Origin of the sequence: Xanthomonas euvesicatoria pv. euvesicatoria (assembly GCF_020880415.1) — a bacterium.
Classification (GTDB): Bacteria; Pseudomonadota; Gammaproteobacteria; order Xanthomonadales; family Xanthomonadaceae; genus Xanthomonas; species Xanthomonas euvesicatoria.
The window spans coordinates 57,672-173,014 of record NZ_JAJIUJ010000119.1; the positions used below are offsets into that span (position 1 = coordinate 57,672).

The window sequence follows — 115,343 nt, forward strand, 5'->3', positions numbered from 1 at the left end:
CGACTAGACCACAGTTGATGCGGTGCCGCAATACACCGTTACAGCTGCAACGAGAACCGCTGCAACCCCTTGTGCCAGCAGGCTTGGCGCCGGTCTTGCGACAGGCGCCAAGGCCGTCTCAGCCGCAGCGCACCGAGGTGATCACGTTCTTGGCGTCCACTTCCAGATTGAGCCGTTCGCCATTGAATTCCATGGTGGTCATCTGGCCGGGTTTGAGCACACGCACCGACTTGGCGCCGGCATCGCTGCGTGCCTGTTCGCCCACCGCATCGGTCAACGGCTGGCCCACCAGCGATTGCACCTGGGTGGCATCGCAAGTGCCGATCGGCGGCGCTTCCGGCGCTGCATCCGGTGCGGGCGCAGCGGCTTGTTCGGCCGCGTGCTGGGCCTTGGCGGTGACGGCTTCCTGCTCATCGGGTTGCGGTTTGTTGCAGGCAGTCAATGCAGCCAGCATCACCAGGGTGCAGGTCAGGCGAGCAACAGGTAGAACAGCGCGCATCGATCACTCCAGCAAAGGGGGATGCCCAAGCATAAGCACAAAGTCACGCGACGGGCATGGCTTGCGCACAGGGCGTTGTCGTAGCGTTGACGCAGCCTAGTCTTGCTGCGGCCAACAATCGCGGCCAGTCCCTCGACCTGTGCGCAATGAAAGCCAAACGTGTTGTTCGCAATGCCGCAGTCGCCGTCAGTACGGCCGGCAAGCTCGCGGCGGTCGCCACCGGCGCCGCCGTCGCCACGGCCGCTGTGGCAAGCGCAGCCGCTGTGGCGCAGGCCAAGGCGACCGCGCGTGCGGCCGGGCTGACCTATGTCAACGACCAACAGCCCGGCATCAGTCGCCGCAAGGCCGGCAAGAGCTTCAGTTACCGCGATGCCGACGGGCAACGCATCGCCGATGCCGACACCTTGCAGCGCATCCGTTCGCTGGCGATTCCGCCGGCCTATACCGACGTGTGGATCTGCGCCAAGCCCAATGGCCACCTGCAGGCGACCGGGCGCGATGCGCGGCGGCGCAAGCAATACCGCTATCACGCCGACTGGGCGCAGGTCCGCGGCGAAGGCAAGTTCGAACGCGTGATCGCCTTCGGTACTGCGCTGCCCAAGTTGCGGCGGCGGTTGCGTCGCGATCTGGTGCTGCCGGGATTCCCACGCGAAAAGGTGCTGGCGATCGTGGTGGCGTTGCTGGCCGACACCCTGGTACGCGTCGGCAATGCCGAATACGCGCGCAGCAATCGCTCGTACGGGCTGACCACGCTGCGCAACCGGCACATGGAATTTCTGAAGGGCGGACGCGCGCGGCTGAAATTCCGTGGCAAGAGCGGCCAGGACCACGATATCGAAGTGGACGACAAGCAACTGGTCGAACTGATCCGGCAATGCCAGCAGCTACCGGGGCAATCGCTGTTCCAGTACCGCGACGACGATGGCCAATTGCAGCCGGTGGACTCGGGCGAGGTCAACGACTATCTGCGCGAGGCCATGGGCGAAGACTTCACCGCCAAGGATTTCCGCACCTGGGGCGGCACATTGGCCGCGCTGCAACGCCTGGCCCGGCTGCCGCTGCCGGAGCGCAGCAGCGAACGTGCGCTCAAGCAAGTGCAGAACGATGTCATCCGTGAGGTGGCCGATGCCTTGGGCAACACGCCCTCGGTGTGTCGCAAGGCCTACATCGACCCATGCGTCTTCGAAGGCTGGCGTGCGGGCCAGCTGCAGGCCATGGCAACCGGTGTGCGTGGCGAGCGCCAGTGGGAAGCGGCCACGCTGAAGTTTTTGAGCGCTTCGCGCAGCAGGCTCAAGACGCAGTCGACGTCTGCGGCAAGGCGCAAGTCGGCGTAAGCGCCCGAGGCTGACACCCACGGCATTCGCCACAGCCAGGGTGTCGGCGTGTGCGGGCATCGCGTACCGCGCGCGCGCCGGTTCCTGCGCGTCGCTCATGTCCGCCTGGCGACGATCAGCGACGCGGTGTCAACCATTCCAGGTGGCCGCCTCGGGACGCAGACAGCAGCGAGTGCCGTACCGAATCCCGAATTTCGATTCCCGAATCCCGAATCCTCAGCCGCAATAGATGGCCGTGATGCTGTTGTTCGGGCCGGTTTCGATGGTGAGCTGATCGCCGCCGCTTTCGCTGGCACCCTGAGCCGGGTCGGCCAGGCCGCTGGCGGTGGTGCCGCCGGTCGCGCGCTCGCCGCGGCGCACGATGACGCGCTGGCTGTCGCTATCCACGCGTGCACGTTCGATGGTCTGCGCGGCCGCCGCCAGACCCACCGCACCACGCACCTTGTCGCTATGGCACTGGCCGGAGATGGCGCCGTCGATGGGCTGCACCTGCGCCACCTGGTTGGAGGCACAGGCCGACAACAACGCAGCGGCAGCGAGTGGGGCGAGGACACGGATCATCGGGAAGCTCCAGGGCAAGAATGCCGCAAGCGTGAAGGTGGCGTTGTCGGGATGGCATGAAGATGCTGCGCGGCACCGTGTCAGAGACGGGCCTCACCCGTGTCTGCCGATGATCGTCAGCGCGCCGGACACGCTGCGCCAACGCTGGGCTACCTGGATTCGCTTGCCAATCTAGCGTTTCCGGACAGCGCCTCGCCCAGCAGCGCGAGAGGTGCAGACTCGTGCTTCCAACCCAGACGATCGGTAGCATGACCATCAAACCGCTGCTGCTTGCATTGGTTGCCTGCGCGGCGCTGCCGCCTTCGGTTGCACGTGCAGCGCCCGCGCCCAGCCAGGCCACCATGACGGTGGCAGGTCTCCAACGGCCGGCGCAGATCCGCGTGGACAGGTGGGGCCTGGCACATATCTACGCGCAGACCGACGACGACGCGTTCTTCGTGCAGGGTTTCAATGTGGCGCGAGACCGTTTGTTTCAGCTGGATCTACTTCGCCGCAAAGGGCTGGGCCATCTCTCCGATGCGTTCGGGCCAACCTATGTGGAACAGGACCGTGCCGCGCGGCTGTTTCTGTATCGCGGCGACATGGCACAGGAATGGAGCAGTTACGGGCCCACTGCCCGGCGCGACGTGGGCCGATTCGTCGCCGGCATCAATGCGTATATCGCATGGCTGGACAGTCACCCGCAGGCACTGCCCTACGAATTCGACAAGCTGGGGTATCGCCCCGAACGCTGGGCGCCGGAGGATGTGCTGCGCATCCGCACCACCGGCCTGAGCCGTAATGTCAAAAGCGAAGTCGCGCGTGCGAACGTCGCCTGCAAGGCCTCGCTGGCTGTCGATGCGATACGCCTGAGACTGCAGCCGGCCTGGACCACCACGCTGCCGGACGGGCTGGACCCGTGTCTGCCCAAAGACGTGCTGAAGGTCTACGAGCTGGCGACGCAAAGCCCCAAGCTGAGCGCAAGCACGCAACTTGCGGCAATCGCACCGACGTTATCGGCCATTGACGATGACGCCTCTGCCGAAGGCAGCAACAACTGGGTCATCGCGTCGCAGAAATCCGCCACCGGTCACGCGGTGCTGGCGGACGACCCGCATCGGGCCTACAACGTGCCCAGTCTTCGCTACTTCGTGCATCTCAACAGCCCTGGTCTGGACATCATCGGTGCCGGCGAGCCCACCGCGCCTGGCATCGCGATCGGGCATAACCGAACCAGCGCGTTCGGCCTGACCATCTTCAACATCGATCAGGAAGATCTGTACGTGTATCGGTTGCGTCCAGACGACAACGCGGCGTACTGGTACCAGGGCAAATGGGAGCCGCTGCGCAGCGAGCACGAACAGATCGCCGTGCGCGGCGCCGCGCCGGTGACAACAGAGCTGCAATTCACCCGTCACGGGCCGGTGATCTATGTCGATGTCGAAAAACATGTGGCGTATGCGCTGCGGTCGGTATGGAGCCAGCCCGGCGCGGCGCCCTATCTGGGCTCGCTACGCTACCTGCGCAGCAACGCGTTCGTGCAGTTCAAGGCCGCACTCGCCCATTGGGAGCGCCGTCGGTCAACCAGGTCTATGCAGATGTCGGCGGAACCATCGGCTGGGCCACCGCCGGCATGACCCCGCGCCGCGATCACGGCGATGGATTGCTGCCCGTGCCCGGCGATGGCCACTACGAATGGAACGGCTTCTGGGACGGCACGGTGTTGCCCTGGTCGAAGAATCCCAAAGCCGGCTTCATCACCACCTCCAACGAGATGAACCTGCCCGCCGGCTACCCGGTTGCGCAGCGCAAACTCGGCTTCGAGTGGGCCAATGAGGCTCGCCATGCCCGTATCACCCAGGTGCTCTCGCAGCTGCCCAAGGTGACGCTGGAGGACTCGCAAAAACTGCAGAACGATCAGGTCTCGTTGCCCGCGCAACGCCTGGCCGCATTGTTGCGACCGCTGCGTTCGCAGGACCCTGATATCAGCGCCGCACTGACGTTGCTGCGGCCATGGAATGGCGAGGTCAGCGCTACGTCCCCCGCCGCAGCGCTGGAAGAGGTCTGGTTCAGTCGCTATCTGGGCAATGCATACAAAGCGTTGCGATTACAGCCGTCGGAGGCCGACAGCTTCGGCGCGCCCGATGCCGCGGCCATGCTGGATGCGCTGGAACATCCTGGCGCCGCGTTCGGCGCAGCGCCGGCCGCACGCCGCGACCAGTTGCTGCTGCAGTCGTTGCGCAGTGCGTACCAGGCGCTTGTCTCGCTGCAAGGCCCCGATGCCTCGCAGTGGCAATGGGGCAAGCTGCATACCAACAAGATCTCGCATGCGATGAGCGCGGTGGCCGGGGCCGATCGCGCGCTGCTTGATGTCGGTCCGTTCGCCAAGGGCGGCAGCCCTTATACGCCGAATCAGTCCAGCTACGACCCTGCCGATTTTCGCCAGACGATCGGTCCTTCTGCACGATTGATCATCGACCTGGGCAATTGGGATAACTCTCGCGCCATGAATTACCCCGGCCAGTCCGGCGACCCGGCCAGCCCGCATTACCGCGACCTCGCACCGCTATGGCTCAAGGGACGCTATTTCCCGCTGCTGTACACGCGCGCTGCGGTAGATGCGGCAACCGAACAGATCTTCGACCTGGTGCCTGCGCAGGCGCACTAACGCAACCGCGAACCGACCTGATCCCGCGCACATCGCGTAGCAAGCGCGAGAATCCCCGCGTTTGCTACGCCGCCTGCGCTCACGCCGGCGCAGTCGCCTCGCGCACGAAGGCTTCATAGGTGCGCAGCGGACGTCCCAGCAGCGCCTGCAACTGCGCCACCGTGCCCTCTGCCGCGTGCATGCCCAGGCGCTGGATGCCGGCCATCATCAGGCGCATGTCATAGGCCAGCCACGACGGGCCGTACGTCGCCAGCTGTGCTTCGAAGGCGGCCACGTCATCGCCGGCGTAGGCGATCTCGCGCCCAAGCGCTGCGCTCCAGACCTTGGCCGCATCCACCCCGGTCAGTGCCTGCGGGCCGACCAAGTCGAGCGTGACGGGTGGCAACGGACCGTCTGCACGGTCGCGGCGCAGCAGCTCGACGACCGCGATATCGGCTATGTCGCGCGCATCGATCATCGCGATGCCCTGTGCGCCGATCGGCATCGGGTAGAGGCCGTATTTGGTGATCGTCTGCTGCACCATGCCTTCGTTCTGCATGAAGTACGCCGGCCGCAGGATCGTTGCCGGAATTTCCAGGCTTTCGATCATGCGCTCGACGGTGTGCTTGCCGGTGAAGTGCGGCACGTTGGTGTACGTGTCGGCATGGATCACCGACAGATACACGATGCGCTCGATGCCGGCTTCCTTGGCCAGATTCAATGCGATCAGCGCCTGGGTCACTTCGTCGGGGGTGACCGCATTCAACAGGAACAGCGTGCGCACCGATGCCAGTGCGGCGCGCATCGATGCGACGTCGGTGAGGTCTGCCACCACTTCGGTGACACCTGCCGGAAAGGAGCGTTTGCCTTGCTGGCGGACCAGCGCCTTGACCTGGGCGCCGGCGTCGGCAAGGCCTTGGGTGACCAGGGAACCGACGGTGCCGGTGGCACCGGTGACGAGAATGCTCATGGTGAATCTCCTGCGTTGGATGGACGGTTGGATCGGAGCGAAGCGGCCGGTGCGGTGGTGCTGCTGCCGGTGCGGCCGCCTGGTGGGTGGGGCAACGATATGCCGTTGCACTGCCAGTACGAAGACGCCATGATGTAGACATCCCGTTTCAGATGTGGAACAGCATGGACCTCAATGCCCTGATCGATTTCTCGCTGGTGGCCGCCAACCAGGGGCTGGGCAAGGCCAGCCGCGCGAGCGGCAGATCGAAGGCGACCTTGTCGCGGCGCATCACCGAGCTGGAGGAACAGCTGGGGGTGCGCCTGGTCGAGCGCAGTGCCCGTGGACTCAAGCTCACCGAGGCAGGACAGCAGTTGATGGAGCGCACCCAGGTGCCGCTGAGCGAGGTGGCCGAGGCGATGACAGCCGCGCGCGAGGGGTTGTCATCGCCGCGCGGCCGCTTGCGCGTGGCGTCCCCGGTGTTGTTCTCCCAACTGGCGATGGGGCACATCGGCGCCGACTTCTGTGCGGCCTATCCGGAGATCACGCTGGAGGTGGTGGCCGAGGACCGCACTGTCGATCTGATGGAAGAGCAGTTCGATGTCGCCATCCGCATCAACCCAAGCCCGGACAGCCGCCTGGTCGGGCGTTGCTTTGCCAAGGACCGGTTGGTGGTGGTGGCCGCACCGTCCATCGCCATGCCGTCTGGCGATGCGGTGCATCCGGTGCCGGGCGTGGTGATGTCCAGCTTCGAGCCCACGACCTGGACGCTGGATGGTGGGCGCCTGGTCCTGGAGCCGATTCCGCGGATGCGGTTTTCCTCGTTCCTGATGGTGCGCGATGCGGTGATTGCCGGTGGCGGCGTTGCGTTGATTCCGCAGTCGATCGCGTGGCAGCAACTCGCCCGCGGCCAATTGCTGCAGTGGGGAACGATCTCCGGCGTGGCGCCGGCGTTGTGGGTATTGCACACCTCCCGGCGCCTGGCAGCGCCGAAGGTGCGCGCCTTCGTGGATTTCATCTGCGCCCGCTATCCGGACGCGTCGTTGGTGTTGAAGGGGTAGGGCGGTGGCGCCGTTCTGTTGAACGTGCGCCAGGTCCGCCAGCGCGTGGCGAACCTCTGCGCGCAAGCGGTTGCCCGTGCCATCGGGCCTTGGCAAAGGCACACAGACACCACGGCCACCCACACGCCCCCCTGCCATCCGACCTATTGACTACAGCTGTCGTCAGCCCTACGGTAGCGACAACTGTAGTCATGGAGAGCGCCATGCGCGGCAAGACCATCGGGGACCAGGAGCTGGCCCTGCTGCAATACATCGAAGAACAGCGGCATGCCAGCGTGGGCGAGGTGGCGGGGGCGTTCGGCGAGCCGCGCGGGCTCGCCCGCTCCACCGTACTGACCATGATGGAGCGGCTGCGGGCCAAGGGCTTCCTGCGCCGCAAGCAGGTCGAGGGTGTGTACCGCTACAGCGCCACCGCCGGCCAGGACGATGTGGTGCGCGGGGCGGTGGGGCAGTTCGTCGAGAAGACCCTGCAGGGCTCGGTGTCGCCTTTCGTGGCGTGGATGTCGCAACGCGCCGAAGTCAGCGATACCGAACTGGCCGAACTCGAAGCATTGGTCGCCAAGCTGCAATCGCAGCGCAAGGAGGATTGAGTCATGTCGCCCCTGATCGAAGCGGTGTTGTGGAAGCTTGGCGCCACCAGCGTGCAGACCGCGGTGCTGGTGTTGGTGGTGTGGGCGCTGTGCCGCGGCGTGCGCCGCCTGCCGGCAGCCACGCAGACCTGGTTGTGGTGGCTGGTGGGCGTGCAGGCGGTGGTGGGCCTGGTGTGGAGCAACCCGGTGCAGTTGCCGGTGCTGCCGGCGCACAGCGTGACCACGGCGCTGGGCTCGGCCGACAGCCTGGCGCCACTGGCAAACGCCACCGCCGCGGCATCCACGGCCGCGCATGCAGGCGCCACCGCGCAGGACATGCAGGTTGGCGCCTGGTCGACCTGGCCGGTGGCATTGCTGGCACTGTGGGCGGCCGGCGTGCTGGTGCTGGCTGCCGGCACGGCGCGCGCCTATCTGCGCAGCCGTGCATTGGTGCGCGCCGCGCAGCCCTGCAACGACCGCGCCCTGGTGCAGGCGTTGCAGATGGCTGCTGAAGCGCATGGCTTGTCGCGTCCGCCGGCGCTGCGGCTGTCGGCGCAGATCGATTCGCCCCAGTTGATCGGCCCGTGGCAACCGGTGTTGCTGCTGCCCGCTGCACGCTTGCCGCACATGGCCGATGACGATCTGGACATGGCGCTGACCCATGAACTGATCCATCTGCGTCGTGGCGATCTGTGGTGGGGCTTGCTGCCGGCGCTGGCGCAGCACCTGTTCTTCTTCCACCCGCTGGTGCATCTGGCCGCGCGCGAATATGCAATCGCCCGCGAAGCTGCCTGCGATGCCGCCGTGGTCGCCGGGCACCGCCATTGCCGCCACGACTACGGCCGCTTGTTGCTGCAACTGGGTGTGGCGCCGCGCCCGCGCGGTGGCGTGGCAAGTGCCTCGCCTTCGTTCATCAGCTTGAAGCGCAGGCTGTCGATGTTGCAGGACACCCACGCGTTTCCGCGGCTGGCTGCCGCGATGATTCTGGCCGCGGTGGCGGTCTGCGGTGTGCTGCCGCTGCGCCTGGTGGCCATGCCGGTGCCGGCACCGGTGACGTCTGCCGGCATGCAGCCGGTCGTGGTGACGGCCCCGGCAGCGCCGCGTGCACAGGTCAGCAGCACGGCGGAGCCTGCCGACGCCGCAGCGCCGATGCGCGCGTTGCCGGCGCTGCCAGCTGCGCCTGCGCAAGTGGCCGCCCCTGCCACGCACGGTGTCATCGCCGATGTGCTGGGCGCCGAACCGCTGCATGACGAGGACGCAGACCCGATAGACAGCGGCTGGAATCTCGACCTGGACCGCATCCGCCGCGATGCCAGCCGTGACGCGCAAGCCGCCGTGCACGATGCGCTCGCTGCCGACAACCACGACCTTGAACTGCAGCAAGACCGCATGCAGGCCGCGCAGGACGCATTGCAGGACGCACGCGAACAACTGGCCTCGTTAGGCCCGGAACTGGCGCAGGCCAAACAGGAAGCGCAACAGCAAGCGCGGCAAGCCGAGCAGCAGATTCGCGAAATGACGCAACAGCATCGTCAGGCGCAATACGCGTATGCGGCCGCGGTGCGCCAGGCGGACGCGCTGTCGCGGCACCAGGTCGAAATGGCCAAGCAGGCCGCTCTTCAGGGCCGCGCCGAGGCCGAACGTGGGCAACGGGAAGCGGCGCAAGCGCAACGCGAGGCAGCGCAAGCGCAGGTCGAGGCCGAAAAAGCGCAAGCAGAGGCAGACCAAGCGCAAGCAGAGGCAGAGCGGGCGAAGAACAACTAGGCGCGATTGACCAGACGGCTGCGCTCACCGTCAGGTGCGCATGGTCGGTACCAGCAGTCGGCATGCACCACGTGCAGGTTCGGGAACGCATCGCTTCTTGGCGCGCACATTACGCCAGCCGATCGCCATCGCCGACAGCTGTTCGCACCGGTTTGCCGGCTGCCGCAGCGGTCCAGTAGGGAGAACCAGCGCGGGCCGCGGTAGACCGCACGTTACCGCGGCGATGAGTTCCGTTGGCCACGGAGCAGCAACGCATGGCATGCAGCCCGCTGCACATCCGGCCGTGCACGGCCGGCACACGCGCGGCCGCAGTAACAGCGGAGAACAGAGCGTCGCGAGCAGTCGTCGGGTGGGCGTGGCCAGCGCGATCGGAATCGCAGTGTAGGCGCGGTACATGCCGTTTCAGAGCACCGCCCGGCGCCCACCGGGCGGTGAGTGGAGTCACCTTTCGCTGCTTTTCGGCGCAGGTCCCGACGCCAAGCAGCGGCCGGCGCACTGCATTGGCATCGCCTGGGTAACGGCAGCACCTGCATCACCACGGGCCCGCCACAGCCCAGCACTCCTGCGTCACGACGCCTGCAGCGTCGGCAACGCCGTGGCCGCGTGATCGCTGTTTCCATCCGCCTGCGTGCCCTGCGCAGGCGGCACTCAACTCACTGTGCCTTTCGTGGAGATCTCACATGATCCAGACCACTTCCCCCGTGCTGTGCCTGCGCTCGGCGTTGCTGTTGGCCCTTGCCGCAGTTGCCGGCAGCGCGGCCATCGCACACGCCTCTGCCGTGCCTGCAGTTGCCGGTGTGCGCAGCTCACCTGCTGCACCGGTATTTGCTGGTTCTGCTGCGTCAGCAACAACGCAGCTTGCATCCATTGCCGATGTCTTGCCTGTGGGTGGCATCGCAACGGTTGCGCCAGTCACACCGGAGAGTACCGTTGCGCGAATAGCGCCGGTTGTCGCTGCACCGCGCGCGCCTGCGATCGCTGCGCTAGCGCCGGCCGCCTTGATGACGCCTGCGCTTGCCGTCGCCGGTGCCCGGACGGCACCAGCAGTGCCCGCGGCCAACGCAGCGCCTGCCGCCCCCGCTGCACCTGCCATTTCTCCAGCGCCACCGGTCGCTCCCGCTGCACCGACTGCAGCCGCTGTGCCGGCACGGCCGCGCGTGGGCATGCCGACATCCTGCGGCCATGCCATTGCAAACACGCAGAGCCAAGGCGATGCCTACGTGCTGGTACATGGCGATCGCGAAGTGATGCACGGCACGCCCGATGATCTGCAGACGGCGCGCCGCTACGCTGGCGATGGAAGACGGGTGTTGTGGTTTCGCGCCGATGGCAAGCAGTACCTGGTGCGTGACCCGACCTTGCTCCATCAGCTGGCCGTGGCGCATCTGCGCAGCCGGCAATTGGCCGACGCGCAAGCCGGGTTGGCCGCACGTCAGCAGGCCTTGAGCGAACGGCAGGCCACACTCGCCGCGCAGCTGTCTGCGCATGCCGCGCCGCGCCTGCTGCAGGCCTCGACACGCACCGCATCGGCCACGACCTCCACCTCGGCGCAGCCGCCTGCAACCCCCGATGCGCTGCAGGCGTTGTCCAGGCAGCAACAGGCACTGGCGCAACGGCAGGCCGAGTTGGCGAGCAAGCAGGTCGGTGCATCCCGCCTGGCCACGCAGCAGGCATTGAAGGTATTGCGCGAAGCACTGAGAAGCGGGCGCGCGACGCGTATCGACGGTTAGTGGCAGAGTGCCGGCCGCGCAACAGCACAAGCGCAGATGACGGTGCGCTCGCCGATACTGTGCACAGACACAGGCGGCGAGCAGGCCATGACGTATCGGGTAGCGGTGTTGGGCGGCTTCGGTCATTTCGGCGCACGCATCGTGCGTGCGCTGGCGGCAACGGCGCAGATCCATGTCATCGCGGCAGGGCGGCATCCGGGCGATGTCGCGACCAAATGGCCGGGTGCCGCACCCGGTCGCATCTCCACCTGTCGCCTGGATATCGATGCCAGCGACTTCCCTGCGCAGCTGGCGGCCACCGGTGCCGATGCGGTGGTGCATACCGCCGGGCCGTTCCAGGGACAGCAGTACGCGGTGGCCCGCTGTTGCCTGCAGGCCGGCATGCACTACATCGATCTGGCCGATGGCCGCGCCTTCGTCCGCGATTTCCCCGCGGCGATGGATGCCGCCGCGCGGCAGGCCCAGCGCGTGGCGATCAGCGGCGCCAGTACCTTGCCGGCGTTGTCCAGCGCGGTGATCGATGCGCTGTTGCCGCGCTTTTCGGCATTGCACGAGATCGGCATCGTCATCGCGCCCGCACAGGGCACGCCGTTGGGCCTGGCCACGGTGCGTGCGGTGCTGTCGTATTGCGGCACGCCCTTCCACTGGTGGCAGGCCGGCCGCTGGCAGCAGGTGGTGGGCTGGGCGCGCCCCACGCGCGTGCACTTCGCGCAGCTCGCCCCACGCCTGGCCTCGCCGTGCGATGTGCCCGATCACGACCTGTTGCCGCAGCGCTATCCCGGCGTGCAGACCGTGCAATTTCGTGCGGCGCTGGAAGTGCCGTTCCTGCAGCGCTGCCTGGCCGGCGTCGCCTGGCTACGTCGACGCGGCGTGCCGCTACCGATGCAGCGCCTGGCCGATGTGTTTGCCAACGCCGGGCGCTGGTTCGACCGCTTCGGCACCGATCTGGGCGGCATGCGCGTGGAGCTGCGCGGCACCTGCGATGGCACGGACGGGGCAAGCCGCCCGCTGGTGCTGCACTGGGACCTCACCGCCGCAATGCTGCACGGCCCGGAAATTCCGTGTTTCGCCGCGGTCTTGCTGATACGCAAACTTGCCGCCGGGCATCGGTTGCCGATCGGTGCGCATGCCTGCATGGGGCTGCTGACGCTGGCCGAGTTCGAGCAGGAGTGTGCCGCGTGGCAGATGACCACGGCGGTGACGCAAGCGCACCGGTAGCGGGCGATGCGCAAGACGAGCGCAGCGCCAGGCCTTTGCCGAGCACGCCAGGCAGAAAACCAAGCGCTCTGTGCGCGGCGGGGAGTTCTGAAACCACGTGGCCGGCGCACATCGCTGCGCCGCCGACTCCACGCAACCTCAGACCTCTTGCACCGTGCGAAACGCGTCCATGTCGTTGAACGTACAAAAATGAAAGCGTGGCACCGTGATCGGCCCCGCGGCTGCCAGCTGTGTGAGCCAGCCGCGCACCGCGGAGCGATACGCCGTCTGTTCTGCCGCATCCAGCGTGTCGCACAGGTAGGCCAGCGAAATATGAAACTGGAAGTTGGTGTAGTCGGGGCGCTGCAAGCGTGTCAGTTGCATCAGCGCCTGGCGCGCAGCTTCCAGGCGCTGCGCGGTTTGCGTGTCGGCCGGCTTCAACGGAATCAGCAGATTGTCGTTATTGCCGGTCCTGGCTGCGGTCGGGTTGACCAGGAAGCGGCAAGCGCCCAGCGGCGGTGCGGCGCGCTCCTTCAACCGCGCCAGATAGGCCGCGTTGATATCCGCCAAGGCATGGTCGCGCGGCAGATCGCTCGGCCAGGGCCCACGCGCACGATCGATCTCGTTGACCCCGCCCAACAAGGTCACGTGGTAGCTGCTCGGCGGCAGCACGGCGAACTTGTGGGCAAAGCGCTGCTCGGGGAATTGGCGGTAGATGTTCAGCACGCGGTCGAAGCTGTCGTAGCCATCGCCCTGTTGTTCCAGATGACCCACGAAGGTATTGCCGGCAAACGGCATCGGCCGTCGCGAGCGCAGAAACTTGCGGCCCACATCCGAGGGCGGTGGCGTCATGGTCGGTGTGGCGAGACTGGTGGCCAGCAGCGAGGTGCCGGCGGCAGCCATCAGGCGACGGCGGCTGATGCGTGTGTCCAGAAACGACGACATGGGAAAACCCTCAGAGTTTGACGTTGACGCCGAGCATCACGGTGGGTGCCATTTTCCAGGCCGATTGCACGTATTCCTGGTGGCGGCCGATGCGGTATTCGTAGCCCTGGCCGGTCAGGTTGAGCACATCCAGGCTCACTGCCACTGCCGGCGAGACATCCCAGGCCAGTTTCAGGTCGAGACGGTCCAGCGGCTGTTGGTAGCGGTTGCGATAAAACTCCTGCTGGTTGCTGTAGTTGGGGTAGCGGTCGTCCCACAGCTCGCCGGTACGGCTCCAGGCCAGGGTGCTGCGCAGCGGCCCACGGGCGTAGTTCAGGGTCAGATTCCACAGCTGCTTGGGCTGCTGCGGCAGCACCGACAAGGTGGTGCGGCTGCCATCGCCGAGCACCACCGGGTAGTCCACGTCCAGGAAGGTGACATTGGCACCGACCGACAGCCCGGCCAGCGCGGGCAGCCACGGGCCCAGTTCCTTGATCGCGCCGAGTTCGGCGCCGCGCATGCGGACCGGCCGGTCGGTATTGCGCGGTTGGGTGACCAGCACCTGCTCGCCGTCGATGCTCTGCAGCTGGCCGTAACGGAAAATCTCGTTGTCGATGGTCTTGTGGAACAGCGCGATCGACAGCAGGCTGCCACCGTCGTCGAACGTCCAGTCGTGGCCAAGGTCCAGATTCTGCGAGCGACGCGGCTGCAGGTCCGGGTTGCCCTGGTTGAGCGTGGGCGGGTTGCTGCCCAGCGTGAGCACGCCGCCGTTCAACGCCATCTGGTCCAGGCGCGGTCGCCCGATCGAGCGCGAGGCGCCGAAGCGTAGCGTGCCGTTGGCACTGGTCTGCAACTGGCCGGCCAGCGATGGCAACCAGTTGCGGTAGGTGCGTTGCGCACTGACAGGCGCCCAGACGGTGCCGCTCAATTGCTGGCCGCTGCTGCCGAAGCGGGTCTGCTCCAGGCGCACGCCGCCGGCCAACCGCCAGCGCTCGCCGCGCCACTGTGCTTGTGCGAAGCCGGCGCGCACCTGCTCATCCACGCTGTAGGTGCCGCTGTTCTGCGCGGTGATGTCCGCCACGCCGCGCGCCTGGCCGGACACCGCATCCCAGCGCGCGTCGGCCAGGTCCGGGTCGATGATCAACATGGGCGCATTGCAACCCAGGGCGCAGGTGGCGTTGCCCAGCACATCGGCCAGCGAATAAGGCAACCCGCTCCAGGTCGTGCGCTGGAACGCGGTCTGCATGTGCGTGCGCACCTGTCGCAGGCCAAAGGCCAGTCCCAGCCCCTGGCTGTCTTCGTCCATGTTGCGACGGAGTTCCAGTTGCAGGTCGCTCACCCGTTCGGCGTAGGTCGTGCGCTCCTGCTGGTGGTTGAGGTTGGCGTAACGGGTCGGGTCCTCGGCCAGGGCCGGGTCCAGGGCCGTGAATGCCGGCAGGGTGCCATTCCAATCGAAGCCGTAAGCCAGGCCATTCTGCTGGAACCGGTCCCAGGTCTGCGGGTTGTCCACCGTGGCGCGCGAGGTGCTAGCGCGCAGCGCGCCGCGCCACTGGTCAGGCAGCTCGGCCAGCAGTTCGCCGTTGATGCCGGACAGCCCGCGCTTCCAGCGCAGCTGCCCCAACTCGACGAGCTGGTTGAGATTGTCCAGCGTGCCGCTTTGCGGGCCGCTGCGGGTCAGGCGCGCGCTGTTCTGCACCTGGGCGACCTGGGCATTGCGGTCGGAAGATTCGTGCTGGTCGAACGTGTAGCCGGACACATGGCCGCTGAGCGGACCATCCGGCTGCCAATCCACGCGTGCGGTCACGCCGCGCCGTTCGCGGGTGTTGTCGTAGTTGTACCAGCGCCGTTCGCTGGGCACCGCCGCGCCGGTGCCGCCATAGGCCGACGACGCGCGCGTGCCGTCGGCGTTGTACCAATTGAGGGCGCCGCCATTTTCCTGCTGCGGCACCGAAATCTCACGGCGCCAGACGCTGGCCGCCCCCAAAAACGCGAACTGGCCGTCACGCCCGAAGCGCTTGCCCCATTTCAGCTCGCCTTCGCCCACCGGCGTGCGGCCGCCATAGCGGCTTCCCACGAGGTTGGCGCCGCCCTTGGCCGAGGCGGTCAGCAGGCCATCGGGCCGGGCAAAGCCGGTGGCGGTGACCAGATTGGTGACACCACCGATCGCGCCGCCATCGTTCTCCGGCAGCAGCGACTTCACCACATCGATGCGGTCCACGAAGTTGGCCGGTAGCACATCCATCAGCGCCTGGCGGCTACCGATGTCGTTGCTGGCGAAGGCAAAGCCGTCGATCAGCATGCTGTTGTAGTTGCCGTTGAGGCCGCGCACCGTCACATAGCGTGGTTCGCCCTGGTACTCGACCGTGCTCACGCCGGTGACCCGGCGCAGCGCATCGCCCACATTGAAGTCCGGCAGTTGCCCGATGCTGTCGGCGGCGACCGAATCGACGATGGTGGGCGCCGCCTGCTTGGTGGCGATGGCGCGCGTGTTCTGCGACTGGAACGGGTTGCGCACCTGCACCGCGTCCATGGTCAGCGCGTCGCCTCCGCCGGACATGTCGGCGGCGGTGGCGTGCGAGGGAAGCCAGCCGATCAAGGCCAGCCCCAGCGCAAGCGACAGCGCATGCGGAGGCGGTGGGCAAGACGGGGCAGCGCAATGGGGGCGGGACGGGGAATGCAACAGGCGCATGGCACGATATCAACGTCGGTGGCCCCAACGCAGGGCCGCGGACGGATTAAATTAAGCTGCTTAATTAAAGCAATTATGACAACGACGAACGTTTCGCCCTGCATGCCCTCTTTGTTCGCAAACGCAGCCATTCGTTCGCATTACCGTCGTCGCAGCGATGGGCAGGCCGCCGGTTCCAGCGAGCGCCTGCTGCTGGATCTGATCCGCAGGGCAGGGCAATTCGAGCGTGCGGATCTGCCGCGCGCCAGCGGGCTCAGCGTGCCCGGCATCAAGGGCATCGTCGACCCGCTGGTGGCGCACGGCCTGCTGCAGCTGCGGCCCTCGCTGCGGCGTGGCCGTGGCCAACCGAACGCGCAGGTGAGCCTGGTGCCGGGGTATGCATACAGCGTGGGGGTGTCGGTGATGGTCGATGGCTTTGCGGTGGTGCTGATCGACTTCGCCGGCCAGGTCCGCGGCATGCGCCAGCTCACGGCCTTCCCGCTGACGCTGGCGGTGGTGCGTGCACAACTGCCGGCCCTGGTGGAGGCACTGCTAACGGCGGCCGGCGTGGATCGGCAGCATGTGTTTGGCGTCGGTCTGAGCATGACTGGCCCGCGCATCGGCGACGGCACCCGGGTCAATCCGCCCTTGTCGCTGGCAGCGGAATGGATGCAGGTGGAGCTGGACCGGTTTGTCGCCGATTGCCTGCAGCTACCGGTCTGGATGGACAACGACGCCCATTGCGCCGCCCTGGCCGAGGCCGTGTACGGCATTGGCCGCCAATCGCCGGACCTGGTGTATCTGTCGATCTCCGACGGCTTTGCTGCCGGCGTGATTGCGGCCGGCAACGTGCGCCGCGGCGCGCACGGCAATGGGGGCGAACTGGGGCGCATCTCGGCCATCACCGGCATGGCGCGGCCAACCCTGGAAAGCCTGCGCCAGGCGCTGGCCGCCGATGGCCACGCGCTGCCGGACCTGCACACCATGCTGCAGCACTACGATGCGGCCTGGCCGCAGATCGATGCGTGGCTGGATGCAGTGGAGCCGACAGTGACGCTTGCGGTGGCGGCGATCATTGCGTTGATCGATCCGCGTGTGATTGTTTTTGGCGCGCGCCTGCCCACCGATCTTGCGCAACGGCTGATCGCCCGCATCGCCTTCGAACCTGCGCCGCGGCGTGGCGTTGCATTGCCGTATCCCACGCTGCAGGTCGGGCAGGTGACGGCGCATGCCACCGTGCTGGGCGCGGCCATGCTGCCGTTCAAGGAAACGCTGTTCTAGCGCACCGCATGCGCGGCGATATACGCGCCAAGTGCTGGGCAACGCGTCCAAACAACGCCTGCGCCGCACGCCTGCCAACGCGCGCAACGCAGGCATCGTTTCGCATCCGGGCGGTACTTTTCGCCTAATTTGCCAATTGTCATATGCCACGCGCTTTACTGGCCGCCCGCCGCGTTTTCGAGGTCATCATGCGTATCGGTCCTCTGCAACCTTCTATCGCGCACACTGCCGCGCCGGCACTACCGACGCACACCAGTGCGATCAGCCCGACGCAGGTGCCGCACATGCCGGGCAACACCCCGCCACTGCGAGAAAGGCCGCGTCGCCGCGCCGGCAATATGCCTCCGCTGGTGCCGTTGAACGACAGCGCGATGACCGGCAAGCCGGCCCTGGTGGCGCTCGACAGCGAATTCTCCGAGCAGCGTCTGGCCGAAGTGCAGGCGCGCCAGATCACCGTGCAGACCCTGCAAGGCAAGCTTGCCACGCATCTTGCGCAGGCCGGCACGGCGCTCAAACCCGACAGCATTGCGGCACGCTTTGCTGCCGGCACACTGGAGCCGGTGTATCTGGATACCGCCGCCTTCAATGCCATGTCGCGCGGGCTGCCCGCACGCGCACGTGCGGCCGCAGGCCCGGTGCTGATCGATGCACAACAAGGTCGCATCATCTTCAATCTGCAGCGCGCGTTTGCGCCTGGCGACACCTTCAGCGACGCGGCGCTTGCCGCGCTTGGCAAGCAGTTGAATCTTTCCGGCCACGGGCTGGCAACGCCGAACTGGCTGCAGCCTGCCGCAGGCACGCCGGGGCGGCGCAAGCTGCAGCAAGCCGCGCGCTATCACGGCCACGAGGTGCCGGCCCGCGACGGTGGCGCCGGGTTCTTCAAGGCCAACGACCATCGCCTGCTGGAAGGCAAGCAAGTGCTGTTGCGCAATCATCAAAAGTCGCTCGTGCACAACCACTACTTCGAAGCACCCAGCACGCGTGCGTTCGGAAAGGACGTCATGGTGCATCGCGGGCTGTTCGATAATCACGCCGGCATTCCGGAAAACTCGCTGGCGTCCATCGATCATGCCTACGAGCAGGGCTACCGCAATCTGGAGCTGGACGTCGAAGTCAGTTCCGATGGCGTGCCGGTGTTGATGCACGATTTCAGCATCGGCCGCATGGCAGGCGACCCGCAGAACCGGTTGGTGTCGCAGGTGCCGTTTGCCGAGCTGCGTGAAATGCCGTTGGTGATTCGCAACCCGTCTGACGGAAACTACGTCAAGACCGACCAGACCATCGCCGGTGTGGAGCAGATGCTGGAGCACGTGCTCAAAAAGCCCGAGCCGATGTCGGTGGCGCTGGACTGCAAGGAAAACACCGGCGAAGCAGTGGCGATGCTGCTGATGCGCCGGCCGGACCTGCGCAAGGCTGCGGCGATCAAGGTCTATGCCAAGTACTACACGGGCGGCTTTGACCAATTCCTGTCCAATTTGTACAAGCACTACCAGATCAACCCGTTGCACTCGCAGGATGCGCCGCGCCGCGCCGCGCTGGATCGCTTGCTGGCCAAGATCAACGTGGTGCCGGTCTTGAGCCAGGGCATGTTGAACGACGAGCGCTTGCGCGGCTTCTTTCGAAGCAATGAGCAGGGCGCCGCGGGGCTCGCAGACACCGCAATGCAGTGGCTGGACAGCTGGACCAAGATGCGCCCGGTGATCGTGGAGGCGGTGGCCACCGACGACAGCGATGCCGGCAAGGCCATGGAAATGGCTCGGACGCGGATGCGCCAGCCGGACTCGGCCTACGCGAAGGCCGCGTATTCGGTGAGCTACCGGTATGAGGACTTTTCCGTGCCGCGCGCCAATCACGACAAGGACTACTACGTTTACCGCAACTTCGGTGAACTGCAAAAGCTCACCAACGAGGCCTTCGGCGTCAAGCGCACCACGGCCGGCGCGTTTCGCGACGATGGCGAAAGCCTGTTGACCGATCAGCCCGAGGCCGAATTGCTCGCCATCCTGGAAAACCGCGCGCTGGCCCGGGGCCATACCGGCAATGAACTCGACGTGCCGCCGGAAACGCCCATCGATATCAACCGGGATGCCGAGATCGTGAAGCAGCGAACCCAGCAATTTCAGGCCAGCTCCATCCCCGCTGACCCGAACCACATCTCCGCGGTTCGCGAAGGCAAGCAACACGATCACACCGCAGACATGGTCAATGACCCTGCGGCAACGCGTGCGCTGGACAAGCGCGCCAAAGCGCTTGGTTTGCTGACCGACAAATACCGTGGCGCGCCTGTGACCCACTATCTCAATGAGCAGGCCAGGCAGACGGAGACGGATTGAACCTTCCAATCACGGCTTCGGTTGGCAGGTCGAGCGTGTGGGGCAGCATGCAGATGCTCCAAGCCACGCTCGGGCAGCGTCAGGGATTGGGAGAGATCACGCGCCTGTACCGGCAAGCCGGCGCCGGGAGCGGTGGGGCGGCCGATCAGCCGCGTTGCAGTGCCCTGCGTGCAGGTGCCGCGGCGTGCGCCGCCGCGTTACCTGCATACGCATCCGCCGTTGCCTCCCATCGATTCATCGGTGGAGGCGACTGCGTGGCCTGATCGAAATGACCCGCAGACGCCTGCGGTGCGCCATCACGGCGTTGCATGTCGTCCACCGCAAGCATCCACCCATGGCTGGCGCGCCACGCGGCTCAACACGCCGCAATGAATGACCGGACGGGTGGTCGTGGAGTGCAGTGTGCGTCAAGCGCCTTGTCGTGGGGCAAGTCCGGCCAACCTCCTGCCCCGCACCAACTCCCCACTTAGATCGCATGACCGGTCAAGGCGTGCGCGCCAACGTCAGCGCATTGCGCTCCTGCGCGTCCACTGCCACCAGCCGTTGCATCAGTAGCGACAGCGTCACCACATCCTGGTGGTTGTGTTCGGCCACGCGGCGCAGGTTGCGCGCGCTGCCGCCGCGCAGGTAACTCAACCAGGCGGCCGGGGCCTCGGAGCCGGGCAGGTCGTCTTCGCGCACCACGCGCAGCAGTTGCCGTTCGATGGTGGACAGCTTGCAGTTCTCCCAGGTGCCGCGATAGCGCCGGCGCGTGGGGAACAGCAGATCCACATGGTCCAGTGCAGAAATCGGGTCGCCGCGACGTGCCAGGCGGTAGCGCGTCTTCAGCAGCGGGGCGTCGTAGCAGCGGCCGTTGTAGCTGGACAGGACGGTGCGCGGCGTCAGCCAGGTGCGGAACAGATCCAGCATCGCGCTTTCGGCCGCCATCGTGGACATCATCAATTGACGCACGCGCAGGCCGTTGCCCTGCACGGCATCGACCACCCAATCGGCCACGCCGATCATGAAGGCGCGGGTGCCGGTACCGCCGGCCAGGCCGGTGGTTTCGGTATCGAAGAACAGCAGGTCCATCGGGTCGACGGCATCATCGCGTTTGGCGAAGGCCAGCGAGAGCGCCTCGGTGGGAATCGCCTGTGGCAGGAACGCCTGGATCAGATGCAGGCCGGGCGCGATCTCGTTGCCAGGCAGAGATCGGTCGGTGGATGGCGCGCGGATGGGTGCATGCGCCGAAACCGCGCGTTCGCGCAGGCCGATCATCTTGCGCAGGCCGGCGATATCGGTGCGGCGCTGTACCGGTGGTGGCGGCGACATCGATGCGGGCGATGTTGTCGCTGTGCTGCGCGCTGTGGGCCAAGGGCGCGCGCTATCCGCCTCCACGGCGATGATTGCATCGACATCGACATTCGAAGGCAGCGCCGGCTTGTGGCGCACATCGTGCTCCACCCACGCAAAGACCGATGCCTCGCGCGCAGGCGGTGCAGGCATGGGCGCCTGCAAGGCGCGGCGCGTGCGTGTTGATGCGTCGCGCGCCTCGTTGGGGCGAGCGGCCACGGCGCCATGACGTGCAGCGGCGTTCTCTCGCAGCGGCAAGCCCGCAGTGGGTAACGCGGCGCCGGAGACCGCTGCCCGCTGTGCACGTGTCGGCATGATCGCATCGTCCTTGCGAGCTGCCGGCGTCAGGCCGCCAACCTGACGGCGCAGCAGGCGCAGACGTTCGGCGCTAACGCCCGGGGCATGACCAGGCGCAGGCGTCGTGCCCTGCGTGTGGACGCCGGAAGCTGGCTGCGCGGCCTCATCGACAGGCGCGGCATCCGCAGCCTGCGCATCGACCGCCGGCGCATCGTGCAGCGCATCGCCATCGCCATCGTCAGCCTTCGCCGGCGCAGGCACATCAGCCTGCCCGGCCTGACGCCGCAACAAACGCAGCCGGTCCGCACTCACATTCATGCAAGCACGTCCAGCGCCAGGTCCTCGTCCACCTGTGTGGCATGCCGCAATGGCGCATCGGCATCGAACAACAACGCCAGCACCGTCAGCGCCAGCGACTTGGGCGATTCGCCTTTGGCGGCTTCATGTGCGGCCAGCACCGGGCCCACGCAGGCCGGGCAGCCGGCGCTGCAATCGCACCGCCGTACCAATTCGTCCGCGCGCTGCAGCAGCTCGGCCTGGCGCAGCCACAGCGGCTCGCTCAAGCCCACCCCGCCAGGGAAGTTGTCGTACAGATACACCGTGGGCACGAAGGCCTGCTGCAATTCCACCGTGGCCGCATCGCCTTCTTCCACGCCGCGCAGTTGCCCACGCCCGGTCTGGTCGGCCACTGCAAACCAGGCACCGTCGCCATTGCCCACCGCCTTTTGCAGATCGCGCGCATCGGCCATCACGGCGACCGTGGCCACCACGTGCAATGCATAGGCAGCGCCCAGAAATCCATCCAGCGCATCCTGCTTGGATGCAAAGGCTTTGCCCAGCGTGGCCTGCGGCAACTGCCACCACACCGCGGTGGTGTGCAATTCCTGGTCGGGCAGATTCACCGGCCCGTAGCCGATGTTTTCGTGCGTGTAGTAGCGGATCTTCTTATAGCCGGACACGCGCCGCACCACGTGCACTTCGCCGTGGTGGCAATCGCCACGGCCGGCCACGCCGCCGTCGAAGCGGTCCAGCACCTTCAACTTGGTGTAGTCGATGCTGTCGGTGTAGTAGTCCACATGCGTGCGCGTCACGTACGCCTTGCGGCCTTCCCAATCCAGCCGCTCCACCTGGTAGGGCGTGCTCTGCACCATGTGGATGGCGCCTTCGTACAAGGTGAGTGCAGCGGCCGAATAATCCACCTCGGCGATGATCTGCTGCTTGCCGTCGCTCTTGTCCACCACCACGAAGTTGCCATCGGCCACCGAGCGCAGGCTCACCGCATTGGCCGGGTAGCTGTCGGCGATCCATTCCCAGCGGTCGCCTTCCTGGTGGATCACCTCGCTTTCGGCCAGTGCTTCCAGGAACACCAGCGGGTCGATCGGGCCGAATGGCTCGTCGGCAATGAACGGCAGCTCGAAGGCCGCGCAACGGATGTGATCGAACAGGATCAGCGGTTGGTCCGGCGCGATACGCGCATGTTCGGGCGAGGCATCGGCAAAGAAATCCGGGTGTCGCACCACGTATTGGTCCAGCGGTTGCGAGCTGGCCACCAGCACGCCCAGCGCCGGTTGCTGGCGACGCCCGGCACGGCCGAAGCGCTGCCAGGTGGCCGCCACGCTGCCGGGGTAGCCGTTGAGGATCACCACGTCCAGTGCGCCGATATCCACGCCCAGTTCCAGCGCCGAGGTGGAAATGATGCCGTCGATCGTGCCGGCACGCATTGCACGCTCCACCTCGCGCCGCTCGGTGGGCAGATAGCCGCCGCGGTAGGCGCGAATGCGTGCCGGCTTGCGCAGGTCGTGGTCGAAGATGTCCTTCAGATACTTGGTCAGCACTTCCACCATCAGGCGCGTCTGCGCAAACACCAGCGTCTTCAGGCCGCTCTTGATGGCAATGCGCGCGATGCGGTTGCTCTGCGAACGCGCCGAGGCACGCAGGCCCAGATCCGCATTGACCACCGGCGGGTTCCACAACAGCACATGCTTGTCGCCGGTGGGCGCGCCCGATTCGGTGATGGCATGCACCTGCTCTTCGATCAAGGCCTGCGCGTGCGCGTGCGGGTTGCCGATGGTGGCCGAGCACAGGATGAATTGCGGGGTGGCGCCATAGAATGCGCAGATGCGCTTGAGCCGGCGCAGCACATTGGTGACGTGGCTGCCGAACACGCCGCGATAGGTGTGGATCTCGTCGATCACCACATAGCGCAGGTTCTCGAAGAACTGCGCCCACTTGGTGTGATGCGGCAGGATCGCCTGATGCAGCATGTCCGGGTTGCTCACCACGATGTCGCCATGCAGCCGGATCGCCTGGCGCGCATCGCCGGGCGTGTCGCCGTCGAAGGTGAAGGCCTTGACCCCCAGCTCGCCGGCGCGGTTCAACTCCAGCAGCTCGGCCACCTGGTCCTGCGCCAGCGCCTTGGTCGGGAACAGGTACAAGGCCTTGGCGCCGCTGGTCATCGCCGCGCTCACCACCGGCAGCGTGTAGCACAGCGATTTGCCCGAGGCGGTGGGCGTCACGATCGCCACATGCTCGCCGCGCTGTGTCGCTGCCCAGGCATCGGCCTGATGGCTGTAGAGCTGGCTGATGCCGCGCGCCTGCAGCGCATCGGCCAGTGCGCTGGGCACATCATCGGGGATCGGCGCATAGCAGCCCGCGCGCCCGGGAATGGTGAAGCTGCCGGTGATGCGGTCGTGGTAACGCCGTTCCAGGCGCTGCGTGAGCAACGCGCCGTCGCGGCTGGGCCGGCCGTCGGTGGTGGCCAGTGCGCGTTCGGCGGTTTCGGTGCGGGGAGCGAGGGCAAACGGAGGCATACGGCAAGGGCTCCCAAAGAGGGAGATCAAACGAAAAGGATGTCTCAGGGTATGAGACCGGCGCGCCCGCGCCCAGCCTGCCTCACTGAGCGGATTCAGCAAGCCGGGTATCCTGTCGCCCCCACAGCGTCACGGCTGCCTTGCACGCTGTGGGATCCCCCACACCGAAGAAACGCCGTGCCCGTGCCTGCCAACGTCACTGCTCCGCATTACAAGTCCGTTTCTGCCCGCCGCGCCGATATCGCGGTGCATGCCGCCGGCCTGTTGCTGGCCATCGTCGGCGGCGCCTGGATGGTGGTGCGCGCGCACGCCAACCAGACCATGCTGCTGGCCACCTGCATCTACGCGCTGGGGCTGCTGGTGATGTTCGCCTGTTCGGCGGCCTACAACTTCGCACCGCCGCAGCGCCAGCCGATGCTGCGCAAGTTCGACCACGCCGGCATCTTCGTCATGATTGCCGGCTCCTACACGCCGTTTTTCCTGGTGGCGCTGGACGGCACCTGGCGCTGGGTGATGATCCTCAGCGTCTGGTGCGTGGCCCTGTTCGGCGTGTTCGCCAAGTTGTGCCTGCCCGGCATCGCCAAGGGCTTCTGGGTGGCGATCTATCTGCTGCTGGGCTGGGCCGGCATCGTGGTGATCAACCAGATGATCGCCGGGCTGGACAGCGCGGTGCTGTGGCTCATCGTTGCCGGCGGCGCCTTCTACACCGTGGGCGTGGCGTTCTACGTGCGCAAATCCATGGTCTACAACCGCGCCATCTGGCACGCCCATGTGCTGGGCGGCGCGCTGTCGCACTGGTGCGCCATCTGGCTGTGCCTGCGGCCGTTGGGCGAGGGGTGACCACGCAGTGTGGCGTCCTCGGGCCGGCCGCTTGCCCCGCCCGAAGTGATACTTAATGTCACTGCATGCGCACCGAACTTGTCACCACGCTCAAGCGTCAGGCGACCGAACCCCTTGCAGCTGCAGAGCGCGACAAGGAGCCAATCCTGATCACACAGCACGGTTTACCCAGAGCCTATGTGGTGGATGTTGCCAGCGATGAGCGCATGCAGCAGCGCATTGCGCTCCTGGAAGGAATCGCCCGTGGAGAAATGGCAGTCGCGCAAGGCCGTACGCTGCGCCATGAACAGGCACAGCAACACATGGCGCGATGGCTGAAATAATCTGGTCGGTGCCGGCATTGGCTGATCTGGACGCAATTGCGGACTACATCGCAATCGATAACGCACCCGCTGCAGCGGCGGCGCTGGTCAAATGGGTGTTGCCGCAGGTTGAGCAATTAATTGAACACCCCGACAGCGGAAGCCGGCCACAGGAACTCAAGCGCTCGCGCTATCGCCAGATTGTCGAACCACCTTGCCGCGTGTTCTACCGCGTGGATGGGCAGCACATTGTGCTGGTGCACGTCATGCGGTGGGAGCGCGCGCTTCGCAGGAACCGTCTTTCACGCTAAGAAGAGCGGCCAACAAAACCACGGCACAGCCACCAGGCGGGCGCGGCCGGTGCTCGGTGCGGCATGCACCGCGCCGACACTTCGGTTGTGAGTGCGCCGTCCACATCCAGCTGACGACTGCTCGCCACCTTCTGTTAGCCGCTCTACGGCCGGCAGGCACTCCAAGCGCCTGCCGCATCCCATCATTCCACCACGCGCGGTGCCAACAGATCATCCAATCCCACACGGTGCAGCATCTCCGCGCGCAGGCGATCGAGGACCGCAAAGCCCACGTCCGCGCCATCGCCCGCCGGGTCGATATGCACCCGGAACGGCCGCTTGCCGAACGGTGCGTTCACCACCTGCACGATCGCCTGCGCCACCTCGGCCACGTCGGCGTCTTCGGGCACCAGGCGCGCAAATGCCTGCTGCACCTGTTCGCCAAAGCCCGCATACGGGCCGGCCTCGTACGCAGCGGCGCGCGCGGTATCGTCGGGCGTACCGGCATGGGCAAAGTGGTTGGTGCCCCTGGTGAAGGCGCCGGGCACGATGATCGAGGTCTCGACGCCCCAGCGTGCCAATTCGCGTGCGTACTGCACCGCCAAGGCGTCCATCGCCGCCTTGGCCGCGAAATAAGGGCCCAGATACGGCGGTGTGCCGCCTGCCGAGCTGCTGCTGGACACCCACACCAACAGGCCCTGCTGCTGTGCCCGCAAGTGCGGCAGTGCCGCGCGGTTGACCCGCTGGGTACCCAGCACGTTGATGTCGTAGACCTGCGCCAGCTGTTCGGCGGTGAACGCCTCGGCCGGGCCGAACACCATGTGCCCGGCGTTGTGCACCACCACGTCCAACCCACCGGCCTGCGCCACGATGGATGCCACCGCCGCGTCGGCCGAGGCCTGCGATTGCACGTCCAGCTCGACCGTGTGCAAGGCCAGCTGCTGCTTGTCCGCCAAGTCGGCCATCGCCTGCGCCACGCCGGCATTGCGGCCGGCGGTATCGCGCATGGAGGCGTAGACGGTGTGGCCGGCGGCGGCCAGCGCTTGTGCGGCCAATCGGCCAAAGCCGCTGGACGCGCCAGTCACCAGAATGCGTTTGCGCATGTCATTGCTCCTTGAGAGGGAAAGCCAGCAGCGTGCGCACTGCCGCGCGCCACAGCGGGTCAGACCATGCCGCCGTTGGCGCGCAGGACCTGGCCGTTGATCCAGCCGCCATCCGGGCCGACCAGGAACGCCACCGCTGCCGCGATGTCGTCCGGGCAGCCAAGACGTTCCAGCGGGTTGGCCTTGGACAAGCGTTCGATCAATTCCGGCGACTTGCCGTCCAGGAACAGCGCCGTGCCGGTCGGGCCAGGCGCCACCGCGTTGACGGTGATGGCACGCCCGCGCAATTCCTTGGACAGGATCGCCGTCAGTGTTTCCACCGCCGCCTTGGTGGCCGCATACACCCCGTAGGTTTCCAGCTTCAGGCCGACCACGCTGGTGGACAGGTTGACGATGCGGCCGCCGTCGCGCAGCCGTCGTGCGGCCTGGCGCAGCGTGTTGAAGGTACCTTTCAGATTGATCGCGATGTGTTTGTCGAACAAGGCATCGTCGCTGTCGGCCAGCGTGGCCAGCTGCATGATGCCGGCGTTGTTGACCAGCACATCCACGCCGCCGAACGCAGTCTCGGCCGCGGCAAACAGGCGCTCGACGGCGACCGGGTCGCTGACATCGGCCTGCACGCTGATCGCGCGGCCACCGGCCGCTTCGATGCTGCGCACCAGTTGATCGGCCTCATCCGCATGGCCGGCGTAGTTGAGCACGACGGCAAAGCCATCGCCGGCCAATCGCTGCGCGATGGCAGCGCCAATACCGCGAGAGGCCCCGGTAATCACTGCAACAGTGTGCTGCTGAGTCATGCATGTTCTTCCGTTATGCTGCGGGCTGCGGCGTTGCGGAACTATCCAATGCAATGACACGACGATCATCACACTAAACTGCACAGCACTGTATCCAGCGCCCGAACAGTGGGCAAGGAGTGTCATGGATCGGTTCGACGCCATGCGGTTGTTCGTGCGGATCGTGGAGCGGCGCAGCTTCACTGCAGCGGCCAACGACATGGAAATTCCGCGCTCCACCGCCACCAAGGTCATCGCCGAGATGGAAGCGCGCCTGGGCGTGCGCCTAGGCACGCAGGCACGCAGCTGGGCAGACATCAGGCACGTAGCACTGCGAACATCGCCAGATAGCAGACACAGGCAACGCACTGGTGGTCTCGCAGCATCTGCCGTATCGTGCTGCAACCAGACTTGTGCGGTCAACTTAATCGGCCTAGCGCCGCCTCGCCGCCATGTGGATGGCGAGGGAGGTCACGCGCATGGCTACCAACGAGAAAACCGGACCTAAAGCGAAAAAGGCTGCAAGCAAGCGTCGGACAAGAAAAAAAAGAAGTAATTAAGCGAGCGCTGCATAAATCGGTGGAGGTGTTCGACCAAGCATGAGCGCCTCTTACCCAAGTGATTTCAACGCGTGCAATCGCAGCGGATCACATCATTGGCACAAAATGTCGGGTACCCCACTGACAAAACCCCTAAATAACGGTAGGGTGCAAACTAGAACGGGGGTTTCATGCATGGAAAGCAGATGCGGAAGTACCGGGTTCGCGGCTGTGCGGTCATTATCATGGCCGCCTGGATACGCTGTGGGTGTTGACACTGCGGTCGCCCTCATTGACGGCGTGTCTTGGGTCCTGTCACAGCCGCCTCACATAAGGATTCAATCAAGGAACCCCCGCAGCATTCGCCCGCGTCTATCGGATGATGCTGGGCTTTTAGTGATAAGTCGCGCCAGCCTAAATGTGGGCAGATACCAGTTGCGTAATCTGATGAACCCCTTTACCGCACTAGCCGTCAAGGCTGGCACCAATTTGATCTATTGCCGGGCAGGTCCTCGTGCCGTACCTTGGTGCAGTCCAACAAATGGACGCCAGCAAGTTAGAGCCAGTGTATTAGCACTGATGCTTATTTCAACTGACAGATTATGAATTATGGGATCGCACCGGAGCCCATACTCCAAAATTTCCGCAATTCTGCGTATATAACTGGGGGGGGGGGGATGGCATACCGAGAAAGTCAAGCCGACAAAGGACTTAGAGCCTGGTTTATTAGTGATAATACAAAAGCGCTGCTGCGGGGCATAAAGTTAATAAAAGGGTCTATAAGAGGAATTAACTCTCTAGACATCGAGTTTCATTATCCAATAGCTGCATTTGCAGGCGTAAATGGAGCGGGTAAGTCAACAATCCTTGCTCTTGCTTCTTGCGCTTTTCATAATAACCCCGGCGGTTATAAGCTAAAAAAAAGGCAAACAACTTATTACACATTTAAAGACTTCTTCGTACAACACTCGGACGAAATTGCGCCGGACGGTATTGAGATAAGGTATGAAATAGCACACAACAATTGGAAAAAAACTGATGCTGTTCCCAGCGGTGTAGGTGTGGCTGCACAGTCCAGAGTAAAGAAGAAAGGGGGGAAATGGAATGATTACGATAAAAGAATAAAAAGAGATGTGGTTTTTCTAGGGATCGAACGAATTGTTCCTCATAGCGAGCGAAGTCAATCAAAGTCTTACTCACGATCTTTCAAGGATGCGCCACTTAAAGGCTGGGAAGCGAAAGTTAAAGAAGCAGTAGGGACTATTTTAAATAAAAAATATGATGATTTTAGATATCTAGAGCATTCAAAATACAACTTGCCTCTGGTTAAATGCGGCCCTCTTATCTACTCCGGGTTCAATATGGGAGCTGGGGAAAACGCATTATTCGAAATATTCTCGATAATTTATTCATGCAATAAGGGCGCGCTACTAGTCATGGATGAAGCCGAACTCGGACTTCATGCTAAAGCACAGCGTTTATTCATAAAGAAGCTAAAAGATGTGTGTGTAGAAATGAATTTGCAGGTAATATGCACAACGCACTCTCGAGAAATATTTGATTGTTTACCTGAAGATGCGAGATTCTTCGTCGAAGCAGTCGGCGGAAAAACCCGCATTACAAGTGGAGTCTCATCCGAGTTTGCCTTCTCAAAGCTTAGTGGGGCAAAAAACGGTGAATTAGATATTTTCGTAGAAGACCCCGTTGCCCATTGCCTAATACTTTCATCGCTACCAGCTACACTGAGATCAAGAGTGAGCGTACAGATAATAGGATCAGCAACTGCCATCTCAAGGCAACTTGCAGCTCATTATGTTAGAAAAGATGCTAGGCCAGTTTTAGCAATATTCGATGGAGATCAGCGAAGTAAGTATGCTGAAAATTTAAAGCATGCGCGAAATATGGCGGAAAATCCTAAAGCTGATTTCGACGAATGGTTTACCAGCCGATGTGCGTTTCTACCAGGTGAAACTTGGCCCGAAGCGTGGGTTATTCAGAAGTGCCTAGACACCAGTGTCCTAGAAAAAGTTTCTGAATCTCTATTGTTAGATGCTGATGAGGTAACAGATATCCTTGAGTACGGACTGCAAGCAGGTAAGCATGACGAATTTCACGAAGTTGCCAGCCACATAGGATTAAACAGCTCTCAGTGTATGTCTAAGTTATGTGATACGGTCACACATTCTTTTTCCTCTGATTTTGAAGAAATTAAAAAAGCCATCTTGATTTTGTTATCAAAATAGGAGAAGGGCCGTTGAAGCAAGGTGCGCAAACGAGTGAATAAAAGTGAAAACAAGGCTCTTGTTTGGCAGAATGAATGTCTCGATCTGTTCAGCCATCTTATGCGTACACCAATGAGATACTGAATTAAAATATATTGTAGGGAATCCTTGAGATCAAAAAAGTCGGTCTTGAATAGCATCTTTGCTTGTAAGAACAAATTTTCCACAAACTAACGTTTGGTCGTCTGTCGCACCCGAACGATCAATCCGTCTTTTTAGGGCACTTGAAAATCGCGTGGGTGAAGCTAGAGTAGATATCGAAAATTGCGGTCTTGATGTCCAGAAGCGGTGTGCACCGTCGGACATAAGAAATATCTCGACCCCTGTTAAATCGCCCAAAGCGTAATGTGGTATGAATATATCTTCAAAATTTGGTTCGATCCTACTGGATAAAGCGCTTGTTAATATGTTTTCTCCAGAATGATTTTTTAGTTCTCTTTTTGTGTAAATCCCTTGATCAAATAAGTTTTGATGCTGCGTATGGTCCTTAGTAATCTGAATCAATTTATTGTTCGATCTTAGATAGGCGCGGCTATCTCCAACATGGCCTATCAACAAACCCTTATCTGATAAGTGGCAGAAGGTTAAAGTAGTTGCAGCATCTTTCAATGCTGGCTTCGCTTCTGAAATTCGCGATATCTCTTCGCGACAATCGCGCATTATGTTCGAAACAATTAAACCGTCTGAAGGTTGAGTCTTAATCTCCGAGAGGTAACGTATTACAGCCCGTGATGCCAATTCGGCACCAGAATAAGAGCCAACGCCATCCGCAACTGCCATAATGTATCCGGAACCAAGTTTCCTTGGAAGTAGCCAAGAATCTTGATTGACTCCACCCTGATTCTTCGGATGACTAAATCCACCGCATTCAATTAATTTGGTCATTTAAATTTATACCGCGATGGCGACGAGATCTTCATAAATCGCTTGAGCACTATCGTATCTTAAGTTTGGCCTTCGATGAGTGCATTTATCGATAATCTTCCTCAGCGCTGGGGTTTCCGAAGGATTTAAATCTTCGAATACCACGCCCATAGAGAAAATATCTGACTTCACGGAAAAATCCCAAGCAGACTGCGTTTCCGGCGCCATGTATTTTTCGGTCCCCCAACCCAAGACAATCTTCGTTAACAAGTTACTTTCGCCTGCGGGGTCTGTGTTCTTCGCAAGACCAAAGTCAGATATCTTGTAAACTGGGCCCAATGGTGAGTCGAATTTCAGTATATTCCTCGGTTTGATGTCACGATGCAATAAATTTCGTGAATGCATATAATGAATTCCCTGGAGGGTCATCTTCATTATTCTGATTTTCTCGCTATCCGATAAGCTGTTGTTGCTTATTTCATACTGAAGGTCGCATGTAGCTAGATCCATAAGGAACCAAGGTTCCTGGATCTTATCGTTATACATATATATCTGCGCGATATTTTCGTGTGCACAGGATGCTTGGTAGCGAACCTCGCGTGAAAAACGAGAGAGAAGCTCCTCATCGTGATCTTGGTCGGGGGGCGAAAATGTTTTGATAGCGTACTCACCGCATTTGTGGTTCGCGTTATTAAATAGGTCGACGGCTTGGACGATACCAAATCCGCCTTTGCCAATAACCCTCGTAGGGACTATTCGATAATTTGAGTGGTCTATGCTCAACGTTCTTCCTCTGTCCAAAATAACGGGGTCAGGTTTACTTACCCACCCAAACACCGCTGCCACCCACCGGCAGGAGCCGCCACCTGCTCCCATCCATTGCGCAGCCGCTTCATCGCTTGCCCGCCCACGCATGCATAACCCAGCTGCTTGGCTTCTGCAGTGCCAAGACCCGGCAATGTGATGACGGAGTCCGATGGGGCAGGGCGCCCCTGACGTTGCGCTTCATTGCGCAGCATCATGTTCTCGACGCCTTGGCAGTAACGCACCATGCCCGGATGCGGGTGCGTGCGGTATTGCTCGCAGTTGAAGGGCGTGGTGTCGTGCGCCATCGAGTTATACGGCTGTTGCGTTGGCGCAATGTACTTGCTTGTTGCCGTGCCGGTGGCCGAGCGCATGCCTTGTGCATGCGCCGGCTGCACGTATGCCGCGCCACACAGCACTGACGTTGCCAGCACGAGGCATCGCGCGATGGTGGTGATCCTGTCCATGGTGTTCCCCCTGTATGCACCGATCCTAGCCCACGCGCTGCATGCGCGTGTGGATCAGGTCGCTTGACGGTGCGAGCTTGCGTGCTCGATCACATGGCGCCTTGCTTGCATCGAAGAAAGTGCGTTACCGGGCGGTGCCCAAATCCCCCAGCACATCATCCACCTGCTCAGCCAAGTGCTGCAGGCAATGCGCCCACTGCTGCAGGGGAATGGCCGGCATGCCCATGGCGCCTTCCTCGCGGGTGCGCGGTGTGGCCAAGGTGGCCAGCAGACGCAGTTGGTCGCGTACGCGTAGCAGGTGGTATTGCGTGCCTTCGGACATCCAGTAGCCGGGTTCGTCGTGCATGCCGCTCTCCTTGCCATGGGCTGGCTCCCGCTGCACAACGCAGCGGGATGCCGGGAGGCTAGAAACCGCAGACAGCCGGCGGGCTTATTCCCCTTGCGGGTGTTGTATTCGCCGCCCTCCCGGCGCAAGAACGCCGAGCCGTGCCAGGCCTTTCGGCCAGGCACAAAAAACCCACCAAATTCTCGGAGGTGGGTGCCGCTGTCTGCGTGGAGTTTCTAGGCTCCGAGCGGGAGTGTGCGGGCGGTGGTGGCTAGGGTCAAGTTACAGCGCTCGCCCTGCGCCGGTGCGCAACTAGCATATGCGTACTGCGGGTTTGGCGTGTATCAAGCGGTGTGAGGTGATGCAACGCAGACCGCCATCGGGCTCTGATGGCGTCGTGGTGCTCCGCAAGCGTGCGATCTAGCGGGACAGGCTGCCCTGGTTAGGCTCGTTCATTCCACGCGCCAGCTCTTGCTGCTGCGTCAGCGCCCTTTCCTGCGCAATGGCTTGGTTGGCCGCCAGGAGTTTCTGGTCCGACTGTTCCACCGGGGTGCGGATTGCCTGGTCGATCTCCACGTGCACCCGCCTGTGCGCTGGGTCATCCAGCCGCCCTTCTACCGCAAACACGTTGCCGGTCTTGCCCATCACAACATGGTCCACGCGGCTCAACGCATTGTCTGCCAGCGAGCGATCCCCTGCAGCCGGGTAGGCCTCGCGGTTGTCCTTGCACACCGCCAGCAGGCTACGGCTGACGCGCTCGCTCATGTCGTCGTACGGCTTGCCCACGCTTTCGTCGATCTTGCGGACGCCACTGCGAATCTGCTCCAGCATGCGGTGATCCGGGTGCGCAGGATCGTCCGGCCCGAGCGAGCCCGTTGCAGCAGGCGCACTGGGCACAACCGGAACATAGGTATGGTCGTGCGCGGGATTCACGCTTCCATCCTGGGTATGGTCGAAATGATGCAGCGTGGGCGGCCGGGTACTTGTGTCCTGATACGGAAACGGTGACTTGTTGACGCCTCGGTCCAGCCCTTCGTTCTCGATCAAATGTTCTTTGAGCCCCAGCGCTGCCATATCGATGGTCACTTGCGGCCGGGCACCTTGATACATCACGTTCGCGCGATCTTCGGCTTGCAGGATCTGCTCTATTCCCCAGGTGCCATAGTAGTTGGGGTAGTCTGCTGTCGGTTGAAGAGCACCCATCGCATTGCGATGCTCGCCAATGCCTACCGGACGTTGACCAGGCTGCGAGTAAAGCGGAGAGGGTCGATCAAAATAATGATGACCCATCGCCGCAATGTTTCCTGACGTCTGAGAAAGGCTCCCGTCCTGATTGAAAGTCAAACCTTGCTTTCCGGCGGCAACGCCCGTTAAAGGATTTGTCGTGACAAAGTCATTAACCCTATCAATCTGCGTTGCCTGCATTGCTTTGAGGCCTGCATGCGGATTGATACGCTGTTGCTGACTCAGCAATGCGTTCCAGCCTGCGATCTCTGCTTTTGCTTCGTCCTCACGTCCGGCCTGTATGTAAGCCCGGAGCTCGTCTGTGTAGTCATGTATGGGGCCTCGCACCTTTGACTGAGCTTCGACATCGGATAGAAATTTCTGTGTCGCCTGCGCCTTAGATGCATGATTAAAGCTATGCTGGATCTCGTGTCCCAACACAAATGTCATGTCTCTATCATTAAACCTGCCATGTAGGTTGGTGGCCGAGCTACTTTGAAGACCCAGCGGCGGCAAGTTCATGATCTTGTTGCCACCATCGTAGGTACCGCCAGCCGCCATGCCTGGCCCAAGGAAACCAAAAGCCTCGAGTTGTGCTCTCTTGGGGCGTTGTCCATCCGATTGGTCAATTGTGGTGGCTGCCTTTTTGACTTCATCAGCCAAAAACGGCGAGCCATTGATGGTGGACTGCAAATTGTCGACCATATCTTGCGTCACAGGATGGCTAGTTCTTGCAGCGTCCTGGTAAGCGCTGCGTGCAAACGCTATAGACATCTGCTGAACTTGAAGACTGGCTCTTAGATCACTGTTTGCTACAGTCCCTGTAGATTGAATTCCTATTGCGGGAAGGGTAACGACCCCGCTCTGTATGTTGTAGGTTCCGGTAAGATTAGGTGTCGAACTGTTAGCCGCCTGTAGTGCGAAGCCCCGAAGATGGCCTGCTATTGCTTCCTGATCGAACTGCTGCATTAGTTTAGGATCAGCAACCAGCGCTCCGCGCAACTGCGCTACCTGATCTTGACTGGCTCCGGATGCAGCAAAGCTGGCAAGAGCTGCTTCGAGTTGCGGGCTAGGCGTTGCCATCAGCTTCCATCCTTGGTTAGTTCAACGTTCCAATTGATTTAACACATAGCCTGCCGGGAGAACCAGGCGCTTCATTTTGGGGGACAAGCGAGATCACAATATCGTTTCCGCTTCCGTCGTTGGCCAACTTAGCAAATCGCCAGCTTTGTAACTGGCCAATTTCACCATGCACGGGCGAATCCAAAAATCCCATCTCAATAAGCGAATCTCTGTATTTCTCAAAGTCGACGCAATTACCTTGAAGACTTGAAGATCCTTCATCTTCGTTGACAAAAGACAGGCCAATGCCCTGCTTGAGAGCGCGAGACTCGGGAGTAAGCTCCAATAAGTAGCTCCAGCCGTTACTAAGCGCTTGGCCGTGGATATACGACTCAAGACCCTCAGAGGGGAAGGAAACCTTCTTCAGAGAAATGCCAGTAACTTCGCGGACCCGATCGATTGTCAGATCTTTCCTGGAGTCCAAACCTCCCAGCAGTTTCAGAAATCTTTCACCAATCTCAACAGCGCTAAGCGTAGGGTTGACCGTTGAAGTATTAGGCGTTGTCATTGCGCGCGGCTCTTTTGGAAGTGGCGAAATTGGGTTGCCGGGCGTATGTGCGCATGCACATAGCGAAGTTATGCAGAGAATGCCAACCGAAAACATTGCAACCTTGCTGAGTCTCATAAGCGATCCGTACACGTAGGCAGACCATCGTACTTTAGCGATGTCAGACTCAGGGTCATCTGGGCGTAGGTATTCGATTGTGCCACTATTATTAAAGAGCACGTGACGCAGTGCCAGGCTGGTGTCACACGTACCTTCTCGATTTTTTCTAAATAACGCCACGGCCTGGGATTGGGATTGGGATGATCTGTGCAGCGACCCTGCTTGTGTCACACTGCCTGCCGCTTTCTGCCGGTCTTCCATTACCTACATTCCGGGAGATGCTTCAACGCCAGCGACGTTAGTTTTACTAACTCCCATTGTCAACAACCAGAAGACCTAAAAAGTCGCCTCCAATCGCCACCCTTCGCCCCGACCGATACCCGAAAACGCGCCGACCGCCCGCTCACCGCATTGTCTCTCCCGCACGCCGTTCGTGTTCACGCCGCCGCGCCGCTTCCAGCGCGGCCACGAATCCTGCATCGGCATCAGTATATGGGCTTGCGGTGCAGGTGCCGATGTCTTCTGCAATGCGGAAAACATCGCCTAGGCTGCTGCATTGGTGCGGCTCGCATTGCCGCGTGCTGCACTGCGTAGCAGCTGGCGTGAGGCAGCGAAGCTGCGGCCGCGGGTGATGAGATGGTTACCTTCCGTCTCGCATCCGTCACGCCAGGCGCTGCCATCAGTGAGTAGCCCCCATAGTCCCGGTGCTGGCAAGGCGATCGCCAATATGCATACCCACCTTCAGACCCGGTTCGGTATGCACGCCAGCCTGCTGTTCTATACGCGCGATACAGCGTCAGCGCCGCGTGCCAAAACGCCAACGCCCCGACCAGGTCGGGGCGTTGGTGATCGAGCGCTGCTTGCGCTACATCACTGCGTGCGATGTACGCGACGCATAGTCCTGATGCGGTTTACAGCACGGCAGGCATCCGCCTACCGATCATGCACCCGATTTACTTATTCGATTTGACAGCGTCGCGCACGTCATCGGCAACTTCGCCGGCCTTGCGCTGCACCTTGCCAACATTCTTTTCGGCGGCGCCTTCCAGTTCGGTGCTCTTGTCGCCAGTGACGCGGCCGATGGCTTCCTTGACCGAGCCCTTGACCTGCTTGGCGGCACCGTCGATACGATTCTTATCCATGGATGTTGCTCGTCGTTTGGGGAACCCGGCCAGTCTGTGCGCGCCGGCGTGAGCATGATGTGCGCTTGCATCCGGATGCCCCAGTTGCGAATGCACTAATTGCGTTAGTGCATTTGCGCCAGCTGCAGCTAGCAGGGCCTGGCTAAGCCGAATCTTCAAGGCATGCAGTGGACATGGTCATCGGCTGATTGACGCTGGGATGCTGCGGTAAGCAACGGCCGTAGCGTTACTGCAACTCACTCCACGCTCGCTGCCACCAGCCGCTGCCACAGTGCGGCGTTGGCGTCGCTGTCCGGCTGCAGGGTGGCCAGGATGCCGAGCGCGTGGTCTTCGTGCTCGGCACCGTGGCGGGCGAGCATGGCCAGGGCGGCGGCGAGGCGGCCGTAGCGCAGGGCCAGGCCGAGCGGGGTGGCGAGCAGGCTGGTGTCGTGTTCGGGGCGCTGTTCGTCCAGCGCGGTGCCGAGCTGTGGCGGCAGGTCCCAGGCGGTGGCAATGGTCTTGGCCACTGCGGCGGTATGGCGTTCGACCAGGGCGGCGGCTACCTCCAGGTTGTAGGGCACGCCGCGGCGGTCGGCGTAGGTGTCGCGCAGGACGCGCAGGATCACGATCGCGCCCAGGCCCTGCAGCAAGCCGGCGAGTTGACCGGACAAGGTGTCGCCGCCGCGTTCGCGCAGGTAGGCGGCAGCGGCGGTGGCGGTGCGCAGGGCGTAATCCCACACGGCGGCAGGCAGGCGTGAGTACAGCCCGCCATCCAGGCTCAGCACCGGCTGCATGACGGCCGCGGCGACGATCTGGCGCACGCCTTCGGTGCCGATATGCACGACCGCGCGCTCCAGGCTTTCCAGCGGGCCGCCTTGCGGGCGGTACAGCGCACTGTTGGCGATGCGCAGCAGGTTGGCTGCCAACGCGGGGTCCTGCGCGATGATCGCGGCGATGCCGCGGCCGGAGGCATCGGGATCGTTCACCGCACGCATCAGCTGCGGCAACAGGTGCGGGCGACGCGGCAGCAATTGCGGCCGCAGGTCGACTTGTTCGAGCGCGGCGGCGACGGCGGCCAACACCTCGGCCTGGGCTGGGTCGCCGGGCAGCGTGCCCTCGGCCAGCGATGGCGTGGCCATCACCGCCGCATACATGCGCCGCAACAGCGGGCGCATCGGCGGTGGTTCGATCTGCAATGTCTGCGCAGCGGGCGGCGGCACGGGCTGCTGCAGCGGCGCGGCAGGCGATGGTGCCGGTGCAATCGGCGAGGGCGACGCATGTGCTGTGGACGCATTGCTTGCCGACGGCGTCGCGATGTCATCGGCCTTGGCGTCGCGGCGTCGCGCCAGCAACCACCACAGACCTCCGGCGAGCACAACGGCACCTAGCAGTCCGGCGGCGAGCAGCAACACAGTGACGAGCATCATGGAAAAATCGTCTGATCAGTGCGGCGACTATCCGCGAAGCCGGTCGCGGCGGCAATGCGAGCGTGTGTCGCTGGGCATTGCCGTCGGACGGTCGGGCAAGCTGGCGCGCACATGCAGCAGGCCACCGTCGCGTCGTTGCGGGCTGGGGCAACGCAGTGCGTGCAGCAGGCAGCAGCTCATACCCCGCCGAGCCGCCGCCGCCCGGGCGTGATACTGGCGCACGCGGGCCATGGCCTGCCGATGATGTGCAACGGCCGGTTCATGGCTAGCATGCAGAGACGTTCTCTGCCCAAGCGAGTGCCCATGTCCACAGTCACGCTCCACCGCGTCATACGTGCCAGCCCCGAGCGGAACTATCGCGCCTTCCTCCAAGCCGATGCGGTGGCCAAGTGGCTGCCGCCCAATGGCTTCACCTGCACCGTGGAGCATTTGCACGCGCATGTCGGCGGCACCTTCCGCATGGCGTTCACCAATTTCGCCAATGGCCAGCGCCACGCGTTCGGCGGCACCTACCGCGAGCTGCAACCCAACGTGCTGTTGCGCTACGACGATGCGTTCGACGACCCCTCGCTGCCTGGCACCATGGTCACCACGGTGCAGTTGCATACGCTGCCGTGCGGTACCGATCTGCACGTGGTGCAGGAAGGCATTCCCGAGCAGATTCCGCTACACGCCTGCTACCTGGGTTGGCAGGATTCGTTGATGCTGTTGGCGCATCTGGTGGAAGCGCATCCGGAGAATTGATCGGCTGCCACGCACCGCGTGCTTGGTGCAGTGCAGCGATGAGGGGCATGTCTTCAGACTGACCGCTGCGCTGCACGTCGCGCTAACGCGGTGCGCGCCACTATGCATCACCAGCTGTGCAGCCCTAGAGCATCTAGGCAGCTTAAAGGGTGCAGGCATCCGCAGTTGGACCACATTCGCTCACCGACAGACACCGCGCACCGCGCGGTGTCTTCGTTTGGGTAAGAAGCCAATGCCGCGCATCGCACGCGCCGCTGTAAGGCGGTGCCTTCCAGGTCACACCGCGGCCGTCGACCTGCGCTACAGCGTGCCCTGCTTCCACAGCTGCACGATTTCCGCAGGTGCATGTTCTTCGGGGATGCGCAGCGGCTCGCTGGCGCCATCCCAGACGATGCTGAAATAGCGGCGATCGCCACCGCCGGCCTGCGGCGCCGGCAACGCGTGCGCCATGCACTGATCCAGCACGCTGCGCAGTCGCACCCGCTGCGCATCGTCCAGCGCATCCATCGCCAACTGGCGCTCGCGGCGCATGGCCGGAAACGCCGCCACCCCGCCTTCGCGCGCCAGTCGCAAGGTCACGCCGGTTTCCACCGGTGGCCGTTGTGGGCTCATGCGAGCACGCCCACGTCGCGCCAGGCTTGCTGCACTGCTGCGGTTTCGCTGCTGTTGGCGCCGTACTCGGCGCTGGCCACCTCGACGGTCAGCGCGGCGAAGGTGGCGAAGTCCGCGCCGGCGGCCAGCTCGCCACCGGTGAGCGCGCGATACCAGATGCGCCCGGTCTTCTCCCACGCCGCCCCACCGATCGCGACGGCGGCCCGATAGAACGCGTGATTGGGAATGCCGGAGTTGTAGTGCACGCCGCCATCGTCCTCTTGCGTGTCGACATAGCCGGCCATGGTCGCCGGCTGCGGGTCCTTGCCCAGGGCCGGGTCATCGTACGCGCTGCCGGGCGCCTGCATCGAGCGCAGGCCCACGCCCTTGATGCCGGGCATCAGCAAGCCGGCGCCGATGATCCAGTCGGCCTGGTCGGCGCTCTGGCGCAGCGTGTACTGCTTGATCAGCACGCCGAACACGTCCGAAATCGATTCGTTCAAGGCACCGGACTGGCCTTGATAAATCAGGTTGGCGGTGCGCTCGGTGACGCCGTGGGTGAGCTCGTGCCCGACCACATCCAGGGCGATGGTGAAGCGGTTGAACACCTCGCCGTCGCCGAACACCATCTGCTCGCCGTTCCAGAACGCGTTGTCGTAGCCACGCTCGTAATGCACGCTGCCGATCAGCGGCATGCCCGCCGCGTCGATCGAATTGCGCCCGTACACGGTCTGGAAAAAATCGTGGGTCGCGCCCAGGTAGTCGTAGGCTTCGGTCACCGCCACGTCCTGGGTGGCGGCGGCACCTTCGTCACGCACCAGGGTGCCGGGCAGGGCGGTGCCTCGCTGGGCATCGTAGATGCGCCGCTGCACCGCCGGGGCGGTCTGTTGCGCCTTGGCATCTGCCGCCGGCGCATCGGCGCGTGCCAGCAGCCCCAGTGCGCGCTGCTGCCGTAGCTGGGCGGTGATTTGCCGCGACAGCAGCGCGCACTGGCGCGCGTGTGCGGGCGCAGCCTGCGCCACATGTTCGAGCAGGTACGGCGGCAGGATCCCGGCGCGGCGCGCGCTGACAAACGCGGACATAAGCGACCTCCACAATGGCTGCGCCAGCGACTATGCGGGCGCCGGCTTTAGGAATTCGTTAGCCGGCGCCGGTGGCCGCGTGCAGTGCGGATCGCATGGGGTGTTGCGTTCATTCCAGCTGCGACAGCGCCTGCGCAATGGGGGTCTGCCCGTCGATGAAGCCGATCGTTTTGCCGATGCTGCCCGGCGTTGCCAGTGCGGCGGCGATCACCTGCGCCACGTTGGCACGCGAGACGCCGCCTTCGGCATCGCTGCCCGGGTCGCGGGTGATGCGGCCCGAGGGTGGGTCCAGCGTGAGCCGGCCGGGGCCGAGCACGGTCCAGTCCAGCGTGGTACTGCGCAGGTGCGCATCGGCAGCGGCCTTGGCCTGCGCATAGGCGAAGAAGGCATCGTCCGGCCCGATGCCGTGTTCCAGCCCGGCGCCGAGATAGGACACCATCACATAGCGACGCACGCGCGCCTGCTCGGCCGCATGCATGGAGCGAATGGCCGCATCGCGATCCACCGCATAGGTGCGCGCCGCATCGCCGCCGCCCGCCCCGGCCGACCACACCACCGCATCGTGACCGGCCAGCTGCGCGGCGATGGCATCGGTCTGTGCGTGTTCGATATCGAACACCACCGGCGTGGCGCCATCGGCCATCACGTCGTCTTCGTGTGCAGGGTTGCGGAACAGCGCGGTGACCTGATGCCCGCCTTGCACCAACAGCGGCGTGAGCAGGCGCGCCACCTTGCCGTGACCACCGATGACGAGAATTCGAGACATGCACCTCTCCAACAGCTGCGCGCCGACATGGCGCGGAAAGGCGGCCATCCTCGCCAATGCGGTGCTAAGGCGGTGTAATCGCGCACCCGCACTGCCATACCGCGACAGGCGCATGCCTTCCGCAGTTGCGCGCTGCCGCCGTTGCTTCCTGGGTGGTGCTCCTCAGTGCCAGGCGTGGCGATCGAACATGCCGGCCAGCATTCCCCGCAGCCACCACATCTAGGACACTGACGGGCCAGAGTCTGCGAGAGTTGCTGATGCCGATGTCTTCCGAGTTACGCCCGCGCGTTGGCTGCGGTGCCTTCATCCAGCGCGCCGATGGCCGCCTGTTGCTGGTGCTGCGCGGGCGTGCGCCCGAGCAAGGCCATTGGGGGCTGCCCGGCGGCAAGGTGGACTGGATGGAAACCGTGGAAGCCACGGTGGTGCGCGAAGTGCTCGAAGAGACCGGCCTGCAGGTGCACCCGCAGCGCGTGCTCTGCGTGGTCAGCCACTTCGAGCCGGACATGGACCCGCCGCAGCATTGGGTGGCGCCGGTGTATCTGGCCAGCATCCAGGGCCCGGAACAGGCGGTGCTGCGCGAACCGCAGGTGCTGCTGGAACTCGGCTGGTTCGCACTCGATGCCCTGCCCACGCCACTGACCCGCTCGGCCATGCAGGCGGTGCAGCAGGTGCAGCAGGTGCAGGCCAAGCGCGCCGCAGCCCGGGCATGACTGCCTGACAGCCGCGCTGCGGCTCTCGTGCGGCGGGCATGTGCTGCGCCGCGCAGGTCACATGGATTTTGTCGCCGCGCTCGGCTATTTTCTGCGCTGCCGGGGCGAGGGGACAGCGCGCCCGGCGGATCGAATCGTACGGCCGGGATGCCGAACGACTGCGTGGCGCCCGGCCACTCATCAGGGGACACGAATGGAATCGCTCTATCCGCAAGGCCCGGCCGTGGTGCCGGAACAGCTCACTGCGCCCAGCAGCAACTATCGTCGCAACGCCTGGCTGGCCATGCTCGGCCTGGGCGGTTTCATCGCCGTGTACCTGGGCCTGCTGGTGTGGTTCGGCTGGACCGCCTACCGGCTGGTCGCCGGCTTGCTGCAGGGTTCCGGCGGCGAGCAGGCGTTCTGGCTTTGGGTGGTGGCCGCCGGCGCGGCGTTTCTGGCGGTGTTCATGGCCAAGGCGCTGGTGTTCAACAAGCGCGCCGAACGCGACACCCGCGCGCTGGAACTCACCCCCGCCGAGCAGCCGGCGCTGTTCGCCTTCCTGTACCGGCTGGCCGACGATGCCGGGGCACCGCGCCCGCACAAGGTGTACCTGTCGGCGCAGGTCAACGCCGGGGTGTTCTACGACCTGTCGCTGATCAATCTGCTGCTGCCCTCGCGCAAGAATCTGGATATCGGGCTGGGCCTGGTCAATGTGCTCAACCTGGGCGAATTGAAGGCGGTGCTGGGCCATGAATTCGGGCATTTCGCCCAGCGCACCATGGCGGTCGGCCGTTGGGTGTATATCGCCCAGCAGATTGCCGCGCACATCGTGGGCAAGCGCGATGCGCTGGACCGCATACTGGCCACGCTGTCGCGCATCGACCTGCGCGTGGCGTGGATCGGCTGGGGGCTGTCGTTGATCGTGTGGTCGATCCGCTCGCTGGTCGAAATCGCCTTCCGCGGCGTGGTACTGGCGCAGCGCGCACTTTCGCGCGAGATGGAATACCAGGCCGATCTGGTCGCCGCATCGCTCACCGGCAGCGATGCGCTGGTGCATGCACTGCACAAGCTGGAAGCGGCCGATGACGGCTTCCAGCGCGCGCTGCGCTTTGCCGCGCGCGAATTCGCCCAGGACCGCCCGGTCAAGGATCTGTTCGCCATCCAGTCGCGCATCATCGAACACATGCGCGTGGTGTTGAACGACCCCGGCCATGGGGCGGTGCCGGCGGTACCGACCGAGACAGCGCCGATGCACCGGCTGTTTCATGGCGAAATCGCACAGCCCTCGCAGATGTGGGCCACGCATCCGCCCAGCGCCGCACGCGAGGAGAATCTCAAGCGCCGCTACATCGCCTGCCCCATCGATGCGCGCCCGGCCATGGAGCTGCTGCATGACGCCCAGGCGCTGCGTGAACGCGTCTCGCTGGGCATGTTCAACGGCCAGGCGCCCACCTGCGTGGACACTGCCGTTTCGCTGGAGCAGTTGGAACGCGACTTCGCCGCGTTGTCGTTGTCGCGGCGCTACCAAGGGCTGTACCTGGGGCGCTCGTGCACGCGTACCGCGCGCACCCTGGACGAGCTGTATGCCACGCCGCTGCCGTCCGGCGACCTGCTGCAGGCGCTGGACGGCCTGTACCTGCCCGACGATGGCCAGGCGATCGAACAACTGCGCGAGCGCGAGCGCCAACGCGCCACCTTGCAAGGCCTGATGGATGGCGGGTTGCGCGCCGCCGGCGGGGTGGTGACCTGGAAGGGCACCACGTTGTCGCGCACGCAGCTGCCGGCGGTGATCGCCGAGCTGGACGACGAGCTACGGGTGCTGCGTGCGCGCGTCAGCGGCCATGATCAACGTTGCCGCAGCGTGCACCTGGCGGCAGCCAACCGTATCGGCGGCGGCTGGCCGGCGCTGCTGCGTGGCTATCTGGCCGTGCTGCATTACACCGACCACACCATCGCCGATCTGGAAGACGCCAATCTGCTGTACCTGCAGACCTTCCAGAGCGTGATCGCCGATGGCCGCGTCTCGTCCAAGGAATTGCGCAAGCTGGTGGCGGCCTGCAATCAGGTGCAACGCGCGCTGGGTCAGGTGTATGCGCAAGCCGGCCAGGTGCAGATGAACGCGCCGCTGGCGCAGGCCCTGGGCAAGCCGCAGTGGTCGCAGTGCCTGCCGGAATTTGGTCTGGTCGAGGCCGACGAGAACAACATCAATGCCTGGATGAAGGCCGCCGGCAGCTGGGTGCAAGTCACCCTGGACGCCCTGGGCACATTGCGCGATGCCAGCCTGGAAGAGTTGCTGCGTGCAGAAAACGCCGTGGCCGAGCGACTGCGCAGCGGCGACACCTCGCCAACCGACGCCACCCCTCCGGCGGCACCGACCGACTACCCGATCCGCCTGCCGGGCGAGATGCGCCAACGCGATCTGCGGCAGAACCTGTGGCAGCGCTTTCTGGCCGCCGACGGCGTGTTTCCGTCGGTGGCGCGGGTGGCGGTGGCCGCATCGATCGTGGCTGGCGTGTTGTGGGCCGGCGGCGCGGTGGGCATGGCCGAAGTGGTCGCCTACAACGGTTTGCAGCAGACCGTGACGGTGGCTATCGACGGGCAGTCGGCCACCATCCCGGCCAATGAGCGCCATGTGTTTCGCCTGTCAGAGCGTTCGACCCATCATGTGGAAACCCGCACCGCCAACGGCGCGGCGATCGAACGTTTCGATGCGCCCAGCGGCGGCCACGGCGGCCAGTTCGCCTACAACGTGGCCGGTGCCGCGCTGCTGCTGAACTGGCGTGCCAGCTACGGCTCGGCCAGCGAAGACACCACGCGCAGCCTGAGCACCACACGCTGGGAACGCACCCAGGCGCAGGACATCTTCAGCGAGCCGCCGCAGAAGGTCAGCGGCAAGGGCGGCCAGTACCGCGACGTGCTCACGGCCGTGTCCGGGCGTTCGCCCCACGAGCTGTTGGGCGAGCTGGGACCGGAGCGCGATCTGGCGCTGATCACCGCGCACGCGCGCTGGGACGCTGCGGACTCGGCGTATCTGGAGCAGTGGATGGAGCAATTGCGCAGCGCAGCGCCACAGGCCTTGCCCGCCATTTTGACCGAGCGCCTGCAGCGCAACCGGCAAGACGTGGTGGCGCTGCGGATGCAGCAGGACATCGCCACGCCCGAGCAACGGGCGCAGGTGTGCGGCCAACAGACCGCCGCTGCGCAGGCGCATCCGGATGCGCCTGCATTGCAGTACGCGGCGATCCGCTGCCGCAGCGATACCCCCGAGCGCGACCAGGCGTTTGTCACCGCACAGGCGCGCTGGCCGAATGACCCGTGGCTGCAGCGCGCTGCAGCGGCCGTGCAGGTCGGTCAGCTGCATCTGCCGCAAGCCCAGGCGCTGTACGAACAGGCAGCGCGCGCGCCGGCACTGGCCGATGACGTACTGCCGCTGCTGGCGCGTTTGCAACGCTACCGCGGCCTGGCGATGGATCTGCCAGGCATGGCGCAGCAGTCGCCATCACTGGCATCGATCGTGGCACTGGAGGGCGGTGAGCGCACCCAGGGCACGCCGTACCACAGCTATTACGCCCTGGCCCACGGGCAACTGGACATGGCAGTGACAGAGGCGGCCGCCGATGCCGACGTGCAGGCGCGCATCGTCCGGCTCGCGGCCGCGTCCCATGGCGCCAGCGCCGCATTGCTGCAGCAGGCACGCGTGCTACCCGAAAGCGCCGGGCTCGACCCGATCACTGCACCGAGCGCCTGGGCACTGGCCGCGCGCGAGGGCTGGCAGACGGATGCGTTGCGTGCGGCAACCCTGCAAGGCACCGGCGAAGATGGCGCCTACATCGCCCGGTTCTTCGACGCGGTACAGGCTGGCGGAAGCCAGCAGCAGGCCGAAGCGGCGTTGGGCGGCGTGAGCCTGGTCGGCCGCGGCCTGGCCTACACGATGGCGGCGGTCCTGCTGGGCCAGCGCTGCCCGGATGCATGGCGGCGTGGCGCCCAGCAGCTGTTGTTTGCCAGCGAGCGCCCCTATCTGGGCTGATGCAGTGCCCGGTGTACGACGATGCAATCGCTCAGGTGAGGGCGCCACGTCCCTCGCTCGGACACTGCCGGGCGTAGCGCACGCGATGACGCCGCGTTGCCGAGCAGACGCCCAGCAACGAACAACACCTGCGCGCGCCGCCGTGCGGGTGCGGCCGGCCGCGGCACAGCTTCCATTTTCTACGCCCCACGGAAGAAGCCAGCAGGCGCAACGCGCCATCGCGCGTTTTTTTCAGCAGGCAGCGCAGCTGCCGTTGCCGAAGTTCGACGCGCAGCCCTAACGCGCTGCTGACACCGGCTAGGCGCAATCCTTACATCTTCTCGCCTAGGTTGAGACCGACTGGCGCTGCAGTGGCAGCGTCAACATCGACCAGGAGAAATCGGATGAGTCTGCAAATTCCTCAGGGCGCTTTGGTAGTGGTGGCCGACGGCGGCGAAGCCCGCTGGTTCACCAACACCGGCAACGAATCCAAGGTGGTGTTGCGCCAGCACGCGCGCACCGACGTGCAGAACGTCGATGACGACGGCCCGGCCGGCAAGGCGCCGCAAGATCTCACCGAAACAGACCTGGACGAAATGACATTCGCCAAGCAGCTCTCGCACGCCTTGAACGATGGCGCCTTGAAGCACGAGTACACGCACCTGGTGCTGGTGGCCGACCCGACCACCTTGGGCCGCGTGCGCCCGCTGCTGCACAAGGAAACCCAGCAGCGCCTGGTGGGCGACCTGGCCAAGGATCTGACCAACCTGCCGCTGGAAGATATCCAGCGCGCCTTGTCGTAATCAAGCGGAGCATCCAGACGATGGGCTTCGTTCGCCAGTACGCCACCCAGGCCCCGGAACGCAGCGCGGTGGAGGCACAGACCGGTTTGCAGGTTCTGGAATTCGGTACCGACTGGTGCGGCCACTGCATTGCGGCGCAGCCGCTGCTGCAAAAGCTGTTGGGCGGATACGAAGCGATCGACTACCGCAAGATCGAAGACGGGAAAGGGCGGCCGCTGGGCCGCTCTTTTCGCGTCAAACTGTGGCCCACCATCATCCTGCTGCGCGACGGGCAGGAACTGGCGCGCGCAGTCAGACCGCAAACGCGTGAGGACCTACAAGACCTGTTGTCGCTGCTGGATGCAGCCTGATTGCACGCAACATCGCATCGCCTTGAGATGCGCTTGCACGGCGCTGAGCATCGCTGACGAACGTTGGCGTGCGGTCGCCTGACGCAGGCGCAGCAGGTTTTCATTCTCTGTAAAAAGCGGGCTTGCGATGCATCGTGCTGCTGCAGGTGCTGCGTCACGCAGGGCGTGCGCGACATCGTCGCAGCGGATGCGTACACAGCGGACGGGCGCGTACGCATGGCGCACCAGTGCAGATGAATCGGCCAGAAAACAAGGTGTTTTGCGCGCCTGGCGCCGTCGCGCCTGCATCGATCGGCCGGCTGTAGTAACATAGCGCACTGATCAAGCCCTTGGGCAATGCCCATCCCTTGGTCGTCTGTCCCGCAGCGTCGTTGAATCCACGCGGCCGTCCGGGAATGCCTCCGGTGTCATCTGAGTGCAATGCGTTGCCGTGCTTGCGTGATGTGCCGTGTCCTGTGCGTTGCCAGGGCGAGTGGGTAGCGACGGCCTGCGCCCGACGAGATATCCCGGGCGCAACTTACGGAGACCATAGATGCACGATGCCCGCGCGATGCGTTCGCACTTTGGCTGGTTCAAACGCCGCCGCCAGCTGCAACTGGATGACGTCACCGTGGTGGACCGCAGCATGCTGCGCAAGGCCGTCGGCGCTGCGGCGCTCGGCAATGCGATGGAGTGGTTCGACTTCGGCGTATACGGCTATCTGGCGGTGACGCTGGGCCAGGTGTTCTTCCCGGCAAGCAACCCCACCGCACAATTGATCGCGACCTTCGCCACCTTCACCGTGGCCTTTCTGGTGCGGCCGATCGGCGGCATGGTCTTCGGACCGCTCGGCGACCGTTACGGGCGCCAGAAAGTCCTGGCCGCCACGATGATCCTGATGGCGCTGGGCACCTTCAGTATCGGCCTGATTCCAGCTTACGAGCGCATTGGCTTATGGGCGCCTGCACTGCTGTTGCTGGCGCGCTTGCTGCAGGGATTTTCCACCGGCGGCGAATACGGTGGCGCGGCCACCTTCATTGCCGAATACGCCACCGATCGCAATCGCGGCCTGATGGGCAGCTGGCTGGAGTTCGGCACGCTGGGTGGCTACATCGCCGGCGCCGCCACCGTGACCGCCTTGCACATGAGCGTGACTCCGGCGCAGATGCTCGATTGGGGCTGGCGCGTGCCGTTCCTGATCGCCGGGCCGTTGGGGTTGCTGGGCCTGTACATGCGCATGAAGCTGGAAGAGACCCCGGCATTTCGCGCCTATACCGAACAATCCGAGCAGCGCGAACGGCAGACCGCCGCGCAGGGCCTGACCACGCTGCTGCGCCTGCATTGGCCGCAACTGCTCAAGTGCGTGGGCCTGGTGCTGGTGTTCAATGTCACCGACTACATGCTGCTGACCTACATGCCCAGCTATCTCAGCGTCACGATGGGTTACGCCGAGAGCAAGGGCTTGTTGCTGATCATCCTGGTGATGCTGGTGATGATGCCGCTCAACATCGTCGGCGGCATGTTCAGCGACAAACTGGGCCGGCGGCCGATGATCATCGGTGCCTGCATCACGCTGTTTGCGTTGGCGATCCCGTGCCTGTTGCTGGTCGGTAGCGGCAACGACGGGCTGATTTTCGCCGGGCTGATGCTGCTTGGCCTGGCCTTGGTGTGCTTCACCAGCTCGATGCCGTCCACCTTGCCGGCGCTGTTCTACACGCCGGTGCGCTACAGCGCGTTGTCGATTGCCTTCAACGTGTCGGTGTCGTTGTTCGGCGGCACCACGCCGCTGGTCACCGCCTGGCTGGTGGAGCGTACCGGCGACCCGCTGGTGCCGGCGTACTACCTGATGGGCGCAGCGGCGATCGGCTTGCTGACCATGCTGTTCGTGCGCGAAACCGCGGGATTGCCGCTACGCGGCTCGCCGCCGGCAGTGGCCAGCGATGCCGAAGCGCGCGCCCTGCTGCAGGCCGACAGCCCGGTGACGGTGGATGCGCAATTGCCGGTCACCACCACAGCGTCGATGGGCCAACCGCGCACGGCGTGAGTTGTCGGCGATTCGCACGGCATGCATTTGTGGCTTCAGGCGCATGCGGTGCTGTTGCAGCAACCGGTGAGATCACGCCAGAGGCGATGCGGGCGATGACGCTGCGCATCGCCGCCAATCTGAAGGCAGGCGACGGCCGGAACCTTCGAAGGTGACGGTCGGCGGGCTAATAAAACCGTCGCCAGCAACCGCTTGGCGGTTTGCGTAGCAGCGGTGTTGGCTGTGCTTGTTCGTCACGCACAGGATGGGTGGAAACGTCGCTTCGCCAAGTTTCAGGTCCACATGCTGTTGCCCGTGATCGACGCAGCGCGTTGCACGATGCTGCGGTTCGCCGCTGCTGCCTTTAGCGTGCGGTGTACGGGTTGTGCTCTGGCAACACGGGCATGCGCATATCGGCCGATGGCGCGCCTTCGCCGGTTTCCACATAGCGTTTGAGGCTGCTGCCGAGAAAGAAACGCCAGCCGCGCGCGCAGGCCTCCTTGCACGGCGAATCGCGATACCCGGACTGCACGAAATCCACCTGCGTGCCCTGGCTGATGGAGCGCAGTTCAAAGCGCATCACCGTGCCTTTCCAGGCGTCGGTGTCGAGCATGTTGGAGTCGTGGCAGCGCCAGCACACCAGTTGGTGATCGGCGCCTTCGTCGATGCTCAGTTCCACACGCCAGCCCTGCCGGCTCCAGTCCAGGCGCACCAGATCGTCGGCCAGGCTCACTTCACGGGTCCACCAACGCGCAAGCTGCCTGGGCTCGGACAACGCAGCGCAGACCACTTCCGGCGCGGCGGCAATGACGATGCTGTGGCGGATCTCGCAATTCATCTGGTGAGCATTCGCTGCTTGGACGCCGATGATTGCCGCATTTTAACAGCCAATTGCGCTGCAGGCCCAACAGGGTCCGGTTCGCTTGTGCGGCACTCACATCGCGCTGGGTACCATCGGCCAGGTCCCAACCATGATGAGCAGGCATGACGACGCTTCCGATACCGGTGATGGACGCTGCCGCGCAGCGCGATCTGGCCAGGGCCCACGCATTGCTGGAAAACCCCGGCGTGGCAGCGCAACTGGCCAATGCGCTGGGCGCGCCGATCGAGAGCCTGATCACCAAACGGCTTCCCAAGGTAGTGACCCGCAGCATCGATGGCGTGACCCGTCGCGCACTGCAGGTGGCGATGAAATCGGCGTTGCTGAGCCTGCGCGGCAAGGCCGATGCGCAGCAACCGGCATCCACGACGCGGCATACGCTGGCGGTGGCGGTTTCCGGCGGTGCAGGCGGGTTTTTCGGCCTGCCGGGCTTGATGGTGGAGCTGCCGGTGACCACCACGGTGATGCTGCGCTCCATCGCCGATATCGCCCGTGCCGAAGGTGAATCGCTGCACGACCCCGACACCGCGCTGGCGTGCCTGGAAGTGCTGGCGCATGGCGGGCGCAGCGCCAGCGACGACGGCGCCGAATCCGGCTACTTCGCAGTACGTGCGGCGATGGCGCAGCAATTGAGTGCGGCGGCCAGCTACGTGGCCGCGCACGGTTTTGCCAGCAAGGGCGCACCGGCGTTGGTCTCGCTGGTCTCGCGCATCGCGGCGAAGTTTTCGGTCAACGTGGGCGAAAAACTCGCCGTGCAGGCAGTGCCGCTGGTCGGCGCAGTCAGCGGCGCCACGCTCAATACCGTGTTCATGCGCCACTTCCAGGCGATGGCGCGCGGACATTTCATCGTGCGTCGGCTGGAGCGCCGCTTCGGCGAAGATGCGGTGCGGCGCGCGTACGAGGCATTGCCGCCACCGCGGTGATGCGTGCCGCTGCATGCGAAGGTCGCAGATGACTGCAAGGTCATCGTGCAGTAGGTGTCGCAGCCACGGGTGACGCTGGCCCGACGCAGCCCAACGCAACGCGCTGCGGGCGAAGGGCCGCGGTATCCGGTTCACCGAACGGTTGCCGCCAAGCGATGCCTGGGCGCGATAATCGCCGCAACCACGACAGATACCGATGATGCCCAAACCGTTTTCGCCAGCGTCCGCACGCAACCGCGACCCCATTCTCGAGGTACTGCGCACGCATTTCGCCGACCGGCAGCAGGTGCTGGAAATCGGTGCGGGCACCGGGCAACACGCAGTGCATTTCGCTGCGGCGATGCCATGGTTGCAGTGGCAGGCCAGCGATCACCTCGATCATCTTGCCGGCATGCGGCAATGGCTGGACGAGGCGGCGCTGCCGAACACGCCGCCACCGATTGCACTGCAGGCCGTGCCCACGCCCACGCCCGGGCTCGCACCGCCGCCCAGCCTGCCGGTGCTGCGTGGCGGCCAGCGCGGCTTCGATGCGATCTACAGCGCCAATACCTTGCACATCATGGGCTGGCCGCAGGTGCAGGCCTTGTTTGCCGGCTTGCCGGCGGTGATGGCGCCCGATGCGGTGCTGGCGATCTACGGGCCGTTCAACCGCGATGGGCAATTCACCAGCGACAGCAATCGCGCCTTCGACACCTCGCTGCGCGAGCGCGACCCTGCCTCGGGTATTCGCGATGCCGAAGCGGTGGATGCGTTGGCGGCATCGGTGGGGTTGCAGTTGATCGATGACGTGGCCTTGCCGGCGAACAATCATTGCCGGGTGTGGCGGCGGCTGACGGCGGCGAGTTAATCGCCGGCACTGCTGGGCGGACTTGATGGGCATGATGTTGGTTTGGCGCGAAGTCTCACCGTGTAGCGACAAGCCTGCGCATTTGCGTGTGGAATCCAACGCGTGCTGCGTCGCGAGGCGCAAATGACGCACCGGTGAGCCGTCTGCTGCGAATCGCACCGCGGGATTCAAGACCACACGCGACTCTGTGCAGCGGGCCATTCCGCCCTTGGCAACGTCGATCTGCAACGCCGCCTTTCCTAGGTCGTTCAAGCGCTTGTTACGGCACCCGTTGCGAAGGTCGCTTTCGCTCAAACCACCACAACGCGGCGGCCGCGCCGAGCCAGACCAGCAGCCACGGCCAGCGCGCGCCGGGTTGGGTAGCAGGGTGTGCAATGGGTGCGGAGGCAGCGCCGGCCGCCAGGGCGATGGTGGCGAGGCGGCTTTGCTGTGCGTACAGGGCCGGCGCTTCATTGGGCGCGCGGACATGGAGCCAGCGTTGGGTGTTGCCGCTCTCCAGGCGATGCCAGCCGGGGGTTGTTGGCCAGTAGCCGGCGCAACGCGGCCCATCGCCATTGCGCTCCGGCAGTAATGGGTGGCGAGCCCGGTCAGGGTCGGTCACCAAGGCGTCGGCGTGCAGGTCGCACAGCGGCATGCGGTGTTGCGACCAGCCTTCCTGCACCGGGGTGGGTAGCGCGCCGCCTGGGCGGGCGACGGCGCCGGACAACTGCGCCCAGAGCGCGGCGTGCAGATCGCTGCGGCCGGCCAGCACCAGCGCGAAGCTGTCTTCCACCAGGCCGATGCCGATGCGCCCGCGGCCCTGGGCGCGCCACCAGCCCAGGGCGCTGCCATCGTCGGCGCGGGCGGCGACCAGGGCGTCGGTGGCTTGCGGTTGCAGGTCGCGACGTTGCAGCGGCGCCAGCGTCGGGGCGTCGCCGGGGCCGCCGGCAGGATCGGCAGGTGCGGCCGGCGGTGAGAGTCGCTGCGGTGCCGGCACCGGGCTGCTGGTGCTGCCGCCGCTGACGCCGAGGCCGAGCGCGGCCAGCGCAGCGCGGGTGCCGGCGTCCAGCGGCCCGTCGGTGCGCACCAAGACACCCAGGCCGCGCTGGATCGCGGCGCGTAAGGTCTGGCGCTGCGCAGCACCCAGTGCGACCAGGCGGCGCGGGTCGACGATCAGCAGGTCCAGCCGGTCCAGGCTGGCCGCATCCAGCGCAGCGCCCTCGCCGAGTTGCACGCCAGCGCCGACCGCGATCTGGCTACGCACGTCCAGCCCGGCATCGCTGGCCCAGCGGCGCAGGTATTTCAGCTCCGGCTGCGGCGCGCCGGCCAGGAGCAGTACGCGCATCGGCGGCATCGCAGCGATCAGCACCGGTACCTCCACGCGGCTGCGTTCTGCATCGGCGGCATCGCGTGCACGCACGGCGAACAGCACCTGGCCCGGCGCGCGCGCCAGGCCGCGCAGGCGCACGCGGCCGGCGCGGTCGGCCACGGCGCTGTCCACCACCTGCCCGGCCGGATCGAGCAGTTCCACGCGCGCGTCGGGAAGGCCCTGCACCTGCGCAGACACCGCAATGGTGTCGCCCGGGGCGAGTGGCGGTGGGGGCGAGACCGCGACCACGCCGCGTGGGGCGGGGCTGAGCTTCAGCCGCAGCGGAATGTTCAGGCCCTCACGGTCGCGCGCGGGCAGGCCGCTGCCATGCACCACCAGCGCCGTGGTGCCGGGTGCGCGCCGCAGTGCGGTGGCCAGGTCCGGCACGCGCATCACGCCGGGTAATGCGGGCGCCTCGGGCAGGGCGACCCAGCGCGCGAGGTCGCCGGTGGAGATCTGCCCGGCGGCGGTGCCGGCGGTGGCGACATGCAGTTCCCCACCGGTACCGGCGCGCGGCGGGGGCAGCAGCACCGGATAGAGCAGTGCCGCGAGCAACGGTTGGGCGGCGAACAGCAGCCAGAGCCGGGTGCGCGCATACGGCTGCCGGTGGTGCGCCCGCAGCAGGCGCACGCAGCCGATGACGGCGATCAGCAGCAATGCCGCACCGACCAACCAGGGCAAGGAGGGCGTCATGGTTGGTGCTCCGGGCGCAATGCATCCTGAAAGCGCCCGCCGTACAGCCTTGGCGATGCGGTCCGCGCCCACGACGGCGGACCGCCTGCTGCCAGGTCTAAAGACCACCTCGGTCCGATCGAGCGGTGCACCGGGAGCAGGCGGATCAGGGCGGGACTCACGGCTGCATCTCCTGCCGCAGCGCATCCAGGTAGCGCTGGCCCCGAGCGTCGGGCGCGGCGCGGCGATGCGGTGCTGCCGACGGGGCGAGCAGGGTGCGCCAGACCTGGAGGCGCAGCTGGGTGCGGCAGCGGGCGCAATCGGGTTCGGCGCGCAGGGTTTCCACGGCGGCGGCCAGGCCCAGCGGGTCGTGCAGGCGGTCGTGCTGGGTCTGCAGCCACTGCGCGTAGCGGGCCAGGGTGGCGTCGGGCACCGGGGCTGCCTCGCCCAGCGCATCCCACAGCTGCAGCGCGGACGGGTCCGGGGCCGGGCGGGTGTCCAACCCGGCGGCACGGTCGCCCAGGCCGGCGCGATCGCCGCTCAGCCGCCGGCTGGGGTCGATCGGCGGCAACTGCGTACCCACGCGCGCCAGGTAGATGCGTTCGGCCTGCTGCACCTGTTTGATGAAGCCCAGCGCCTTGTTGGCGTACGGCAGCGCGCGCTCGGGGTGGCCCTGGCGCAGCTCGCCTTCGGATTGCCACATCTGGTCCAGCGCCGCGCGCAGCAGGGCGCGGGTTTGCGGGTCGAGCAGGGTGGCGGCTTCGGCGTGGTCGTGGGTATGGCCGAATTCGGCCAGCACGTTCTCTGCCTGGCCGAAGCTGCTGCGCTCGGGCCGGCCGTCGCTGCCGCCATGGTCGTGGTCGTGGTCGTCCAGTGCGGCGGCGCCGGGCTCGCTGGCGTGGGCGTCGTGGTCATGCGCGGCGTGCGTGTCCGAAGCAGCGGCCGGCGCGCTTGGCGCATCGGCGGTGGGCATGTCGGCGGTGGGTAAATCGTCGGCGGGGGCGTCGCTGGTGGGTGGCGCGTCGGCAGTCGGCGGACCTTGCGGCGCGCCTTCGCTCTCTTCGCCGAGGAATTGGCCATAGCGCAGCCGCAGCAGGCGCTGGTCCACCCCGATGGCATCGGAGCGCTTGAGGAAGCTGGCCGCGTCCAGGCGCGGTTTCTCCTTCAGCAGTGCCTGCGCGTCGATGATGATCTGGCGCTGGCTGCGGAAGTAGGCGGGCAAGGTCTGCTTGACGCTGGCTTCCAGGCCGGCGGCCATGGTCTGTTCGGGCGGCGGCCAGCGCAGGATCACACTGGCGCTGCGGCCTTCCTGCGGGCCGGGCTGGCGGGTGTCGTGGACGATGAGCTGGGCAATCAGGTCGTCGCCCGCGGCCATGCCCAGTGCCTGTGGCTGCACAGTGGTGGCGAAGCCGCGTTGCCGGGCCGGGCCGCTGCCGGTTAGCGTGCGGCGCTGGGTGCTGAAGGTGATGTTCTCGCCGCTGCCCTGGGCCAGGGTGAGGCGCAGCTCGGCGCTGGCGGCCACGGCGTAGTCGTCGCTGGCTTCGAAACGTAGCGTCCAGCTGCGGTTGGCCGGGGACCACAGCACCAGGCTCTGTTCGGGGGCGAGCACACGCACCTGCGGTGGGCGGTCGGGCAGCACGTCCAGCCGATGCAGCTGGCGGTCGGCCGGCGCGCCGTCGATGAGGATGCGGTACAGGGTGGCGCGCTCGGCGACCCAATGGCCTTGCCACGTCTCGCTGCTGCCTTCTCGCGCCAGCGCGACGGTGCGGCCGTCGGTAAGCCGCAGGGCCACGCTGCGCGGCGCCGGGCTGACCTGCAGTTGCCAGTCCAGCCGGGTGCCGGCCGGCACCTTCGCATCCAGGCCGGGCAGGCGCGCGGCCGGCAGACCGGTGTAGGCCGGCGGGCTGCTGCGTAGCTGCGCCTGCCGCAGCGTGGGGGCGCCACTGCTGGCACGCGCGGCGGCAACGCGGTCGGTTGGCGGGGTGCGTTGGGTGGCCGGTTGCGGCCACAGCAGCAGCGCACCGCAGGCGAGCACACCCAGCACGCTCCAGGGCCAGGCGCGGCGCCACGGCCAGGCCGGGCGCAGATCGCGCGGGGTGCTGCGCAGGCGCTGCTCCAGCCGTTGCCGTTGCAGGGTCTGCAGCGGACCGAGTTGAGCGATCGGCGCGAACAGCAAATCGCTGCTGTCCTCCAGATCTGCATCGCGGTCCAGCCGGCGGATCAGCCAGGCCTGGTCGAGACGCCGCGCGGCCAGCAGCGCCGCGCCGCCCAGTGCCAGCAGGCCCAGAAGCAGCAGCACCACGACGGCGACCTGCGCACCGGCGCGCCACGCCAGCGCCGCCGGCAGCGCTGCCCACGGCAGCCCGAACAACAGCACGCCTGCGGCCTGTCGCCGCCGTGCCGCCTGCCACGCCCGCTGCAGTGCCGGCGTGCTCATGCGGGAGTGGCCCGGCGCAGCGCGGTGGCCAGCCAGCGTTCGAGCGCAAACAGCAGCAGCACCAGGCCGATCAGCCACGGCGCCAGCGGTCGCGGGGTGGTCGTCAGGCGGGCGGCGGCACCGCGCTGCGGGTGCTGGGTCTGCGCCAGTGCGCGCTGCGGTGTGGGTGCTGGTTGCAGAGCGTCGTGCAAACGGGTGGGGAAGCCGGCATCCAGCAGTGCCGGCAGTTGCTGCGGTTGCAATGGTGCGGCCCAGCGCAGCATGCGTCCGCGGCCGAACGCTGCGGCATCGAGCCATGGCGCGCCAGAGGCGGTCTGTTGCACGGGCTGCAGCAGCGCGGCGAGGTTGGGCGGGACGGGTGTCTGCGCATCCACCAGCAGCTGCCCACCGGCTGCGACCCAGGCCATCACCGGCGCCGGCGGGGCACTGCGCGACAGCCACGCCACCACGGTGCCGGGACCCCAGCGCGAAGGCTGTGCGTTGGCCGGCGTGCTTATCGGCAAGCTGCCCGGCAGCGCCCAGGCGGCATGCACGCCGCGCAGATAGCGCAGGGCCGGCGCGGCGCTGTCGTCGGCAATCGCCTGCAGGCGCAGCGGCGCGGCAGCGGCGGGCGCCGCAAGCGGCGACTGGCCGGGCACGACCTGCCACCGCACCTGATGCGACAGCTGCAGCCGTTGCGCATCCAGCGGGCCCCACTGGGCCGGCACGATCACGCTGAGCGCCGCATCCGCCGGCAGGCTGGCATCGAGCTCGCGCAACAGGCTGGAGACCGGTTGCGTCGCGCCTGCAGGCCTAGCGAGTGTCTTGTGGGTATCGGCATCCGCATCTGCATCGACCGGCGGGAAACCCGGCGCCAGCCATACCCATTGCGCGTTCGCGGCGTGGCGCAGCTGGCGTGCGGCGGCCACATCGACTCCCGGGCTGAGCGCAATGCGTGGGCGTGCATCGTCGTGATCGCGCACGGCCGGTTCGGCCAGCAGCAGCGCCACCGCAACCAGCAGCAACAAGCGCGCCAGCAGCAGCGGCCATTCGTCCAGACGCACGCGGTGGCGTGGGCGCGGCAGCGCACGCAACCAGCGCAACGCGGCGAAGTCGGTCGGCCGGTGTTCGCTGCGCCGGGCCAGATGGATCAGCAGCGGCAGCAGCAACGCGGCCAACGCGGCCAGTCCCGTAGGGAAAAGCAACAGCAGGTTCATCGCGGCACCCGCCTGGCGGCGTGGTCGCGGCCGAACGGCCAACTCATCGCTGCGCACCTTCGGATCCAAACAACCGGCGCAATACCGCGTCGGGTGCTGCGTCCAGATACTGCACTGCGTGCGTGATGCCGGCGGCCTGCCAGCGCGCCTGCTGCGCGCGCTGTGCCGCGCCGAAGCGTTGCAGATAATCGGCGCGCATCGCCGCGCCATCGCCCAGCAATTGTTCGCCGGTTTCCGGGTCGCGAAACCGGTGCCCGCCGCTGAAACTGAAATCGCGTTCGTCGCAGGTCAGCACCTGCAGTTGCATGACCTGGCGGCGTGCGGCGGCGAGTTTTTCCAGTGCAGCGTTGAGGTCTTCGTCGAAGCCATCGCCGATCGACAGCACCAGCGCATGCGTGGCGATGCGTTCCCACAACGGGCGCACGGCGGCCATGCCCGGCCAACGCCCACCGGCGCGCAGTCCATGCAGGGCCAGCCATAGCCGGTCGCGCTGCCGCGGACCGCCACCGGCCGGCACTGCCACCAGCCCGCCGCCGTGTACCGCAAACAGGCCGACCTGATCGCCCTGCTGCAGCGCGATCTCTGCAGCGCAGGCCGCCAGCATCGCCATTGTTTGAAGCCGCGTGCTGCCGGGGCGCGCGTGATCGGCCTGGCCGGCAGACGCAGTGGCGTCGAGCAATAACCACAGCGTGAGCGGGCTTTCGCGCTCGGCTTCGCGCACGAAGAAGCGGTCCGAGCGCGCGTAGAGTTTCCAGTCGATCTGGCGCAGCGCATCGCCCGGTTCGTAGGCGCGGTATTGCGCAAATTCCAGTCCAGCGCCGCGGCTACGGCTGGCATGTTGGCCGATGCCGTGCGCACCCTGTGCATGACGCGCGCGCAGCTGCAGGCCACGCAGGCGGCTGCGTACGTCGCTGGGAATTAATGCCGGCACGTCCACACTCACGCCGCGCGACGCCTCAGGTAGGGAATGGCACGGCGCGCAGCAATGCGGCGACCACGTCGTCGGCTGTGCGTTGTTCGGCCTCGGCCGCGAACGAGAGCAACAGGCGGTGGCGCATCACCGGCGCCGCAAGCGCCACCACGTCTTCGCGGGTGGCTGCAAAGCGGCCATGCAGCAGTGCGCGCGCCTTGGACGCCAGCACCAACGACTGCCCGGCGCGCGGGCCGGCGCCCCACTTGATCCACTGGCGCACCTCGTCGCTGGCCTGCGGGCCAGGACGGCTGGCACGCACCAGACGGTTGATCCAGGTCAGCAACTCCGCGCCCACATGCACCTGCCGTACATGCTGTTGCAGCGCCTGCACGCTGGCCGCGTCCATCACCTTGGGCACCTGCGCGCTCGTGCTGCCGGTGGTCTGGGTAAGGATGTCGCGCTCTTCCTGCTCGCTGGGATAATCCACCCGCACATGCAGCAGGAAGCGATCCAGCTGCGCTTCGGGCAACGGGTAGGTGCCGGCCTGTTCGATCGGGTTTTGCGTGGCCAGCACGAAGAACGGCGCCGGCAGCGCATAGGTGGTGCCGGCATAACTGACCGTGCGTTCGCTCATCGCTTCCAGCAATGCGGCCTGGGTCTTGGGCGGGGTGCGATTGAGTTCGTCGGCCAGCAGCAGATTGGTAAAGATCGGCCCTTGCTGAAAGCGAAAATGCCGATGTCCGGTGCCGTGGTCTTCTTCCAGCAACTCGGTGCCCAGGATGTCGCTGGGCATCAGGTCGGGGGTGAATTGCACGCGGCGAAACTGCAGTTCCAGCGCCTGCCCGAGCGAGCGCACCAGCAGCGTCTTGCCCAGGCCCGGCGCGCCTTCCAGCAGGCAATGGCCGCCGGCGAGCAGGCCGATCAGCAATTGCTCCACCACCGCGTCCTGGCCCACCACGGCCCGGGCCAGGGCGGCGCGCAACGTGCCCAGCTGGGCGAGCTGCGCGGTGAGGATGTCGTCGTTGGGGGAGGTCATGCGCGAATTCTCGTTGGATGGTTGCTGATGCGCGGCGCGCTTGCGCGCGAGGCCTCAGCGGTGATTCTTGATTGCGCAAGCCTGGTTCGACATGGCGAGCACCCTGCGGCGATCAATTGGTCAATGCATACATCACGATGTTGACGCCGAACTTGGTGTTGTCTTCGGCCAGAAAACGCTTGTTGCGCCAGTCGTAATCCCATTCGCAACCGTAATCCTTGTTGCTGTAGAGCACCCCGAGCCGGCCATCGATGCTGATGCCTTTGAGATAGTCGTGCACCAGGTCGTCGCCCCAGCCATTGAGTTCGAAACCGGTGGCCGGCGGGCCGTCGGGGAAGGTGAAGAAGGCGCTGTAGAGTCGATGGTTCTTGGGCAGTTTCTGCAACGCCGTCTTGCCGAAGATCGAGGTCATCTGCGCTTCGAAGGAGGTGGCGAACAAACCGTCGATATCGTGGTTGCAATCGTCCACGAACACGAAGCCGCCGTTACGCACATAGCGCTCGAAGTTGCGCCGCTCGGCCGGGTTGAACTCCACCAGCTTGTGACCGGACAGATAGCAGAACGGCGCCTGCAACATGCGCGGGTCGGCCAGATCCAGCACATGTTCCTGCGGGTCCACCCGCAGCTGGGTGTAGTCGATCAGCGAGGTAATCAGATTGGACGGCATGCGCGCGTCCACATCCCAATCGCCGGAGTCGTAGCGCAACCGGGTGAACCAGAAATCGTAATTGCCGGCCGCCCGCACGCGCTGCGGCAGCGCCAACGCAGCGACGCTACCGAGCAACAGGCCGAGAAAGTGGCGGCGCGTCGCAGGCGCCGCCAAGTGACGTAGACCGGAAACGGAAGGTGCAGGAAAAGTATCAGGATGCAGAGAGCCTGCTGTGCTCTCCCATTCTCGAATCCCGACTCCCGATTCCCGGCTCCTACTCACACCGCATCCGACAACGAAGTAAACGTAAAGTCCCGCAGCCGCATCGGCGGAATCATCATCACGAAGTTGGATTCATCGCCAGCCACGCGCACCGGCTTGCCCAACTCATCGATGTTATTGAGCATGATCACCGGCGATTCGTTGAAGCGGAAATTCTTCACCGGGTATTTGATCTGGCCGTTCTCGATGTAGAACGTGCCGTCGCGGGTGAGCCCGGTCAGCAGCACGGTCTGCGGGTCGACCATGCGGATGTACCAGGTGCGCGTGACCAGGATGCCCTTCTCGGTACCACGCACCAGCTCGGCGATGTTCTTGTCGCCGCCGGCCATCAGCAGGTTGCCCGGCTCGCCGACCGCACGCTTGCCGTTTTTCTGCGCCCAGAAGCGGGAATACTGCAGGTTGGCGATCTTGCCGTTTTCCACGATGGACATCTTCTCGCGCGGCAGGCCTTCCTCGTCCCACGGCATCACTGCCGCACGCGGGTCCCACGGGTCGGCGGTGATGTTCACGCGCGGGTCGTAGACCTGTTCGCCGAGCTTGTTGCCGCCACCTTTCTTGGACAGGAAGCTGCGCCCCTCATCGGCCATGCGCGCATCGAAGAAATTCATCATGAACGAGATCAGGCCTGCGGCCGCCGCCGGCTCCAGGATCACCGTGTATTTGCCCGGCTCCAACGCCTTGGCTTCGGCCGAATCGCTGGCCTTGCGCATCGCGATGCGGATGTCCTGCTCGGCCTTGAAGTCGGCAGCATCCTTCAAATTGCGGCCCACCCAGCCCGAGCCGCGACCATCTTCGGTGCGCACGGTGCAGGTGTAGTCGAAGCGCGCACCGCGCTGATAGCCGAAGTTGCCCTTGCTGTTGGCGAATGCGGTAAAGCTCTGGCCGTCTTCGAGGAAGCCTGCGGCGATCAGCCCCTTGCCCTTGCATGGGGCGATCGAGTCGGCCGCCACCTGCGCGCGGAACGCCGGATCGACCGCTGCCGTGGATTCGCTGAAGGTTGGGCTGGGCCTGTAGGTCTGCTTGTCGACCGCCGGCATGAATTCCGGGTTTTCCGGCGCCAGCCGTGCGAGGTCTTCGGCACGGCGCACCACGCGCTCCAGCGAGGCGTCGTCGAACGCGTTGATGGTGGCAACGCCCACGCGCTTGCCGAACGCCACCTGCACCTGCAGGTCGGTGTTGTCGACAATGCCGCTGGTGGACACGTTGTTGAGCGCAAAACGGATATTGCCGTCGATCGAGCCGGTGAGCGTGGCGGTGCACTCGTCGGCCTTGGACAGCTTGATGACCTTGTCCAGGATGGCCTTGGCCTGCGCTTCGGTAAGGATGCTCATGTGGGTTTCTCCTGTCAGCCGAGCGAGCGGGCGGTGCTGATGACATTGATGCCATCGAAGCGGGCGGTGGACGAACCGTGCGAGACCGCCGAGACCTGGCTCGGCTGGCCCTTGCCGTCGAAGAACGAGCCGCCCAGGCGGTAGTCGCGCTGGTCGGCCACGGCGCTGCAGGCATTCCAGAACTCTGGGGTGCGGATCTGGTAGGCCACGTCTTCGAGCATGCGGGTGATGGCGCCGTTCTTGATTTCGTAGAACAGCTGGCCACCGAACTGCGCGTTGTAACGCTGCTGGTCGATGGAGAACGAGCCATCGCCGATGATGTAGATGCCGTTTTCCACGTTCTTGATCAGATCGCTCACGCTCAGCGGCGTCTTGCCGGCGGCCAGCGACACATTGGCCATGCGCTGGAACTGCACGCTCGACCACGAATCTGCATAGCAGCAGCCATCGGAGGCGGTCTTGCCCAGGATATGCGCCTGATCGCGGATGGCCTGGTAGTCCACCAGCTTGCCGTCGCGGATCAGGTCCCACTGCTTGGTCTTGACGCCTTCATCGTCGTAGCCCACCGCACCGAGGCTACCGGGTTGGGTCTTGTCGGCGAGGATATGCACCTTGTCGCTGCCGTACTGGAAACCGGCCTTGAGCTTGTCCAGCGTGGCGAAGCTGGTGCCGGCGTAGTTGGCTTCGTAGCCGAGCACGCGGTCCAGCTCCAGCGGGTGACCGATCGACTCGTGGATGGTGAGCCAGGTGTGCGAGGGATCCAGCACCAGGTCGTACTTGCCCGGCTTGACCGACGGCGCCTTGAGCTTTTCCTGCGCCTGCTTGGCCGCCGCAATCGCATCTTCCTTCATGTCGTAGGACAGGCCGTAATTGACCACGCCGTTGGGCGAGACGAACTTGCCGGAGGCGGCGCCATCGAGATATTCATAGCCCAGCCCCATCGGCGCGGACAACCCATCGCGGGTGCGGAACTTGCCGCTGGCCTTGTCGATGGCCGTCACGCTCATCGGCGCCCAGATGCGGTGCACGTCCTGGTCGATGTAGGAGCCGTCGGTGCTGGCGAAATACTTCTGCTCGTTGACCACGAACAGCATCGAGTTGACGAAATTGGCCCCGGCCGCAGTGGCGGCGGCATTGACGCCGAGCAGCAGGTCCACCTTGTCCTTGATCGGCACTTCCATGGCGTTTTTCTTGATCGGCGTCTTCCAGCTCACCTCGCCCACGCCCGGCGTCGGCGCCAGTTGCACCGGCGTGCCCTGCACCTTGGCATTGGCCTTGGCGATTGCCGCCGCCTGCGCGGCGGCCTTGGCCACGCCCTGCTCGGTGAGCTCGTTGGTGGCGGCAAAGCCCCACGCGCCGCCCACGATGACGCGGATGCCGGCGCCGATGGACTCGGTGTTGACCACGTTCTGCACCTTGTCTTCGCGGGTGATCACGAACTGGCGCAGGTAGCGGCCGATGCGCACATCGCAATAGCTCGCTCCGGCCTGGCGCGCCGCGTTCAAGCCGGCATCGGCCAGACGCTTCTTGCGGCCCACATCGAAGGGCGTGAGCAACTGCTCGGCGGCAATGGCCTTGCCGAAGTAGGCAGGCACGATCAGCCCGCCCATGGTCAGCCCGGTGAGGGCCAGGAAATCACGTCGCTGCACGGGCAACTCCCCAATAGTCCCGCGCGGCGCGCAGGTGGTGTGGTGACACGCACATGGCTCTGCGCGCGGTATCGGCCGATTCTTGCCGGGCGATGAATGCTGCGTCAAATGACTTTCGGCAGGGGTGCGTGTGCAAACGTTGTGCGCAGGCCGATGGCGTGGCACAACCGGCGTGCATCGAGTGGATGGCGAGCGCGGCTGGCGGTGTGCGATGACTATCGCTGTACGTTGGATGCGCAGATCCATTCCTTAAATCAGGTGCAGAGCGCATGCTCTGCGCGCTCACTGCAGGGTCCTTGCCCGCCCACCATCGCAGGACACGCTGCAAGTACGTCCCTGTAAGCTCCGTGGCGGCATCCATGCCGCCAAGGGTCCCGCGACGGTGAGCAGGCAAGGACCAGTCAAGTTGGTCGGTGTGCAAAGTTTTCAGCAAGCAAACAGCAATGGTCTCGCGCGGTGCTCTCTGTTTTTCAACAAGCAACCAGCGGACTTTCTGGTGCGGTGTCCTCGCCGATTGCGGGACCGTTGGCGGCATGGATGCCGCCATCGAGCCCCCATGGACGGGTTCACGGCGTGTCCCGCGAGCGGTGAGGGCACCGCGCGCTCGACTGACCAAGCTTGAAGATAGTTAAGCGACCGCAACAAACACAATCTCAGTGCCTAAATGTGCTGAGCCAACGCAGACAACTCAATCACCACGCAGTCGATCCACCAACCCTCAACCCAACGAACGCGCGGTATTGATCACGTTGATGCCATCGAAGCGCGCGGTGGACGCGCCATGCGACACCGCCGAGACCTGGCTCGGCTGGCCCTTGCCATCGAAGAACGAGCCACCCAGGCGGAAGTCGCGCTGGTCGCACACGGCGCTACAGGCATTCCAGAATTCCGGCGTGCGGATCTGGTAGGCGCCGTCTTCCACCAAGCGGGTGACCTGGCCGTTTTCGATCTCGTAGAACAGCTGCCCGCCGAACTGCGCGTTGTAGCGCTGCTGGTCGATCGAATACGAACCGCGCCCATGGATGTACAAGCCGTGCTCCACGTTCCTGATCATGTCGGCAACCGCCAACGGCGTCCTGCCTGGCGCCAACGACACATTGGGCATGCGCTGGAATTGCACGTTCGACCACGAATCGGCGTAGCTACAGCCATCGGACGCAGTCTTGCCGAGCAGGTGCGCCTGATCGCGCGTGCATTGGTAGTCGACCAGGATGCCGTCCTTCACCAGCTCCCATTGTTTGGTCTTGACGCCCTCATCGTCGTACCCCACCGCACCCAGGCTGCCCGGCTGGGTCTTGTCGGCGACGAAGGTCACCGCATCGCTGCCCCAGCGGTAACCTGCATCGCGCTTGTCCAGGGTGGCGAAACTGGTGCCGGCGTAGTTGGCCTCGTAACCCAGCACGCGATCGAGCTCCAGCGGGTGCCCGACCGACTCATGGATGGTGAGGAACAGATTGCTCGGGTCGATCACCAGATCGTACTTGCCTGCCTTCACCGACGGCGCGGTGAGTTTGGCGCGCGCCTGCCTGGCCGCGGCGATCGCATCTTCGCGCGCATCGTAGCTGTGCCCGTAACCGATCAGCCCGCCTGGCAGCTGGTGCTTCTGGCCGGCATCGCCATCCAGATATTCGTAGCCCATGCCCATGGGCGAGGACAGCCCATCGCGGGTGCGGAACTTGCCGCTGGCCTTGTCCACTGCAGTGACGGTGAAGGGCAGCCACAACCGGTGCACGTCCTGATCGATGTAGGAGCCATCGCTGCTGGCGAAATACTTTTGCTCATTGATCGCAAACATGCGCGAGGCCACGAAGGTGGCCCCGGCATTGAGCGCAGCTGCATTGACGTCCATCAGCAGCGCCACCTTGTCCTGCAGCGGCACTTCCATGGCGTTCTTCCTGATCGGCGTCTTCCAGCTGACCTGTCCGGCCGGCGTCACCGGCGCCAGCTGCACCGGCGTGCCGCCCAAGCGCGCATTCGCCTTGGCAATGGCCAACGCCTGCCGCGTGGCGGTGGCCACGCCATCGCTGGTCAATGTGTTGGTGGCCGCAAACCCCCAGGCGCCATCGGCCAGCACGCGCACGCCCACCCCGATGGATTCGGCATTGACCACGTTTTCCACCTGCGCCTCGCGGGTGATCACGAACTGGCGCAGATAACGCCCCACGCGCACGTCGCAATAGCTGGCACCGGCAGCCTTGGCGGTGGTGAGTGCGGCATCTGAAAGGCGCCGGTTGCGTGCTGCATCCACTGGGGCAAGCAGCTGCTCGGCGGCGATTAGCCGCGTGTTGGGGAGTAGCAGCCCGGCGGCGCCGATGCCGGACAGGGTGAGGAAGGTACGACGGTCCACGTGCGGTCTCTCCAATCGATGCGTGCAGCGCGAGAGGCGCACACCGGCATCCGAGCGTTACCGCGTACACCGATTTGGTCAAGTGCTAGCGGTGTTCGATCCAAACAGTTCCCTGCAATGCAAACCGAACGTGGCCCGCATAAGCGAACGCGAGCAAGCGTGAATCGTGCGCATGGCGGTGGGCCGCGACGACGCAACCTTGACTCGGCTGCGGATGTACCAGCGCTCCAGCGGGGCGTGCGCTGTCTATCGTACGCAGGGAAATTCGACGACACCCTCGAATCACTGCACTGCACTGCACTGCATCTGGGCGCAGGCGCACTACCGGACAGTGTCGGACGGGATGTTGAAGCCGGCACTTCAGCGCAGTCTCAGGGCGTCCCGCTACGGCGGAGCTTTCGGTCCAGTACATAGCCGAGTACGCCGCCCAATGTGATCGGCAGCAACGCGTAAATCGGAATGAAGATCAGCGCCAATGCCGACTGTGCATCGGCGCGTAAATCGAGGGTTGCATGCGCCCAGGCGAGCACACCAAAGCCAAGCAGGCACGGCACCAACAATGCAATCGGCCGCCGGTACAAAAAGCTGATGCACAGCAGCGCACCCCAGGCGATCGCATTGAATCCACCCAACAACAGCCAACCACCGAGGCCGACATCCGTGTACTGGCGCAACCACCCCAGTCCGAATGGCAGGCGTGCCGCATACGGCAGCACCACGCCGGCGATCACGAGCAGGAAGCGGGCACTCGCTAAAGTCATTGCAGTCTTCCCTACCTGTCGTTCAAGAGGAAACGCTAGCGCATGCGCGTGAACCGGAGAGGGTCCTACCTTATGAAATCGGTGGGTCGTTCCAGCTGGAATATCGATTCGCCCAAGTCGTCCAGCTTCTTGGCAACGATGGCCTGCGCATCGCAGATACCCCGATTGTAGAAATAGGCTCCCACCTCTTCGGTGAAGAAATCCAGCAGAAACTCCGCATCGAAGCGTCCTATCTGCTGCTTCAGTTCCTCGGTGAAATACAGCTGGATCTTACGCGTGATGCCGCCCACTCGCCTTCGCTGAATTTGATCTCGATCATGGATGCTCTGGCTGGCTCAACCGCGGTATCGGGGCGATTTGCGTCGCGACACCGGCAGCTTGGGGCGATTGCTGGCGGTTGAACCCAATCACTTGCTGGTCGGCATCGAGATGAAGGGTCAGATGGCAACCGGCCAGCGGGAAGGCCGCCCTGCCCGAATGTAGTCAAGGTATTCGGACTCGGCAATCCCGATCTTGGTCCAGCGAGTAGGGTCCGCCGCCAGGAATGTGCTGGCATACGTCACGGCAGCGGCAGCGTCCGCAAAGATGGCGGCAGGGGCACAAGGCCCGTCTGGCTCGAAATATGCGAAGTCATGCAGATCCGAAGAGTCTTCGCTGCCAACGTCCTCGACGTCATACATCCATACCTCGATGCAATCGCTTGCCGGCCGTAGCTCGACATGGCGAACGTATGCTGCATCGACTGGGCTTTTTCCGAGAAACTGCTCGACCGACGTGCTGCGCCGTAATGTAGCTGGAATATCGATCGGCAAAAGATGTCGCATACAGGCTCCCTGCCTTCAAATTGCCGTTGCTCCTCAAGTAAATCGAGCCGCGCCGCGATGCGGCGTCGGCTCGATTGTGCTTACTTGGACTGGCTTGCCGCGCGCTTGAAATAGGCCGTGCGCATCATCGGGTTGCCGTCCTTGAAATACGCTTCGATTTCGGTCATGACCTTGCCGTCGGCACTGACCGTATAGGTGCGGGTGGAGGCCGGGACGCCTTGATACATCAACTGCATCACCAACACTCCGGGCTCGGGCATTTTGACCGCGGCACGGTCCACCAGGTAGGTGCCCGACGCCTGGCCCGGTGTGCCGTCCAGCAGTAGCGTGGATTGCGCCTGCAACTTCGTGTCGTCGTGTTCAACGATGTCGGCAGTGGTTGCCCATTTGTTACCCGGAACCTGCTTGAACTGCAGGACGACACGTTTGGGGCGTACAGCTTCCGGCATCGGCAGGCTGCTGGTGTCCAGCAGCCAGGTTCCGACCAGTGGTGATGGCGTGGTTGATGCGGAGAAGGCGGGGGTGGCCTGCAACAGGACGGCAGCCACCAGTGCAACGCGTGCGGTCTTCATGAGAACTCCCTGATCCAGACGTGATCCTTGCGGTCAGTCGGCCGACTGGTGCAAGGCAGTGCGATTGGAATCGACTTCGCGTAGACCGTCCCACTCCGGCTCCGGCCCGAGGGCGATACTCACTGCTGCCACACGTGGAGTCAAATGACGACCCATGAAGACATGTCGCGCCGGCGGCCCTCGTTTGCCATCGTCTAATGAGCGCTGCAATCAGCGGGCGCCATGAACCAAGACACCCGCACTAGGCGGGTGTCTTGTGGAATCCAGTTTGCGTGCCTTGCAAGCTGCACCCGCTGCCTTACGCCTTATCGGCATCCAGGTGATATCGCGTCGCTTCGGCCACTTCGTTCTTCGAGCCCAGGAACACCGGTACGCGCTGGTGCAGCTGTGTCGGCTGGATGTCGAGAATGCGTTCGCGCCCGGTGGTTGCCGCGCCGCCGGCCTGTTCCACCAGCATGCTCATCGGGTTGGCTTCGTACATCAGGCGCAGCTTGCCCGGCTTGCTCGGGTCTTTTTTGTCCCACGGGTAGATGAAGATGCCGCCGCGGGTGAGGATGCGGTGCACGTCGGCGACCATGCTGGCGATCCAGCGCATGTTGAAGTCCTTGCCGCGCGCGCCGTCCTTGCCGGCCAGCAGGTCGCCCACGTAGGCCTGCATCGCCGGTTCCCAGTGGCGTTGGTTGGACATGTTGATGGCGTATTCGGCGGTGTCTTCGGGCACGCGCATGTTGGCCTGGGTCAGCAGGAAGCTGCCTTCTTCGCGCTCCAGGGTGAAGGCGTGGGTGCCGTGGCCCAGCGTGAGCACCAGCATGGTGCTGGGGCCGTAGATGCAGTAGCCGGCGGCGACCTGTTGGGTGCCCGGCTGCAGGAAGTGCTCGTCGCCCGGCTTTTCGGTGCCCTTGGGCGCGCGCAATACCGAGAAGATCGTGCCCACCGAGACATTGACGTCGATATTGGAGCTGCCGTCCAAGGGATCGAACAACAGCAGGAAATCGCCGCTGGGGTATTGGTCGGGCACCGGCTGGCTGTGGTCCATTTCTTCGGACGCGCACGCGGCCAGATGGCCGCCCCAGGCGTTGGCTTCGAGCAGGATGTCGTTGCTGAGCACATCGAGCTTTTTCTGTGCTTCGCCCTGCACGTTGCCGGTGCCGGCATCGCCGAGCACGCCGCCCAGGGTGCCCTTGCTCACGGCGATGGAGATGCGCTTGCAGGCGCGCGAGACGATGGTGATCAGCTGGCGCAATTCCGCATCGATACGGCCGGCGTGTTGCTCTTCGATCAGGAAGCGGGTCAGCGAGGGACGCGACATGGGAACGGGCAGCCTGTGTAGGAAGTGGGCCGCCATTGTCGCCATTGCGGCGTTAGATTTCGATCATCGGGTGCGCGTTCTGCTCTGCAGCGACTTCAGGAGTGCACCCCTTGAACCTTATGTGGCCGGCGTTCGCTGTACACCAGCGGTGACCGATAACCGCGCTCACGCTTGCTGGAGAGGGCTGCGATGAGGATACAAGCGCCCCACGATCCTCCGCTTGAGACTGCGAATGGACAGAGAGCCAACGCGCCCCAGGACGCGTCGCTTCAGCACCGGCTGACGATGCCACCGCTGTAGCATCGATGCGCTGGTTCATCATCAAGAAAATCACTTGCACTCACGGAGAATATTTCTGCGCGCCGACAAGAATGGCGATGACCAGGATCGTGACTGCCGCGACCATTTCAACGTGTCGGAGCCGGCCTTTCTCTTGCAGGCTTATCAAGCCAATGGAAGCGATTGAGAGTAAAATAGGGACAAAATAATAAGTATTGAGTTGTCTGAATTGCGTCGCCCACAGCGAGGCGAGGGAAAACAGCACCGCAATGATACACAGGCTATGATTGTTCCTCACGGTCGGTTCTCCTGGTCGTCGCAGTCCTCGGCCTGGGCGGAACGCAAGCTGCCATCCTCAAGCGTGGACATGAAAAGTTTTTCATACGTCAATGGCTTGGTCCAGCGCCGCCGCAGATCACCTGCAATGAGTGCGGAAGCGCGAATCGATGCTGCACTCAAGCTGGATTCCATCGCCTTGATGGATGTCAATGCAAGCTCTCTGACACGGTTTTCCGCAATCGAACGCGTTGGCGTCCGGGACGGGACATCGTCAAGATAGTAGAAGATTGCCAAAGCCTTGGTCGGATCCTTGTTGACGACTTGCGATAGCAGCGGCCCGGCTGGCGTGGGGCCGCTTTCATAAGCGTGTGCCAGGGCGAGCATTGCGTTGACATCGCCCTGGTCTGCCAGCTTCCATGCAAAACCCTCTGCCAATTGGGAATAGGCGTGAAAAGCCGTCCGATACTTTGCGGCGTCCGAAATTCCCAGGAAAGCAGACCCGCTGACGTAGCCTCTCATGGCGTTGAGGTTGCCCTTTTTCGCTGCGTCCTTCCATTTATCGATGGCGTCCCTGGCGTTTATCGAAATGCCGGCGCAATACTCCGCTCGCGGGCGCAGCGCCTCGAAATAGCCGGCGGCGCCCAGATTCTTTGTCTCAATCATCGCCAATACGTCGTCATACTGTCGTAGCAGTAGCAGGCACTGCTCATAGATGGCTGCCACATGGCATGCCGCTGCGGCATCCCCTCGTCTGGAGCGCATCTCCAGGTCGCTCAGCGACATCCTGGCGGGAACATTGCTGGCCGGAGCAGCGCCGGCAAATGCGCTATCCGATTTCAGCTCGGAATGTACGTCAATGACCTGATTAGAGGGCTGTCTCGATTGTTGTTCAGCAGGAAAAATTTCTAAGTCGCGAAAGAGGAAAATAATGAGAGCGACAATAGCGAGAAATAAAAACAGCAGGGACCACCAGATCCCTGCTGACTTTCTTGAAAGTTTCATGCAATTAATAAGCAACTATATGGCAGATGACGCCATCTTTTGTGCTTACGCATGTTATGCCTGTTCTCGTTCCAGATCCCGTAGGTTGGTTGAATTTAATGCCACTTCGATTAGCCCAGGCATAGAATTTATCTATATCTGCCTGGCTATTGCTGAAATCGTAAGTGCGTGTGCCGCCTTCGCCTCCCGAAAAGTCAGATTTAGTTATTGGCACTATATTGCCACTGGAGTCGCGTTGGCTGTCTTTCACGCGGACCCAGGACTTCGTTTGGCTATCAAAAGTATAAGTTGCAGTACTTTTATCGTCAAAAATAAACTTTATCGTCAAATTCACGCCGCCTGGATTAAAGCCAGGAAAGGGATTTACTATTTTCGCAGCTTCCGCTGCCCTTTGGAAAAAATCGGCCTTTGAATTTTCGATCGCACTGACTACTTGTTGCTCGCGCGACGGGTTATCTATGACGTCGTAGATGGAAGTCGGGCGATTGAAGTCAGCTAGACCTACGGCGTTACTAGTTAGCATCCTTTCGCCATATGCATCGGCTAAAGTATTAACAAAGCCAAAAATCTGGGACTCTACATTGCTCATGCTGACATGTTGAACAATGGTCTCGCCATCTGCCTCATAATTCCAGCTATAAATCCCCTTCATGACAGACCTTGATTGAGGATTTGCTACATACGCAGGTTGGCGCGCATTTCTATATGCCCCGCTTTCAAAAATTAGTATATGCGAGACCATGGAGCTCATTTCTGCTTCTGTACAACCATCGCAGGTCTTTGTAACTGCCATCGCAGTGGGTGCGATAAAGAGACAGGGGAGGAGTAATGAGAGGGAGGGCCGCATTTTCGTATCCTTACGTTGGGTGTCCAATCACGGTTTCATGGCTACATCAAAAATGCAAGAAAATTAATATCATAGCTAAAATAACGAAGAATTAAGAACACCTGATGGATTTCAACGCTCAGACCCGGCTGACAGTGGCCACGGCCTGGGCCACGTAGTCCAGGTTACGCTGGCTCAGTGCTGCCACGCAGATGCGGCCGGTGCCGACGGCGTAGATCGCGAACTCGTCGCGCAGGCGGTCCACCTGGGTCTTGGTCAGGCCCGAGTACGAGAACATGCCGGCCTGGCGCTGGATGAAGTCGAACTCCGGCGCACCCAGCGTGGCGAGTTTTTCCACCAGCCCGGCGCGCAGGGAATGGATGCGCTCGCGCATGTCGGTCAGTTCCTGCTCCCACAGATCGCGCAGCTCCGGGCTGGTCAGCACGCCGGCCACCAGGGCGGCGCCGTGCGTGGACGGGCTGGAGTAGATCGTGCGGATGATGCGCTTGACCTGCGACTGCACCGCCTTGGCTTCGGCGGCGGTGGCCGAGACCACCGACAGCGCGCCCACGCGCTCGCCATACAGCGAGAACGACTTGGAATAGGAACTGGCGACCACGTAGCTGTCGATGCCTTCGGCAGCCAGCAGGCGCACCGCATAGGCATCGGCCTCGATGCCCTTGTCGAAGCCCTGGTAGGCGATGTCGACGAACGGGAACAGGTTGCGTTCCTTCAACAGGCCGGCCACCTGCTTCCACTGTTCCTTGCTCAGGTCGGCGCCGGTGGGGTTGTGGCAGCAGGCGTGCAGCAGCACCACGGTGCCCGGTTCGAGCTTGGCCAGGTCGGCGAGCATGCCGTCGAAGTTCAGGCCATGGATGGCGGCATCGAAGTAGGTGTAATCGACAACCTCGAAGCCGGCCGCGCCGAATACCGCGCGATGGTTTTCCCAGCTGGGGTTGCTGATGGCGATGGTGGCGGTGGGCAGCAGCTTCTTGAGCAGGTCCGCGCCCACGCGCAATGCGCCGCTGCCGCCGACGGTTTGCGAGGTCGCCACGCGGCCGCAGGTCACCAGCGCAGAGTCGGCGCCAAACAGCAGCTCCTGGGTAGCCTTGTCGTACGCGGCCAGGCCGTCGATGGGCAGGTAACCCCGCGGTTTGGCGTCCTGCGCGAGCTGCTGCTCGATCTTGTGCACGGCGCGCAACAGCGGGATGCGCCCGTTTTCGTCGTAATAGATGCCCACGCCCAGGTTGACCTTGTTGGGGCGGCTGTCGGCGTTGTAGGCCTCGGTCAGGCCCAGGATGGGGTCGCCTGGAACCTGTTCCACGTTTGCAAAGAAGGACACGGCATGACTCGCTGAAGGACGAAAGAGTGGGGTACTTCCGGATCGTTGACCGCTGCTGGGCCAAACCACTTCATCGTAGCAGCCCATGGCCGGCGTAGCATGCTTCGTTCCGTACGCAACAATGCACTGCCAGTACGGATGAGGGACACTACCTGCATGTCCAGACTCACCTTGTTGGCCGCCGCCTGCGGCCTGTTCGCCACGGGCGCCACATCGCCCGTCCTGGCCGCCGATCCGGCGCCGCCCGCCTCCACGCCGATCCAGCGCCTGCCCGCCGTGCAGGTGGACGCAGCGCGCGTGCGCGGGGTGGACGACTTCGACCTGCCGGCCTCGTTCACCGTGGTGGCGGCCGATGACGACAACCGCCGTGGCGCGCAGGTGTCCGAGCTGCTGGACGGCATCCCCGGCCTGGTGGCGCGCGACCGCCAGAACTACGCGCAGGACACCCAGCTGTCGATCCGCGGCTTCGGCGCGCGCTCCACCTTCGGCGTGCGCGGCGTGCGGCTGTTGGTGGACGGCATCCCGGCCAGCATGCCCGACGGCCAGGGCCAGCTGTCGCACTTCAACGTGCTGGGCGCGCAACGGGTGGAAGTGCTGCGCGGGCCGTTTTCGGCGCTGTACGGCAACTCTTCCGGCGGCGTGCTGCAGCTGTGGAGCGCCGATGGCCAGCCGGACGACCCGTGGCGTCTGCGCGCCACCTATGGCAGCAACGCCACCGTCAACGTCGGTGCGCAATTGCTCGGCCAGCAGGGCGCGGTGCACTACAACGTGGCGGCCAATCGTTTCGACACCGATGGCTTCCGTGCGCATAGCCGCGCCAGGCGCGACTCGGTCAACGCCAAGCTCGGCTTCGATCTGGCCGAGGGCCGCCGGCTGGACCTGGTGCTCAACTATCTGGACGCACCCGATGCCCAGGACCCGCTCGGTCTGACCCGCGCCCAGTTCACTGCCGACCCGGCACAGGCCACGTCGGTGGCCACCCAGTTCGATACCCGCAAGTCGGTGCGCCAGTCGCAGGCAGGCGCCATTTTCACCCAGCAATTGGATAACCAGACGCTGCGCCTGATGGCCTATGGCGGCCAGCGCAGCGTGGAGCAGTTCCTGGCCATTCCGGTGGCGGTGCAGCGCAATCCGCTGCATTCGGGCGGGGTGATCGATCTGGATAGCAATTACGAAGGGGCCGATGCGCGCTGGGCCTGGCAGAGCGAAGCGCTGGGCCGGCCGCTGCAGCTGACCGTTGGCACCAATGTCGACCGCCAGCGCCAGCACCGCACCGGTTACGAGAATTTCGTCGGCGACACACTCGGCATCAAGGGCGCATTGCGCCGCAACCAGCGCGATGAGGTCCAGAACGTGGACCAGTTCGCGCAGCTGTGGTGGCAGTGGAGCGAGCGCTGGTCGGCGCTGCTGGGCGTGCGCCATAGCGACGTGCGCTTCGAATCGGACGACCACTACATCGTGGGCCGCAATCCCGACGACAGCGGCAAGCGCGCTTATTCGGCGACCACGCCGGTGGCCGGCATCGTGTTCCGCGCCGACGAGGATCTGCGGTTTTACGCGTCGGTCGGGCGCGGTTTCGAAACGCCCACCTTCAACGAACTGGGGTACCGCAGCGATGGCGGCGCCGGCCTGGCGCTGGACCTGGGCGCGGCCACCAGCCGCAACTACGAAGTGGGCAGCAAGTGGCGCGCGCAAAGCGGCGCGGCGCTGGAATTTGCGGTCTTCCACGCCGATACCGACGACGAGCTGGCGGTGGCCAGCAATACCAACGGGCGCAGCACCTATCGCAACATCGGCGCCACCCGGCGCCAGGGCGCGGAGCTCAGCTGGCAACAGCCGATCGGTGCCGCCCAGCAGCTGCAGCTGGCCTATACCTTCGTCGATGCCACCGTGCGCGACGGCTACCTCACCTGTGCCAGCAGCGGCTGCGCCACGCCCACCGCACTGGTGGCCAGTGGTTCGCGCCTGCCGGGCGTGCCGCGCCAGCAACTGTTTGCGCGCTGGCAATGGCAGCCGGCGCAATGGCAGTTGGCTGCCGAATCGGTGGCCTCCGGCGCCACCGTGGTCAACGACCTGGCCACCGAACGTGCACCCGGCTACGCCTTGGTGAACCTGGAAGCCTCCCGGCGCTGGACCACCACGCAGGGCGCATTGCGCGCCTTCGCACGCATCGACAATGTGCTGGACCGGCAGTACGTGGGCTCGGTCATCGTCAACGATGGCAACGGCCGCTACTACGAGCCCGGCCCGGACCGCACCTACACGGTGGGATTGCAGTGGGATTTTGGCGGCTGAGAAACATTCCACGCACCGCACACCACCACGCACCGTGGCCTCGTAGGAGCGCCCCCGGGCGCGACGAGCCTGTCCCGATCAGACCGTTCCCCACGCTATACCGCACCAGCATGATCGTCATCGACCACGCCCCCGCCGACTGGTTCCTTCTCTCCGAGGGCGATCGCTCTTGGCTGGATATCAACTGCACGATCTCGGCCGCCGGCTTTTCGATCCTGCTGCTGTTGGACGCCACCGAGCGTGCCGCCGTGCTGGCAGGCCAGCATGCCGCCTGCGCAACGTTGGCGGCCCACGTTCAAGCCCGGCCACACGACTACGCTGCACGCGACAGCAGCGCGACCGACGGCAAGCGCGTGCTTGCGGCAGTGCGTCAATGGCGTGCGAGAGGAAGTACCGCGGCCGGCTAGTGCGCTATTGCGCCGTGCCGATGGGACTAGCCGATGGCGAGACTGAAGGTTGCGCTGCTGCCTGTGCATGCTCGCAGCGCGTTGCGCTCTGGTAGACAGCCTCCTGCGCAAGTCCGAGCAAGTCGGCGCCGAGCCAGGCACCGTCAGATCGGCATGCTAGCCTCTGCCACGCATTCACGGCATGGAGCGCGACGATGATGGTCTGCAAGCGAACGGTCAACTTGGCGGCGATGGCGGCCGGCCTGCTGGTCTGCAACGCCGCGTGGGCAGACCACGTGGATATGCGCATCGTGCGCGACTATCCGGCCGGCACTCCGGCCATTGCACAAATCCACGCGTGGTTGCAGCAGCAATCCAGGCTGGGGACGCAGCCCAGGCAAACGCCGCCGCCGGCCGATGCCGCAGCGCTGGGCGCGGTGCGCATCAGCACCGCCATCTTCGATCGTCCGTTGAATACGCGCGCCGATGACATCAGCAACGCCGCGCCGCTGCCCGCACGCGGCCAGCCGCGCGACGAAATCACGATCGACGCCTGTACTGCCGGCCAACGCCATCGTTGGGTCTATTCCTGGGAGCAGTCCGGTCGGAGTGCCGCATGGCAGCTGCGCTCTTACCGGCTACAAACGGCAACCGACTGCCAAGTGCCACCGGAGCAATCCATGGCCATCGGCACGGCAGCAGAGCACGGTGTGACGGTAACTGGCAAACCTTAGCGCGGTTGGCAGCGTCAGCTCGGTGAATGCACAAGCCTGGCAGTCGTGTCACCGCCCGCGTTGCGTTGATTGACTCGACGTGCTTGCCGCGTGCGCTACACGCCTTGCTCTCCTCGCCGATGTTCAGTGTGTCAGTGCCTCACTGGCGAACCTGCGTTGCGACAGATGCCGCAAGCCGGCGGCCAAACGAAACGGCGCGGCATACGCCATTCTGCTGCAGTGCCATCGGCGTCAGGCCGATGACGCGCTGCAGCGTATTTTTTGCGGGAATGGCAGGGTCAATCCCGGTTCCACGATGACGCAGCGCAACAGCATCGCACATGACATTGCGCTAGCACTTGCGCGGGTATACACGTTCGCATCGGACCACTTGCCAGGAGATCACGATGAACGCGCAACCTGCCACCAAGCCGCTCAACACCGATCCGCAGTCGATCTTCAAACCGCGCTACGACAACTTCATCGGCGGCAAGTGGGTCGCGCCGAAGGATGGTCAGTATTTCGACAACACCACGCCGATCAACGGCAAGGTCTTTACCTCGATCGCGCGCTCCACCGCTCCGGATATCGAAGCGGCGCTGGATGCTGCGCACGCGGCCAAGGAGGCGTGGGGCAAGACCTCCACCACCGAGCGCTCTAACGTACTGCTCAAGATCGCCGACCGCATCGAACAGAATCTCGAACTGCTCGCGTACGCCGAGACCTGGGACAACGGCAAGCCGGTGCGCGAAACGCTCAATGCCGACGTGCCATTGTGCGTGGACCACTTCCGCTATTTCGCCGGTGCCATCCGCGCGCAGGAAGGCGGTATTTCCGAGATCGACAGCGACACCATCGCGTATCACTTCCACGAACCGTTGGGCGTGGTGGGGCAGATCATTCCGTGGAATTTCCCGCTGCTGATGGCGTGCTGGAAACTCGCGCCGGCGCTTGCCGCCGGCAACTGCGTGGTGATGAAGCCGGCAGAGCAGACGCCGGCTTCGATTTTGGTGTTGATGGAACTCATCGGCGACCTGCTGCCGCCTGGCGTGTTGAACGTGGTCAACGGCTTCGGCCTGGAGGCCGGCAAGCCGCTGGCCAGCAACCCGCGCATCGCCAAGATTGCGTTCACCGGCGAAACCACCACCGGCCGGCTGATCATGCAGTACGCCAGCCAGAACCTGATTCCGGTGACGCTGGAGCTGGGTGGCAAATCGCCCAACATCTTCTTCGCCGATGTGATGGCCGAAGACGACGATTTTCTCGACAAGGCGGTGGAAGGCTTCGTGCTGTTCGCCTTCAATCAAGGCGAAGTGTGTACCTGCCCGTCGCGCGCGCTGATCCAGGAATCCATCTACGACAGGTTCATGGAAAAGGCGCTTGCGCGCGTGGCGGCGATCAAGCAGGGCAATCCGCTCGATCCCAACACCATGGTCGGTGCGCAGGCGTCCAGTGAGCAGCTGGAAAAAATTCTCTCCTACATCGATATCGGCAAGCAGGAAGGTGCGCAAGTGCTGATCGGCGGCGAGCGCAACACGCTCGAGGGCGACCTGGCCGGGGGCTTTTACGTCAAGCCCACGGTGTTCAAGGGGCACAACAAGATGCGCGTGTTCCAGGAGGAGATCTTCGGCCCGGTGGTCTCGGTCACCACCTTCAAGGACGAAGCCGACGCGCTGGCGATCGCCAACGACACGCTATACGGCCTGGGTGCCGGCCTCTGGAGTCGCGACGCTTCGCGCCTGTATCGGATGGGCCGCGCGATCCAGGCTGGCCGCGTGTGGACCAACTGCTATCACGCCTACCCGGCGCATGCTGCATTTGGCGGGTACAAGCAGTCGGGCATCGGCCGCGAAAACCACAAGATGATGCTCGACCACTATCAACAGACCAAGAACCTGTTGGTGAGCTATTCGCCGAAGGCGCTGGGGCTTTTCTAACGGCAGCTGCGTGGCTGACCGCCTCGATGTTTGCGCACACGAAAGCCAGCCGGGCTTGTTCTGCTGCACCATCGATGCAAAGGCATGCACACGGTGTCCGCGTGCATGCACGCCCGCACATAGCGGCAGGGTATGGTGCTCGACAAGGCGGCCGGAGCGGCCGCAGGAGTTAGCCGATGCAAGACAGCACCACGCGCACTGAGCTGCCGGCCCAGGTAACGGCCACGCTGGCGGCACTGCAGCTGATCGACAAGCTGCGTGCCCAGCATGGCGATGTGTTGTTCCACCAATCCGGCGGCTGCTGCGATGGGTCTTCGCCAATGTGTTTTGCGGTCGGCGAATTCATCGTCGGCGACCGCGACGTCTTGCTTGGCGAGATTGGCGGCGCGCCGTTCTACATCAGCGCGCCGCAATTCGAATACTGGAAGCACACCCAGCTCATCATCGATGTGGTGCCGGGGCGCGGTGGCATGTTTTCGCTGGAAAATGGGGAAGGTGTGCGCTTCCTGGTGCGGTCGCGGCTGTTTGATGATGATGAATTCGCACGGTTGCAGCAGGCCGGCCGGGCGTGAGCCACGCGGTGAGATTTGCCCCGTGATCACGGATCGGCCTGGTGCAGGTTGGTTTGTCTTTCAACCCACGCTTTCAGCCAGAGACCCGCCAGGAACACCTCTTCAGTCATCGGTCCCCGTCGATGGCGCGCTTCCCGGCTTCTTGGCCGGCGTCTGGTCATCGGCAGGAATCAGGCGCCCGGGCGCATCGCCGGCGCCGCGGTCTTCATAGTGTTCGGCGTCGCGCTTGCCGTGTTGTTCGCCCGGCTGGGTGGGTTGGTCGCGTAACGGGTCGCGGGACATGGTGGACTCCTGACAGCAAGATGGGCGAGCAGTTCACCGCGCCTGCGGTGAAGGGCACGCAAATCGCGCAATGCAAGCGAATTTCTCACGCATGGCTCACGGCAGCGGCGTTACTGATGTCAGCCCCCATGCCGCACCGTGGAGCCGCCCATGCGCCCCCAGGATCGCCGTCCCGACCGTCGCCTGTTCAGTGCCCATGTCGAGCCCGCTCCGCCCAGGCGCGCGCCGCGCAAGTCACGCATGCCGGATACGGCTGGCGTGGCGCAGGATTTCCATTGCTACAGCCTGGCCGACTACCAGCGCCGCCGCCGGCGTGGCGGGCCCACCTGGCGCGATTTATTGCCGGCCTATGCGTTTGCGCGGATCACCCACGCTGCCGATTGGCCGCGCGGGGCCGATATCGATTGCGAGCAGGCCCTGGCTGCGCAGTGGGACAGCATGCGTGGAGCCTCGCGACTGGACTGGCCGCATGTGCGCGACATTGTCGAAGATGCCTGGCTGGCCCTGGACCACATTCCCGAAGCCGCAATTCATGGAGCAGCGCACTGATGGCACGACCGATCTGGACCGGCACCCTTTCCTTCGGCTTGCTCAACGTGCCGGTGTCGTTGATGTCGGGCGAGCGCAAGGTGGATCTGCATTTCCGAATGCTGGATTCGCGCGACAAAAAACCGATCCGCTTCGAACGCGTCAATGCCGACACCGGCGATGAGGTGCCGTGGAAGGAGATCGTCAAGGCATTCGAATACGACAAGGGCAGCTACGTCATCGTCGAAGAACAGGATATCCGCTCTGCGGCGCCGGAAAGCCATGAAACGGTCGAGGTGGAAACCTTTGTCGATGCAGCCGACATCGACCCGCGCTATTTCGAAAAGCCCTACATCCTGGTGCCGGGCAAGAAGGCCGAAAAGGGGTACGTGCTGTTGCGCGAAACTTTGCGCGACACCGGCAAGGTAGGCATTGCCAAGGTGGTGATCCGCACCCGCGAGTATCTGGCGGCGGTGATGCCGCAGGGCGATGCATTGATCCTGTTGTTGCTGCGTTATCAGCAGGAGGTGGTGGACCCGCAGGACTTCAAGCTGCCGGCCGGTGCGGTGGGCGAGTACCGCATCACGCCCAAGGAACAGGAGATGGCAAAGCAGCTGATCGAGTCGATGTCCGGCACCTGGCAGCCGGAGGATTACCACGACGAATTCCGCGGCAAGCTGGAAAAGATCTTGCGCAAGCGCATCCAGGAAAAGGGCGGCACGACCACCGTGGACGTGGAACCCCCTCAGCACGAAGACGCCACCACCAACGTGGTGGACTTCATGTCGTTGCTGCAGAAGAGCCTGCAGGCCAATACGCGCACGCCAGCCAAGAAATCCAGCACGGCCGAAACGGCAAGCGCACCTGCAAAGAAAGCGGCGACCAAGAAAGCGCCGAAGAAAGCCGTCAGGAAGACCGCAGGCAAGGCGGCCAAGAAGACTGCCGCCAAGACGGCCGCGCCCAGGCGCAAGGCGGGATAGGCGGGGGCGCAGCACGGACGGTACGGGCGGCATGCCCGCCTGTCGGCGCGCGCTTGGCCGCGAATGGTGAGGCACTTTCTGTCAGCTGCCTGGCGAACCGCTCACAGCGCTCGATCACGCGCGACGGTCTTGCGGCGTCAAGGCGAGATCGTCTCTGCCCGCTCGCGCGTCACCCGGCTCAACGCGTCGGCGCTGATCTCGGCGATGGAATGCGTGCCGGTCAGCGTCATCGCCACGCGCATTTCCTTTTCGATCAGGGTCAGCAGGTTTTCCACGCCGGCCTGCCCGGCGGCCGCCAGCGCGTAGACGAACGCGCGGCCCAGCAATACCGCATCGGCACCGAGCGCGAGCATGCGCACCACATCCAGCCCGCTGCGGATGCCCGAATCGGCCAGAATCTTCAGTTCGCCCTTTACCGCATCGGCAATGGCCGGCAGCGCGCGTGCGCTGGACAGCACGCCGTCGAGCTGACGGCCGCCGTGGTTGGAGACCACGATGCCGTCGGCGCCGAAGCGCACCGCATCGCGTGCGTCCTCCGGGTCCAGGATGCCCTTGATCACCATCGGCCCGGTCCAGAATTCGCGGATCCATTCCAGGTCTTTCCAGGCAATGGACGGGTCGAAGTTGGCGCCCAGCCAGCCGATGTAATCCTGCAGGCCGGTGGGGCTGCCGCGGTAGGCGGAGATGTTGCCCAGATCGTGCGGCCTGCCGAGCAAGCCCACGTCCCACGCCCAGCGGGGGTGCGTCACTGCCTGCAGCATGCGCCGCAGCGAGGCATTGGGCCCGCTCATGCCCGAGTGCGCATCGCGGTAGCGCGCGCCCGGCGTGGGCATGTCCACGGTGAACACCAGCGTGGTCACGCCCGCGGCCTTGGCCCGTTCCAGCGCATTGCGCATGAAGCCACGGTCCTTGAGCACATAGAGCTGGAACCACATCGGCCGTTCGATGGCCGGCGCCACTTCTTCGATCGGGCACACCGACACCGTGGACAGGGTGAAGGGAATGCCGCGCGCGGCCGCCGCACGCGCGGCCTGCACTTCGCCGCGGCGTGCATACATGCCGGTGAGGCCGACCGGCGCCAATGCCACCGGCATCGCCAGGGTTTCGCCGAACAGCTCGGTGCTCAGGCGCAGATCCGACATATTGCGCAGCACCCGCTGGCGCAGCGCTACATCTGCCAGGTCCGAGACATTGCGCCGCAAGGTGTGTTCGGCATACGCGCCGCCATCGATGTAATGGAACAGGAAGGGCGGCAGGCGTGCTTGCGCAGCGGCGCGGTAGTCGGAAGCGGCGGAAATGATCATCGAAGACGGGACGGCAGCGGCGGGGAGCGGCCGAGTGTAAGACGATCCATCCAAGACGGCACGGCACCGGGGCAGCGAGTCGGCACTCTAGGTCTGGATGTGGCTCGACGCAGTGCCATGCCCGTTGCTGTGCGCCCGCCTAGGCGGGCGCAAAATGCCCGTGAAACCCTAGCGGTAGCGCGTACGGAAGCCATGCCTGGGCCACCGGCCCGGCATCGATATGTCGTGCGTCCAGCACCATCAGCCCGGTGCGGCCGCGGCGGGTGTCCAGCACGGTGCCGACCAACCAGCCATCGTCTGGGCGGTCGCTGCCGGGCCTGGGGACGAACACATGTTCCTCGGCCAGCACGTCCGGCCCGTAGCGATGCACCTGGCGGCGGTCGCGTTCCAGGTCATAGCCGGCCACGGCATTGAGGAACGGCGAGTTGTCGGGCCCATCGATGCATGGCGCATACAGGCGTGCGCCGGTGGTGGTCGGGGTGCGGCGGTCGTACAACGGCAATTCCAGATTATCCACCGGATGCGGCTGCCAGTGCGCGCGGCCGTTGCTCAGGTCCAGATGCAGGCTGCGCAGTTGCACCTGTGATGGTGCGGCCGCCGGGTCGCCGTGCATGGCCGCACGCATTGGCGAGCGCGCCTGCTCCGGATCGTCGTACACGATGGCGCGCACCACGATGCGGTCGCGATGCGCATAGGCGTCGGCAAAGTGGTATGCCACCGCAAAGTCGGCTTCAAACCAGCGTGGTTGGTCCAACGCATCCTTGGGCACCACCGCAATCCGCGATGGCGCTTCGGGCGTAAAGCGCAGTCTTTCGAAGAACGCGCCCTCGCCGTCCAGCCGGCGGTACGGCGCCATGACCAGAATCAAATGCCGATCTGTCATGGCAAAGCTGTGCATATAGCCGGGGGCGTCGGTGTGCAGCAGCTGCACGTGACGCAACGTGGCATCTGCGCCCAGGTGCCAGAGCACCACGCCGCTGGCGCCTGCCGCATTGATTGAGCCGAAGTTCCATGCGCTGCCGTCGCGGTCGATCAATGGGTGTGCGGAAAACGGCATCGCAGCCAGATCGTCGCGCCAGGTCACCGGGCCGAGCGTGCGCAACGCATCCGGATCCAGCTCGATCGCCGATCCCGCTTCCCATAATGCGAACAACCGGCCATTGAGCATCGCCACCGAGGTATTGGCGGTGTTGACGTCGTCGTTATTGCGGACCGGCTGCATGTCGGGCACGGAGGTGCCAGCGGCGCGATACAGAAAACGTCCGGCCTGCTGTTCCTGGGTGAATTTATGCGTCGCCACCATGCGCCCGACGTGCTGCACCTGGGTGCCGCCCAGCTGCCAGCGATGCACCATGCCATCGCCATCGAACCAGTGTTCGTAGCGGAACCCGGCGCGCTCGGTCCAGGCAGGGCCATTGCGATACAGGCTGCCTGCCAATCCTTCGGGAAGCTTGCCCTGCACTGCCGTGGTGGTCGGCCCGAAGGTGGGGCTGGTCACGCTGCGCCAGCCCAGCAGCCACGGTGTGCGCTGCAACTGTGTATGAAACGCTGCCGCTTCTGCGGCGTGTGCAGGCAGACTGCGTAACATCCAGCTGCCGAGCGCAGCGCTGCCGCCAGCGGCCAACAGGGATTGCAGAAAGCGACGACGGTGCATGGCAGCGCTCCTATCGCGTGCCGGTGTCAGCGCATTTGCACGCTGATGCGCTTCCCGCTGGCCGGCAGGTCGAAGACGATCTCGTCGAAGCCAGGCTTGCGCATGCCGGTGGGGTTGTTGCTGAAGCCATATCCTTCCACCGGCATGCCGATCAGGTTGGTGTCCAGCTTGCCGTTGGCGTTTTCGTCGTGATTGATCATCACGGCATAACGGCCGGGCGGAAGATTCTTGAACTGGATGTGCGGTGTGCTGCTGGTGATCGGCAGCGTCTGCGCCTGCACCGGCGGCTGTGCACTGTCCAGTTGTGCGGCCGAGGCGATCACCGCGATGCGCAGCTTGCCTTGTTGCGAACGCAAGCCGCTGACGTCCACGTTCAGGTCGGCGGCGTGCACGCCGGCGCTGCCGAGCAGCCATGCGAGCGCAACAACGGGATAGGGACGGGCGAGCATGCAACTCTCCCGGCAACGATAGGGATGCGACGCGGTGAGACCGATCGTACGCAGCGTATCCACCTTGCTGCGCTGGCGGCCGTCGCAGATCGGACCGTGAGGGGTCGCCCATACTTGCAGCAGCACGCCAGGTTGCATGTCGTGTGGGCCGAACCTGGGTGCAAGCAGACGAAGCACTGCCTGGCATCCATGCGCGACGCCGCTGCTGTCTGCGCCGTCACCACACCAGCGGCAGCAGGCGCCGGCTCTGCTTCGCATACGCCGGGTAAGCCACCGGGAAGGCGCGCTGCAACGCGGCCTCTTCGATGCGAATGCGGTGCAGGAAGACCCAGGTCACCGGCACCACGATCGCCATCACCGACAACGCATTGCCCATGCCCAGCGCCAGCCCGTAAAACGCCAGCAGCGCGCCGGTGTACGACGGGTGCCGCAGCCAGCGATACGGGCCGCGACGCACCAACTGGTGATCGGGCTGGATGGTCACGTCCACCGTGAACCAGCGCGCCAGCACCTGGATGGCCCACACGCGCAATGCCAGCCCGCTGCCGATCAAGGCGCAGCCGGTCCACTGCAGCGACCCCGCCCAACCCTGCGGCCAGTGCGCCAGGCCGCTGTAGGCCAGCATCACTGCAACGGCCACCGCCGCAGACAACACGCGCCACAGGTATTTCAGGGTGCCTTGATCGTGCGCGCCACCATCGCCGGCGCGGCGACGGCGGCTGAGCAGCAGCTCATAGCCACCCCAGACCAGATTGAGCGCGATGAACAGACTGGAAGCGGACATGGTGTGACTCCTTGGCAACGCGGTGAGTGGATGAGGCCAGTCTGCGCGCGCACTGCACCCATACCAGGGGCCGCAGGTCATCGATCCCACCTGCCAGAAGTCACCTTCTGCCTGCGCACCATTGCCGAGCGCCTGCATGGCGGTCAGCATCGCCGCATGAACTATTCCTTCCGCCACCTGTTGCACCCCCTGCGCCTGGCCGCTGCGTTCACCATTGCCGCGGTCGCGCTGTCGTTCATGCCCGATGCGTCTGCCTACGGTGCCTGGCGCTGGGGCGCGCTGGCCGGCTTTACCGCATTGTTCGTGGTGCACACCGTGTTGCCGCAAACGCATGCATTGCGCACGGTGGCCACCCTGCTGCAAGCGGCGTTGGCCTTGCTGCTGGTCTGGATGGAGCCGCATGCCGGCACCGCGCCGGTCCTGCTGGTGATGCTGGTGGCGCAGGCGGGCATGACCTGGCCGCCGTTGCGCGTGCTGCTGCTGGCGCTGGTGTTGAACGCGGGCATGTACGCGGTGCTAGTGCACGCCGGCTTCGATCGGGCCTTGTTGATCGTGAGCATCTATGCCGGCTTCCAGGCCTTTGCCGCACTCACCGCGCATTACGCCCGCAGTGCCGAGCGGGCGCGCGACACCTTGGCCTACGTCAACGCCGATCTGCTGGCCACCCGCGCGCTGCTGGCCGACAGTGCGCGCGATGCCGAGCGTTTGCGGCTGGCGCGCGAGTTGCACGATGTGGCCGGGCACAAGCTCACCGCCATGCGCATCAACCTGCGCCTGCTCAGCGCCGACCCGGCCCTGGCGCAGCGCAACGAGGTGGCGGTGGTGGAGCAGTTATCGGCTGAACTGCTGTCGGACATCCGCAACGTGGTGCAATCGCTGCGCGACGACCAGGGCCTGGACCTGCAGACCGCCTTGCGCGCGCTGGCCGCCCCGTTCCCGCGCCCGACGCTGCGCCTGCAGATCGATGCCGACGTGCGTGTCACCGATGCGCGCGTGGCCGAGCTGCTGCTGCGGCTGGTGCAGGAAGCGCTGACCAATGCCGTGCGGCATGCCGACGCCGATGAAGTGGCCGTGCACCTGCATTGCGTAGGCGCACAGTTGCACGTGGACATCTGCGACGATGGCCGCCGCGCCGAGCGCATCCGCGAAGGCAACGGCATTACCGGCATGCGCGAACGCCTGGCCGCATTGCATGGCCAGCTGGACCTTGGCCGCACACCCACAGGCGGCATGCACCTGATTGCGAGACTACCGGTATGAGTTCACGTCGTATTGCCCTGGCCGACGACCAGATCCTGGTGCGCGCCGGTCTGCGCGCGTTGCTGCAGCAGCAGGGCGTGGAGGTGGTGTGCGAGGCCGACGACGGCCAGGGCCTGCTGGATGCGCTGACCATCCATACGGTGGACGTGGTGCTCAGCGACATCCGCATGCCCGGCCTGGACGGCATCCAGGCACTGGAGCAGCTGCGCGCCCGCGGCGACCGCACCCCCGTGCTGCTGCTCACCACCTTCGACGACAGCGACCTGCTACTACGCGCCAGCGAGGCCGGCGCGCAGGGCTTCCTGCTCAAGGACGCCGCCCCGGAAGACCTGCGCGAGGCGATCGAGCGCGTTGCCGCAGGCGACACCCTGCTGCAGCCGGTCAGCACCGACCCGGTGCGCGCCCGCTACCAGTTCCGCGACCAGCAGGCCCCGCGGGAGACCTTCAACGAACGCGAGGTGGCGATCCTGCGCCTGCTGGCCGGCGGCTATTCGAACAAGGAAATCGCCCGCACCCTGTTCCTGGCCGAAGGCACGGTGAAGAACTACGTCTCCACCATCCTGGAAAAGCTGGGCACCCGCGACCGCACCCGGGCGGTGTTGAAGGCGATCACGTTGCGGGTGATTTGAGGGCGGGGAATCGGGAATGGGGAATGGGGAATCGGGATTTGGGATTCGGAAAAGCGGGCAGGTGGGGACCGGATCGGAAAGCCCTAGAGCAAGGGAACCTAAGCCCCTCTCCCTCCGGGAGAGGGGTTGGGGTGAGGGTACGGCGGAAGACAGCCAACGCGAACGAGCTCAGCCGTGGCCTAAACTTGCAGTAGGCCTCACCGGCCGATCCCGCCTTGCATCCCAGAACAGTGCACAGCCTTGCACCGTCTTCCTGTAACTACGCGCCACCTTGTCCCGCGGTAGAAGGACCGAAGTTCGCTTGCTGCCCGACACGACGCAAGCCCCTCGCCCCCTCGGGAGAGGGGTTGGGGGTGAGGGTACGGCCAATACCACTTGCTGCCGTTTCGCCCCCCAGACACGCTATCCCGAGTGCCGAGCTCGTTCAGGCCTGCATTTCTATGTGACTGTTCCATAAGGGTTTATGGGCAACCGTCAGCTTCGGCCGGCAACCGTAAGGTTGCCGTCAGGTCTGGCGCGGGGCCGCGCATGAAGGTGATCCGGCGGCCAGCGACGCCGCCCGCGGACGCGCCGCGCTCCGGTCTGCTGCGGAGTCCGTCATGCGCCTGGTCCGGTCGTGGTTCGTGTTGATCGTCGTGCTGTTCACCAGCGCCTGGGGGGCGTCGACCCAGGCCGAATTGCCGGTCAGTTGGCCCCGCGCAGCCCTGCCGATCCAAACGGTCGCCGAACGCGACATGCGGGTCGTCGTGGGATGCGCGTCGGCAGTGCAGGGAACTGCTGCCCATGCCTGTGATCGACTGATCAGGCGCTTCGATGGAGAAGGTTGCCGGCAAGGTCTGGCGAGTCGCCCACGCCAGGTCGGCCAAACCGATGACCCTGAATGCGCGGGCATCGGCACGGGCACGGCCGGCACGTGGTCGAGCCGTGGCCAGATCAAGCCGGCTTTCAGCAACGGAACCGAGCGCGACGAGCGTCTGCGCAGGTTGGCCGACATCTAGCCACGCTCCTAGGGTTACCTGGGATGCACCACGCCCGCAGCGGCGGCAAGGAGCAGGAGCCACGCAGTGCATGCGGCGCCAGATCGATGCCGCGGGCTGGCAGCAGCACGCCGTCATCCTGCAGGATCGGGCGACACGCGCTAGACGCGCAGCAACACGGTCGATGCGAAGGGACGTATAAAGACGCAAGGCCGCATGGAGCGGCCATGCTGGTGTGCAGCGTTGAGGAAGTGACACGATGGGCAGGTATCGGATTGGCTGCGCCGTTTTGGCTATCGCATGTTTGCTCATGGCCGCCACCGGCTGTGCAAAGCAGCCGAGGTTATCGTCGCGACTGATCGTGACCCTCGACGCGCCGATACTGGAACAAGGGGGCGCGGTCATCGTATCGGCGCGTCCGATTGCCGATCACCAGTGGCGCCTGCTTGAGGGCGCCAGGTCAACCAAGGCCGGGTACGAGAAAGAATTTCAAGTCACCGTTGCCTCGCCGGCATCGATCATCGAGCTGCATTACCCTGAAAGCGGAACCTATAGCTTCAAGCTGCAGCCGGCAGCACGTGCCAAAACACGTCCTCTCCAATCGCGTCGGGTGCTGATCGGCCAGGCCGACCTGACGGATCCGCAGACAAAACGCCAAGTGCATTGGCCTTCGATGAGTGTTGTCCATGTCAGCGGCAGCACCTACCCGGAAGGGTGGGCGCGCACTCTAGCGTCCACGTTCGACGTGCCTTTCGAAAGCGATGCGCCAGACAACTATGTGATATCCAGTTTTCCTGCCGGTCGCGTGATTGCCCTGACGCCCAAGGCAATCGATACCTACGTTCGGGACACCAACTGAGCACCTGCATGCAGGCGCATCGCGCAGGAGGTCCGCGGCGGCCGGGTCTCTTATTGTGTGCAACTGAGCCATCGCTCGATCGCGCGGCGGCTCCCGTCCGGCGGCGAACCGTCGGACGGAGATGGACCCAAGGATCAGTGACGCCCGAATTCGGTCGGCGAAATTTCCGGATCGTTGCCGACCTGGGGGTCGCAGCTGAAATGCGTGCCGGTGTGGGTATCTTTCACCACCACGCTGAAAAAGATCAGTGTCCGGTCTTTATTGGCATTGACCACCTGCACCCAACTGCCGTCGGAGGCAATTTCCGCCGGGCCGATCTGCCCCGTCGAATCGGAATTCAGCAGGCTGATGATCTTGAAGCGGTGGGGCACCGATTTGCAGAACGCGTAGCGCAGGGTCACGCCCTGTTCGCCTTTGCCACAGATGAGCAGGTCCGGCGAGAAGCTGTAGAAGTAGGCGCCCCTGCCGGTATTGCCGCCGAACTCAACGTGCGCCACGGTCAGTGTGATGGGGATGATCTTGGGATCAGTCATGACGTTGGTGATTCCTTGAAGAGCGGGGCATAGAGGGAAACGAATCCCGGGTGGCGGTAGCCCGCTTGATACAGCCATCCGAGCTGTTGCGTCACGGCAGCGCGCCGACCCAGATGAATCTGTGCGCGAATCCAGGGGTCGAGCAAGGTCTTGTCGCGACTATTGCCGATATCGGCGCCGAGCACTGCCACGGCACGTTGCCAGGCGGCGCGTGCACCGACGTGATCGCCGCTGGCGTCCAGCTGTTCGCCATACCAGACCAATGCAGTCGCCAGCGCCGACACGCCGATCAGGTCGGCCGGTTTGGCCTGATGCAAGGCATCCAGCCGCGCCACGATCGCCGCCAGACTGGCCGTCTGACGGTCGCCGTGCAGTCCCTGCACCCGATTCAAGCGCAGTGCGATGATAGCGTCCAGCCATTCCCATTCCGGCAGCGGCTGGTGCGCCAGCACGCCTGCCAGCGTTTGCCGCGCCTGGGTGAGTTGGCGTGTGGCAGCAGCGGCGTGCCCGTCCAGCGCGGCCACCCAGCCGGCCTGCGCATAGGCATGCGCCAGATCGCGGCGCCAGGTGCGGTTGTCCGGCTGTTGCGCGACCAGTGGTTCCAGCATCCCCACGCTGGCTTGCGCGTCGGCTTGCGCCTGCGCCAGGTGACCGCGTGCCAGCGCCAGATTGGAGGTGCGCACCAACGAGGTGGCCATGCGCCGTCGCCAGGCGTTGGCATCGGGATCGTGCTGCACTAGCAGGCGCAGTGTTTCGATCTGTTCGCGATAGCCCTGTTCGGCCGGTGCCAGCAGGCCCTGGGTTTCCTGCGCCAGACTCAGCCAGGAAAGGCTGTCGACAAGCTCATAGCGCACGGACGCGTTGTCTGGGGTACGCGCCAATACTTGGCGTTTGAGCGCGATCGAGCGGGCGAACAAGCCGATCGCCGTGTTGGCCTGCCCTTCGCTACGCGCCAGCGTGCCAAGATTGTTGAGCGCGTACGACAACTCCAGTTGCCAGTGTGGATCATCCGGCGCGGTGCGCACCAACCATTCGCTGGCGGCCAGATACTGCGACCAATGGGTGCGCGCCAACGGAAACTGTTTGCTGCGATAGGCCATGTTGCCCAGCCAATACGCCGTCTGACCTATTTCCGCATGCGCCTCCACTGCGTCCGGCGCCTGGGTACGCGCCTGCTCGGCAGTGGACGCGGCACGCGTGAATGCGGCCTGCGCCTCTTCCAGCTTGCCCTGATTCATCAGCACTTCGCCGGTGGTACGCAGCGCACGTGCGTGGTTGATCAGATCACCGGTTGCCATGCCCGACTCGGGCAGATCCTCCAAATACCGCAGCGCACGGCTGCCGACGCTATCGAGCAGTTTGAGGTTGCCCACGGTGCGCAACTGCTCGGCCAGATCGCCCAGCATGTAGCCCACCAGTTGCTGCGCTTGATCGCGGCGTTGTTCGGCCACTTGCTGGGCCTGGCGCGCCTGCCAGCCGAGCAGCAGCGAGGCGCTGGCCAGCACCGCCAGCAGTGCGGCGGCGGCGGCGTATACGCTGCGGCGCTGGCGTTGCGAGCGTTCGCAGGCGCGCAGGAAGGCATGATCCAGGGCGTCCAGATCCTGCGGCATGCGTCGCGCAGCCTCGCGTGCTTCGCTCAGCGGGCGGCCGCTGTTGAGCAAGTGATCGCTGCGCCGGCCTTCGGCGGCCCAGCGTTGTGCCGCCAGTTGCAGCCGCTTGCGCGCCTGCAGCAGGCGGCGGTTTTCATGGATCCACTCGGCCGCACGCGGCCACTGTCGCAACAAGGCTTCGTGCGCGACCGCAAAGCCCGGTTCGCCGGCCACCAGCTCGCTGACGAACAGGCGCGCATGCACGAACGCATCCACCAGCACGCGCGCTGTGCCACTCGCCGGCAATGCCGACCACAGCGCACGCCGTGCGGTGACGGCATCGCTGTCGGGGTGGATCACGCTCAGCAGCGTCAGCACTTCGCCCAACGCGGCCTGCGCATTGGAGGGCAATGCGCGAAACGTCTGCTCGGCATGATGCGCCAGCGCGCCTTCCAGGCCGCCCAGGGCGCGATACGCGGCAAATGTCAGCAAGCCGTCGTCGCTGCGCTGCGCATGCAGGGCATGCAGCAGATGTTGCAGCAACGGCAACGCATCGGGCTGGCGCGTGGTGGCATCGCGCAGCACATCGTCCAGGCGGCCGGCGCCGCTGTGGTCTTCTTCGAAGCGCAGCCCGGCCATCGCTGCCGGCACGCGGATGATCTGGCCAATCTCGCCATCGCGTGGCGGCAGCAGATCCACGTGCCCATCGCCGCGTTTGAGCTCGACGATGTCCGGCAGCGCATCGATCAGGCGCGGATAAAAATCGCTGCGGGTGAGCATCAGCACGGCCACGTGCGCGCTGGCGCACAGCGCGTGCAAGGCGGCCGCCAGTGCAGCGCGATCGGCGGCCGTGATGCCGGGCGTGGCCACCATCGCTTCGGCATGGTCGATGACCAGCAGCAGATGGCGCCGGGTGTGCACGTTCTCGCGCGCCGGGCCGGTTTGGCGCATCGCCTCGTCGATGGCCGCATGCAGCGGCGCAGGTTGCTGCAGCCATTCGGGCAGGCGTGCCGTCTGCGCTGGCGACAACACCGCGCGCCCGCCTGGTGCCCACTCGCTTAATGCGCGTGCGAGCGTATCCAGCACATCGCCGCCGCGGCATTGCGCCAGGTTGCAGTACGCCACCGCGGTGGCCTCCAGCCCATCCAGGCCGCCGGGCTGGCACAGCAACGGCACCACGCCGGCGCGCAGCAACGAGGTCTTGCCGCAGCCGCTGGCGCCGCTCACCAGCACCAGGCCACGCTGGCTGTGCAATTGCGCGCGCAACGCGCCCAGCACCTGCGCAATCGCATGGCTGCGGCCGAAGAACACGTCTGCATGTGCCGGGTCGAATGCCTGCAGCCCCATGTACGGGTTGCCGTGCCCCCACGCCTGCGGACCGATCACCGCACCGCGGTAATCGTCGGGAAACACCACCTTCGGCAGCAGCCGGTAGCCACGCTTGCGGATGGTTTCGATGAAGCGCGGCTGGCGGCTGTCGTCGCCGAGCTTGCGGCGCAGCTGGGCGATGGTCTTGTGCACCGGGTTATCGCCGTAGAAGCTGCCGTGCCACACCTCGATCAACAACTGCTCGGCGCTGATGACCTCGCCGGCGCGCTCGGCCAGCGCGATCAGCACTTCCATCATGCGCGGTTCCAGCGTGATGGTCTGGCCGTCGTCGATCAGCGTCAGCCGCTCGGGCTCGACCAGCAATGGCCCAAGACGGAACCGCGGAACGGAGCCCAGCTGCGTGACGCGCTCGCTTCGAAGAGACATCGCTCAAATAACCGGTCGCACAACTGGAAGGGGCCTCGACAATCGCCCTCAGGCGCGGCCAGGCACGGCACGGCAGGGCCGAAACGTAGCACAGCCCGCTGCCGGGTAAGTCGATTGCGGTCGCTGTTCGTTACGGCGCGCGCGCAGGTGCTGGCGTCAGGCTGCCCCGCGGTGGGCCTCACGTGCTTCCATACAGCGGCGTGTGTTACGCATCAGGCTGTTTCGCGCGCGCCACACGCACTAAGATGCCGCCAGCATCTTGCTGACCAGGAGTCCACGTTGATCATCCATCCCAAAGTGCGCGGTTTCATCTGCACCACCACGCATCCGCTTGGCTGCGAGCGCAATGTGCTCGAGCAGATTGCCGCAACGCGTGCGCGTGGCGTACGCACTGACGGCCCCAGGAAAGTGCTGGTGATCGGCGCTTCCAGCGGCTACGGCCTGGCCTCGCGCATCACCGCTGCCTTCGGGTTCGGTGCGGACACGCTGGGCGTGTTCTTCGAAAAGCCCGGCACCGCCAGCAAGGCCGGCACGGCCGGCTGGTACAACTTGGCCGCATTCGACAAACATGCCAAGGCGGCCGGGCTGTATAGCAAGTCGATCAATGGCGATGCGTTTTCCGATGCCGCACGCGCGCAGGTGATCGAGCTGATCAAGACCGAGATGGGCGGCCAGGTCGACCTGGTGGTGTATTCGCTGGCCTCGCCGGTGCGCAAGCTGCCGGGCAGCGGCGAAGTGAAGCGCTCGGCGCTCAAGCCGATCGGGCAGACCTACACCGCCACCGCCATCGACACCAACAAGGACACCATCATCCAGGCCTCGATCGAGCCGGCCAGCGCGCAGGAGATCGAAGATACCGTCACCGTGATGGGCGGGCAGGATTGGGAATTGTGGATCGACGCGCTGGAAGGCGCCGGTGTGCTCGCCGATGGCGCGCGCAGCGTGGCCTTCAGCTATATCGGCACCGAAATCACCTGGCCGATCTACTGGCATGGCGCACTCGGCAAGGCCAAGGTCGATCTGGACCACACCGCGCAGCGCTTGAATGCACGCCTGGCCAAGCGCGGTGGCGGCGCCAATGTGGCGGTGCTCAAGTCGGTGGTCACCCAGGCCAGCGCGGCCATTCCGGTGATGCCGCTGTACATCTCCATGGTCTACAAGATCATGAAAGAAAAGGGCTTGCACGAAGGCACCATCGAGCAGCTCGACCGCCTGTTCCGCGAGCGCCTGTACCGCGAAGACGGCCAGCCGGCGCAGGTGGACGACGCAAACCGCCTGCGCCTGGACGACTGGGAATTGCGCGACGACGTGCAGGGCGCCTGCAAGGCGTTGTGGCCGCAGGTCACCACCGAGAACCTGTTCGAGCTTACCGACTACGCCGGCTACAAGCACGAGTTCCTCAAGCTGTTCGGCTTCGAGCGCACCGACGTGGATTACGACGCCGATGTGGAGACGGATGTGAAGTTCGATTGCATCGAGTTGGCTTGATTGCCGGGATTAGAGATTGGGGATTAGGGATTGGCAAGAGCGGTGGATGGCTGCATCGCTGATCTTCGGCGGACCCGAACGTTTTGCGGCAAGGACAACCGGCACGCGATGCTGGTTGCCTTTGCTGTGACGAATCCCCACTCCCTCATCCCAAACTCCGCCCCCAATGGACAAACTCATCGCCCATCTCGTCCTGGCCCTTTTGGTCAGCGGCGTCTGCGCCGTGCTGTTGCGGTTTATCCGGATGCACGGCGCGCTCAAAGCACTGATCAATCTGCTGATCACCACGACCGTGGTCTGCGCCGTGGTGATGCAGGACGGCTCGGCACCGCCGTGGCAAAACGCGCTGTTGATTGCGTCGTTCTTCAGCATTCCGGCATCGGTCTGCGTGGTGTTGGTGAGTACCGCAATGGCATGGATCATCAACAAACGCCGCGCACGCAGACCGGCTTGAAACCCGTGAGCGCTGCAGACAACACCTAGCGAGCATCTGCCCACTGCCCGCAGACCACGCCTGCTGGCACGCAACGCCTGCTCGTCATTAGAGACCGCGTGTTGTGATTACCACCTTTAGAAAAAGCGCAGAAATCCAGCGCTCTTCCGATTCCCGATTCCCCAATCCCGATTCCCAGCGCGTCAGCGCTTCACATCAAACCGCGCATCGCCCACGCAGGCCTGCACATCGGCTACCGACAGCGGATTGAAATCGCCGGGAATCGAATGCTTCAGGCAACCGGCGGCCAGGCCGAAGCGCGCCGTGTCCTCCAACGACCAGCCTTCGATCAGGCCATGCAGCACGCCGGCCGCAAATGCATCGCCACCGCCGATGCGGTCGATGATGGGGGTGAGTTCCTCGCTGGGCGCACGTGCCACCGCGCCATCGCGCGGCAGCAGCATCGCGCCCAGGCTGTGGTGGTCCACGTTGTGCGCCACGCGCTGCGTGCACGCCATCAACTGCAGCTGCGGGAAGGCAGCGAAGGCTTGCTGCGCGGCCGCTTCCACGCGCGCTTCCAGCGTGTCCTGCGCAAACTCGCCGCCCAGCACCACGCCGATGTCGCGGTAGTCGGCAAACACCACATCCGCGCAGGCAAACAGCTGATGCAGGACGCCGCGCGCATCGCCCTGCCAGCGTTGCCACAACTTGGGCCGGTAGTTGCCGTCGAACGACACCTTCACCCCGGCCGCACGCGCGGCTCGTGCCGCCGCCAACGTGGCCTGCGCCACCTCCGCGCCCAATGCCGGGCTCACCCCCGACAGATGCAGCCACTGCGCGCCTTCCAGCAGACGCGGCCAGTCGTAGGCGTCGGCCGGTGCCAGCGCAAAGGCCGAGTCGGCGCGGTCGTAGATCACTTCGCTGGGGCGATGGATCGCCCCGGTGGTCAAGAAATACAGGCCCATGCGGCCGTCCACGCGCCGCACATGGCGGGTATCCACATCGTGCCGGCGCAGTTCGCCCAGCACCGCGGCGCCCAACGGGTTGTCCGCCACCGTGCTGACCATGGCCACCTCGTGGCCGAAGTGCGCCAGCGAAACGCCGACGTTGGCTTCCGCACCGCCGCAATGCACGTCCAGCCGAGGCTGCTGCAGCAGCAACTCATGACCAGGCGCCCCCAGGCGCAGCAATAACTCACCAAAACACAGGATACGGGCACGGCTCATGCGGCAATTACCTCGGCTGGGTGATGCGTGACGCGGTGGGGGCGCCGCCACGCATTTGGATGACCATCGGTGTCATTCTAGCCGGCACGAAATGCCGGCTGCTACGGCCATGATGCGACGTGAAGTGACCGTTTGCACCCGTTTTTCGGAAATTTGGCGGCGTTTTCTGCTGCGCTGCAAGATGTTACGGGACGATTCAGCTGGTAACGTCGTTTTGACCAGCGGTGTCATTGCCGCTCTCAACCCGCTATTTCACATTGTTCATGGACCCTTGGGAGGGGAGGACATGCAATTTCGGACCACCAGCCGGAAGACACCGGTTACCTTGCTTGCGCTGTCGATCGGCCTGGCGCTGAGCGGCCAGGCTGCCGCACAAGATGCTGCCCAATCGCCCGCCGAGCCCGCCGTTGACCTGGACACTGTCACGGTGACCGGTTACCGCGCCAGCGTCGAGAAGGCCCTGGACATCAAGCGCGGCGAAGCCGGCGTGGTCGATGCCATCGTGGCCGAGGACATCGGCAAGTTCCCCGACCTCAACCTGGCCGAGTCGCTGCAGCGCATTCCTGGCGTGGTGATCACCCGCGACGCTGGCGAAGGCCGCGCCATCACGGTGCGTGGCCTGGGCCCGGAATTCACCCGCGTGCGCATCAACGGCATGGAAGCGCTCACCACCGTGGGCGCCGGCGACCAGAGCGGCGGCACCAACCGCGGCCGTGGCTTCGACTTCAACGTCTTCGCCTCGGACCTGTTTTCGCAGCTGATCGCACGCAAGACGGCCTCGGCCGATGTGGAAGAGGGCTCGCTGGGGGCCACCGTCGACCTGCGCACCGCGCGCCCGTTCGACTACAGCGGCTTTACGTTTGCCGCCAGTGGCCAGGCGGCCTACAACGCCATGGCCGAGAAGGCCAACCCGCGTGTGGCTGCGTTGATCGCCAATACCTGGGCCGACAACACCTTCGGCGCCTTGCTGTCGGTGGCCTACACCGAGCGGCAGGTGCTGGAAGAAGGCTCCAACACCGGCCGCTGGGCCAACGGGACGAGCAACGGCAACTTCAGTGCGGCATCGCCATTTGCGGCCGCACGCTCGGCCGACGTGTACCACCCGCGCTTCCCGCGTTATGTGCAGATGGAACACGACCAGCAGCGCCTGGGCGTCACCGGCTCGTTGCAGTGGAAGCCCACCGACCGCACCACCATCTCGCTGGACGCGCTGTACTCCAAGATCGACGCCACGCGCGATGAGCATTACATCGAGGCCATCTCCTTCAGCCGCGGTCGCGACAGCGGCACGCCGCGCCGCGCCGACCGCGACGGCAAGCCGGCCACCATCGTGCGCAACGGCGAGATCCGCAACAACGCGCTGGTGTACGGCGAATTCGACAATGTCGATATCCGCTCGGAGAACCGCCACGACGAGTGGAACACCGAGTTCAAGCAGGTCAGCCTGGATCTGGAGCATCGCTTCAGCGATGCCTTCTCCGTGTCCGGCCGTGTCGGTACCTCGCGCTCGGCGCACGAGAACCCGGTGCAGACCACCATCATCATGGACAAGTACGACGTCGACGGGTACAGCTACGACTATCGTGGCAACAACCGCGCGCCGGTGCTGAACTACGGCATCGACCCGACCAATCCTGCCGGGTGGGAACTGGCCGAAATCCGCCTGCGTCCGCAGACGGTGGACAACGATTTCGATACGGCGCAGATCGACTTCAACTGGAACATCAGCCCCGGCTTCCGCCTCAAGGGTGGCGTGCTGGCCAAGGACTACACCTTCAGCACGGTTGAGTTGCGTCGCGCCAGCGAAGTGTCGGTGCCGACCTTTGCCAATGGCACCCGCATCGTGCCGACGGACCTGACCGAGCAGGCAGGCCTGAAGGGCATCAACGGCAGCCCGTCCAACTGGGTCGTTCCCAATCTGGATGCCGTGGCCAACCAGCTCGGCATCTACAGCAACACCGGCACCTACGCCGTGGCGCCGCGTGCCAACAACACCCGCAGCGTCGAAGAAAAGGACCGCGGCGTCTGGTTGATGGGCGAGTTCTCCACCGACCTGGGATCCATCCCGCTGTCGGGGAATTTCGGCGTGCGCTATGTGCGCACCGAGCAGGAGTCCACCGGCTATGCGTTGATCAACAACGCGCCGGCGCTGAACACGGTGGGCCGCAAGTACAACAACACGCTGCCCTCGTTCAACCTGGTGGCCGAGCTCGCGCCCGACCTGCTGCTGCGTCTGGGCGCGGCCAAGGTGATGTCGCGTCCCGGCCTGGGCAGCCTCACGCCCGGTGTGACCGTGGCCGTGGCCGGCGGCGCACGCACCGTGTCAGGCGGCAACCCGGATCTGGATCCGATCGAAGCCACCAATGTCGATCTTGGCCTGGAGTGGTACTTCAACGAAGGCGCGATGCTGGGCGTCGGCGTGTTCTACAAGGACATTGAAAGCTTCATCCAGACCGCACGCGAAGTGCGTCCGTATTCCAGCAGTGGCCTGCCGGCCTCCTTGCTGGATGGCACCGGCGCCAGCATCAACGACGACTTCACCTTCAGCATTCCGTTGAATACACCCGGTGGCGAGTTGAAGGGCGTGGAAGCGAATTATGTCCAGCCATTTACGTTCCTGCCGGGCAAGTGGGCCAACCTGGGCGTGCAACTGAACTACACCTGGGTGGATTCGCAGATCCAGTACCTGTCCAGCACCGGCGCACCGGTGATGAAGAACGACCTGACCGGGCTGTCGCGCTCGTCGTGGAATGCGACCTTGTTCTACGAGGGCGAGTCCTTCGCTGGCCGCATCTCGGCCACAAATCGCGACGATTACCTGACCCAGGCCCCCGGCACGGAAGCGGGATTCAACGTGGATGGCGTGCACGGCATGACTGGCACCACCATGATCGACGCCTCGCTGCGCTACAAGATCAGCAAGCAGCTGGAGTTGAGCCTGGAGGGCATCAACCTCACCAACGAAGCGTCCGACGAATGGGTGTGGTCGCCGCAGACCGGCGAGTTGCCGCTGCAGTACACCGAAACCGGCCGCCAGTACTTGCTGGGCCTGCGCTACAAGTTCTAAGTGCAGCCAAGTCGCGCCAAGAGATCTCCGTCCGCTACGTACATCGCGTAGCGGGCGCGAGATCGACGGTGCAACGCATCTGTACGACGCACCGCTGGCCGCACACCGCTGCACGCAATGCAGTGGTGGATGGCAACCTGCCCGCGCCGCGCACAACGCACTGCCCTGGTCATCGGCGTGCATCCAGTGGCGACCAAGGTGCGATGCACGCGCAGGCTGGCACCGCGTAGTCTATGCAGGCCATCGCGGCGCCGGGCAAGACATGTGGCAGACCCGTGCCGGCGTGGGGCTGTCATCCCCATGCAGTTTCGAATATTCGCCGCGCGGTGACCCCGTGCGGCGATGCTTTTTGAGGAGTCAGGCAGTGAGCGTGCAGAAGTGGTGGACGAGTGTGCTGTTGTTGATTGCGCTGCCGATGCGTGCGGCCGCCGCCGATGCACCGGAATTGTTGTTCCGCGTCTCGGCCGACCAGAGCCTGCAAGCCGATGTGGCCCGTGGCGATGGCGTGCCCAATTTCCGCGACAAGATCGCGCTGGTGCCCACCGGCAAACGCGGCAACGCCATCGAGTGGGCCGACGACGGCGTGCTGTCGTGGAATGCGCCCGGCAACCTCTACACCCAGCGCGGCACGCTCAGTTTCTTCTGGCGTTCGCGTTACCCGGTCGGCGAAGCGCCGTTCGTGATCTTCCGCGTCGGCTATGCCGACCACACCAGCTGGGACATGGCCTGGCTGCGCATCGACTGGAACGGCCACGGCTTCGATGCCTTCGTCACCGATGCCAATCTCGCGCGCACCCGCGTCTCGTTCAAGCTCGACAGGAATCCGGCCGCCAGCGACTGGACCCACATTGCGTTTGCCTGGGACGAAACCCGCGGCGTGCGCCTGTATGTCGATGGCAAGGAAGCCGCACGCGCACACTGCGGCGCGCCGTGCGCCAATGGCGGTTCGCTCGATTACGACGCCGCGCTCGACCAGTTCGGCCTTGCCGGCCGCGTGATGTCGCCGCACCAGGTGCAGAGCCGCTATAACTTCCTGCGCGGCAGCGACTTCGACGAGATTCGCATCTACGACCGCATGCTCGACGCCGGCGGCGCGGCCGCACTCGCGCGCCTGCAGGAACCCACCACCGCACCCGCCATCGCTGCGGACGCGCAATACGCCGCCTTCCTGCATCGCTACGGCTGGGACAACGGCCATGCACCGCCCGCATTGACCGCACCGGTCACGCGCATCCGCAAGGTGGAATTCACCGACGCGCGCGACCTCAAACAATGGATGTGGAAGGCCACCGACGGCATCGCCGAAACCACCTGGCCCGGCGTCTACAACCGCTCGCGGCTGCCGGGACGCAACGACTACTTCCAGCTGCCCGACTGGAACACCTATGTCGAAGGCGGAAAAGCGCTCGACCTTACCCTGCCGGACGAGCCGTTCAACCGTATCGAACTACGCGGCGCCGCCTACGGCCAGGCCACCTACGCTGCACCTAATGCACAGCCGCAACCCCTGTTCGCACGTCAACAAGGCGTGGTGCGCAGCGTGGATCAGTTCCCCGAGCGCCGCGGCGGCACCCTGCGCTTTGCCAACACCGCGCAGGAAACCCCCATCCAGGAAATCTGGGCCTATGACGTGCAGCCTGGCGAGGTGCCCAAAGGCAGCGCGCAACTCAGCTACACCGTGCGCAGCGACATCCAGCCCGACTACGACAACCTCGCCGAACTGCGCGCTGTCATCGCTGGCCGCTACCCACCAAGCGAACGCCAGACCGTGATTGCGCTGCCCACCAAGGCGCCGGCCCGCAAGCGCCCCAGCGACAAGACCGCAACAACGAACCAGCACCCCATCGTGCACATCCTGGTGCCCTCCAGCCTGGGCGACCCGCCGCCGGATCAGCCGCTGATGCGCAGCTGGTCCTACGGCTGGGAAAACATGCACGACGGCCTGGACGGCATCGCCATCACCTTGCCGGCGCTGAACCTGCCAGCCACCCACAACGGCAGCATCCCGCTCAACATCCGCATCAAGGACCCCATCTGGCCCGCGCGCGACATGATCGATGTCTCGGTCGCAGTCGTCCCTGGTCAAGCGCGCACGCTATGGCTGGATCTGCGCGACAGAATCCTCAGCAACGACAGCCTGATGCTCAGCATCGCCGCCGCCGCACCCGGCTTCGATGCCCAGGCGCTCGACGGCACCCAATTGCAGCTGGTGTTCAAACCGCGCGCTGAGGCCATCAAAGAACACGTTGCCGACCGCTTCAACCAGGTCAAAGACAACTGGGGCTTTCTGGTCGAAGAACACACCACCTCCAAGCGCCAGCTGCTCTACAAACGGCTAGATGCCGACATCACCGATCTACTGCGCGTGGACCCGGACAACGCGCTTGGCCGCGAATACTGGAACGACATCAGCTACGCCAACCAGAGCGAATTGCCGGTCGAGATGCCGGCCGTGCCCAAGGGCGTGCCCGCCTGGGCGTTCTGGCAGCTGCAGGACCTCAAGGCCACGCGCCGCTATATCCGCTGGTGGATCGAGCAGCGCCAGGTGGCCTACGGCGATTTCGGCGGCGGCATTTCCGACGACTCGGACCTGGTACAGCAATGGCCCGGCGTCGCGCTGATGGGTGTGGACCCGGACATGCTCAATGCCTCCATGCTGGCGCTGTCCGATGCCAACTACCGCAACGGCATGTTCACCAACGGCCTGTCCACCATCGAAACCGACGAGCTGCACTCGTACGAGGAGGGCATCAACCTCAACAGCGCCCTGCTGTACCTCAACTGGGGCGACCCGCGCACCGTCGAGCGCCTGATGCAAACCGTCAAAGCCTTCGACAGCATCATCCAGGTCAACCCGCAGGGCCACCTGTTGTTTGCCAGCAACTGGTTCGGCGGCCGCAAGGTCTACCGCGAGCCCAACTGGCAATGGCAGAAACCGTACTCCTTCCCCATCGTGCACCCGGCCATCCTGCTGGGCGGCTATAACGCCGATCCCAACAGCCGCCGCATCGTCACCGGCCTGGCCGACGGCTATCTCGCCCACGCCTACACCAACGCCAAGGGCAACTGGGCCCTGCCCAACGAGATCAACTGGCAAACCGGCAAGACCCGCGGCGGCGAGCTGTTCGAAGGCAGCGGCGGCGCCGACACGCTGCACACTTTCTGGGCCGCCTACCGCTTCACCGGCGAAGATCGCTATCTCAAACCCATTAACTACCGCGTCGCCAACAGCGGCCCGAACGGTTTATCGCTGCTCAACGAAAACTTTCTCGACGTCATGGGCAAGCGCAATGACTGGGCCAGCAAGTTGATCGACGCCGCAAACAAAGACGACGGCAGCGCCCCGGACTTCCCGCACCATGTGGCCTGGGAGCAAACCGGCAACCTGGATTATCTCGCCGCCATTTACCGCAGCGAGGCAAGAGAGAAACTGCAGAACTTCTACATGAACACCGAAGGCCACTGGTGGAGCGACCGCGTGGAATCCCCCACGGTCAACCTGCAACGCGCACGCCTTGGCGGCGTGGCCCTCAAGCGCAACCAAACCTACCCCGGCCACACCGTCAGCTGGCGCTTCGCCGATCCCGAAGCCGCCACCCAAGTGGCCATCGCCATCCCCGCACCAAAGCAAGACCGCTTCACTGTCATCGCCTATAACACCTCCAATAAAACTCAGCGCGCCAGCATGACCGGCTGGAACGTCGCCCCGGGCCAATGGCGCATCACCCAAGGCGTGGACAGCGACGGCGACGGCAAGATCGACGGCACCGGCACCACGCGCGAGGTGGCCTTCGAGAAAAGTGCGGCCATCGACATCGACTTCCCCGCAGGCCGCACCACCATCCTGCAGCTCGAACGCATCGCAGCCACCACCCCGGTCGAACTACGCCCGGACCTTGGCATCGGCAACGGCGATGTGCGCGTGACTGCTGATGCCATTGAAGTGACCGTGCATAGCCTCGGCCACGCTGATGCACCAGCAGGGTTTGTGGTGCTGGAAGATGCGCGTGGCAGGGAGCTGGCAAGAGCCCCGTTCCCGTCACTCGCGGCACCACGCGATCTGCAGCCAATCACCACCCAGGTGCGCCTGCCGCTAACCAACGCCGCGAATCTAAAAACCGTGCAGCTGCGTGTGATGACCGAAGGCAACGTCCCAGAGATTACCGGCCTCAACAATAGTCTCGCGCTACCCACCCCAGCCAAGCCGGCAACCACAGAGAACCGCCAATAACCCAACACACCAAGCCCTTCTCCCGCACGCGGGAGAAGGTGCCCGAAGGGCGGATGAGGGCAAAGCCGATAGAGCCAACGATCACTCGCGCAAGCGCATTGACGCAACCCAAAAACTCGGCGAGGATCAAGTCACGCAGTATCTAATGCAGCCGCAAAGCCACACATTTCTTCAGGGGGAAGAAACAATGTTGAGCAAGGCATGGAGCATCGTGGCACTGACAGTAGCCGAACTCGGTTTGTTTGCCCCAACAGCGCAAGCCACGTTGTAATGCATAAGGATGGAACCTCTTGGCAAAGAGTTCAGTGAGTAAAAAATTAATTGCCTCAGTCTCGGTTCGTTCCATAGATATTCTTCAGCATAGACCTTATGTCTTACTCAGAGGCAACAGGATCAGCTACTCCGATAAGCGATTGGAGTCTGGTGAGGTTGGCGGGATCTGAGGACTTTGAGATAAAAAAGGGGAGAAGAAGTTCTAGTTGGCCGCTGATGCTATCTTCCATTTTAGCTTGGGATATTTATGCATAAGGAAAAGGAATGAGTCTTGGCATCATGGAGCAACTCACCCACAGCACGGTGAGAATAGAAACAAATTTGCATGGCGGAGGCGTATCAACAGGTACAGGTTTTTACATGAACCTCCTGAAAAATGACACAACCTTCGTGCCAGCGATCATTACGAATAAACACGTGATTGCCAATGCAAATATCGGAAAGTTTCATGTAACGCTGGCCAATGCTAACGGCCTACCTGACTCAGGCAAGCACCAGCAGTTTCAGTTCTCGAATTTTGAAAAGCAATGCATTAAGCACCCTGATCCGAATGTTGATTTGGCTGCATTTTTAATTGGTCCACTCATGAATCAGGCTCAAAAGGCGGGAGTGGATTTATTTTATATTCCACTTTTAACCGATCTGATTCCAAGTGATCAAGAGCGTGAAAGTTATTCATCAATGGAAGACATAGTTATGATCGGTTACCCAAATGGAATCTGGGATGCAAAAAACAACCTGCCAGTCATACGAAAAGGCATCACAGCAACCCATGCTGGCGTTTCGTGGAACGGCAATTGCGAATTTTTAACCGACATTGCCAGTTTTCCAGGATCCAGCGGGTCGCCCGTTTTCATCGCCAACCTTGGCGGCTATATGGATAATAAGGGCAATGCCTATATGGGAACTAGTCGCATTAGATTGTTGGGCATTCACTATGCCGGTGCAATGCACACTGCATCTGGTGAAATTAGAATTGTCACCGCTCCCACATCAAACTTGCCGGTACCGATTACTCAGATACCAAACAATATCGGTGTCGCTATCAACTCAAAGGAAATTCTCGGCCTTGAAAAGGAAGTTGCGCGATTCATCGGCGCAAATACGTAAGATCAGTCTAACGAACGGTGGTGATGCGGCATAATTTAGCCATCAGGTGCAACATGAGTATCAATGCTAGTGACCGCACATTAGGCCTTCTCAATACTTGGCAGGTGTTACGGAAGCTCAATTGGGAGGTTGAACTGATGAAAGCCATGCCGGACAAGGTCCGGCTCGGCGTTGCTCCAGAAAGCGCCATGCACGTCACGGACGCCAAACTATACGCGGCTATAAATGCAGCTTCTACATCGATAGCCCTTGTTGACTGGCTTTATCATTCGGCTCAAGAAGACGTGACTGTAAAAGATCGTCTTGCCAATTTTCTTGAAGTTGATGGAAAAAGGGGTCAGGTTCACTTGAGATAAACCTGTCTCCTGGTCACGGGCTTCGATCGCGGGTGGGCTACTGGCCCGAACAGTGTAATAAATGAACTTAACAGGGGGCTGTTATGAGTATTTTGCAAGAGATTTTCAAATGGACGACGACGCTTCCACCTTGGCAAAGTGATGCGGTTGGACGTCTTCTGACGAAGGTAGATCTCGATTACAGCGATGACGACGATCTGCTTGCGATGCTTTATTCAGAAAATGGAATTCCCGACCCTGAAGGACGGATTGCTAAGCCCTTGTCACAGGACCAAGTGCCCGCCGCTGCTGTTCCAGGGGATGTCGTGCTGCTTCATACGATGAAGCACTTGCAGCACGTCAATGCCATTGCATCAGATCAGTCGATTATGATGGCGCCTTCCGGCGTCACTGTCATCTACGGCGACAACGGCTCGGGAAAGTCTGGCTATTCGCGAGTGTTGAAGCGCGCATGTCGTGCACGGGATCAATCAGAGCCAATCCATCCCAACGCGAATCTGCCGGCCAGTCAAGGCGGGGTTGCCCAAGCAACGTTTGAGATCTCGGTGAACGGGACTAACCAAGAGATCGTCTGGCGGCTCGATGCGGCACCACCTGCTGGACTCTCTTCCATTGCAGTATTCGACGCGCGCTGCGCGAAATCGTATCTGGAACAGGAGAATGATTTCTCCTATGTCCCTTACGGTTTGGATGTCTTTGGATCACTCGCGCGTCTGAGTCAACGGCTTAAGTTGAAGGTCGACCAGCAGATCCTGGCAGGCGCAGTTGACCTCGGTGTGTTTGCTCACCTGCGCGGAGAGACAGCGGTTGGCAAGCAGATCGCAGCGCTCACAGCCAAGTCGAAGCCGGAGGCAATTGAGTCACTTGCCACACTTAGTGCCGCAGAGCTATCGCGGCGAGCGGAGCTTGGGACGAGTCTCAAGGAGAACAATCCCAAGGAGAAAGCCCACGCGCTGCGCATTCGCGCACGTCGTTGGGCAGCGCTTGCGGCCAAGGTCGCAGAGCAGGAAGCTCGCCTTAGCGATGATGCGCTGGCTGTGGTTCGCCAAGCAGCTGATGAGTATCGGACTGCAAAAGCTGCTGCTGAGCTCGCCGCGCAACTTCATAGCGAAGGCGAGAGCCTCTTGCCAGGGACGGGCGGTGATGTGTGGCGCGAGCTATACGAGGCGGCCAAACGCTTCTCAGTGCAAGTCGACCCGGGCAAGACTATTGTGGATCTCACGCCAGAAGATGCTTGTCTTCTTTGCCAGCAGCCCTTGCAAGAGGGAGCTGCACGGATGCATCGCTTCGAAGCGTTCGTTCAAGCCGAAGCAGAAAAGATTCATGCCGCCAAAAAGGCGGCGTTGGCCGTTGTCTACGTCCCCATGACCAAGCACCCCATCGCCTTTGGTTTGGACGAGGCGCTTCTTTTGGCGCTTCGTTCGGAAGATGAGGGGATTGCCGAAGAATTACCTACCCATGAGACGGCGCTTCTGGATCGACAGCAATCAATCCGGAAAGCAGCTGAGAGCAATGATTGGAGTGTCGTGCTGTCTCTCGCTACTAGTTTCAGCCAGCGACTCTCACAGCTATCGGTCCAGCTTGATCTTTCGGCGAAAGCATTGGAAGAAGCATCTGACGAGGCTGCACGCAAGGCAATGCAAGCAGAGCTCGGGGAACTTGACGCCAGGGCTCAGCTCGGCTTGGTCAAGGACGCGGTGTTGTCAGCCGTGGCCAAACTTGCTCATTTGGCAAGACTGAAGGCCTGCCTACCTGCACTTCGCACAAACGGCATATCAACAAAGGCGTCTGAGCTGGCTGAAAAGGTCGTGTCCCAAGAGCTAGCTGATGCGCTCAATCGCGAATTCGCAGCACTCAAAGTCAATGCCTTGCGGGTCAGTACGCAAAGTCGCTCCGAACGCGGTAAGCCACTTCATCGGCTTCGCCTTGAGCTTCCCCAATCGCGGACACCCTCGGAGATATTAAGCGAGGGCGAACAGCGGGCCATCGCCATTGCGTCCTTCTTGGCAGAGATCTCTTTGAATGGGCAAACGAGCGGCATCATCTTCGATGATCCGGTCTGCTCGCTCGACCACAGGCGGCGCGAGCTTGTAGCAAAGCGTCTGGTTCAAGAGGCGGCGAAGAGGCAGGTCATCGTTTTTACTCATGACCTCTACTTCCTAAAGCTCCTTGCAGACGACGGCAAGCGCTTGGGCGTAAGTGTCCAGACCCAAAGCGTGAGCAGGCAGCAGCAAGGGTTTGGTGTGACCAGCGCGGATCTCCCATTTGAAGGCAAGACGAGCAGTCAACGGGTGGGCGTCGTGAAGAACATACAAGTTCTCGCAGCCAAGGCTTACAGCCAGAACGACCAAGAGAACTACGAGATGCATACGGTTAGGGCATACACCTTGCTGAGGCTCGCTTGGGAGCGGTCCGTCGAAGAAGTGCTGCTTCGCAATGTAGTCATTCGCTTCCGTAAGAGTGTCGACACACAGCGCCTATCGGGAGTTACGGTCTCAGATGGGGACTACGCGCGAGTGAATGACGGCATGACTAAATGCTCGAACTACGCCCATGACCGCCCGGAAATCGCGGGGGTAGCGTTGCCGGATCCGGACGAGCTTCTGGCAGATATCCTCGCTTTTGATAGCTTTATCAAAGAGGTGAATGCGCGTTCTGTTGCAACCGAAGTAGTTCGTAAAAAGGGGCCGGCAGCGTCTGTCGCTGTCGCGTAAACTTTGAGAAACGGGGTTAGGTTCACCTCTTGAGATAAGGCGGCTAGATAACGCTCTTGAATATCTTCCGCGCTCCGCATCGGCAGGAAGGCAATCTCAGATACTTATCAGCGCTCTTCTGCCACAAGCAGTTGACAACCCAACAAACCCGCAGCAATCTCTACCACAAGGAGCGTAGAAACTCCTCAGAGAGCGGTACCCACCTCCGTCAAACCGGTGGATTTTTTGTGCTTGCAGATTCTTGCGGGCGCAACCGACGCGATGCCTGCGTCGGGAGGGCGGCTAATACAACACCCTTCGGGGAAATACGCTCGCCGCCTCTCTGCGGTTTCTAACCTCCCGACATCCCGTCGCCACCCGGCGGCGGGGCCTGTTCGTCAAGGAGGGCTTTGCCATGCGTCGATCCACGTCCAGTCCCAAGCCAGCGCGCAAGCGCGCCACGGTACCGCTACCCACCGAAGTCGGCTGGCACTCGCTCGACCCCTCGATCCCACCGCGGCCCTACCTCGAGCGCACCCCCATCCCCGAGCCCCGCCCCGATCCCAGCAAGCCGCGCCGCCCAGGCCACCCGCGTGCCCCGCAACACTGCACCGTCGGCTACGGCTACTACCCCGACAGCCATCAACGCATCCCCACCCTGCGCCTGCGCGGCCGCTGGCTGGAACAACTCGGCTTCACCATCGGCAGCAAACTCAACATAAGCATGCGCAACGGCGAGCTGGTCGTCAGCGTGGCGGATGATGGCGAGAAGGCGACAGACAAGGCAGCCAACAATTGGCGGTAGCCACCGACTCGACGAGCTTCATGCTGATACCACTGCACACCAGCATGCGTAGCGCTGTGCTTGAGGTGGTGCTTGGACTACCGGGGTATCCTGACAACTTATGTAAGCCAAATTTGCTTCCCGACTCGGCTTTACAAAGAGGCCAGATCCTACTTTGGCAGCGATGAAACAAGCGAACTTTTTTATCGCAGTATTGTTGGCATTTGTCGTCGCGGCGTGCTCTCGTCCAGTCGCTCCGTTCTCACCTGCACACGTTGATCAGTCTGTATCACAGCAGAGCCGCTATCCGTTGGCAACAGAGCCATCGCTTGTCGGAACTTATTCAGGGCGGTCGAAGTCCGGGGGTGGCTACTTCTATGACCACATCCTTGAGTACAGAGTCTGGCTCCATCCCGAGCAGGGGGCGGTGCCACTGGCTGGAGACGATGACTACTTCGCCGCGTTCGCGCAATACGAGTCGGCGTTGGCCTTCTCGCAGGCGCACAAGGGTGCCGAGCCACCCGTGGTCTTGGTGCGGCAGCTGGAATCGATCAATGAACCCAGTCCAGGCGTCTATTAGCACCAAAGCGGCGCACGGATCACTGAGTGGCTGCCTCAATGGCTGCCTGGATCCAAGCGCGAGCCTGATAGCATCACCAAGTTCCTGGCCGCGCATGCGTCAACGCAGAAGTAGGCCTGGTAGTTCGTCCAAGCCGACGCCGCTTCGCGGTGCGGGCTAATTCAGACATTGGGGTCCAATGGGAGCACTAGAGTATTCCGTAGCAACACTCCGATTCTTTGGAGACGATCTGGTGCCTGACGAGATCAGCGCGTTGCTTTCGGGCAGCCCAACGGCCTCCAGGCATAAGGGGCAAGAACTTAAGTCGAAGAACGGCGTGGTGGGTATTGCCAAGACTGGTAGCTGGAGGCTGACTGCAACGCGACGTGAGCCTGAGGATCTTGAAGCACAGATCTTCGAAATCCTGGACCAGCTCACCCAAGACTTGAGTATGTGGGCACAGTTGAGCAGTCGCTATCAGCCCGACCTGTTTTGCGGCATCTTCATGGCCAAGAGCAATGACGGTCTAGCACTTTCCGCTAAAGCCATGCTGGCGCTCGGACAAAGAGGTATTTCCTTAGGCCTGGATATCTATGATCCAACCAGCTAGAGATCCTCTATCACGTTAGCAGATCTATTAAATGCCAACCTGTTTTGGGGAGCGGCTTAACCCAGAGGTCAGATGCGTGCGACTGTGCCGCCGCCCACGAAATGGGCTGGCACTCGCTCGACCCCTCGATCACGCCGCGGCGCTACCTCGATCGCACGCCCATCTCCGAGGCGTATGAGCCGATCAATATTTGGAGTTTTGTATTTAGTTTCATGCGGCAGAGCAACGCAGTCAGGAGCAACTAGTAAGTCAAATTAACTGCAGTCTTCGCCCACATCCCATCACCACGCGGCGGTCACAGGGCGTCGTGATGGCAGAACCCTTGCAACGCTGGTTCATGTCGCTCATGAGCATGGCGGCCGCGGTCGAATGCAGTCACAGACGGAAGGATCAGGCGGCGCGCGTCTGAAGCCCCGCAGGGCTGGACTGGCCGCCAGCGTCCATTGTCCCGGTGGCTCGCCAGCCGTGCCAAATCCTCACACCGCGCACGGTCGACGTGATAACCTGACCACCGCCATTCGGCGAAGACGGAAAACCAGGTGACCAGCCGACGCCATAGCAAGCGGCGTTGGGAGCTGTCTCGCTGAGCCACGCCTAGCGCAAGTTGCCCAGAGACATGCATGTCATTTCAACCATTACCAGGGAGGTATTCATCATGAAGCCACGTTCTATTGGCGCCACCTTTGCACTAGCTGTGGCTCTCGGCCTAGGCCTGGCTGCCCCAGCTCGCGCTCAGACCGCAGATCCTTGCTCGGTTTTTCTTTGCATGGCCGCCGTGTCCGGCTTCGGCACACCGAGTGCCGAATGTGCAGCGCCGATCGCAGCCTTCCACGCCATCCAGATATGGGACCCGCACTTCGATTCGGCGGCCACAGCGGCGGCGCGCCGGACATATCTGATGACATGTCCAGGTGTCGTCCCGGTGAATCAAGCCACCCTGGAAGCCATCATCGGGCAGTGGGGCTATACACCTTGACGGGCTTGCCCGCTGACTCAGGAATTTGCTTCTGAGCCAGCGGGAATAGCGCCACGCCCTGTTTGCCATGGACATCGCACCACACACAACACCTTTATGCGCCGTTGAGCTCCCACGCCTCGATCAGTGGGAAGTGAACGCAGTAGCGTTGTATGTTCGTGCGCATGGGGCACATTCTGCCCTGTTTTGCTCGCTCAGGTGGCTGTGCTCCCAGTGAGCGTGGCAGGCGCTATGCGCTTATCTATAACGTGAAAGAAACGGTGCCGGGTTTACCTAAAAACTTAATCTGAGCCCGTTATCGCCGTTGTCGTGCTTTGCAGAACTTGTCTTAATCTATCCGTCTGGTGTTATGACAGTTATTGAAATTTTTCCATCGGCTGGTGTCGGCCTTGTAAAGCTCGGCATGTCCCGCGCCGAAGTTCATGCTGTCATGGGGGCGCCTTCAACTAGCTTCAGAAAAGTTCCCACGTCTGCCTATCCTACAGACGCATGGCATCACAACGGGTTTCAGGTTTTTTATGGGGGCATCGAGCCGAGCGTGGAGTTCATAGAGCTCTCCGCGAATTGCGGATTTGAGGTTCTGTGCCTCGGCCAACGTGTATTTAGTACGCCAGCATCAAGGCTCGTCGAGAAATTCCTTGCAGTTACTCCTTTCGATTCTTTTGATAAAGAGTTGGGGTACAGCTACGTGTTTCCAGCACTTGAGCTTGCGTTGTGGCGTCCGGATATGGAAGAGCCGCAGGGAGAATATTTTTCCACGGTGGACATCGGGTGCGTTGGCTATTTTTCACGCAAAATACCCGCTGAGAGTACGGGGGAAACCTAACTTGAAGCCAGCATGATCCCTTTCGGCGGCCTCCCAGAGCTGGATAAAATTGAAAACAGAAAGGGCAAGAAAAAGGGGGCGGGTTTAGGCCGTTAAATAGGTCCACTGGAAGCAGAATCTGGGCAAAAAGGCGGCTCGGACCTACTGGAAGCCCTTGCTCTGGCCCCAACGGCTAACCCACAAACGCCTGCCGATGATCGCGAACAAAGTCATCGAATGTATGCGGGCGCTTCCCGGTGAGCCGCTCGATCTCGAACGTGGGATCGATGTCGTGATGGCCTGCCACCACATCTGCGAATTGCACGGTCAGGCCCTTGGCCATCCATGGCGAGTTGCCGGTCGCACGCATCAATACGCGAAACACCGGCGTTGGCAGGTCGAGATAACGCACCTTGCGCCCGATGATTTTCGATAGGCGCGAGGTTGCTGCCTGCATGTCGAGCGTCTCGGGACCAGTGAGGAAATAGGTTGCACCTGCGTGCCCTTCTTCGGTCAGTACCGTGGCCGCCACGCGTGCGATGTCGCGGGTGTCGATCTACGACACGCTGCCCCGGCCTGCCGCCATCGGGAACACGCCCTTGGCGATCGGATCCTTGAACCACAGGAAATTCTGCATATACGCGGTAGGCTTGAGGATGGTCCACGCGATGCCTGAGGCGCGCAGGTGGTGGTCGATCAGGGCATGCGATTTCGCCCATGGCACCGGCGAACGCACGTTGCAATCGGATGCCGACACTTTCACGATCCGACCGATGCCGGCGCGCTTGGCTGCATCGATGGCGGCCGTCTCCTGAGCGACCTGCTCGGGAGTGGGCGGGGTAATGAGAAACAGCGTGTGGCAGCCCTGCATTGCGCCTTGCAGCGTTTCGGGTGTGTCGAAGTCGCCCAACACGGCGTCCATGCCCTTCTGCTGCAGGTTGTCCACCTGCTCCTGCTTGCGGCACATCGCGCGGAATGGCGTGGCGACATCTTGTAAGAGCTTGCACAGTTCGCCGCCGATACCACCCGTGGCACCTGATACCAGAATCATGATTGCATTACTCCTGCAGTTTGACGATGGAACTGGAAGCGCTGGGCGCTTCACCCAGATACTCCGAGATGACAGCGCTCATCTCCTCAAGGGTGCGGACGGCATCGCGGATGCGATCGATGCCGATCTTGTCCGCGATTGCTTGATCGACGGGGGCAACGGCCTTTTCGGCGCCGCTGACGGCCTTGATGCCTGCGCGGGTAAGGACAACGAGCTTGGCGCGTAGGTGATGGGGATTCGGCTGGAACTCGACAAGCCCCTGCTCGGCAAGTACATCCACGATGCGCTGCACTGCCTGCCGGGTGAGGCCCATGTTGCGCGCGATCGAAGCCGCGGGTAGCGGCGCTGGTGCGTAACGCAGGGCGGCCAGCACTTGCCACCACGCACTGGTGAGCCCCAGATGGGCAACCAGCTCGTTGCCAGCGCTGACCAAGCGGCCATTGGCCGCGAACACTGCTAGCGCCAACTCGCGGACATGCTCGTTGTCGGTCTGCATACGAAGGCTCTTTCTCAAGTCGACAACATGTTGTCAATTGAAAAGTGAGCTGCGTGTGATTGTGTAGCGTAAGGTCTGGTTACGAGACATGGCTCGCTACGAATGAAAAGCGGGCCGCTCGGGTACTTCGTCTTGCGAGCGCATCTATGCAATCGACGCAGACCGGCCGAGCATGCTTGGTGTCGAATGCAGAGAGACTTGCCTGCAAATCAATTGAAAAATAATCAATGGAATGGTTTTAGCGGTCCATTGTCATTGGACGAGCACGCAGCGTGAATGCAGCAGAGCACGCCGTGTTCCTGGTATCGCTCAAGCGTTATGTCACATGGACGTCAGGCCCACTGATGCGCAAGGTCTGATACTGAAGGTACTTGCTCGATCCGATGCCATTGGCCAGCGAGACGAACGGCGTTGAGAGACGCGCTTGTCTCGGTGGCAGCGACCCAGCTGATGTACTCCTCAGTTGGTCGAGATGTTGGCCTGCAGTGTGTGGGTCAGGCTTTCTTACGTGGCCCCTGTCACCAAGAAGCGCACGCGATCGCCACGGTAATGGTAGGCGCTCCACTGACACACCACAGCCGCGCTTGTTTGATTTTCGTCAATTCCACCGACACATGAAATTCGCAGTGGGGGTGCTTGACTGCATGGGTCAAGAATCGTTGCGGAGTCGCGCATGAGTGCAGTCACGGGTGGCAGGGTCGGTCGGGCAGCGTGCCGGCATGTGTCAATACGGCAAGGTTCGGTACGTGTAGGCGATGGTGCGGGGTGTGGTGAGCAAAGGCTCGCATCACTGCCAAACGGCAAGCAGGCGCGGGCTTCACTCGTAATGGCGCCCCTGCGCGCCGTTGTTCGCTGAGGGGGCGCCATGCGCATCTGTGTTCTCAATGACGCACTGAAGGACCCGACCGGGCTGGAGCAGCGCTGCGTGGCGGCACGCGAGGCTGGCTGCGATTACGTGGTGATGGCCGCGCCCTTCGAGCGCGATGCCGAAGGCCGTTTGATCGAGCCGGCGGCCGGTGCCCCGACGCAAATGCAGCGCCTGCAAGAGTCGGTGCAGGCGGCGCGCCGTGCGGGGGTAAAGCTGTTGATCGATGTGCGCCTGGACGAAGTGGGCGGCGCCAGTGCGGTGGTGCGCGATAACCCACAGTGGTTCCGCGCGCGCAGCACCGCGGTTCCGGACCCGCGTCAGCCGCGTGCGACGCCGGAAGTGGCCGAAGCCCGCTTTGCCTACGCACAGGAAGGTGCGGCGCTGGTGGAATGGTGGATTGCGCGCCTGCTGGAGTGGGTGGGCCAGGGCGTGGGTGGCTTCCGGCTGCTGCAGCCGCAGCAGGTGCCGGTACAGCGCTGGCGCGAGTTGATCGCGCGCGTGCACGCGCAGGCGCCGGAGGTGGTGTTTGCGGCGTGGACGCCGGGCCTGGGATTGGAGGCATTGCAGGAGCTGGCCGGTGCCGGGTTCGATGTGGCGTTTTCGTCGCTTGCCTGGTGGGATGGCCGCGGCAGCTGGTTCTTCGACGAAGACAGCGCGCTGCGTGCGTTGGCCGCGCAGGTCGTTGCCGTGCTGGACGCGCCCGATGGCAAGCGCGCCGCGGCGCCCGAGCAGCATTGGCAACTGGCACTGGCGTTGGGCGGGGCATGGCTGCTGGACGATGCGCACCTGGCGGCACTGCCATCGTCGATCCGCATCACCAACGGCCTGCCAACCAGCAATGCAGGCATGCGGTTGCGCCCGCTGCTGCGTGAGGCGACCGGGCTCACCGCGGTGGCGATCGAGCCGCTTGGCGGCTTGCCCTCCTTGTTACTGATCAACGGCGACACCCGGCATGTGGTGCCGGTGCCGGCCTCAGACTTGTTGCGGCTGCTCGGCGATGCCGAGGCCTTGGTGGCCGAAGATGGCCGCACCTTGTCCGGGGCCACGCTGGAGGCGCTGGAGCCGGGCGAAGTGCGCGTGTATCGCAGCGTGCCGGCGCGCCATGTACTGGCTGTGCCGCGCATGCGCCCGCGTGCGCAGACCGCCGGTACCTGGCCACGCGTGTGCATCGAGTCGGTGACGCCGTCGGTGGATAACGGCCGTTTTCCGGTCAAGCGCACGGTGGGCGACCGCATTTGCGTGGAGGCCGACGCGTTCTGCGATGGGCATGACCGCATCGCGGTGGCGGTGCTGTGGCGTCCGGCCGACGCCAAGACCTGGGCCAGCGCGCCGATGCGTGCGTTGGGCAACGACCGCTGGCGCGCCGAGTTTCCATTGGAACGCATCGGCACCTACGAATTTCGCGTGGAAGCCTGGCGCGACGTCTTCGCCACCTTGCATGCGGATCTGGAAAAGAAACGTGCTGCCAGTACGGTGCTGCCGGTCGATGTGCAGGAGGCGATTGCGGTAGTGCAGGCCGCACAGGCGCGCAGCGACGGTGCGCTGGCCGAGCGCCTGCAGGCAGTGCTCGCCCGCATCGGTGCGCAGAGCGAACCCCTGCAGCAGCTGGCCATCGTGCTGGAGCCGGACACCGCGCAGGCGATGGCGCAGGCCGACGACAAGCCATTCCGCTCGGAATATCCGGTCACCTTCCGGGTGGAATCCGAGCGCCGCGCGGCGCACTTTGCCAGTTGGTATGAACTGTTTCCGCGTTCGCAAAGTGGCGATGCGAGCCGGCATGGCACCTTCGATGACGTCATCAAGCGCTTGCCGCACATCCGTGCGATGAACTTCGACGTGCTGTACATGCCGCCGATCCATCCGATCGGCCTGAACAACCGCAAGGGCCGCAATAACTCGGTGACGGCGGTGGAAGGCGAGCCCGGCAGCCCATACGCGATCGGTGCGACCGATGGTGGGCATACCGAAGTTCACGCCGAACTCGGTGGACTGGAAGGCTTTCGACGCCTGATCCAGGCCGCGCGAGCGCAGGGCTTGGAAGTGGCGCTGGATTTTGCCATCCAGTG

94 protein-coding genes, 2 other RNA genes and 3 pseudogenes (1 of these 99 only partly in view) are annotated in these 115,343 nt (G+C 63.9%); 47 read left to right on the top strand and 52 right to left on the bottom strand.

Going from position 1 to position 115,343, the window contains the following annotated elements; all coding sequences use genetic code 11:
• Positions 1-118 precede the first annotated feature (118 nt).
• Entirely contained in the window at positions 119-499 is a 381-nt protein-coding gene (locus LN450_RS20865) for an I78 family peptidase inhibitor (RefSeq protein ID WP_011345797.1), read from the bottom strand.
• A 56-nt stretch (positions 500-555) separates the two neighbouring features.
• On the opposite strand from LN450_RS20865, the gene LN450_RS20870 reads away from it, so the two are divergent.
• Entirely contained in the window at positions 556-1,833 is a 1,278-nt protein-coding gene (locus LN450_RS20870) for a DNA topoisomerase IB (RefSeq protein ID WP_011345798.1), read from the top strand.
• 216 nt (positions 1,834-2,049) lie between these two features.
• Here LN450_RS20870 and LN450_RS20875 read toward each other — a convergent pair whose 3' ends face one another.
• Positions 2,050-2,394, bottom strand: coding sequence for a hypothetical protein (locus tag LN450_RS20875; protein ID WP_011345799.1), 345 nt, complete (start codon positions 2,392-2,394; stop codon positions 2,050-2,052).
• Between the two features lie 341 nt (positions 2,395-2,735).
• On the opposite strand from LN450_RS20875, the pseudogene LN450_RS20880 reads away from it, so the two are divergent.
• Positions 2,736-5,041 (top strand): annotated as a pseudogene (locus tag LN450_RS20880) (penicillin acylase family protein).
• A 79-nt stretch (positions 5,042-5,120) separates the two neighbouring features.
• On the opposite strand, the gene LN450_RS20885 reads toward LN450_RS20880, so the two are convergent.
• Positions 5,121-5,990: an NmrA family NAD(P)-binding protein gene (locus LN450_RS20885; protein WP_011345802.1), complete on the bottom strand. Its 870-nt coding sequence runs from the start codon at positions 5,988-5,990 to the stop codon at positions 5,121-5,123.
• Positions 5,991-6,154: 164 nt separating this feature from the next.
• On the opposite strand from LN450_RS20885, the gene LN450_RS20890 reads away from it, so the two are divergent.
• The 3 genes from LN450_RS20890 to LN450_RS20900 all read left to right on the top strand — a co-directional run bounded on the left by LN450_RS20890 (position 6,155) and on the right by LN450_RS20900 (position 9,363).
• On the top strand, positions 6,155-7,030 hold the full coding sequence (locus tag LN450_RS20890) for a LysR family transcriptional regulator (RefSeq protein ID WP_014088886.1): 876 nt from the start codon (positions 6,155-6,157) through the stop codon (positions 7,028-7,030).
• 191 nt (positions 7,031-7,221) lie between these two features.
• Positions 7,222-7,620, top strand: coding sequence for a BlaI/MecI/CopY family transcriptional regulator (locus LN450_RS20895; RefSeq protein WP_008572904.1), 399 nt, complete (start codon positions 7,222-7,224; stop codon positions 7,618-7,620).
• Positions 7,621-7,623: 3 nt separating this feature from the next.
• Positions 7,624-9,363, top strand: coding sequence for a M56 family metallopeptidase (locus LN450_RS20900; RefSeq protein ID WP_011345804.1), 1,740 nt, complete (start codon positions 7,624-7,626; stop codon positions 9,361-9,363).
• Between the two features lie 319 nt (positions 9,364-9,682).
• On the opposite strand, the gene LN450_RS20905 is transcribed toward LN450_RS20900, so the two are convergent.
• Positions 9,683-9,759: non-coding RNA, sX9 sRNA (locus LN450_RS20905), on the bottom strand.
• Between the two features lie 582 nt (positions 9,760-10,341).
• Positions 10,342-10,536: pseudogene (locus LN450_RS23380) on the bottom strand (hypothetical protein); the annotation flags it as partial.
• Here LN450_RS23380 and LN450_RS20910 point away from each other — a divergent pair.
• Positions 10,527-11,093, top strand: a complete 567-nt coding sequence (locus LN450_RS20910; protein WP_039419079.1) for a hypothetical protein — start codon at positions 10,527-10,529, stop codon at positions 11,091-11,093. The pseudogene LN450_RS23380 and the gene LN450_RS20910 sit on opposite strands and share 10 nt — an antisense overlap.
• Positions 11,094-11,129: 36 nt before the next feature.
• Complete coding sequence (locus LN450_RS20915; RefSeq protein WP_039419076.1) at positions 11,130-12,311, top strand: saccharopine dehydrogenase family protein; 1,182 nt, start codon at positions 11,130-11,132, stop codon at positions 12,309-12,311.
• A 138-nt stretch (positions 12,312-12,449) separates the two neighbouring features.
• On the opposite strand, the gene LN450_RS20920 is transcribed toward LN450_RS20915, so the two are convergent.
• Positions 12,450-13,235 (bottom strand): DUF1868 domain-containing protein, encoded by a 786-nt coding sequence (locus LN450_RS20920; RefSeq protein WP_011345807.1) that lies wholly within the window; start codon positions 13,233-13,235, stop codon positions 12,450-12,452.
• 10 nt (positions 13,236-13,245) lie between these two features.
• Positions 13,246-15,903: a TonB-dependent receptor gene (locus LN450_RS20925; RefSeq protein WP_011345808.1), complete on the bottom strand. Its 2,658-nt coding sequence runs from the start codon at positions 15,901-15,903 to the stop codon at positions 13,246-13,248.
• A 102-nt stretch (positions 15,904-16,005) separates the two neighbouring features.
• Here LN450_RS20925 and LN450_RS20930 point away from each other — a divergent pair, with 102 nt between their 5' ends.
• Together LN450_RS20930 and avrBs2 are read left to right on the top strand one after the other, a co-directional pair.
• Positions 16,006-17,163 (top strand): ROK family protein, encoded by a 1,158-nt coding sequence (locus tag LN450_RS20930; RefSeq protein WP_039418338.1) that lies wholly within the window; start codon positions 16,006-16,008, stop codon positions 17,161-17,163.
• A gap of 143 nt (positions 17,164-17,306) precedes the next feature.
• Positions 17,307-19,496: a type III secretion system effector avirulence protein AvrBs2 gene (gene avrBs2 / locus LN450_RS20935; RefSeq protein WP_039418336.1), complete on the top strand. Its 2,190-nt coding sequence runs from the start codon at positions 17,307-17,309 to the stop codon at positions 19,494-19,496.
• 483 nt (positions 19,497-19,979) lie between these two features.
• Here avrBs2 and LN450_RS20940 read toward each other — a convergent pair whose 3' ends face one another.
• Positions 19,980-21,443: a ribonuclease H-like domain-containing protein gene (locus LN450_RS20940; protein ID WP_011345812.1), complete on the bottom strand. Its 1,464-nt coding sequence runs from the start codon at positions 21,441-21,443 to the stop codon at positions 19,980-19,982.
• Complete coding sequence (locus tag LN450_RS20945) at positions 21,440-23,935, bottom strand: DEAD/DEAH box helicase (RefSeq protein ID WP_011345813.1); 2,496 nt, start codon at positions 23,933-23,935, stop codon at positions 21,440-21,442. The genes LN450_RS20940 and LN450_RS20945 overlap by 4 nt, the downstream gene beginning before the upstream one ends.
• Positions 23,936-24,112: 177 nt before the next feature.
• On the opposite strand from LN450_RS20945, the gene trhA reads away from it, so the two are divergent.
• The 4 genes from trhA to LN450_RS20965 all read left to right on the top strand — a co-directional run bounded on the left by trhA (position 24,113) and on the right by LN450_RS20965 (position 25,528).
• Positions 24,113-24,775, top strand: a complete 663-nt coding sequence (trhA, locus tag LN450_RS20950; protein WP_011345814.1) for a PAQR family membrane homeostasis protein TrhA — start codon at positions 24,113-24,115, stop codon at positions 24,773-24,775.
• A 65-nt stretch (positions 24,776-24,840) separates the two neighbouring features.
• The gene (locus LN450_RS20955; protein WP_008574056.1) at positions 24,841-25,098 is read left to right on the top strand and encodes a type II toxin-antitoxin system prevent-host-death family antitoxin; all 258 of its coding nucleotides are present in this window, start codon (positions 24,841-24,843) and stop codon (positions 25,096-25,098) included.
• The gene (locus LN450_RS20960) at positions 25,086-25,388 is read left to right on the top strand and encodes a type II toxin-antitoxin system RelE/ParE family toxin (RefSeq protein ID WP_039418332.1); all 303 of its coding nucleotides are present in this window, start codon (positions 25,086-25,088) and stop codon (positions 25,386-25,388) included. The genes LN450_RS20955 and LN450_RS20960 overlap by 13 nt, the downstream gene beginning before the upstream one ends.
• A gap of 63 nt (positions 25,389-25,451) precedes the next feature.
• A non-coding RNA gene (locus tag LN450_RS20965) (sX9 sRNA) lies at positions 25,452-25,528 on the top strand.
• A gap of 42 nt (positions 25,529-25,570) precedes the next feature.
• On the opposite strand, the gene LN450_RS20970 is transcribed toward LN450_RS20965, so the two are convergent.
• Both LN450_RS20970 and LN450_RS20975 read right to left on the bottom strand, forming a co-directional pair.
• A complete protein-coding gene (locus tag LN450_RS20970) occupies positions 25,571-26,470 on the bottom strand; it encodes an SDR family NAD(P)-dependent oxidoreductase (RefSeq protein WP_011345816.1) in 900 nt (299 codons plus the stop codon).
• Positions 26,471-26,529: 59 nt separating this feature from the next.
• The gene (locus tag LN450_RS20975; RefSeq protein ID WP_008574050.1) at positions 26,530-27,267 is read right to left on the bottom strand and encodes an SDR family oxidoreductase; all 738 of its coding nucleotides are present in this window, start codon (positions 27,265-27,267) and stop codon (positions 26,530-26,532) included.
• A 124-nt stretch (positions 27,268-27,391) separates the two neighbouring features.
• Between LN450_RS20975 and LN450_RS20980 the strand changes: the two are divergent.
• Together LN450_RS20980 and LN450_RS20985 are read left to right on the top strand one after the other, a co-directional pair.
• A pseudogene (locus LN450_RS20980) lies at positions 27,392-27,535 on the top strand (helix-turn-helix domain-containing protein); the annotation flags it as partial.
• A gap of 927 nt (positions 27,536-28,462) precedes the next feature.
• Entirely contained in the window at positions 28,463-30,028 is a 1,566-nt protein-coding gene (locus LN450_RS20985; protein WP_011345818.1) for an ATP-dependent nuclease, read from the top strand.
• Between the two features lie 153 nt (positions 30,029-30,181).
• Here LN450_RS20985 and LN450_RS20990 read toward each other — a convergent pair whose 3' ends face one another.
• The 8 genes from LN450_RS20990 to LN450_RS21025 all read right to left on the bottom strand — a co-directional run bounded on the left by LN450_RS20990 (position 30,182) and on the right by LN450_RS21025 (position 38,028).
• Positions 30,182-30,952 carry a PP2C family protein-serine/threonine phosphatase gene (locus tag LN450_RS20990; protein WP_074038672.1) on the bottom strand — a complete coding sequence of 257 codons (771 nt, stop codon included), beginning with the start codon at positions 30,950-30,952 and terminating at the stop codon, positions 30,182-30,184.
• Positions 30,953-30,958: 6 nt separating this feature from the next.
• Positions 30,959-31,714, bottom strand: a complete 756-nt coding sequence (locus tag LN450_RS20995) for a serine/threonine-protein kinase (RefSeq protein WP_011345819.1) — start codon at positions 31,712-31,714, stop codon at positions 30,959-30,961.
• Between the two features lie 38 nt (positions 31,715-31,752).
• A complete protein-coding gene (locus tag LN450_RS21000) occupies positions 31,753-32,202 on the bottom strand; it encodes a hypothetical protein (protein ID WP_011345820.1) in 450 nt (149 codons plus the stop codon).
• A gap of 124 nt (positions 32,203-32,326) precedes the next feature.
• Complete coding sequence (locus LN450_RS21005) at positions 32,327-32,548, bottom strand: XAC0095 family protein (protein ID WP_005921785.1); 222 nt, start codon at positions 32,546-32,548, stop codon at positions 32,327-32,329.
• 399 nt (positions 32,549-32,947) lie between these two features.
• On the bottom strand, positions 32,948-34,834 hold the full coding sequence (locus tag LN450_RS21010) for an XVIPCD domain-containing protein (protein ID WP_011345822.1): 1,887 nt from the start codon (positions 34,832-34,834) through the stop codon (positions 32,948-32,950).
• A 16-nt stretch (positions 34,835-34,850) separates the two neighbouring features.
• Positions 34,851-35,498 carry a hypothetical protein gene (locus tag LN450_RS21015; RefSeq protein WP_011345823.1) on the bottom strand — a complete coding sequence of 216 codons (648 nt, stop codon included), beginning with the start codon at positions 35,496-35,498 and terminating at the stop codon, positions 34,851-34,853.
• Positions 35,499-36,433: 935 nt separating this feature from the next.
• A complete protein-coding gene (locus LN450_RS21020; protein WP_008575250.1) occupies positions 36,434-36,622 on the bottom strand; it encodes a CsbD family protein in 189 nt (62 codons plus the stop codon).
• Between the two features lie 236 nt (positions 36,623-36,858).
• Positions 36,859-38,028: an HDOD domain-containing protein gene (locus LN450_RS21025; RefSeq protein WP_011345825.1), complete on the bottom strand. Its 1,170-nt coding sequence runs from the start codon at positions 38,026-38,028 to the stop codon at positions 36,859-36,861.
• A 213-nt stretch (positions 38,029-38,241) separates the two neighbouring features.
• On the opposite strand from LN450_RS21025, the gene LN450_RS21030 reads away from it, so the two are divergent.
• A complete protein-coding gene (locus LN450_RS21030; protein WP_039419271.1) occupies positions 38,242-38,772 on the top strand; it encodes an SRPBCC family protein in 531 nt (176 codons plus the stop codon).
• 300 nt (positions 38,773-39,072) lie between these two features.
• Here LN450_RS21030 and LN450_RS21035 read toward each other — a convergent pair whose 3' ends face one another.
• From LN450_RS21035 to LN450_RS21045, 3 genes are all read right to left on the bottom strand, one after another.
• A complete protein-coding gene (locus LN450_RS21035) occupies positions 39,073-39,384 on the bottom strand; it encodes a protealysin inhibitor emfourin (RefSeq protein ID WP_005917446.1) in 312 nt (103 codons plus the stop codon).
• Positions 39,381-40,445, bottom strand: coding sequence for a M4 family metallopeptidase (locus LN450_RS21040; RefSeq protein ID WP_011345827.1), 1,065 nt, complete (start codon positions 40,443-40,445; stop codon positions 39,381-39,383). The genes LN450_RS21035 and LN450_RS21040 overlap by 4 nt, the downstream gene beginning before the upstream one ends.
• Positions 40,446-40,554: 109 nt before the next feature.
• Positions 40,555-41,211: an SDR family oxidoreductase gene (locus LN450_RS21045; RefSeq protein WP_011345828.1), complete on the bottom strand. Its 657-nt coding sequence runs from the start codon at positions 41,209-41,211 to the stop codon at positions 40,555-40,557.
• A gap of 257 nt (positions 41,212-41,468) precedes the next feature.
• On the opposite strand from LN450_RS21045, the gene LN450_RS21050 reads away from it, so the two are divergent.
• The 5 genes from LN450_RS21050 (at position 41,469) to proP (ending at position 49,082) form a co-directional block, all read left to right on the top strand.
• The gene (locus LN450_RS21050) at positions 41,469-41,921 is read left to right on the top strand and encodes an NUDIX domain-containing protein (RefSeq protein WP_011345829.1); all 453 of its coding nucleotides are present in this window, start codon (positions 41,469-41,471) and stop codon (positions 41,919-41,921) included.
• Between the two features lie 283 nt (positions 41,922-42,204).
• A complete protein-coding gene (locus LN450_RS21055) occupies positions 42,205-45,927 on the top strand; it encodes a M48 family metallopeptidase (protein ID WP_039418326.1) in 3,723 nt (1,240 codons plus the stop codon).
• A gap of 383 nt (positions 45,928-46,310) precedes the next feature.
• Positions 46,311-46,709 (top strand): host attachment family protein, encoded by a 399-nt coding sequence (locus tag LN450_RS21060; RefSeq protein ID WP_008577854.1) that lies wholly within the window; start codon positions 46,311-46,313, stop codon positions 46,707-46,709.
• Positions 46,710-46,729: 20 nt separating this feature from the next.
• Entirely contained in the window at positions 46,730-47,059 is a 330-nt protein-coding gene (locus LN450_RS21065) for a thioredoxin family protein (protein ID WP_011345831.1), read from the top strand.
• A gap of 532 nt (positions 47,060-47,591) precedes the next feature.
• A complete protein-coding gene (gene proP, locus LN450_RS21070; protein WP_011345832.1) occupies positions 47,592-49,082 on the top strand; it encodes a glycine betaine/L-proline transporter ProP in 1,491 nt (496 codons plus the stop codon).
• Positions 49,083-49,425: 343 nt separating this feature from the next.
• Here the strand turns inward: proP and LN450_RS21075 are convergent, their stop codons facing one another.
• The gene (locus tag LN450_RS21075) at positions 49,426-49,899 is read right to left on the bottom strand and encodes an SRPBCC family protein (protein WP_008577858.1); all 474 of its coding nucleotides are present in this window, start codon (positions 49,897-49,899) and stop codon (positions 49,426-49,428) included.
• 170 nt (positions 49,900-50,069) lie between these two features.
• Between LN450_RS21075 and LN450_RS21080 the strand changes: the two genes are divergently transcribed.
• Both LN450_RS21080 and LN450_RS21085 read left to right on the top strand, forming a co-directional pair.
• Entirely contained in the window at positions 50,070-50,864 is a 795-nt protein-coding gene (locus LN450_RS21080; protein WP_031420517.1) for an EcsC family protein, read from the top strand.
• A 199-nt stretch (positions 50,865-51,063) separates the two neighbouring features.
• Entirely contained in the window at positions 51,064-51,711 is a 648-nt protein-coding gene (locus LN450_RS21085; protein WP_039418328.1) for a DUF938 domain-containing protein, read from the top strand.
• Positions 51,712-51,970: 259 nt separating this feature from the next.
• On the opposite strand, the gene LN450_RS21090 is transcribed toward LN450_RS21085, so the two are convergent.
• The 18 genes from LN450_RS21090 to LN450_RS21175 form a co-directional block, all read right to left on the bottom strand.
• Complete coding sequence (locus tag LN450_RS21090; protein ID WP_011345835.1) at positions 51,971-53,752, bottom strand: hypothetical protein; 1,782 nt, start codon at positions 53,750-53,752, stop codon at positions 51,971-51,973.
• A gap of 157 nt (positions 53,753-53,909) precedes the next feature.
• Entirely contained in the window at positions 53,910-56,168 is a 2,259-nt protein-coding gene (locus LN450_RS21095) for a hypothetical protein (protein ID WP_039417262.1), read from the bottom strand.
• On the bottom strand, positions 56,165-57,364 hold the full coding sequence (locus LN450_RS21100; RefSeq protein WP_011345837.1) for a BatA domain-containing protein: 1,200 nt from the start codon (positions 57,362-57,364) through the stop codon (positions 56,165-56,167). Before LN450_RS21100 ends, LN450_RS21095 begins: the two co-directional genes overlap by 4 nt.
• A 43-nt stretch (positions 57,365-57,407) precedes the next feature.
• Entirely contained in the window at positions 57,408-58,307 is a 900-nt protein-coding gene (locus LN450_RS21105) for a DUF58 domain-containing protein (RefSeq protein ID WP_011345838.1), read from the bottom strand.
• Positions 58,308-58,320: 13 nt separating this feature from the next.
• A complete protein-coding gene (locus tag LN450_RS21110; RefSeq protein ID WP_011345839.1) occupies positions 58,321-59,313 on the bottom strand; it encodes an AAA family ATPase in 993 nt (330 codons plus the stop codon).
• Between the two features lie 112 nt (positions 59,314-59,425).
• Complete coding sequence (locus tag LN450_RS21115; RefSeq protein WP_011345840.1) at positions 59,426-60,244, bottom strand: DUF4159 domain-containing protein; 819 nt, start codon at positions 60,242-60,244, stop codon at positions 59,426-59,428.
• Complete coding sequence (locus LN450_RS21120; RefSeq protein WP_008573991.1) at positions 60,241-61,575, bottom strand: TldD/PmbA family protein; 1,335 nt, start codon at positions 61,573-61,575, stop codon at positions 60,241-60,243. Before LN450_RS21120 ends, LN450_RS21115 begins: the two co-directional genes overlap by 4 nt.
• Positions 61,576-61,589: 14 nt before the next feature.
• Entirely contained in the window at positions 61,590-63,224 is a 1,635-nt protein-coding gene (locus LN450_RS21125; RefSeq protein ID WP_011345841.1) for a TldD/PmbA family protein, read from the bottom strand.
• Positions 63,225-63,942: 718 nt separating this feature from the next.
• Positions 63,943-65,571, bottom strand: coding sequence for a TldD/PmbA family protein (locus LN450_RS21130; RefSeq protein ID WP_011345842.1), 1,629 nt, complete (start codon positions 65,569-65,571; stop codon positions 63,943-63,945).
• 371 nt (positions 65,572-65,942) lie between these two features.
• The gene (locus tag LN450_RS21135) at positions 65,943-66,332 is read right to left on the bottom strand and encodes a hypothetical protein (protein WP_011345843.1); all 390 of its coding nucleotides are present in this window, start codon (positions 66,330-66,332) and stop codon (positions 65,943-65,945) included.
• Between the two features lie 65 nt (positions 66,333-66,397).
• Positions 66,398-66,622 carry a DUF2164 domain-containing protein gene (locus LN450_RS21140; protein WP_011345844.1) on the bottom strand — a complete coding sequence of 75 codons (225 nt, stop codon included), beginning with the start codon at positions 66,620-66,622 and terminating at the stop codon, positions 66,398-66,400.
• A gap of 147 nt (positions 66,623-66,769) precedes the next feature.
• Entirely contained in the window at positions 66,770-67,156 is a 387-nt protein-coding gene (locus LN450_RS21145; RefSeq protein ID WP_011345845.1) for a hypothetical protein, read from the bottom strand.
• 80 nt (positions 67,157-67,236) lie between these two features.
• On the bottom strand, positions 67,237-67,704 hold the full coding sequence (locus LN450_RS21150) for a hypothetical protein (protein WP_031420529.1): 468 nt from the start codon (positions 67,702-67,704) through the stop codon (positions 67,237-67,239).
• Positions 67,705-68,026: 322 nt separating this feature from the next.
• Positions 68,027-69,037, bottom strand: a complete 1,011-nt coding sequence (locus LN450_RS21155) for a class 1 fructose-bisphosphatase (protein WP_039417260.1) — start codon at positions 69,035-69,037, stop codon at positions 68,027-68,029.
• Positions 69,038-69,377: 340 nt separating this feature from the next.
• A complete protein-coding gene (locus LN450_RS21160) occupies positions 69,378-69,614 on the bottom strand; it encodes a hypothetical protein (RefSeq protein WP_005921230.1) in 237 nt (78 codons plus the stop codon).
• Entirely contained in the window at positions 69,611-70,597 is a 987-nt protein-coding gene (locus tag LN450_RS21165) for an SEL1-like repeat protein (RefSeq protein ID WP_005921229.1), read from the bottom strand. The genes LN450_RS21160 and LN450_RS21165 overlap by 4 nt, the downstream gene beginning before the upstream one ends.
• A gap of 4 nt (positions 70,598-70,601) precedes the next feature.
• The gene (locus LN450_RS21170) at positions 70,602-71,348 is read right to left on the bottom strand and encodes a hypothetical protein (RefSeq protein WP_126952886.1); all 747 of its coding nucleotides are present in this window, start codon (positions 71,346-71,348) and stop codon (positions 70,602-70,604) included.
• A gap of 214 nt (positions 71,349-71,562) precedes the next feature.
• Positions 71,563-72,765, bottom strand: a complete 1,203-nt coding sequence (locus tag LN450_RS21175) for an amino acid aminotransferase (RefSeq protein ID WP_011345849.1) — start codon at positions 72,763-72,765, stop codon at positions 71,563-71,565.
• Between the two features lie 156 nt (positions 72,766-72,921).
• Between LN450_RS21175 and LN450_RS21180 the strand changes: the two genes are divergently transcribed.
• The 5 genes from LN450_RS21180 (at position 72,922) to LN450_RS21200 (ending at position 78,668) form a co-directional block, all read left to right on the top strand.
• The gene (locus tag LN450_RS21180; protein WP_011345850.1) at positions 72,922-75,060 is read left to right on the top strand and encodes a TonB-dependent receptor family protein; all 2,139 of its coding nucleotides are present in this window, start codon (positions 72,922-72,924) and stop codon (positions 75,058-75,060) included.
• A 110-nt stretch (positions 75,061-75,170) separates the two neighbouring features.
• A complete protein-coding gene (locus LN450_RS21185) occupies positions 75,171-75,467 on the top strand; it encodes a hypothetical protein (protein WP_039417256.1) in 297 nt (98 codons plus the stop codon).
• Positions 75,468-75,661: 194 nt separating this feature from the next.
• A complete protein-coding gene (locus LN450_RS21190; protein ID WP_011345852.1) occupies positions 75,662-76,180 on the top strand; it encodes a hypothetical protein in 519 nt (172 codons plus the stop codon).
• 386 nt (positions 76,181-76,566) lie between these two features.
• Positions 76,567-78,096, top strand: a complete 1,530-nt coding sequence (gene adh, locus LN450_RS21195) for an aldehyde dehydrogenase (RefSeq protein ID WP_008573955.1) — start codon at positions 76,567-76,569, stop codon at positions 78,094-78,096.
• 176 nt (positions 78,097-78,272) lie between these two features.
• Positions 78,273-78,668 carry a DUF779 domain-containing protein gene (locus tag LN450_RS21200; RefSeq protein ID WP_011345853.1) on the top strand — a complete coding sequence of 132 codons (396 nt, stop codon included), beginning with the start codon at positions 78,273-78,275 and terminating at the stop codon, positions 78,666-78,668.
• Between the two features lie 102 nt (positions 78,669-78,770).
• On the opposite strand, the gene LN450_RS21205 is transcribed toward LN450_RS21200, so the two are convergent.
• Positions 78,771-78,950, bottom strand: a complete 180-nt coding sequence (locus LN450_RS21205) for a hypothetical protein (protein WP_008573948.1) — start codon at positions 78,948-78,950, stop codon at positions 78,771-78,773.
• A 150-nt stretch (positions 78,951-79,100) separates the two neighbouring features.
• Between LN450_RS21205 and LN450_RS21210 the strand changes: the two genes are divergently transcribed.
• Together LN450_RS21210 and ku are read left to right on the top strand one after the other, a co-directional pair.
• Positions 79,101-79,499: a hypothetical protein gene (locus LN450_RS21210; RefSeq protein ID WP_011345854.1), complete on the top strand. Its 399-nt coding sequence runs from the start codon at positions 79,101-79,103 to the stop codon at positions 79,497-79,499.
• Entirely contained in the window at positions 79,499-80,458 is a 960-nt protein-coding gene (gene ku, locus LN450_RS21215; protein WP_011345855.1) for a non-homologous end joining protein Ku, read from the top strand. Before LN450_RS21210 ends, ku begins: the two co-directional genes overlap by 1 nt.
• 137 nt (positions 80,459-80,595) lie before the next feature.
• Here the strand turns inward: ku and lldD are convergent, their stop codons facing one another.
• The 4 genes from lldD to LN450_RS21235 form a co-directional block, all read right to left on the bottom strand.
• Positions 80,596-81,762 (bottom strand): FMN-dependent L-lactate dehydrogenase LldD, encoded by a 1,167-nt coding sequence (gene lldD, locus LN450_RS21220; protein WP_008573929.1) that lies wholly within the window; start codon positions 81,760-81,762, stop codon positions 80,596-80,598.
• Between the two features lie 139 nt (positions 81,763-81,901).
• Positions 81,902-83,416: a carotenoid oxygenase family protein gene (locus tag LN450_RS21225; protein WP_011345856.1), complete on the bottom strand. Its 1,515-nt coding sequence runs from the start codon at positions 83,414-83,416 to the stop codon at positions 81,902-81,904.
• 26 nt (positions 83,417-83,442) lie between these two features.
• The gene (locus tag LN450_RS21230; protein ID WP_039419436.1) at positions 83,443-83,865 is read right to left on the bottom strand and encodes a DUF2141 domain-containing protein; all 423 of its coding nucleotides are present in this window, start codon (positions 83,863-83,865) and stop codon (positions 83,443-83,445) included.
• Between the two features lie 217 nt (positions 83,866-84,082).
• Complete coding sequence (locus LN450_RS21235; protein ID WP_014088939.1) at positions 84,083-84,649, bottom strand: methyltransferase family protein; 567 nt, start codon at positions 84,647-84,649, stop codon at positions 84,083-84,085.
• Between the two features lie 60 nt (positions 84,650-84,709).
• Here LN450_RS21235 and LN450_RS21240 point away from each other — a divergent pair, with 60 nt between their 5' ends.
• The 4 genes from LN450_RS21240 (at position 84,710) to LN450_RS21255 (ending at position 88,374) form a co-directional block, all read left to right on the top strand.
• The gene (locus tag LN450_RS21240; protein WP_039419449.1) at positions 84,710-85,909 is read left to right on the top strand and encodes a sensor histidine kinase; all 1,200 of its coding nucleotides are present in this window, start codon (positions 84,710-84,712) and stop codon (positions 85,907-85,909) included.
• Positions 85,906-86,538 carry a response regulator transcription factor gene (locus tag LN450_RS21245; protein WP_011345860.1) on the top strand — a complete coding sequence of 211 codons (633 nt, stop codon included), beginning with the start codon at positions 85,906-85,908 and terminating at the stop codon, positions 86,536-86,538. Before LN450_RS21240 ends, LN450_RS21245 begins: the two co-directional genes overlap by 4 nt.
• A 599-nt stretch (positions 86,539-87,137) precedes the next feature.
• Positions 87,138-87,536, top strand: a complete 399-nt coding sequence (locus LN450_RS21250; RefSeq protein ID WP_011345861.1) for a hypothetical protein — start codon at positions 87,138-87,140, stop codon at positions 87,534-87,536.
• Positions 87,537-87,825: 289 nt separating this feature from the next.
• Complete coding sequence (locus tag LN450_RS21255) at positions 87,826-88,374, top strand: hypothetical protein (RefSeq protein ID WP_041855003.1); 549 nt, start codon at positions 87,826-87,828, stop codon at positions 88,372-88,374.
• Between the two features lie 134 nt (positions 88,375-88,508).
• On the opposite strand, the gene LN450_RS21260 is transcribed toward LN450_RS21255, so the two are convergent.
• Entirely contained in the window at positions 88,509-88,907 is a 399-nt protein-coding gene (locus LN450_RS21260; protein ID WP_011345863.1) for a hypothetical protein, read from the bottom strand.
• Positions 88,904-92,251, bottom strand: coding sequence for an nSTAND1 domain-containing NTPase (locus LN450_RS21265; RefSeq protein WP_011345864.1), 3,348 nt, complete (start codon positions 92,249-92,251; stop codon positions 88,904-88,906). The genes LN450_RS21260 and LN450_RS21265 overlap by 4 nt, the downstream gene beginning before the upstream one ends.
• A 279-nt stretch (positions 92,252-92,530) precedes the next feature.
• Between LN450_RS21265 and fabV the strand changes: the two genes are divergently transcribed.
• On the top strand, positions 92,531-93,739 hold the full coding sequence (gene fabV / locus LN450_RS21270) for an enoyl-ACP reductase FabV (RefSeq protein WP_011345865.1): 1,209 nt from the start codon (positions 92,531-92,533) through the stop codon (positions 93,737-93,739).
• Between the two features lie 166 nt (positions 93,740-93,905).
• Entirely contained in the window at positions 93,906-94,193 is a 288-nt protein-coding gene (locus LN450_RS21275) for a hypothetical protein (protein WP_011345866.1), read from the top strand.
• A gap of 182 nt (positions 94,194-94,375) precedes the next feature.
• Here LN450_RS21275 and LN450_RS21280 read toward each other — a convergent pair whose 3' ends face one another.
• Entirely contained in the window at positions 94,376-95,398 is a 1,023-nt protein-coding gene (locus LN450_RS21280) for a sugar kinase (RefSeq protein ID WP_011345867.1), read from the bottom strand.
• Positions 95,399-95,684: 286 nt separating this feature from the next.
• Between LN450_RS21280 and LN450_RS21285 the strand changes: the two genes are divergently transcribed.
• The 10 genes from LN450_RS21285 (at position 95,685) to LN450_RS21330 (ending at position 110,883) form a co-directional block, all read left to right on the top strand.
• Positions 95,685-98,465 carry a TonB-dependent receptor gene (locus LN450_RS21285; RefSeq protein WP_011345868.1) on the top strand — a complete coding sequence of 927 codons (2,781 nt, stop codon included), beginning with the start codon at positions 95,685-95,687 and terminating at the stop codon, positions 98,463-98,465.
• A gap of 364 nt (positions 98,466-98,829) precedes the next feature.
• The gene (locus LN450_RS21290) at positions 98,830-102,696 is read left to right on the top strand and encodes a LamG-like jellyroll fold domain-containing protein (RefSeq protein WP_011345869.1); all 3,867 of its coding nucleotides are present in this window, start codon (positions 98,830-98,832) and stop codon (positions 102,694-102,696) included.
• Between the two features lie 537 nt (positions 102,697-103,233).
• Positions 103,234-104,079, top strand: a complete 846-nt coding sequence (locus tag LN450_RS21295; RefSeq protein WP_074038665.1) for a S1 family peptidase — start codon at positions 103,234-103,236, stop codon at positions 104,077-104,079.
• A 53-nt stretch (positions 104,080-104,132) separates the two neighbouring features.
• Positions 104,133-104,435, top strand: coding sequence for a hypothetical protein (locus LN450_RS21300; RefSeq protein ID WP_126952885.1), 303 nt, complete (start codon positions 104,133-104,135; stop codon positions 104,433-104,435).
• An 83-nt stretch (positions 104,436-104,518) separates the two neighbouring features.
• Entirely contained in the window at positions 104,519-107,149 is a 2,631-nt protein-coding gene (locus LN450_RS21305; protein WP_039418748.1) for an AAA family ATPase, read from the top strand.
• Between the two features lie 394 nt (positions 107,150-107,543).
• On the top strand, positions 107,544-107,933 hold the full coding sequence (locus LN450_RS21310; protein WP_011345873.1) for a SymE family type I addiction module toxin: 390 nt from the start codon (positions 107,544-107,546) through the stop codon (positions 107,931-107,933).
• 406 nt (positions 107,934-108,339) lie between these two features.
• Positions 108,340-108,492 (top strand): hypothetical protein, encoded by a 153-nt coding sequence (locus LN450_RS21315; RefSeq protein WP_196770063.1) that lies wholly within the window; start codon positions 108,340-108,342, stop codon positions 108,490-108,492.
• A gap of 178 nt (positions 108,493-108,670) precedes the next feature.
• A complete protein-coding gene (locus LN450_RS21320; protein ID WP_011345875.1) occupies positions 108,671-109,081 on the top strand; it encodes a DUF4279 domain-containing protein in 411 nt (136 codons plus the stop codon).
• 766 nt (positions 109,082-109,847) lie between these two features.
• Entirely contained in the window at positions 109,848-110,057 is a 210-nt protein-coding gene (locus LN450_RS21325) for a hypothetical protein (RefSeq protein WP_014088960.1), read from the top strand.
• A gap of 349 nt (positions 110,058-110,406) precedes the next feature.
• On the top strand, positions 110,407-110,883 hold the full coding sequence (locus LN450_RS21330) for a hypothetical protein (protein WP_011345877.1): 477 nt from the start codon (positions 110,407-110,409) through the stop codon (positions 110,881-110,883).
• 172 nt (positions 110,884-111,055) lie between these two features.
• On the opposite strand, the gene LN450_RS21335 is transcribed toward LN450_RS21330, so the two are convergent.
• Genes LN450_RS21335 through LN450_RS21345 form a run of 3 tightly spaced genes read right to left on the bottom strand, consistent with a single transcriptional unit; the run spans position 111,056 to position 112,409 of the window.
• Positions 111,056-111,394 (bottom strand): Rossmann-fold NAD(P)-binding domain-containing protein, encoded by a 339-nt coding sequence (locus LN450_RS21335; RefSeq protein ID WP_011345878.1) that lies wholly within the window; start codon positions 111,392-111,394, stop codon positions 111,056-111,058.
• 24 nt (positions 111,395-111,418) lie between these two features.
• Positions 111,419-111,913, bottom strand: a complete 495-nt coding sequence (locus tag LN450_RS21340) for an NAD(P)H-binding protein (protein ID WP_011345879.1) — start codon at positions 111,911-111,913, stop codon at positions 111,419-111,421.
• A gap of 7 nt (positions 111,914-111,920) precedes the next feature.
• Positions 111,921-112,409 (bottom strand): MarR family winged helix-turn-helix transcriptional regulator, encoded by a 489-nt coding sequence (locus LN450_RS21345; protein WP_011345880.1) that lies wholly within the window; start codon positions 112,407-112,409, stop codon positions 111,921-111,923.
• Between the two features lie 865 nt (positions 112,410-113,274).
• Between LN450_RS21345 and LN450_RS21350 the strand changes: the two genes are divergently transcribed.
• Positions 113,275-115,343: the 5' portion of a maltotransferase domain-containing protein gene (locus tag LN450_RS21350; RefSeq protein WP_011345881.1), read on the top strand. The gene runs 1,048 nt beyond the window's last position; only the first 2,069 of its 3,117 coding nucleotides appear in the window; the start codon lies at positions 113,275-113,277; its stop codon lies off the right edge, out of view.

What these genes read in the sequence shown, in the direction of transcription:
- LN450_RS20875 (WP_011345799.1), bottom strand. Translation starts at nt 2,394, where the DNA reads ATGATCCGTGTCCTCGCCCCACTCGCTGCCGCTGCGTTGTTGTCGGCC.
- LN450_RS20940 (WP_011345812.1), bottom strand. Translation starts at nt 21,443, where the DNA reads ATGAATGTGAGTGCGGACCGGCTGCGTTTGTTGCGGCGTCAGGCCGGG.
- LN450_RS21320 (WP_011345875.1), top strand. Translation starts at nt 108,671, where the DNA reads ATGGGAGCACTAGAGTATTCCGTAGCAACACTCCGATTCTTTGGAGAC.
- LN450_RS21065 (WP_011345831.1), top strand. Translation starts at nt 46,730, where the DNA reads ATGGGCTTCGTTCGCCAGTACGCCACCCAGGCCCCGGAACGCAGCGCG.
- LN450_RS21200 (WP_011345853.1), top strand. Translation starts at nt 78,273, where the DNA reads ATGCAAGACAGCACCACGCGCACTGAGCTGCCGGCCCAGGTAACGGCC.
- LN450_RS20975 (WP_008574050.1), bottom strand. Translation starts at nt 27,267, where the DNA reads ATGACTCAGCAGCACACTGTTGCAGTGATTACCGGGGCCTCTCGCGGT.
- LN450_RS21020 (WP_008575250.1), bottom strand. Translation starts at nt 36,622, where the DNA reads ATGGATAAGAATCGTATCGACGGTGCCGCCAAGCAGGTCAAGGGCTCG.
- LN450_RS21005 (WP_005921785.1), bottom strand. Translation starts at nt 32,548, where the DNA reads ATGCACGACGAACCCGGCTACTGGATGTCCGAAGGCACGCAATACCAC.
- LN450_RS21345 (WP_011345880.1), bottom strand. Translation starts at nt 112,409, where the DNA reads ATGCAGACCGACAACGAGCATGTCCGCGAGTTGGCGCTAGCAGTGTTC.
- LN450_RS20970 (WP_011345816.1), bottom strand. Translation starts at nt 26,470, where the DNA reads ATGCGCAAACGCATTCTGGTGACTGGCGCGTCCAGCGGCTTTGGCCGA.
- LN450_RS21325 (WP_014088960.1), top strand. Translation starts at nt 109,848, where the DNA reads ATGGCCGCCGTGTCCGGCTTCGGCACACCGAGTGCCGAATGTGCAGCG.
- LN450_RS21080 (WP_031420517.1), top strand. Translation starts at nt 50,070, where the DNA reads ATGGACGCTGCCGCGCAGCGCGATCTGGCCAGGGCCCACGCATTGCTG.
- proP (WP_011345832.1), top strand. Translation starts at nt 47,592, where the DNA reads ATGCACGATGCCCGCGCGATGCGTTCGCACTTTGGCTGGTTCAAACGC.
- LN450_RS21225 (WP_011345856.1), bottom strand. Translation starts at nt 83,416, where the DNA reads ATGCACCGTCGTCGCTTTCTGCAATCCCTGTTGGCCGCTGGCGGCAGC.
- LN450_RS21170 (WP_126952886.1), bottom strand. Translation starts at nt 71,348, where the DNA reads ATGAGCTCCATGGTCTCGCATATACTAATTTTTGAAAGCGGGGCATAT.
- LN450_RS21000 (WP_011345820.1), bottom strand. Translation starts at nt 32,202, where the DNA reads ATGGACAGGATCACCACCATCGCGCGATGCCTCGTGCTGGCAACGTCA.
- LN450_RS21025 (WP_011345825.1), bottom strand. Translation starts at nt 38,028, where the DNA reads ATGATGCTCGTCACTGTGTTGCTGCTCGCCGCCGGACTGCTAGGTGCC.
- LN450_RS20865 (WP_011345797.1), bottom strand. Translation starts at nt 499, where the DNA reads ATGCGCGCTGTTCTACCTGTTGCTCGCCTGACCTGCACCCTGGTGATG.
- ku (WP_011345855.1), top strand. Translation starts at nt 79,499, where the DNA reads ATGGCACGACCGATCTGGACCGGCACCCTTTCCTTCGGCTTGCTCAAC.
- LN450_RS21040 (WP_011345827.1), bottom strand. Translation starts at nt 40,445, where the DNA reads ATGTCCGCGTTTGTCAGCGCGCGCCGCGCCGGGATCCTGCCGCCGTAC.
- LN450_RS20930 (WP_039418338.1), top strand. Translation starts at nt 16,006, where the DNA reads ATGCCCTCTTTGTTCGCAAACGCAGCCATTCGTTCGCATTACCGTCGT.
- LN450_RS21255 (WP_041855003.1), top strand. Translation starts at nt 87,826, where the DNA reads ATGGCCGCCACCGGCTGTGCAAAGCAGCCGAGGTTATCGTCGCGACTG.
- LN450_RS20925 (WP_011345808.1), bottom strand. Translation starts at nt 15,903, where the DNA reads ATGCGCCTGTTGCATTCCCCGTCCCGCCCCCATTGCGCTGCCCCGTCT.
- LN450_RS21015 (WP_011345823.1), bottom strand. Translation starts at nt 35,498, where the DNA reads ATGAGACTCAGCAAGGTTGCAATGTTTTCGGTTGGCATTCTCTGCATA.
- LN450_RS20895 (WP_008572904.1), top strand. Translation starts at nt 7,222, where the DNA reads ATGGAGAGCGCCATGCGCGGCAAGACCATCGGGGACCAGGAGCTGGCC.
- LN450_RS20990 (WP_074038672.1), bottom strand. Translation starts at nt 30,952, where the DNA reads ATGACCAAATTAATTGAATGCGGTGGATTTAGTCATCCGAAGAATCAG.
- LN450_RS21185 (WP_039417256.1), top strand. Translation starts at nt 75,171, where the DNA reads ATGATCGTCATCGACCACGCCCCCGCCGACTGGTTCCTTCTCTCCGAG.
- LN450_RS20870 (WP_011345798.1), top strand. Translation starts at nt 556, where the DNA reads ATGGCTTGCGCACAGGGCGTTGTCGTAGCGTTGACGCAGCCTAGTCTT.
- LN450_RS21230 (WP_039419436.1), bottom strand. Translation starts at nt 83,865, where the DNA reads ATGCTCGCCCGTCCCTATCCCGTTGTTGCGCTCGCATGGCTGCTCGGC.
- LN450_RS21085 (WP_039418328.1), top strand. Translation starts at nt 51,064, where the DNA reads ATGCCCAAACCGTTTTCGCCAGCGTCCGCACGCAACCGCGACCCCATT.
- LN450_RS21145 (WP_011345845.1), bottom strand. Translation starts at nt 67,156, where the DNA reads ATGCGACATCTTTTGCCGATCGATATTCCAGCTACATTACGGCGCAGC.
- LN450_RS21295 (WP_074038665.1), top strand. Translation starts at nt 103,234, where the DNA reads ATGAGTCTTGGCATCATGGAGCAACTCACCCACAGCACGGTGAGAATA.
- LN450_RS20920 (WP_011345807.1), bottom strand. Translation starts at nt 13,235, where the DNA reads ATGTCGTCGTTTCTGGACACACGCATCAGCCGCCGTCGCCTGATGGCT.
- LN450_RS21045 (WP_011345828.1), bottom strand. Translation starts at nt 41,211, where the DNA reads ATGTCTCGAATTCTCGTCATCGGTGGTCACGGCAAGGTGGCGCGCCTG.
- LN450_RS21120 (WP_008573991.1), bottom strand. Translation starts at nt 61,575, where the DNA reads ATGAGCATCCTTACCGAAGCGCAGGCCAAGGCCATCCTGGACAAGGTC.
- LN450_RS21075 (WP_008577858.1), bottom strand. Translation starts at nt 49,899, where the DNA reads ATGAATTGCGAGATCCGCCACAGCATCGTCATTGCCGCCGCGCCGGAA.
- LN450_RS20890 (WP_014088886.1), top strand. Translation starts at nt 6,155, where the DNA reads ATGGACCTCAATGCCCTGATCGATTTCTCGCTGGTGGCCGCCAACCAG.
- LN450_RS21280 (WP_011345867.1), bottom strand. Translation starts at nt 95,398, where the DNA reads ATGAGCCGTGCCCGTATCCTGTGTTTTGGTGAGTTATTGCTGCGCCTG.
- LN450_RS20945 (WP_011345813.1), bottom strand. Translation starts at nt 23,935, where the DNA reads ATGCCTCCGTTTGCCCTCGCTCCCCGCACCGAAACCGCCGAACGCGCA.
- LN450_RS20910 (WP_039419079.1), top strand. Translation starts at nt 10,527, where the DNA reads ATGCCGACATCCTGCGGCCATGCCATTGCAAACACGCAGAGCCAAGGC.
- LN450_RS21245 (WP_011345860.1), top strand. Translation starts at nt 85,906, where the DNA reads ATGAGTTCACGTCGTATTGCCCTGGCCGACGACCAGATCCTGGTGCGC.
- LN450_RS21010 (WP_011345822.1), bottom strand. Translation starts at nt 34,834, where the DNA reads ATGGCAACGCCTAGCCCGCAACTCGAAGCAGCTCTTGCCAGCTTTGCT.
- LN450_RS21210 (WP_011345854.1), top strand. Translation starts at nt 79,101, where the DNA reads ATGCGCCCCCAGGATCGCCGTCCCGACCGTCGCCTGTTCAGTGCCCAT.
- lldD (WP_008573929.1), bottom strand. Translation starts at nt 81,762, where the DNA reads ATGATCATTTCCGCCGCTTCCGACTACCGCGCCGCTGCGCAAGCACGC.
- LN450_RS21235 (WP_014088939.1), bottom strand. Translation starts at nt 84,649, where the DNA reads ATGTCCGCTTCCAGTCTGTTCATCGCGCTCAATCTGGTCTGGGGTGGC.
- LN450_RS21285 (WP_011345868.1), top strand. Translation starts at nt 95,685, where the DNA reads ATGCAATTTCGGACCACCAGCCGGAAGACACCGGTTACCTTGCTTGCG.
- LN450_RS21265 (WP_011345864.1), bottom strand. Translation starts at nt 92,251, where the DNA reads ATGTCTCTTCGAAGCGAGCGCGTCACGCAGCTGGGCTCCGTTCCGCGG.
- LN450_RS21340 (WP_011345879.1), bottom strand. Translation starts at nt 111,913, where the DNA reads ATGATTCTGGTATCAGGTGCCACGGGTGGTATCGGCGGCGAACTGTGC.
- LN450_RS21095 (WP_039417262.1), bottom strand. Translation starts at nt 56,168, where the DNA reads ATGAGCACGCCGGCACTGCAGCGGGCGTGGCAGGCGGCACGGCGGCGA.
- LN450_RS21330 (WP_011345877.1), top strand. Translation starts at nt 110,407, where the DNA reads ATGACAGTTATTGAAATTTTTCCATCGGCTGGTGTCGGCCTTGTAAAG.
- LN450_RS21310 (WP_011345873.1), top strand. Translation starts at nt 107,544, where the DNA reads ATGCGTCGATCCACGTCCAGTCCCAAGCCAGCGCGCAAGCGCGCCACG.
- LN450_RS21110 (WP_011345839.1), bottom strand. Translation starts at nt 59,313, where the DNA reads ATGACCTCCCCCAACGACGACATCCTCACCGCGCAGCTCGCCCAGCTG.
- LN450_RS21305 (WP_039418748.1), top strand. Translation starts at nt 104,519, where the DNA reads ATGAGTATTTTGCAAGAGATTTTCAAATGGACGACGACGCTTCCACCT.
- avrBs2 (WP_039418336.1), top strand. Translation starts at nt 17,307, where the DNA reads ATGCCACGCGCTTTACTGGCCGCCCGCCGCGTTTTCGAGGTCATCATG.
- LN450_RS21180 (WP_011345850.1), top strand. Translation starts at nt 72,922, where the DNA reads ATGTCCAGACTCACCTTGTTGGCCGCCGCCTGCGGCCTGTTCGCCACG.
- LN450_RS21250 (WP_011345861.1), top strand. Translation starts at nt 87,138, where the DNA reads ATGCGCCTGGTCCGGTCGTGGTTCGTGTTGATCGTCGTGCTGTTCACC.
- LN450_RS20985 (WP_011345818.1), top strand. Translation starts at nt 28,463, where the DNA reads ATGGCATACCGAGAAAGTCAAGCCGACAAAGGACTTAGAGCCTGGTTT.
- LN450_RS20900 (WP_011345804.1), top strand. Translation starts at nt 7,624, where the DNA reads ATGTCGCCCCTGATCGAAGCGGTGTTGTGGAAGCTTGGCGCCACCAGC.
- LN450_RS21155 (WP_039417260.1), bottom strand. Translation starts at nt 69,037, where the DNA reads ATGTCGCGTCCCTCGCTGACCCGCTTCCTGATCGAAGAGCAACACGCC.
- LN450_RS20885 (WP_011345802.1), bottom strand. Translation starts at nt 5,990, where the DNA reads ATGAGCATTCTCGTCACCGGTGCCACCGGCACCGTCGGTTCCCTGGTC.
- LN450_RS21060 (WP_008577854.1), top strand. Translation starts at nt 46,311, where the DNA reads ATGAGTCTGCAAATTCCTCAGGGCGCTTTGGTAGTGGTGGCCGACGGC.
- LN450_RS21135 (WP_011345843.1), bottom strand. Translation starts at nt 66,332, where the DNA reads ATGACTTTAGCGAGTGCCCGCTTCCTGCTCGTGATCGCCGGCGTGGTG.
- LN450_RS21050 (WP_011345829.1), top strand. Translation starts at nt 41,469, where the DNA reads ATGCCGATGTCTTCCGAGTTACGCCCGCGCGTTGGCTGCGGTGCCTTC.
- LN450_RS21090 (WP_011345835.1), bottom strand. Translation starts at nt 53,752, where the DNA reads ATGACGCCCTCCTTGCCCTGGTTGGTCGGTGCGGCATTGCTGCTGATC.
- LN450_RS21205 (WP_008573948.1), bottom strand. Translation starts at nt 78,950, where the DNA reads ATGTCCCGCGACCCGTTACGCGACCAACCCACCCAGCCGGGCGAACAA.
- LN450_RS20960 (WP_039418332.1), top strand. Translation starts at nt 25,086, where the DNA reads ATGGCTGAAATAATCTGGTCGGTGCCGGCATTGGCTGATCTGGACGCA.
- LN450_RS21260 (WP_011345863.1), bottom strand. Translation starts at nt 88,907, where the DNA reads ATGACTGATCCCAAGATCATCCCCATCACACTGACCGTGGCGCACGTT.
- LN450_RS20955 (WP_008574056.1), top strand. Translation starts at nt 24,841, where the DNA reads ATGCGCACCGAACTTGTCACCACGCTCAAGCGTCAGGCGACCGAACCC.
- LN450_RS21100 (WP_011345837.1), bottom strand. Translation starts at nt 57,364, where the DNA reads ATGAACCTGCTGTTGCTTTTCCCTACGGGACTGGCCGCGTTGGCCGCG.
- LN450_RS21165 (WP_005921229.1), bottom strand. Translation starts at nt 70,597, where the DNA reads ATGAAACTTTCAAGAAAGTCAGCAGGGATCTGGTGGTCCCTGCTGTTT.
- LN450_RS21035 (WP_005917446.1), bottom strand. Translation starts at nt 39,384, where the DNA reads ATGAGCCCACAACGGCCACCGGTGGAAACCGGCGTGACCTTGCGACTG.
- LN450_RS21055 (WP_039418326.1), top strand. Translation starts at nt 42,205, where the DNA reads ATGCTCGGCCTGGGCGGTTTCATCGCCGTGTACCTGGGCCTGCTGGTG.
- LN450_RS21300 (WP_126952885.1), top strand. Translation starts at nt 104,133, where the DNA reads ATGAGTATCAATGCTAGTGACCGCACATTAGGCCTTCTCAATACTTGG.
- LN450_RS21190 (WP_011345852.1), top strand. Translation starts at nt 75,662, where the DNA reads ATGATGGTCTGCAAGCGAACGGTCAACTTGGCGGCGATGGCGGCCGGC.
- LN450_RS21275 (WP_011345866.1), top strand. Translation starts at nt 93,906, where the DNA reads ATGGACAAACTCATCGCCCATCTCGTCCTGGCCCTTTTGGTCAGCGGC.
- LN450_RS20915 (WP_039419076.1), top strand. Translation starts at nt 11,130, where the DNA reads ATGACGGTGCGCTCGCCGATACTGTGCACAGACACAGGCGGCGAGCAG.
- adh (WP_008573955.1), top strand. Translation starts at nt 76,567, where the DNA reads ATGAACGCGCAACCTGCCACCAAGCCGCTCAACACCGATCCGCAGTCG.